This is a genomic window from Bacillus sp. PPSBB_2 (assembly GCF_045291115.1).
GTDB lineage: Bacteria > Bacillota > Bacilli > Bacillales > Bacillaceae_G > Bacillus_A > Bacillus_A cereus.
Window position 1 is genome coordinate 2820295 of the sequence record NZ_CP147983.1, and the last position, 105704, is coordinate 2925998.

A 105704-nucleotide genomic window follows, 5' to 3' on the forward strand; every position below is an offset into this window, starting at 1 on the left:
GTTGCAAAACTAAAATAAATATGCAATGTTATGAATCAGAAAAACTAGCTGAACATGCAATAGATAGCGATTTTGACCATACCAACGTGGCTGTTCCAGCCCTTTATCTTTGAGATGACTAAACTGTTGTTCAATTTTTCCACGCTCTTTCATCAACTGTTTGCCAAAGGTAGTTTGTAGAAAATGAGACACTACACGACGATGTGTACTTTTGATTGGTCCGCTATTACGCGGGTTAATTGGATTGATCGCAAAGATATCACATGCTCCGGCAATTTCATGAATGTGCTGACTATCATAAGCGGCATCTGCAACGGAAAATAACACATTTTGGTTTTGTATATCCCGAAGCAATGCAGGAGCTATTTTACTATCATGTACATTTGCGGTTGTAAATGCATACGACAATATAACACCTTCTGGTGTAGAACAGACATGAGTTTTATATCCCTTATACCAACCATAGCGAGTAGATTTTCCCCATTTCGCTTGAGAATCATATAAACTACTCCGTAAGGCTGTACTATCAATTAAAACGCACGGAATTAACCCTAAATTCTTTTCTTGAAGAATTTGTTTATGAAGCAACGGAATTTCTTCGTTGCGAAACCAAGTGCCTACACGTGAAAAAGTAGATATATGAGGAACAAGCGAAAGGCCACAAGATACACGAAATGAAGGATATTGATGTAAAAAACGAGTTAACTTACGTAATGAATTGATCTGGAATACCGTTTTTATAAAAAAACATTTGAGTAAAGCTTTTCTACAGATGGGTGGGCGGCCTGTCATAGGCGGAACGCCTCCAATGGTTAAACTGTCTACGTAGGCAAATAAAATTTGTAAAATGGATTGATTTTGATCAAAATTGGTTATCATACTAGTAAATCCGTCCTTTCTGGAGATAGTTTTAGGATACTATCATTCTTCCAGGAAAACGGGTTTCTTTATGCATTCATTTTTGGATATTTATGAGTTTTGCAACACCCTCTTTTTAGTTTTTTATCTAGTTCTTCTTGATTCATAGATTCTCTCTCCTTTTTATTTTCTAATGCCCTTAACCCATCGAATAGCTTTTCTCGCCACCATACGCTATCATGTCCGCCTTGAAACTCTTCGTAAGTGGTTTTGGTGTTTCATTTCTTCTAAAGCTTTATATAGCCGTCTATTAGCCGTTAAAAGAGGTTCGTTTTCAAGTTCACCTACTGCTATGTAAGTATTGAGGTGAGTTGCATTAGAATCTATTAATGAAATTTGATTTTCAATCCAAGGAATTGCATTTTCATAATCGTCCTTTTTCCAATGTACGGATCCAGACATTGACAACACATTTCCGAAAATATGTGGATTTTGAAGTGCTGCATAAAAAGCTGCTAAGCCACCAAGACTGAAGCCAGCAATTGTTGTATGATTCCTTTCTTGATAAACGTGATACTTAGATTGAATCCACGGAAGTAATTCCTTTGTTAAAAATGTATTCATTTTATCGTTATAAGTTAGCTCTTCTAATCGATCAACAGGATCTATAGTAACAGCAATACACGATGGGATTTCTTTTTCGTAAATTAAATAATTAAGTGTTTTTGTGATTGAAAGGTCATTAATGAATGAATTCCCATCAAATACAATGAGAAGTTCTTGAATATGTGAAGTGTGAGAATAATCATGAGGCGTATAAATATGAATTTTGCGTGTGTTATTTAAAATCGAACTATAAAAAGAATATGTTTCAATCTTTCCGGATGGATAATCATTTGAAGGAAAACGACTGCTATATTGCACCTCCATTCCTATGTTTAACACAGACGCTTTATTGGTACCTTCTCCAAATGTATTTCGATTAAATTGGTCTATTTCGTACTGTTCACTACGCTTTATCCAATCATTTTCGAAAACATCGTTTACTGAAAAATAGTACGTTGAAATAAAACTCTTATCCGTCCTAAACGTTACATACCAAATATCTGTCTGTAACAATCGTTGTAATTGATTTACAGACAGATCCCAACCAGGAAAACTACCGAATACATAAACATTTTCAGTATTTTGATCGCCTAACCATATATACGTTATAAGTTTATACTGATTATCTGCAGGGCATTGTTCTATTAGTGGCGTGTGATTTGACTTGATTTCATGCAAAAAAGTATAAAGAGCTTTTTTGTTTCCATTCTTTAATTGATTTTTAAGCTTCTCTAACTTAGGACTGATTATTGTAGTCACCTCTCTTTCTCCTTTGTAGTATTTATTCTATATGTAGTTTTTTTCATTAGAATCCCTATATAAAAGTAGTCGTAAGTTATTTGTTTAGCGAAGTTATTTATTAGAAAAATAATCAATTGCCTGAATAGAAAGTTCTAATGATTTTATTCTTCTTTCTAAAAGCGTTCTTTGAGGACTCCCAAGCTTTGACTTAACGTAAATCTTTTCAATTGATGGAAGCAAACCAATTAGAACATTACGAGCTTCTGCTAAATCTTCCTGAGTATAATGATGAGTTTCTTGCTTCCAAACACTTTCTAACATAGCTAAGCCGATACTAGCTGCTTTGAGTCTTTTTTTCACTAAAGTAGTATTTGATCCTTTTTGAGTCATCTGTGATAAGGCATTTTCAAGTTTACTAATTGTTGACTGTAAAGATTTTATTGATTCTACTTTATCTATATTTGATACGTTTTTCATGTTAATGTTATCCCTTCTATGTTGCTAACTTGTTTTGTTTAATATTTAATGAAATCCTTAAAAGCTTGATTTCACTCGAAATATTTTAACATAAATAACTAACTGTATTCGAGTTGGACAATAACTTAAAGTAAAACAGCTATTCCTCTCTCCTCCCCTGTATCATTCTATTATATGTACTTCTTTCTTCTCATTAGAATTCCTATATAAACTAGTTGTTAATATTGAATGTTTTATGAACAAAAAAACGTACAAGTAATGTAACCTGTACGTTTTCGCTTTTATTCAGTAAGGTAATAAAGTAATAGCTTTCTGGTCTTCTCATAACTTATGAAATCTCTATACAAAATGGGATAATTCACAATTTCTGTTTCTAGAAAACGATATTGCGGAAACCACTCGAAAAACGATTTTCTTAACCACTTTATTTGTTGAAACGTAATGTTCTGTTCGTTTCCATTTAGTACAGAATTTAAAGTAGCTGCTGTATGCATCCAATAATGATTAAAATCAGCGTTTATACAGTCATCTTCGGTAAATTTACTTTTTAAATCTCGCTGCAATTTTGCTGTAGCACGATAAGGAAACGGTTTATGAAGTGGACTATGCATTTTCTGCAATTCCTTAAAAATAATTCGTTTTCCTAACTTCAACTTTCCACCCCTTTATTTCTCTATCCAATTTAATAAGTTTTCATAATGATATTGAGCATCGATATACCCAAGATTATATAGATTAACGAGCTTTTCCTTATTTCTTTCTATTCCGCTTATAGGAAGCTGTACACTTGGTTGAATTACATAAAAATTATCTTTTTGTTCTTCTCGATTCATATAAGATATCGTCTCATTATAAAAACGATAATGGTCTACTAAATTCTCTGCGATTTTCGGATATTTTCTATATAAAATTTTAGCCAGGCCTGAAAATTTATTTCGCTGCTTCTCATATCCTTCTGGCTTTGTCATAATTACAACGTTCTTTTCATAACCATCCTTTTGGGCTTTCAAAACAGGTATAGGGTCTATAATCCCTCCATCTAATAATTTTCGATTATTATATTCTACAGCAGGTGCTATAAACGGCACAGAGCTAGATGCACGAATGATTTTTAAAATATCATTTCCGTGTTCTGCTTTATTATAATAAATGGCTTGTCCTGATTCGCAATCAGTTGTCCCTATAACAAACTGTTCATTACAGTTTAAGAAAGTTTGAAAATCAAATGGTACAATTTTATTAGGTACTTCATCAAATAAAAAATCCATTCCGAATAATTCACGTTTTCGAATTAAGTTTCGATAAGATATATACCTGTAATCTGATACTAGCTCTGTATTTACTTTCATATTTCTACCTTTTTGACGTGACAAATAGGTTGCTCCCATACAGGCTCCAGCTGATACGCCGACTACATATGGAAAGAATAAGTTCTTTTCCATGAAATATTCGAGTACACCTGCAGTATATAAACCTTTCATTCCTCCGCCCTCTAATACTAAACCAATATTCTTCATGCTATATCCCTCTGCTTCTTTTTTCTTAATTTCATATTAGCATAAGATTTTAAGATGAGGTTATATAAACTAATTACAACAATAACCAGAAACTACTAAAGTAATGTCATAATATCTTTGTGAGTAACATGTTACAATATAAGTAATTCATTCCACATATATTAAAGGAGGAATTTAATATGGGTTTATTTAGCGGTATTTTAGGAAATGCATCAAATACAAGTTCTGAAAGTGTAGAACGTGATTTAGAGAAGATTATGCTGGACGATGAAAAAGTAGAGCATGCTTATAAATTAATTCGTGATCTAATCGTATTTACAAATCGTCGTCTTATTTTAGTAGATAAACAAGGAGTAACTGGCAAAAAAACAGAATACCATTCTATTCCTTATAAAAGTATTACACAATATAGCATCGAAACGGCTGGGCATTTTGATTTAGATGCAGAACTTAAAATTTGGGTGTCTAGTATGGAGAATCCAATTACGAAAGAATTTAAAGGTGACGATAGTATTTTAAGCATTCAAAAAGCGCTAGTAACCTTTACGACAAAGTAGTGGTTTTTTGTATTTTTATTCATTTTTAAAATTACTAACCCGATTATTCTGGAAGAACATACATTATTTTTGTATATTTAATCCGAAATGACATAAAAAGGTAAAGCGTATTTTATATGCTTTACCTTTCTTTTTTGTAATAAATAAGTGTAGTTTCATCATTTAATTTCTTTATAACTTCTGTTCTTTTATACTCCATCTTTTCATACAAAAAACAATTTTTCTCTTCTTCTAAAATAGTAGCAAGTTCCCAGCTCGTTGCTTCAGGAAACATTTCCTCAATTAATGTAAGTACCTTTTGGGCAATTCCTTTTCCTTGATAACTCGGGTGAATAAACATTGGACTGATCCAAAATTTAGAGGGTGTTTCTTTTTGTGAAATGCATATCGCTCCAACAAGATTCATTGCCACTATTATTTTATAGAAGCCACCGTCTACATGATTTATTCTACAAATAGTTTTTTCAATAGTTTCATTTGCTGGGTTTGTTTCGTAGTCTTTATATTTATGTAATAAAGGGCTAAATGAGTCTATTTGCATTTGAAATAAATCTGTTGCATCACTTTCTGTCGCCTTCTCTAATGTAATCTCCATGTTACCAATTAAGTCGCTTTCTTAACGAGGTAATATGAGCGGTATGATGACGACCATGCCATGCGTATAGTCCTATTGCAACAGCAAGTTCTGTTTCACCAGTTTCAGGATGGTTAAATGTCTTTTCTAAATCTTCAATTTCTAGAGAATATAAAAGGTTAACCCATCTTTTATGTAATGAATCTAGCATTACTAGTGAAACATCTACCGGTAATTTTGAATCGGGTAACTCTGCCCACTTCTCTTCTTTATACGGTTTAATAGTTGGATTCTTTTCTGTAAGTGCTAATTTGAAGCGTATGTAGCTATTCATATGGCTATCAACAACGTGATGAACAACTTGACGGACAGTCCACCCTCCAACGCGATATGGTGTATCTAACTGCTTCTGATCTAAATCTTTAATTGCCTTTGTTAGTTCATTAGGTAAATCTTCAATTTCTTGAATCCATGTATCAATCATTTCTTCAGTTATAGGACGTTTGTATGTAAATTGGCCAATTGGATAACGTAAATCATTCATGAATAAGTCCTCCTTATTATAAGCGCGAAGTATTTCTCCAAATATAGTGTACAAACTTCACATGTTCTCCATGTAATTCTACAGATGTTATATCTGATTCATTTTGATAAGAAGAAAATCCGCTTTTTTCTAGTACAATTTGTGATGCGAGATTATTAGTCGTTGTTTTAGCATGAACTTCAGTAATTTCATTATTTTTCGCTACATCTAAAATTAATTTTACGGCTGCTGTTGCAACTCCTTTTTTAGTAAATTTTTCTCCGACCCGATACCCGAGCGAACTAATTCGAGTTTCCGTATCTATATCTACTAAATTAATTCGCCCTACAATTTCTTTTTCTTTATTACGAATTAAATAAAAATAAGAATCTCCATCCGCTTGTTCTATTAATAAATCGTCTAGTAATTTTTGGAAATATTCAAATTCAAAATATTTTGAGCCACGATTTGGTACCATTGTTTCAAAAAAAGATTTATTCGTAAGTTCAAACGTAAATAAATCCTTAGCATCTTGTTCCTTTAGTTGCTCTATGTATATTTCCATCCCGTATTCTCCTTCTTGATTTACTAACTGTTATACATTCTTTTTTAATCAATTATATTCTTGCTATTTCTTTCGATTAAGTAATACAGATAGTAACACTTTCGGATGAAAAAGATGAAATGGACTACGAATTAAATTCATCACTCGTACTAACCGAATATAAACATCAGAATTACTTGCAGATAGTCGATATATTTGTTTCGTATACCATAGCTGAAATTTTTGTTTTGTAGTTAATTCTCTCTTTAGTTGCGGGTGACGTGATATTTCTGTTGTTGTCATATCCCAAGGGGTTTCTATTATAGTAGCTGCCTTTTTATAAAATTGTTGTGTAAATGTTTTATCAAGTTGTTTTCTATCTTGCAAAAGTAATTGCAATTGGTGAGCCTCCATAGCAGCAACTGATACGCCTTGGCCGAAAACGGGATCAAAACGACATTGCGCATCTCCAACAACTAATAATCCTTCTGGTACATTATTCACTAAATCAAATCGCCGGCGTACTTGATAAGGAATTTTGTATGTCTTTATATCAGTAATTCCCTCGGCCTTGTTTAGGAAATCTGTAACATTAGAAATTGATAGGTTTTCAGCAAAATCATAAAACTCATCATCTGTTTGTGGTGCTTTCTCGTTTGCGTATCCACTGAAAGTAACAAAATAACGATTATCTTCTATCGTTTGAATAAGAACGCCATAAGGGTTATCAGGGAAACTCGGAGACATTAGCACATTGCAACAGTCTAATTTCTCATTTTCTTTAAGTTTGAACATTTTCGTTGCGTAAAATAAATCAATACGAACTTTCTCTTCTTGTACTTCAATTTCGTATTCTCGTAGCCACTCTATACTTTTTGAGCCAAATCCACTCGCATCAACTACAAGATCCGCATGAACTTCTTCTTGTGTGTTTGTCTCTAGATATTTAACTTTTACTCCACACACTTTGTTAAGCTTTGCATCTACCAATAACCCTTTAACCAATGTTTCATATTTAATAGTAATATTTGAAATTTGATGTATTCGTTTTTGAATATGCCATTCTAGCAAAGGACGACTTTGTTGAATCATATGTACTTCCCCTATGAATGGCTGTTTCCATAAACCAAATTGATGCCATTTTAAATCACGAGTAAAGTTATTTACGATACTACCTGCTTCTATTAATTCATTCGTAATATTAGGAAACAATTCTTCAATTGCGTTTTCTCCACCTTTTAATAACACGTGAGGATGATTACTTTGTGGAACTCTTTTTCTCGAAGACTTTCCATCCCATCTTTCACCAGCTTCTATAATGATTACTTCTTTAAAAGAAGTTGATAATGCTTTTGCTGCAAACTTTCCTGCCATACTTCCACCAATAACGATAGCCTTATTAAACATATTTTCCCCCTTAATAAAAAGAGATCCTGCCTTGTATGAATGAAACAGGATCTTAAACTAATTAACTTCTTTATCATTATACTTAAAATACATCAGTAAATTGCAACATTAAAATTAAAATACCTAATCCCCATACGTAATACGCGAATACTTTTAAGGAGTGACGTTTTAAATATTGAATCATCCATGAAACAGCTATGTATCCAAAAAACGCTGCTGATAATGTTCCGATAATTAAAGATGTACTAGAAATAGATTCTGCTTTCCCTTGAAAAACGTCTATAAATTGCAAAATGATAGCTCCAACAATGGCTGGTGTCGATAGTAAAAAAGAAAAGTAAGCAGCAGTTTCACGGTCTAATTTTCTCCATAATGCAGCGACAATTGTCATTCCAGAACGGGAAATGGCTGGAAAAATAGCAGCAGCTTGAAATGAACCGATAATTAATGCGTCTTTATATGTTATGTCATTCATTTTTTTACGACCATTCTTTTGTTTATCTGCCGTGTAGAGAAAGAATCCGGTCACTAAAAACTCCCAACCGATCGTGATTCCTGTTTTTGAAATATCTTCAAAGAAATCTTTAAACAATAAACCAATTACAACTGCGGGTATTGTCCCAACGATAAGTAATAACATGAGCTTTGAAAATGGGTTTTTAATTAAATATATAAATTCTTTTTTGTAATAAATAAAAACCGCAAGTAAAGTCCCAATATGCAGCATCGTATCTAAAAATAAGCCAGCCTCATCTAATCGGAACAAATGCCTTCCTAAATAAAGATGTCCGGTACTACTGATTGGTAAAAATTCTGTTAAACCTTGAATTATACCTAGTATGAAAGCTTCTAACCAATTCATGATGGTCTCCTTTCTCTTTTGCTTGTACCAATATATGAGGGTTAAATTTTCGATATGAAAAAAACTATATTTCTCTATGAATTTACTTTTCATTTATGGATATATATGTAAAGAGGGTTAAGGAGGGTTATTATGTGGAAGCACACAAAATTCGGTAATGTATTACTTTGGGTGGGCCCTATCCTTGTATTTTTAGGACTATGTATGACAAATGTTATTTCAGATATTCCTTTCTTTGAGGGAAAACATAAAACGGTTGGTATTGTACTTATATTTATAGGTGTAATCTGTTTTGTTGCTGCTAATCATTTGAAAAAAGGAGAAAGATATGAAGAATAAATCTAAATAAAAAACAATCCTGGCATATTAGCTAGGATTGCTTTTTATTAATGTTGATTATTTGTAGAATACTTTATCAACGTTATATTTCGCTTTGTATTCATTAATGATATATGTTTCGTAAATTTCTCTTTCTGTTGGATCTTCTACGATACATGCATCAATGCGGTATACTTCATCACGGTGATTTTTAATTGGTGAAACATTATCTTCAAAATGCTTCTTAATACGTTGTCTAATTTTACGAGCTTTACCTACGAAAAGAAGTTCGTCATTAATATTGTAAAACATAAAAATGCCGCCTTTATCTCTAGGGAACAAGTGGAAATCGATAAATCCATTAATTGGCGTAATGATTGGCTCGTCTCCTTTAATAACTTGTTTACGTTCAGTAATTGAAACATCAGCTTCAGGAATATTAATTTTAATCAAGTTCATTCACGTCCTCTTTTATTATAAAGATAAATAATAGCATACATAAGTAAGAAAAGCTATGTTCAGAGGCATATTTCATTTTATAATTCAAATATTATAGGTGTATCATGTAAACTTTTCTTCCAAATCATATGATCACTGGATTCTCCCCAGTAATCTTTCAATACATAGCTAGGTTTTCCAAACTTTTTCATCCATATACTTTGCGCATTTTTATATCCACTATCTAAACAATATTCTGTTATCCCTCTGCTAAGTAATGTAAGAAACATTGTATGTAGTAATAAACTCCCTATTCCCTTTCTCTGATACTCCGGAAGTATGAATACAGTTCCTATTTCATACAAATTTTTAAGTACACCACCTGTACAACTATTAATCAATGTACTTGCTGGACCGATTTCGATTGTTCCAATGATTTTATCGTTACTTGTATCAATTGCTAATAAAAAGTAACGACTTTCTCCGTTACTATCAAAATCACTTTTCAAATACTGCTTTTTTGAGTTAATTTCATTTTCTATGTCATCTAATAATTGTGACAATCCTTCATTTTTGTATGTATTCGTAATAACTATACGGAAAAATAAATATAGTTCATCTATATCATTCAAATTTGGTCTTCTAACTGCAACGTTAGTCATGAATTCAATCTCCAATCCTCATTATGCCATTGTCAATACAACACTTTATATAATCTATTCATCATTATTCTGCAAAAACCTGCATAAATCCAACAGTATAGAAAGCTCATTATAAATATTGATAAAATAATTTTTATATCCATAGTTGTATGAACAGCAGGACCAAGTACCGGAAAACGGAAAACATCGAGAACGATCATAATACCAATAAGTAGACAAGTTGCTGAAAAGGAAACAATCCAAATTCTCCTCTTTAATTTTAAAAAAGATACTCCTAAGGCTAGACCTAATAAGCCTGTAGTAAAAGGAAAGACAATTAGTTCACTGGGCTCAATAATAAATAATAGAAAAATAGTAAGAATATAAGAAAGTATTCCCTCACGAATAGAATAGAAAATAGCAAAAAAAATCGGTAATGTCGAAAATGGACTAATGAGCAAACCTATACCAGGAACTAAGTTTCCTGCTGCTTGAAACATGGTGGCCAATGTACTCATCAAAGCTGTAAGTACTAACTTATTCGCAAGGGACAATTTTCTTTTATGAACAAAACTCGTATCATGTTCTATCATCAGTTGATACCAATAACGTACAAACCGATTCATCAATATCTCCCCCTAAAGATGCCTCATTCATTACTTTCTATATTATTCATACACTAGTGGTTTATGAGCTGCTTTCTACTTGTTATGAATTACTATATAATAAAAGACTTTTAGGGGGATAAATTGTGCGTTTTGAAACAAAATAAATTCCTTGGATTATAAACTACAAGTGTATATCGTATCAGGGAATAATTTCAAAAATGGTACCTTTGTTAAAATCAGTTACTTTCATAGAACTGTAAACTCCTAAATATAATTTAGTTTGATCCGAATTTGTTCCTAAACTCATATAATAAGCTGGTTGCGTACCAAAATCATAATTGGTTTCAATAGCATGAAAGTCAGCGTGTTTACCGTCTGTACCTGCTCTAGTATAGGCTAAAACACCCTTAATTGGAGACTGAGATTCTCCTTTCTTGGCAAGGTCAGTAAAAACAACGCTACCTGTTAAATTTGGAATTGCATTTCCCATATATGGCTGAACTCCTGTAAGTGAAGTTCCTCCAAACTTATCTGTTCTAGAATCTTTATGAAAATAACTAAGTAGAGGCAGAATACGCTTGACTGAAGTTTGTATTGTTTCATCATAATAAACCATTGTTCTCTCATCCAAAGTCTGATTCTCAGAACAATGTCGTATAAAAGAAGTAGGTAAATCCCCTTCCCATCCTCGCCACCCAAAATTGATAACCCCATCTTGATTGGGAGTTAACCTCATAAAATGCATTTGAACAAGTTCTGTAATCGGTATAGGTTTATATTGAATAAATGAAAAAATAGACTCTACAATATCTTGTCCGACATTTCCGGCGTATTTGATATATTGATTATAAAACCTTTGAAATGAAATACCGGTTATATTACGAACACCTTTCGCAATTACTGTAAGTGTTTCTTGTATAGATAGAGGAAGTTCATTAAAGCGTGTAACGAATGGAGGATTATTTATGAATGTATTTTTACTTACATCGATTTCAATAATTTTACCTGCTATTTCTAAATCATCTTGGCTTAAATTGAACGGATCATAACCCGAGCCACCATCTCCATTTGTAAAAACAAGTTTCCCCGTCTCTGGAGAAAAGTTTAAAGTATTTACTCCATTATGATTAAAAAATGGGCGTTTTATATTAAGTAATGTTCTACGTTTTTGAGGGTGCCCGTTTGATTGTAAAATCCATTCTTCAATTGTATCGATATGATCATATTGCGTATCTCTATTTAGCCATTTTAAATTTAAAGTTTTCGAGTCACAAGGATTCGGTTTAAATTGTTCAGAAAGTGCACCTGGCCCTTGAGTTCCAGCGACGGAATAATGAAGATAAAATAAACCGTTTTGATAAAATTGTGGATGGAACGCAAGTCCAAGCAATCCTCGTTCATCATAACCGCTACTAGAAACACCTTCTTCAAATGTACCTAATTTAATAATTAGGTGACGAATATCTAAAAATGTCTTTATAACTCCGTCCCCTATGTAAAAAATCTCCCCTAATTGAGTTGCGATAAATAGTCTTTCGGTCGATTCACCTGGAAGTATTGTTGTTTTCAATACGGTTGGTAAATTTATATTATGAACAATGGGTCGTAAACTAACTTTAACTTTTGTCAATTAACTGTACACCCCTTTTTCTTCTTTTTATAGAAGAATATGATTAGAGTAGTTCTGTTAGTATCAAATAAGTCGTATTCCTTTTTATTACAATTTTGTATATAATATAATTATAAATAATCTGGGGGACGAACTATGATAATCGTACTACAAATCATCTTACCACTAATTTTCGCAGTCTATTTATTTACCCTCTATCGTAAAGGGATGTATGGATCAGCTTCATTCATTTTAGCAGTCATGATAGGAATTTTCGGTTTAGAGAATATCTTTCAATATGCTAGTCTAACAGATCATGCTATTTATCCATATTGGGGCAGTTTGAAGGCTGTTGTTATCGTTTTATCAGTCGTATTTCTATTTAAAAAAGGTGGTTTAACAGGAAAATATTGATTTTTAATGCGTTACATATTTTCTTGTTAAATTGCTTTTATTTTATAAAAGAAGAAATATTTATGTAAAAACACGAAGAGATGTGTTACATATGTCTATAAATATTATTTCAATAGTATCTATCATAATATGGATTGTGTTAATTACAGAACTTATAAAACCTTCAAAAGAACAGAATGGACGAAAAATAGTAACTTTAGTAACTGCTGGTTCCGCATCAACACTTATTTTGACGGTTTCATTTATTCAAAATATCCCGTTTTGGAATTGATAGTGATATAACTAACAAAAATATGTATAAATAAAAAGATTAGGATTCACTCCTAATCTTTTTATTTTTTGAGGTAACACCACATGCCCAGCAAGCTAAGGTCTTGGAGTAGCCCCTAAACAAAATTTGAAATTTTTCTAAAGTTATTTATGTGAATTTAACTCGTTTTCAGGAACATATGTGATCCTTTTACAATTTGAATTTCTTTTTAAGCTTCTTATATTTTCTATACGAACGTCTAACAATGTTTAACATAAAATACGGTACTTTAATAGGGAAAGGCAATTTATATATGAAAGGAAAATAAAAGGTGAAATATGCCTTTTCTAGGTCTCTCCACTTACTATCTTCTTTTGTTTTTAAGAAATCAGATACATCGACTACATATCCCCTTCCTTTTTCCATCATCACATTTTTCCCGTGAACATCACAAGGAGTTAATCCCTGTTCCCTCGCATACTCTAAAGCCTTATTGATATCAAGTATTACCTGCTTAGGAATTTTAATCCCCTTATGAATAGCATCGTATAAGGTAATTTCTTTTAAACGTTTCAATACTATGAAATTTTCTCCTTTATATATAAGCTTTGAATAAGAAGGATGATTTCCGATTCTTCGGTATACTTCTGACTCTTTTTCAATTCCTTCTCCTTCTCGCACGTAAACTTTCACTACCCAATCTTTGTATTCTTTGTGCATGAATACTGCGGCATAATTACCTGTTCCTAAACACTTCCAAAGTCTAGGAATATCTTTAACTACTACAGGCTCGAATTCATCCTCACTTCTGATACTTACCTCTTTTAATAATTCGTTATTTATCAATCCCACAAAACTATTTATACTCATCATTCCCACTCCGGTTTTGCTAAAAGGGGGCCCACCCACATTTTAACGAAAATATACACTAAGCGAATTTTAGCATAAAACGAGTCATCTTTCTTCCTAAAATAAAAAGCTAACTCGTTTTATTTGAACTGTTGAATACTTAATATTTATTCCGTTATTCATAGCCAAAAACCGTACGATATAAAAATATTTCTAACTATTTTCATTTTTTCAGAGGCAAGTGTATAGGGCTTTTCTTAGTACAAGTTCTGTTCGTTCATTACCCATGCCAAATCTATAAAACATTGTTTAGAAGTGTAGCAAGGGTTTGTTAATGGTTCAATTCTTCTTCCACAACTATTTTTGTTAGCAAAAACTTTTATTGTTTTAATAGTCTTTTGTTTAATTCCCACAATGCTGTTTTGTTGCTATCCCATTTCAAAAGCGTTACTGCTTCCTCAAAGCATAACCATTTATAATTAAAGTGTTCTTTAGATAATGATATGTTTTTTGTAGGGACTTTAACTCCAAAAGAAAATTCTTTTATTACATAAACCTCTTCTCCCCAAAGGAATCCTCCAACTACATCCTCTACTGGTAGTGAAGACACAGAATCTAATTGTATATATGGACATTCTCTTGTAATACGAGCCTCTTCAAACGCTTCCCGTTTTGCTGATTCAATAGGAATCTCACCGTCTTCTCCGCCACCAGCTATTCCTTGCCAATAACCATAATCACTTCGGTTAAAAATGGCATATTGAATAGAATCGGCAGTTTTTATATAAGGAAATATCAATACTTGATATGACGCCCTCATTACTTAACCTCCTCTCGAAAATAAGTTTTAAATCAATATGAATAAAGAGCCGCCATCACAATTCTACATTATTAATGCAGGTTTATAATGTCGGCCCTCTATTTTTAAATAATTTTATTTTTCATAAACAGGCTTACTCTTAACAGAGGAAAAACTGATTATTTCTTGTCGAATTTGTTTAGCATGATTTTTCCTAAATGTTAGCAGTACCCTATATTATTCAATTGCGCCAGCAACATCATAATCATTTAAATCTAATTCAATCGTTTTTCCGAGCGCTAGTTTAGCAAGTTCCGCTCCTAGATATGGACCAGCTGTTAAACCCGAAGCCCCTAATCCATTCGCAACGAGAATTCCTTCAAAGTTAGGTAGCGGTCCGATAACAGGTAAGAATCCTGGTGTAAATGGTCTGAATCCAACTCTCGTTTCAAGCATTGTAGCATTTTCTAAGCCAGGCGCAACTGTTAATGCCTTATGGAATACTTCATGTAAACCACCTGCTGTTACACGATGATCAAAACCAGTATCATTCTCATGTGTTGCACCAATTACGACATGCCCATTGTCAAACGTTAAAATATATTGATCGTTCGGTGGCATAACAACTGGCATATTTTCTGTTGCTGTATTCTCGATTTGCAGATGAACAATTTGTCCTTTTTGGAATGTAACTAAGAAATTAATTCCTAATGGTTTCAAGATTTCATTCGCCCATGCGCCTGCAGTTACAATAACCTTTTCTGCTAAAATTGTTTCATCGTTTACTGTAACTCCCGTAATATGATTTCCTTCACGGACTAATATAGCATCGCCTTTTATGAAAGTTGCACCATGTTTTTTCGCAGCACTTATTAATGCATTGCGTAATAATCTCCCATTTACTCGTGCAGCACCACTAATATGAACAGAACTATATTCGTCTGATAATGCTGGGAATAATTTTTTTGTTTCTTCAGCTGATAAGCGAGTGATTTCACCAATCTCCGGGGCATCTTCACGTCGTTTATAAGCTCGCTCTTCCATTTGATCTAACTTTTTCTCGTCAGTATGTAAACTAATTGCACCTACACGATTATATCCTGTGTCAGTTTCACCGTCTTCTTCTAATTGCTGAATTAACGAAGAATAGTAACGTGCACCGCCTTTAACAATTTTATACCATGCTTTATTACGACGCTGTGATAACCATGGACATACAATTCCTGCTCCTGCATCAGTTGCTTGCCCTAATTGTTGGCGATCCACGATAGTAACATTCGCACCTGTCTTAGCAAGATGATAAGCAGTAGACGCTCCTAAAATTCCAGATCCAACTACAATATACGATTTCATTTCAAACACCTTTTCTCTTTTGCTAATTATATAAATATAAGAACATCCCTTAGTATAATGGAAGGAATGCTTTTTTCAATGTACTCATCACAATTAATTGTTGCAGCATTGTGACTTCCTTAATCATTATTTTTTCTTCTTACGGAATAATTCAATTGTTTTATAGCCTTGTGAAAGGATTTCTATCATTTTCTCTAGACGTTTTTCACGAGTTTTTTCTTGTTTCACAGAAAAAAGATTACGTGCCCAATCTTTTTGGTATCCAGGCGTTAAACTTTGATAAAACTTAAGTTCATTCGGATGATTAGCTAATAATGCTTCAACATCTTTAATTCGATCTGCATAATCGGCAACACATTGACTCATAGCAGATGTTTTTGTTGTTTTTTTCTTTTCACGTTTTAAACCAACAACAGTAAAGACTACATCCATACTTACCATTCGTGCAAATTTAATATCGCTTTCTCCCACATAACCATCTTCTCCAACGTTTAATGCCGGAAACATCTCATCACGGTGAATAAACGTACTATAACGCGCATTACCTTTTTTCGGATATGCGAAGAATACGTAACCTTTTTCAATTAGTAATTCTTCATTACTAATAATAAAATTCGTTTGTTTCACCATTTCATCAAGCGTTTCTACAAATATAAAGATAGCATCGTGTCCTTTTGAGAATGCAGTCTCTTTACCTGTAAAAATGTCATAATCACTTGGTTCGTTAATAACGACCATATTTGTATACTTATTAAGTTTCAATTTATCAATAACTGACATAATAATCTTCCTTTACATTCAAAATTCATTGTACATACTTTTTCGTACTGTTCTAGTGTATTATATGTATTAAGAAAATCAAACTCTAAATCGTATTATTCTGCTGCAAAAGAACATAATTCTTTACTAGATGGGGTGGTTTTATGCCATATGTAATCCGAGATGAAGAGCTAGTTTTACAAGGGGATGATGGAAAAGAACCAATTTTTCATACATATGAAGAAGCTGAGGAAACATTAAAAATATTAACTATACCGCAGTTTCCGAAACGTATTAGAAGAAAACCATTTACATCAAAAATAATAAAAATAGCCGCTTCTGAATAAGAACCGGCTATTTGTTTATTCATAACTTAATAGAAAATAAAGTATATAAAAACTCTCTATATTGATCTTCTGTAATTTCAAGCTTAGTTTTTTCCCCATGAATAATTTCAGTTAAACTTGTATTCGTTAATGAAATATGACCGGAGTTCGTCAACTTTACTGCAATTGGTCCTTTATTAAAAATAGACTTCTCATCTTCTATCACTCTTCTTTGAACATCGTTTACTACTATCTCATCAATATTATGTTTATAAAAAGCATGACAAACTTTCCATTCTCCATCAGTATCTATTCTTTCTAAAACATAATTTCCTTTACTCGTATCTTTTCGTCTCACCCGGTACGAACCATTTTTTGAAGAGACAGACTTACCAGTAAAAGGTACAGGAACAAGAGGTACTAACGAAGCTATACCTACATCAATTAAATACTGTACATTATCATAAGTTAAAATAATTGTTATATGGCCATCCTCAAGTGCCCATGCATTTATATCGTTTTTATAAACCGTACCTAATGCCAGTTGTACATCATAGCCACAGTCTCTTAAGAAATAGTAAAAAAGAGTATTTAATTCGTAGCAAAGTCCACCACGGGAACTAGTTAAAGTTTTCTCTCGTAAGTTTTCCAGAGAGATTTGATTCGTATTTCGTGCTATAACATCTAAATTCTCAAATGGTATAGTATGCGCAAACGAAAAGAGTATGGTAGGTAATTCTTCAAACGTTACTTCATTACGTTTTTTAAGATTTAATCTTGTGAAAAGCTGATCTTGTAAACTTGTCATATTTAGCACCCCTTAAAAATTTATAAGTTTAAATAATATATGCTGATTGTAAATTTTAAGGGGCACTGTAACAACGTACATTTCATTAAACTGTACCGGTATAAAAATTACGATTCACATAGGAGGTGTCATTACACATGTTTTTTGTAATCACTTCTTTTTGTGGCAAACCAAAAGCTACGAATATAAATTTAATAGTTTATCTATAGGCAAACTATTACTATCACTTAAATCAACAAAATATTGAAGTTGCCATGCTTGGCTCTTTTTAGCTTGATTACTAACAGTGGTATCCCAAACAGGATAAATTCTCATTGCCATTTTCCCTGTTTGACTTTGTGTTCTCAATATTTTTTCTTTAAGAAGAATCTCTTTAGGAAAAATAAATTGCCCTAGTTTATTATCAGCAATACAAGTGATTACTAATAAATCAGGAGCAGCTTCATAAGAGAAAGCTCTATTTCGCATATTTTCATCTTTCTCCCAAAAAGAAACGAATTGACCAATTTTATTAGGTGTAACTTTTGATTTTCTAAAACGAATGGTTTTGTTATTTAAGTGGAATAAACATCCGGCATATTCTGCGTTTTGCTTTTCTTCTTTTAGATTCGTAATCATTAAGTTGTTAGGTTTGTAAACTATATTATTTAAATCTTGGATTATATTATTAAAATTGTTCAAAAAAACTCCCCCTTTATTCATCTCTTAGTTTACCACAAACATCAGTTCTTCTATATCGTATATAATTATGAACTAAGTGAAATGGGGGAATTTAGCAGGATATAATTATTACTTTAATGTACTTAGTTTTTTAATTGCTTGTTGTTCAGTTGCTAAGTAAAAAATGTCATTCCCTTTATTACATTCATAAATAAAATCCTTTAAGCTTTTACTAGTATACATAGAGAAATCTCCAACAATAGCAATCTTTACCTTGTAGTTTATAAACTTTTGAAGGATATCGCCCGCAAGCCGTGTTTTTAGATCAAAGAAATCTTCACTTATTAAAGATTTATGGATAATAATATGTTTCGCATCTACCTCATATTGAACTGTTGCCATAGTATCTAATGCAGACTGAACATCCGATATTAATACCTTATCGTTTCTAATGAGCGCAATATTGATTCCATCGATTACTACTTTCTTTATTTCCATAGTCCCACCTGTACAGAGATAATAAAGTTGTTTAATTTACAATAAAGTCATTTAAAAAATAATATAGTAGTTTAAAAATCCTTCTTCTACTAACGAGGCAGGTTAGTGGAAGAAATAGCAAGTGGTTTTAACTAGGAGAAGTGTCGATGACATTAAAGAAGACACCGAGGTGTCTTCTGTTTTTTAAATTAAGGATATCGATAAATTAAGATTTATTTACTTAACATTATACTTATTTTCGGACCGAAGCACCTAATCGATGAGTATATACAAACCAAGTAATGCTTGCTGTTAATAATGTTGACGAAATTAAAGCTGTAAGAACACTATATGTTTGCCAAATAAGTATCGTTGACCAATCGAAGGCAAAAAACATTATACACTGGGCAATCGTAGCGATTAGGAAAATAATTGTTACGATTGTTCTCTTTTTTGTCATTGGCTGCTGCTCATTCATTTTCCTTTTTCTTAATCCTAAGAAAAATAACAGAACGGCTAATAGGCAAAGAATAATTGTGGTAGACGACAAAATGATGTCCAAAAGCTGTGTGCCGCTTATCTCATATGACTGAGTTAGATTGCCGTTTAATATATCATTAACTTGTAGTACCAGGTTTATATTGGTATTTGCGCCGTTGCTCAGTAAGCAGATGGCTGTTCTTTCATTTGGCAGTATGGCTACTTTGGTACTAAAATTTGGATTACGCCCAGTGTGTTCTATAAACGTTTGTTCGGCGTTTACCGACCAACCTGCCGCATAATACATATCATTGACAGCCGAAACAGACATATCACCTCTATGTGATTTTTCGATGGCCCTGTGAAATATTTCGGGTATGTCCTGCACGATACCCATCTGTATGCCCATCCAACGCACCATATCTTTTGTATTAGAAATGATATAGCCGGCAGGTTTATTCCCAGCATAATCCGGAGCGTTAAATGGAGTTGTTATAAAAAAGGAAGAACGGTAGCCCTGTGCTAACTGTCCAGTGGCTTGAGCATCTTCTTTATAAACATACGTCTGGTGAAGACCTAAGGGTAGAAATACCTGTTCCTTCATAAAGTCTTCATAGCTTTGTCGTGATACAATCTCAATAACCAAACCCAATACGTCATAATTAACGGTTCCATAGTTATATTGTTCACCGGGAGAGAACGCCAATTCTGCATCTACCAGCGTTTCCACAGTCTTTTGCAACATATCAGGCGTATTACCTTGTGGAATATTTTGAGTATGTCTAATATTTGTTAGGCCGCTGGTATGGTGAAGAAAATTATTTAGTGTAAGGTTTTGCATATCAACAGGTTTACCTTGATACTTTAACGTAAACCAAGGTAAATATTTTTGGATAGGATCAGTCATTGATAGCAGCCCTTGCTCTTCCAATAGCAAAATCCCCATACCAGTAAAAGCTTTACTCACCGAGGCCAACTCATAGAGTGTATTTTCACTTGCAGACAGTCCCTTTTCAAGATCTGCATACCCAGAAGAAAAGTAGAACACTTCACCATCAGCAAGTATTGAGAGTGACATTCCAGGCACACCTGACGTACGACAGGCATCATCTAGCAATGCTTGTATTGCCACAGATTTCGAATCTGACAACGCATAACTTTGTGTTGCGAATCCTGAGAATAATATAAATATCGTTAATACAAAAACAATAGTCTTTTTCATACACTCTCCTTTCTGAAGAATTATAAGGGTATAAATAACTTATTTTTATAACTATAAACTAAATTCTGATTTATATTTCTATTTATCTATATAATATCAAATAATTGTGAAGAGTTACACTTAAAAACGGGGGCGTTAGTTTAATAAGAAGTAAACAACTTTATTATTCATTTTTTAAGCATTACATAAGCAGATGGATATAATTTGAAACAACTTTAAAGAGCCTTGCTGCATATAGAATGTAGTAAGGCTCTTATCTTTTTTAATCAAAATTCAATAACTTTATTATCACTATACACCACCCCTTTATAATTTACACAGTATGAGTAAAATTGTTTTACAAGACTTCGTATTAATCATAGATTAAATTAGCCACAGCTATTAAAATCGCCTCTATTTTTTATTGTAAGTATATATTTTTTATTACTAATACGGTCAATGAAATTAATGATAGTTTCTCTTTTTTATATTATTTAATATATATATGCGGAATTACTTTTACTTGTTATAAAAATATTGTGGAGTAACATAACTTAACAAATTATCCAAAGTGTTAATCTCGGTATATGGTTGTATTTTGGTAGTATTATTGATTTTCTGAGGGTTAAACCACACCCCTTTTATATTTACATTTTGAGGACCAGCAATATCCTTTTCTAAGTCATCCCCAACAAATAAAGTATGTTCCGGTTGTAAATTTAGCTTATTTAATGCTAGTTCGAATATACGTTTATCAGGTTTACTAAATCCTACTTCTTCAGAAATAATGATTGTTTCAAAATACCTATTTAAATTCGTGTTAAATATTTTAGCTTTTTGCCTCTGAGTTGAGCCATTTGTTATAATTCCAACTTTACAGTGCTTCTTTATTTGATTTAAGAAATGAATAGTATTTTTGTCTATTGAAAAACATCTAGGGAAATTATTATTCCAAAAATCTTGGATGTAATTGCGTGGCAATCTATACCTTGGCGTGAATTCATCAAACAATGATTCTAAAACTGTCGTTTTATTACTTATGCCATATTCTCTTTTATCGTATTCTTTGAATTTCTGTAACATGTTGCTTTTAGCCGCACCATCTACATTTTCATAACACTTTTCTAAAACAATTAAAAATAATGCCTCTACTGCTTTATCCCTATCAAGTAATGTATCATCTAAATCAAACAGCATCGCTTTATAACCCATCAAATCATTTCACAACCTTTCTAGCATTATATAAATCTCTCCAAGTTTGTACCTTTAAACTTTTGGTTTAGCAAGAACATTATTATGTAGTGATTAACGATTAAATAGAAACTAGATGAAAGAAATCCAAAGTTCTTGGCACACACTCTAGTATTACGGTAGTTTCTTCTATATTGAAATTCCTTTTCCTCTTTTGGTAAAGAAGCAAAAGTATATTTTCACAAATTTTAAGAAACTACATACAATTCACATTATTATACATTAGTTTTTCGTAAATATTAATCGTACACCAATTCATACAATAAGTTTTTTAAGCAATTATTTCTCCATAAAAAAGTAATAAAGCTAATAATACTTTTTGGTAGTAAGCGTTCTATGAAGTTTACTACTGTATCTCCACATAAACTCCAGATTGTACGGCTATAATGACTACCAGAGGTGATATTATGAAAAACTATCATATCCTCGTGGTAGAGGACGATCAAGAAATTCAGGAATTAATTAAACAATTTTTAATGACACAGCATTATACAGTGGTAGTCGCTTCAGATGGACTAGAGGGTATGACACAATTTAATAAGCAATCCTTTGATTTAATTCTTCTAGATGTCATGATGCCCAATCTTAATGGATTTGAAGTTTCTAAAATGATTCGAAGTCAGTCAAACGTACCAATTATTATGCTAACTGCGTTGGAAGAAGAAGAAGATCAAATGAAAGGATTCGATCTTGGGATCGATGATTATATAACAAAACCCTTTTCATTTCATGTTTTGATTAGACGAGTCGAAGCTGTACTTAGAAGAAGTTATGATAAAAATGTAAATAATCATTTGATATTTAAAGAAGTTCGTATCGATGTGGATGCATATAGAGTCTATGTAAATGATGTTGAAATTATATTAACGACAAAAGAGTTTGAAATTCTACAACTACTATTTCAAAATGAGAGAAAAGTACTTACAAGAGAAAATATCGTAGAGAAAGTTTGGGGTTACGATTATTTTGGAGAAACACGAATAATTGATACACATATTAAAAACCTACGCAAAAAATTAGCTATCCCTTATATTAAAACAATAAAGGGTATTGGTTATAAAATTGATGAATAGTATTGTGAAACTCATGAAAATGAAGCAAATCACTTATAAACTCTTTATGACTACATCTCTCATTTTGTTATCCTTTGCAGTATTGATTTATTTAACTTTATACTTCTTTCTCCCTACATTTTATGAGCAATATAAAACAGATCAACTTCAAACAGGGATAAACGAAATCATTGATAAGTCTAAAAATCTTACGTTTCAAGATGCGATACCATTTTTTGATGAATACGCAAAAAAAAATAATGCGATGCTTTATCTTCAAAATAAAGAAGGAGTAATTATTTACTCTCCTTCGTTTTCTTTTATTCAAAGTGGTACGCAAAAAACAGTAGTTACTAAAGCAACACGATTCGAGAATGCAAGTACCCTTAGCAATTCATATAACGTTACGAAACCAATTCAATTCCAAGATGGTAGTTTAACGCTTATAGTCTTTGCTACATTTCAACCGATTGATGAAGCTTCACAGGTTTTAGTCCGCTTTCTCCCCTATATTAGTATCATTGTACTCGTAATTGGTATAGGGAGTGCTTATTTTTATTCCAGGTTTATTACAAAGCCACTTATTTATATTAATGAAGGTGCACAAAAGATGGCAAATTTAGATTTCTCCGAAAAAATTGAGGTTCGCTCTACAGATGAGTTAGGAGAATTGTCTAATAGTTTGAATGACATGTCTATTAACTTACAACAAGCTATGTTTGATTTAAAAAAAGCAAATGAACAATTAAAAAATGATATTGAAAAAGAAAGAGAAATAGAAACAAAACGCAGAGAGTTTTTTGCGATTGTAGCACATGAATTAAAGTCCCCTCTTACTGTAATGAAAGGCTACTTAGAAGGGATGATTTACAATATTGGCCCTTATCAAAATCGCGATCAATATTTAAAGAAAAATCATCAAATTATTGAAAGTATGGAACAATTAGTTCGTGAAATTTTAAGCGTATCGAAATTAGAACAACACACCTTCAAACTAAAAGTAGAGAAAGTTAATCTTTCAAAATTAATAGGGACAATTACAAAAGATCTCGAATTTTTTGCTTCTCAAAAAAACATCGAAATAATAAAAGAAATTGATTTTGGCCTTGCTATTTATACAGATTGTGCCCTTTTAGAAAAAGCATGTAAAAATATTGTCCATAATGCGGTTATGTATTCACCACATAATGAAAAAGTCTATATAAAGTTAAGTGAGGATTCTAAACAAAGTCAAATCGAAATGCAAATTATAAATACAGGTGTCAATATTAAAGATGAAGAGATACAACAAATTTTCAAACCATTTTATCGAATTGAAAAATCAAGGAATCGAAATACTGGAGGAAATGGTTTGGGGCTATATATTGTTAAACAAATTCTTGAAACGCTAGATATAAAGTATTCAATAAAAAATATGGAACATAGTGTACAATTTTGCATGAGTATTCCATTATCTAAACACAAAAACAAACAAACTCTCCTTTAAATAGGACGAGTTTGTTTGTTTTTGTGGTAAGTATAAACTTATTAACAGGTTTTTCGTTTAATGATATATATTGCTTCTTAAATGGTAATTATCATAAGTGGTGACAAACTGTATTCAATTTACATATTTATCTTTTACTATAACAGCAAAAACGAAATTCCGCTTAGCAGCAAATTAGATTCTCTTATTTGAGATGCATTTCATCTATGAAACTGAAAAGGAAGATGAAAAATGCATATTTCCCTCCATTTTTCAGATTAATTTAAAATTCTTTTATGGTAAGCTATATGTAAAGATTAAACATAAAACATAAAGGATGATTCGTATGCAAATAAGGCCACAAGTAAGTGAATATAACTCCTATTATGCAACGTATACCAACTTGGTATCAGACGGAAATATCATACATATTCTAGAACAACAAATGAAGGAAACGAATCTCTTATTAAAGGAAATTTCTGATAGTGAGGGACTTTTCCGGTATGCTCCTACTAAATGGAGTATAAAAGAAGTAATGGGTCATATAGCAGATACAGAACGGATTATGGCGTATCGATTGCTATCTATCGCTCGAGGCGAGACAGCAGAACTTCCAGGCTATAATGATGATATGTATGTTCTTAGAGCTGCTTTTGATAAGCAATCTATGCAAGATCTTCTTGAGAATTTAATAGTTGTTCGCCAATCTACCCTGTATTTACTTAGAAGCTTAGATAAAGAAGCTTGGTCACAAAGAGGAAATGCGAATAATTCTGAAGTTACAGTTCGTGCATTAGCATACATCATTGCTGGTCATGAGCTTCATCATCTTCAAATTATAAAAGAACGTTACCTTGGTTCTGATGTATATCCAGCAACTTAATATTTGAAGAAAAAGAGTCCTATTTATGTAGGGCTCTTTTTCAGAATTTATAACGGATTAGCGCTTAGAACCATGGCAATTAAATGTCTTTATTTATAAAATTCACCACATAATATATATGTTATCCCCTCTTATTCTGTACATAATTTTATTTAGGCTGATATACTATAAACACAATAGTTCTGGAAAGGTGATGATATTATGTATGAACAACAAAATAATAGAGATAGAGATCAAAAAATGATGTTTTCTATGCAAGGAGTTCCCACAAATAAAATTAACATGAATCAATTACCTAAATGGATTAGTATTTTTGGCTATTGTGCCTTTGGTTGGATGATAGTATTTAGTTTAATTATGATTGTAGGTTTGATTCTACAATAACTATACAGATACACAGGTAAATGGGACAGCATTTAGATTATATATCTAGGTATTGTCCCGTTTTTTATGTGTAATTATCCCATGATAGGTAACCAATTATAATAAAAAGAACTTGTAGAATATCCTACAAGTTCTTTTAAAAATATTATTAAAACGGGAACGACAAACTATTTTAACATTCAGTACAGGGAGACCATTTTGATTATGGCTTGATTTTATTATAAATCAAATATAAGCTTTTGAAAGGTCTAGTTTTTGAAAAATATGTGAATTAAACAGCTACGATGTTTATATTAGATTTCATTTATGACTAACTTCTTCTTACTTAAATACACTGCACGATCTGATTTTTTAGCAACCTCCTGTGAGTGAGTCACAACAATAATGCATTTATTCTCTTTATGTGCAAGTTCTTGAAACAGTTCTATTATATCCATTGCGGTTTCCTCGTCGAGGTTTCCTGTCGGCTCATCTGCAATCAGTAAATCAACATTACAAGATAGTGCTCGAGCAATTGCTACACGCTGTTGTTGCCCGCCACTTAGTTGCAGGACGTTTCGTTTCGCTTCAGCTTCTGAGAGTCCTACCCTCTCTAATAATTCTAATGCTCTTGCTGTTTTATTTTGCACTTTAACACCTGTAATTTCCATTGCTGTTAAGACATTTTGAAGAGCGGTCATATAGGTAATTAAGTTATAAGATTGGAAAATTACAGATACATTTTGATTACGGTATCGATCCAAACCAATTTTTCTAATATCTTTGCCATTATACAGTACATAACCATTTTTAGGGACATCCAGTCCACAACCTAAGCTCAGAGTTGTGGTTTTACCAGATCCAGATGGCCCTAAAATCGTGTAGAAATGTCCTTTTTGAAAAGAAAAGTTAACATTATCTAGTATCGCTACATTTTTCCCATTACTTTCATAATAATAATCCAAATTTTTAAACTGTAAAATCGTCTCCATATCGAGCCTCCTCATTCATCTTTTAAAAGAATTTGTTTTGGGTTTAAACGTAGAATAGATAATGCTGGAAGAAGCGTTGCTATTATAGCAATAGCTAGTCCAATTCCACCCATTTTTCCTACATCTTCTCCTGTTACACTTACATCAATTTTATCAATTGGATCTTCTTTTTGATTTTGTAGAGTACCACCGGGTCCAGCCATCATTACAGTACCATGTTGCGAAGTATCTGTTTCTTCGCTTGCAGTAGCAATTTCATTCGAAAGTAAATTATCCCCGATATATTGAGAAACTTTAGCTCCTGTTGTTATGGATAATCCAAATGCTAAAATAGCGACACACACTACTTCTACTACGAATTGCGCCATCAGTTTCCACTTTTTCTCTCCAATAGACAATAGAATTCCCATTTCTTTACGACGCCCTTTAATTGATAGCATAATGATTAATCCTAAAATGATCGCACCTGCAATCGATACAATATAAATAATCATTTGAGAAGTCGAAGAGATATTTTCGATAGGACCAATCATTTGCTTGTACAATGAATCATGCGCATCTAATTTATAATAATTAAAATCAATGTTAGATTTTTTTGCTTCTTTTTTAAATGCATCAATATATTGTGGATCATTCAAGAAATACACGACTTGACCACTACTTATACCTTGGTCTACTTCTAATTTTTTCATAGTTGAATGCGGCATATATAGTTTATTAGCTGGATCCATAATAGGAGGAGCCTGTTGACCCATTGCTTGCTCATTTGTTTCGTAAATGCCGATAATTTCAACCTCAAGAGTTTCCTTCTTATCCCCTGATTGTACTTTAACTTTGTCTCCTACTTTCAAATTGTTTAATTCCGCTAATCGTTTTTCCATTAAAGCTACATTCTGATCTTTCATTTGCTCTGTTATTGGTTTTCCATCAATGATTTTACTTTTTCCGTTTTTAAAGCTTTCTTGTAATGCAGTCTTGCGAACTCCCTCAATCATAAAAGAAGCATTCATATCTATTTCTGTACCAGAGCTTGAACCGCCTCGCGCAGCCGTCATTCCCACTTTACCTTTTCCTTCTTCTTCTCCTTCTGAAGCTCCTACTAGTTTAAGCCCATCAGAAATACCGAAAGTGTTAGCTATGTAATTATAATCTTTTACATACTTGGACTTCGCTAATTGATCTGTTTCTTTTGCATCGAGCTGCGGCGGATTTGGCATTTCTCCAGTTTCCTTAGCTTTTTGACCTATTTTGTCGAAATCAAGACCTAAAGTAACATCTGCACCAAGTTTTTTTCTTGCAGCATCCGCTGCTTTTTTTGATGCATTTTGGATTGTGAAACCTGAAAGAACCAAATTTGTAACAATCAGAAAAACTGCCATCAAAATTAATGATGTTCCTATCCTTTTTTTCATACTGAGAATTGCTCGTTTCATAAAATTCATTTTTCTTACCTCCTTGATAACTTGTATTCTATATAGGTTATCTAGAGTTTATATGGAGCTAATCGGTAGTTTAACTAGAGATATAAGGAGTTTATGTGTAGTTATTTACCTGTTCCAGAAAAGCTAGAACACAAATTCAAAAACACAGTCGTTTTTGAATTTCGGTAAGGAGTTAGTCAATTTAAGAGACTTATAGAAAAGAGAGGTTAAGCTTGATTTAATGTATGTAACATAAAAAATATATTTATTGTATAATTTCTATACAATAAATATAGAGAACCAATTTGTGAATATCTATATGGGAATTGTAAGTTGTTCTTCATAGAAATTACAGCTTTTAATAAGAAAAGAAGCAAGTTAACATTCTTTTATAAGGATAATAATATTAACTTACTTCTTAAATTTTAGTATAAATTATTTATTGTAAGCTTTATAATATAATATGAAAATTTATCACCTATTTTTATAATTCAAGCACCTACTATTAGGAAAAGAGAATATTTCCTAATTAATTTAAAACATAAATTTTGTCTATGTTTTAAACAATATGTATTTTGGAGGAGGTTAATTTGATTTTTTCAAAACTCATTGATCGGTACGCCTTATATGATTTACACAAAAAAAGAAGTGTAGCGTTTCAGTTTACTTCCCTTTCTAACACTTCATTAAATATAAAGAACATAGAATCTTTTTATAAAGTAAAACCATCACATTTTCATTTTGACATTAAGCATTCAAAGCAGGAAAATGAATACATGGTTGGGCAATTCAACTATAAAAGTTCGATTCAATCCGGTGATTCACACAACGACTCTGTAACTGGGGAATTATTCTTACATAAAAATGAAAATGCACCTCATGTTATCTTTGTTCACGGTTGGAGAATGGATTCTAACGAACGTGTGAAAAAAATATTCCACGATCATATGACCAGCCTGAAGTGGAATATGTATTATTTCACTCTACCCTATCATTTTGAAAGAAAACCCGATCAATCCTTATTCAGTGGAGAGTATATGGTAAGTGCAAATATTGAACGAACATTACAAGCAACTAGACAAGCGGTAGCTGATTTACGAGCTTTGATTAAATGGATTAAAGCAAATAAAAAGGGGCCCCTGATTCTAATAGGAATTAGTTTAGGCGGATTTATTACTAACTTAACCTCTCTTGTTGAAGAAGAAATTGATGTGTTAGCATCCATTTTCTATGCAAATCGACTTTCTTATTCGATTTGGAATACAACTCCAGGTAAATTTATTAGAGAAGACTTGGAACATCATGGTGTTACGTATGATGATTTAATAGATTATTGGAAAATCACTGAACCGAGTCAAGCATTGCCAAAAGTAAAAAAAGAAAATATTTTATTAATTTCAGGTAAGCATGATCTATATGTGCATTCTGAGGATACAGACTACTTGTGGGAATCTTGGGAAAGACCTCCACGATATATTTATACATGCGGGCATGCCGGGATCGTTCTTAAACGTAAAAAAATTGCAACTGATACTATTGATTTTATTCAAAATCGATTGAACTCCCCACACTTATCCAATGTCATGCCTTAAATCGCGAGATTACTAAGTACAAAATCTTATACTTGTATTGTTATATTTTTTACTAGTCACCTTTGTAAATCTTAGCCCCAAGCCTTACACGATTGAAAATGAAATAAAATAAATAACTAAGGAACTAATTTACCATATGGAAAAACATTGCTCAGCATTTTCACCAGTGGTCCCTGTATATGCAATATTACATACAAAAATCTTTATGTATTACGTTATTAATTTAAAAATAAATTATTCATCCATTAATCTATACCATCCGTATTTACAGTTATGGATACCCTAATTACATATGAAAAAGAGAGAAGAACATTGGTTAATTCTTCTCTCTTTGTTTATTTTTAAGATAACCATCTATAAAATTTTGCTTTTCATAATTCTTCATGAGTCTAGAAAAGAATCTAATCCTTTTCTAGACTCAAAAAGAAATTTTTCTAATGTACATAATTACAACGACATTAAACCTCTTTGCTCTTAAATCCACTACTTGTATTATTGATTGCATGAAACTCCTTCTTGAGAAAGGTTTTAATTTCCGAATATTCTGTTGACCGTTATAACATATCCAATTTACAATTTAATTGTGGTGTTCTTTCACAATTAAACTACTTAGAATACACTTCATTTATTTGAAAACAATTACAAATAGAGGTGCTAAAATGAAAACTAGAGTAAATCCAGAATTATTACAAGGGTTAGAGATGTTTCCGGATCTCGATTTACGCCCAGAAAATTTGCAATCAATCAGAGAAGGAATAGCTCAAATGAGACCACCTACCGTTGTTGATGACTCTCTTTCTTTAACAGATAAAGTCATTGTTGGGCCTGATGATAATCCATTACCATTACGAATTTATCGTCCAAAATCAAATCATGAATCTTTACCTGTCTTATTATGGATACATGGTGGAGGTTATATCTTAGGGTCTATAGATGATAACGATGATACTTGTATGAGGTTTGCAAAAGAAGCTAGCTGTGTGGTCGTGTCTGTAGACTACCGCTTAGCACCTGAACACCCTTACCCAGCACCAATTGAGGATTGTTATTCAGCTTTAAAATGGATTGCTGATAATGCAAAGTCATTAAACATTGATTCGAATCGAATTGGGGTTGCAGGAGTAAGCGCTGGCGGTGGACTAACAGCAGCATTATCATTATTAGCACGAGATCGAAAATATCCTTCAATTTGTTTACAAATGCCACTATATCCAATGATTGATGACAGAAATGATACACCTTCAGCGAATGAAATTAAAGAGGGATTTGTTTGGAACCAAAAGGCAAATGAAGCTGGCTGGAAAATGTATTTAGGAGAAATGTATGGAACGGATCAAATCCCTGCCTATGCAGCACCTTCTCGAGCTGAGGATTATAGTGACTTACCGTATACTTACACATTTGTTGGTCAATTAGATCCATTCCGTAGCGAAACATTAACCTATGTAAGCAAACTAGCACAAGCTGGTGTTGATGTGGAGTTTCATTTATATCCAAATGCCTATCACTGGTTTGAAGGGTTAAATCCAAATGCCGATGTATCTATTTATGCTGTGAACGAAATAGTACAAGCAATAAAGACTGGTTTCAAACGAGTATCCAAGGTTGAGGCTTAATCCCATTACAAGAGAAACACTTATAAATAGTATATATGTATTTATCATTTAAATATAATAGCCGATTCTAAATAAGAATCGGCTATTAATATGTAAAATCCGCCTAATATATCAAGGTTGAGAAACAGATATAAGATGTTTAGGCGATGTGTTTATTTCCTCTGCTAATGCTTTTATGTTCATCATGATTTGAAGTATTTCTTCTTTTGTTGTTCTTGGGTTGATAGAGCAAAGTCGAATTACTACTTTTTCTTTTAATTTAGTCGTACTTAGCATAGCAAATCCTCTTTGATTAATTTCTTCCACCAATTTTTTGTTTATTTCATGAATTGTATCTGTAGATGTTAGCTCACATGGAATATAACGAAAAGTAACAATTCCTAATTGGGCAGGTGTTACTACTTCCCAATCTTTTTCTTTCCTTAAAAACTCTTCAACTTGTTCAGCTAGCATAATGCCATGATCAATTGCCTCACGAAAAGCTGTAACTCCGAATGCTTTAAAAGAAAGCCATACCTTTAATGCTCTAAATCTACGAGAAAGTTCAATTCCACGCTCCCCAAAATTCACTTTTTCTTCTATATTAGTTTCTGTATCCTTAATATACTCTGGGATCATACGGAATGTTTCACTTAAATATTGGCTATTTCGAATAAGTACACAACCAACATCATAAGGCTGAAAAAGCCATTTATGCGGGTCTAACGTTAAAGAATCGGCACGATGAATTCCACTTAATAACTCCCTTCCTTTTTCACTGAGAATTGCTGCAGCCCCATAAGCCCCATCCACGTGTAGCCATATATCTTCATCACCACATACATCAGCCAATTCATCGAGGGAGTCCACCGCTCCGCAATTCGTTGTCCCTGCATTAGCAATAACACAGAATGGTTTTTTCCCTTTTAATCGATCTTCTTTTATTTGTTTTCTTAAAGTACTAACTGAAATTTTTAAGTCTTCATCTGTCTCAATTCGGCAAATTTGATGCTGTTTAAAACCTAATACTTTAAGTGCTCGATCTACAGAAAAATGAGTTTGGTTAGAAAAATAAACAATCGCATTTTCTATGTCATTATTCAGCTTGACCTGTCTCGCTACAGTAAGTGCAGTCAAATTAGCCATGGAACCACCACTGACAAATAATCCTTCAGCTGAATCAGGGAATCCTAGCATTGATTTTAACCAGTTAATTGTCGTTAATTCAATTTGTTCGGCACCTGCACCTACTATCCAAGCTGTAGGAAATACATTAAACCCACTTGCTAAAAAATCTGCTAATACACCAACATAATTATTAGGACCTGGCACAAAAGCCATAAAATGAGGATGATCCACATGAGTAATTTGATTAAACACATTGTTATTAAGAAAATGAAGTAATTCTTTTGGATTAGATCCGTTTTCCGGAATCGTTTCAATTAGCTTGTCTCTAAAAATATTACTATCAATCGTTTCTGAAACTGGTTTACTTTTTAAATGATTCATATGATCAACAATTAAGTCAACCGCTTGATATCCTAACTGACGCATTTCTTCGGCTGATAACTGTAATTTTTTTGTCATTTGATTTACTCCTATTCTATTTAAAAAGGCGAGTTTTTGCTCGCCTTTTCATTTTTTATAATTTGAGGGTGTTGCAAAACTCATAAATATCCAAAAATGAATGCATAAAAAAATCCGTTTTCCTGGAAAAATGATAGTAACCGAAACTATCTCCAGAAAGGACGGATTTACTAGTATGATAACCAAATTTGATGAAAATCAATCCATTTTACAGATTTTATTTGCATACGTAGACAGTTTAACTATTGAAGGCGTTCCGCCTGTGACAGGTCGCCCACCAATCTGTAGAAAAGCCTTACTGAAATGCTTTTTCTTGAAAACTGTATTTCAAATTGACTCTTTACGCAAATTAACACGTTTTTTGCATCAATATCCTTCATTTCGTGTATCTTGTGGTTTATATTTCGTTCCTCACGTTTCTACTTTTTCACGTGTAGGTANATAGTCAACGTATTTATGAAATTGCACGAACATGTAACATCTTTGCCATGAATCCAATCAATCCTAGGAATGGTGAACAAAATAAGAGTACACATCGTCGTGTATTATCTCATTTTATACAAACTATCTTTGGTAAACAATTGATGAAAGAACGTAGGAAAATTGAACAACAGTTTAGTAAACTCAAAGATAAAGGGTTGGAACAGCCACGTTGGTATGGTCAAAATCGCTATCTATTGCATGTTCAGCTAGTTTTTCTGATTCATAACATTGCATGTTTATTTTAGTTTTGCAACACCCTCAATTTGTAATCACAAATTGTTTGTATTGGATTTTGAAGAATCGTGTTGATTAACCCCTGGATGTGATTTAATATTTCCTGTATTTTCTCTGTTTCATATACCGTTTGATCATATCCAAACTTTATTGTAAGTCTTTCTTCAGGGAAGCACATAATTCCATACTTTACATGTGGCTCATCAACAACTTCGTAATCCGTGATAGCAAAATGTCTGTTTTCATTTGAAGAAAAGATTGCTGGATTAGTTGGATAGTTTTCAAAAACCCAAAGATGGTCAGTCAACTCAGTTTTTAATTCACTTTGCTTTTGTATATCAACAAATGAATAGTATGCATACTCATTACATTTCAATGTCTCTAGTTGTACCTTTTGCAGGAAGTCCACAAAAGATTGCGTTTCTGTCCATGCTAATCGGATAGGCAAAACATTTGTGAACAGACCGAACATATTTTCAATTCCTTCTACTTCGGGGGGTCTGACTGATACTAGGTTAGGCAATACTACTTCTCTCGTTCCGTTGAATTTGCCAAGCAATATTCCCCATACAGCTAGTAATGCCGTATTCATAGTTATATTATTTTTAGTTACAAATGTCTGTAACTGATCAGTCAAATCCTTGTCTAATGTTAAATCCATAAAAGTGAAGTTTAACCCTTCACTTTTAGATGGGACTTTCTTTTTAGGAATACTAATTTTCTGATTGTATCCTGATAAATAATCTCGCCAAAAATGACGTGCTTTCTCATGATCTTGTGCCAAAGTCCAATCTATAAATGTTTCAAAAGGTTTTACCATGGGTAACCCCGCCGTAGTTCCGGCATTTGTAGTTTCGTAGAGCTGGAATAATTCGTCTATCAAAATGCTGACGCTCCAACCATCACATAATAGATGATGGGAACTCCAAATTACTTTATGCTCGTTATTACCTAGTTGGAATATACAGAGACGTGTCATAAGTTCATCATTTTTAAATCCTCGACTTAAATTTTCATTCATCCACTGTTTTAGGAATTCTTGCTGTTCTTGTTTCGTCATCTCAATCAAGTTTTTTATTTCTGAATTTATTTGAACATCATATAGAACAGCTTGCCAAGGTTTTGCTTGTTCATCTTGCACAATTATTGTTCTTAAAGCATCATGACGATCAACTAATTGTTGGAAACACTGAATAAAGAGTTTAATATCCAGCTCCCCCTCAAGTGCCCAAATTGTTTGTTCAAAATATGCATTTGTATCAGGTTCATTCGTAGCATGCTCATAAATAACTTCCTGGAAAGGTGCTAACGGGTAAATACGTTCTATTTTTATATCCGGCATTTTTTCTTGTATTTTGTTAAGTGTATGTTGATTAAGTTGTTTATCTTTAACATTTAGTAATGTAGCTTTATTATCGTTCATTATGTTTACATCATTTGTTTGTGAACTTGAGAACTGGTCTAGCTTTTTAACAAATTGAACCATGTCCCTTAATATAGGAAATGAAAATATATTTTTTGGTTCAAGCTCGAATCCTTGTCGATACAGTCTGACGGACACTTGAATCGCTTTTATCGAATCTCCACCTAAGGCGAAGAAATGATCATTTACTCCAACTTGATCTATTTTGAGTACTTCTTGCCAAATACTAGTTAATATTTTTTCCATTTCAGTTTTTGGGGCAATAAATACTTCATTTTTTTGTTTCTCCGGAGTAGGGAGCGCTTTTCTATCTAATTTACCGTTTGGAGTCAGGGGTAATTGGTCCAAATAAACAAAATAAGAAGGAATCATATAATCTGGCAAGTGATCTTGCAAATGCTTTCGTAGTTCTGTTGTACTAATATTTTGCTCAGTTACCACATATGCAACTAAAAATTTTATTCCGTTCTCATCTGTTTGATCAATTACGACAGCATGTTCGACTTGTTTATAAGTTAGAAGACAATGAGAGATTTCTTCTAACTCTACTCGATATCCCTGAATTTTCACTTGGTAATCTTGGCGGCCTAAAAATTCAATATATCCCTCAGAATGCATTTTTCCACAATCCCCTGTTTTATATATAAGACCAAAATCAGGATGTGACACAAACGCTTCATTTGTTTTCTTTTCATCATTTAAATATCCTTTAGCAAGGCCCACTCCCCCGATATATAAATCTCCAATTACACCAACAGGGCACATTTTCTTTTCATAGTTCAACACATAATACGTTTGGTTTGCCAAGGGCATCCCGTATGGAATACTATTCCAATGTGATTCCACCTGTTTGACCGGATAATAAATTGACCAAATCGATGCTTCTGTTGCCCCTCCTAGTGAGACTACTTCTGCAATCGGAAAATGTCGTTTTATTTTTTCTGGTAAAGAAAGCGGAATCCAATCTCCACTATGTAAAACTAAACGTAAAGAAGGATATTCAAAATGAGAACCTACTTGCTCCAATGCCAAATCCATGATTGCAGGCACTGTATTCCAAATTGTAATCCCTCTACGTTCGACAGTGTGGATTAATTCTTGCATGTCTCTCGGATCACGAATCATTACTAACATTGCACCTGTGCTTAAAGCTCCGAAAATATCGTATACAGATAGGTCAAAACACATGGAAGAGATACCAATAATACGATCATCTTCATTCACCTCATATTTTTGATTTATGTCTTGAATAGTATTTGTAACCGCTTGGTGAGTAATAATTACTCCTTTTGGTTTTCCTGTACTTCCTGAAGTGTATATAATATAGGCAATATCTTCTGGACCAGCAATAGTGGGCATATCTTCTGTTGTATAAAATGACAAATGATTTTCTTCATAAAGACTAGGTTCTAATAAAAGCTTGCATGAGCTATTTTTTAAAATATATGTTTGGCGATCTAAAGGATGATCGGGATCAATCGGAACATAAGCGGCACCTGATTTTAAAATACCTAACATATTAACAATTGTGTCAACTCGCCTTTTTGCTAAAAGACCCACTTTGTCACCTAGACCAATACCTTGCTCTTTTAAGAAGTGGGCAATTTGATTAGAACGTTTATGAAGTTCCGAGTATGTTAACCATTCTTGTTCAAATACCACTGCTACTTCATCCGGTGTACGTTTTACTTGGTCTGTAAATAATTGATACAGAGTAGTTGAAGGTATTTTTTCTGTTGTTTCATTGTATTGCTTAATTAAAGTTTGATCCGATTCTTTCATCTGCAAAGATGTTATATCGCTTTGTTTCACCAATTGTTCCAATAAGTCAACAAATTGGGAAAACATTGCTTCTATTACATCAACATCAAACAACTCTTCAACATAGTTCCAGCTAATTAATAACTCTCCATTTTTTTCAATTACTACATTATCCAAATACACTTGTGGAGTCCGAGCATGAATATAGCGAAGAGAACCAAGTTGTTCCCAAGAGAAAGCACCTGCACCCGCTAACATCGAGGTGAAAACGATTGGCATAACTGCTTTTGGCGTCATTTGATGATATCGAGTAAAATCTCGAATAAAGTTAACTCCATCGTAATGACGATGTTCAAGGCCATCTAATAAAGTAGCTTGCGTTTCTTTTACTCTAGTAAAGAAAGTTTGCTCTGGTTTTACATCAACATCCAATAAAATAAGTGATGTGAAATCTCCAACAATCTGTTCTACTTCATCATGAACAGGATAACGGTTAAATACAGTCAAGTTAATTGCTAATCGACGTTGATTACTCCAATATGCCAACACATCACCATATATTGTACAAAGTAGAGCGGAAGGCGTTACCTCTTTCTCTTGTGCTAACTTTCGTAGCTTTGTCCATTTTTTATTATCCAGGATTTTTGTAAGTGATTGGAATTTAGGAGTAGCAATCTCTGCTGGATCCTTTTTTAACAGCAAAGAAGGTGCAAACGGAAAGTCAGGAAGCTTACTTGTCCAATAATCTTTTGCTGTTTTATATTCTTCGCTTTGTTCCATTTCATCATAGATAAACATATAATCTTGAAAATCAAAAGATAAAGATTCTAATTTTTGATTTGGTTTATAATAATAATGCAACAAATCCTGTCCAACAATGTTCATGCTTGCTCCGTCCATTAATAAAGCATCGTATCGAAAACATAATAAATACGTGTCTTCTTTTAAAAGAAAAGCTTTCAATTCAAACAAAGGCCATTGCCCCAAAGGGAATACATGGTTAGTCATTCGAGAACGCTCTTCTTGTAAGCGAGCATGTTGATTCCTATCATCTAAATCTATGAGACTCACTATTTCAATCTCGTAATCAGGAACGCTTTGTAATATTTGCTGTTTTCCCTCTGGTAAAATTACAGCTCGCAACATTGGATGACGATGAATTACCTTTTGAAAACTTTTTGAAAGACGATTGATATCCAAAGCTGTTTCATATTCAAAATATGTTTGAGGGGAAATACCACTTAATTCAAACTGTGAATTCCGTCCTATCATATACGCTGTCTGAACTTCTGTTAAGGAAAATGGCTTAGACAAATCTTTAACATGAGTTGGTCTACTTTCAAGGTTTTCCTCTTTATGCTCTAGCTTTACACAAGAACTCAGTTGAGCGATTGTGGGGTGCTTAAAAAAATCTGTTGTACTTATTTTTAAGCCGTCTTTTCTTAATAAATTAATTACCTGAAGTGCTTTAATAGATTCTCCTTTTAATGCAAAAAAATTATCATGAATACCGATTCCCTCGATCTCCATAACTTTTTCCCATGCACGCACTAATTTTTGTTCAATTTCATTGCGCGGAGCAACGTATGGAATTGATACATAATCCGTTTGTGTTATATCCAACAATCTTTTTCTATCCACTTTTCCATTTGGATTCAATGGAATCTCTTCTACCTGAATCATTTTTTCAGGAATCATAAACTCAGGTAATTTATCACTTAAATATTTTCTGATTTCATCAAAAGACACCTTGTTATCCGATACATAGTAGGCAGCTAATAATTTCCTATTTCCATACACTTGATCAACAACGATAGCCTGGTTTATTTCTGGATATTCCCTTAATTGAGTTTCGATTTCTCTTAATTCAATCCGATACCCCCGAATTTTCACTTGATGATCCATTCTACCTAAATATTCAAGTTCTCCATTAGGCAACCAACGAACGAGATCACCTGTATGATACATCATTTCCCCTGCCGCAAAAGGACTCGGTACAAACTTTTCATCTGTCAGTTTATTTTTACCAAGATACCCTCGTGCTACCGCTACGCCAGCAATGCAGAGTTCACCGGGAATTCCAAATGGTTTTAATTGGCCATACTTATTCAATATATAGGAATGATAATTCGGGTTAGGTTTGCCAATCGTAACTTCTTTGGAAGTGCTCAAGTCTTTTACTGTTGCGCAAATGGTTGTTTCTGTGGGACCATAAATATTTAAAATTGTTGCTTCACTGATACAACGAATTTTTTCAACCAAATCAATGGAAAATGATTCTCCTGCTAATAAAATAGATTTTAAATCTTTTAGAAAAATCGCCCCTTCTGGATCACTCAAAATCACTTCCATTCGCGATGGCGTTGATTCCCATAAATCCACCTTATGTTTTTTGACCAAATGAGCCAATTCTTTTGTTGCAAACTGGTCCTCTGTAGCAATTACTACTTTTGAACCTTGCGTTAAAGGAAGACATATTTCTAACAAGGAAATATCAAAAGATACACTAGCAAGAAACAAGAATGATTGATTAGCTTTTACTTTTTCTCTCATTACATTTAAAAAATGAACTAGCGATTTTTGTTCTATCATTACCCCTTTTGGATTTCCTGTCGATCCTGATGTGTAAATAACATAAGCTAAATCATTAGGATTATGTTCTCGTACTAAATTACTTTCTTCACCTTGAAAAAGATATTCTTTATCAAGATACAGTACTTCACCTGCAAATTGTGGCAATACTTCCTCTGTTCGCTTACTAAGTAAATATTTTGCTTGACTATCTTGTAACATATATTCAATTCGTTCAGTTGGGTAGTTAGGGTCGATTGGTAAATACGCTGCTCCTGCTTTTAAAATCCCCATCATACCAATAATCATTTCTAATGACCGATCTACCATAACGCCAATAATACTTTCTTTTGAAACACCTTTACTTTGAAGAATAGAAGCCAATTGATTCGCTTTCTTATTCAATTCTCTATATGTCAAAGATTGATCATTACAAACAACAGCAATTTGATCTGGAGTTTTTAATACTTGCGCTTCAAACAAATCTTGAAATGATTGAAACAAGTCTATGCCCGTTTGAAAAGTATTCAATCCTTCTAACAACTCTTTTTCTTCTTCTGCAATAATACAAATATCTTTCAATGCCAAATTCGGATTTTGTGAAACTTGCTTTAAAACATAACAATACGAATTGGCAAACTGTTGCAAAGAAGAGAATGAACGGGACTTGCAAGAAATTTGAAATTCAAATTCATTATGTATTTCATTCCATTTTCTTCGTATCCATAGGGCTAAATTATTCTCTGCGTATTCTTCTAGCGAATTTTCATTATGTAATCCTTCCATCCCGATTACAATTTGAAAAGGAGTTAAATTGTGTTTAACTAATAATTCAGAGAGCGGATACTCCTGATTTTCATACCCGAATAAAGTCGTTTGTTCAATCTCATTTACTAATTGTTTAAAGGTGTGATGCGGCTGGATTTCACTTCCTAAAGGAATCAATTTATTAAGATTCTCACTTTGTTCAAGATTCTTTTCAATTATAGGAATACCAATAGTAATTCTTTCTTGATCTGTATAATGTGCCAAACAAACCCTTAAAGCGGCTTGAAACCAGCTAAATAATAATAAATCTTGAGACTTACTTATTTTTTGTATACTTTTACTAAATTCTACATTCACTATGACTTGAACGTATTCACAAGGTGTTTCTTTATTTAGTTGGTAATCGTTATTAAATTTAAATACAGAAAAATCGAGAATCTCGGAAGATAATTGCTCCTTCCAAAACGCTTCTACTTCTTTATTTTCATGAATCGAACTTCGATCTTTAATGTGCATTTTTATCTTTATCCCCCTAATATTCATTTCTTCTACTCGTTAATTTTCAAGCCAACTTCAAGCCCATGAAGAAACACTTGATGATTATCCAAACATAAAAATTGCTGAATCTCTTCAAATTTCATATGACCGACTGAACAAACCCCTAAATTTAATGTCTCAGCAACCATATTTAAGGTAGCAGTGATAATGCCTGACTCAATACAAGCAAATAAATATCCATCTGAACCGTATTTCGGGATGGAAGCGTTCGCATTATAAACCAAATAAACTGAGAAGGCAGATTGAGTAAATAAATCCTGATTAATTAACTCATGATCACTTTTGATTACTTGATCAATGTTGTTTACAATCACAAGACTATTTTTTGATGGGTTATAATAATAAAATCCAGCTTTCATATCCTCTATACGTTTTGGTTTTACATAAACAAAGATATCAATGGGATAGAGCCCGCCTGCACTTGCGTAATGATAGTATATTTTTTCTTCCCTAACCTGTTTTAGAGTTGATAAGAATCGGGAAAATTCCGAAAAACTAATATGTTTTTCCATATCAAATTGACGACAAGACCTACGTTCCTTGATTATAGTAGGTAGCTCATTTGTTGTTTCAAGTTGAATTTCGGTCGACCGTGCAGCAACGTGCGTGCGATTTAATTGTTTACTCATATACTTATCTAACTTTTCTTTAGAAAAGCGAATCTGGTTGCTATATGGATTTGAAAAAATCTTTTCTTGTGAAGAAAATACTTCTCTTGGGTGTAATATATTACTTACTAACACACGATTTTTTATCATGAGCTCTATGTTTTTTTTTGTCTCTTCTACATTTCCTAACGAAAAGCGCTCTACTAGTTCACTAATTTTCACACCTTTTTGAGCCATAAAATAAAAATCTGGAAACCACTCAGACAGAATACCTGTAAATCTCATTTCCCCTATCAAAACTTCATTATGCAACTTCTCCCAATGCTTAATCGGAGACCAGTAATAAATTTTCTCGCTCATATAACCCTCCATAAACATTTAACTTATTTTTGAAATGCAATTTTCTAATTTACAAAAATTTTTTCGGATTCTGCTCCTTGTCTCATAGTGATTATAAATACATGCACTTTAACGAAACTTGAAAATAATGAAATAACTTTTTCTTCATTAAAATTTTTTATTTCATCATAAAAAATGATTTCTTTTTGGATATTTTACATCCTTTCCCATAGTAATCCTATAAGGTATAAACCATTTGTAACATTGAGAATATTCATGTATTTCCAATGTGAAATTATTGTAATGGATTGGAGAGCGGTTGAATATAGTTATTAAATCAAATAATGTTGAGAAAGTTTTATTTATTATATCGATAAAATTTTATGATGTAATTTATTACAAATAGATTAAGAAAAGAGTTTTAAATTTTTCTTAATCAGTTAGTGTGAAAATATCACATACTATTACATACAATCGAGTTACTTACATTTCATATTCAAAATAGAGAAAAGACACCTTGAATGGTGTCTTTTCTCTATTTTAATTCCATATACTTTTTACGCCTTTGTTATTTTTAAACGATTTGTAGGAGTTAATACAACTCGAACATCTAGTTCGTTATATGTTCGAATATATAATAAACATTATATGAATTACGAATGTATTTCAGGTAATTTTATAAATAAACTCAAAGATATCTTCTCCTCCTACTGTCATAAAAGAAATACTCTATTGCTTATTTCTTTTATTAAATTGTAATATAATTACAGTATGTGAAATTATATTACATTAACTTTAAAAGCGAAGTGAGAATAATCTTCACTTCGCTTTTTTCATTTGCAATCCTTGTTAAATTTGCTCAATGCAGTATTTATTTCCACATTCTTCGCTTTTATTTAATCGGTTTCTCTGTTTTTAAGACAAATGAACTTAATGCAGGAACTTTAATTTTATTGTCATGGACAACATAAAGTAGTTTACTTCCCGCCTGCTTGCCATCTACTAGTACTTTCCAAGGCCCTTTCGATGGAAGTGTTATTTCAACAGCTTCTCTATTTGCATTGTGAGCCACTGTAAAGTATTCATGTTTATTCCCCTCTATTATATAAGCTACAGTATTTTTTGGAGCATCAATAAATGATACGTGTGTTTTTATTTGCTCTGCAGATGTCATTCGAAAAGCTGAGTACTTTTTGCGTAATTCTATTAAACCCTTCATATAATCTACTTCATTATTAAACGTTGCACGGCGCAGCCAATCCATCTGGTTAATTGAGTCTGGAGATTTGTAACTATTATGATCACCGTATTTCGTCCGCATAAACTCTTGCCCTGCATGTAAAAATGGAATTCCTTGTGATGTTAATAAAATCGAAGAAGACAATTTGTGCATTTGTGTTCGCACTTCATCGCTGTCACCTGGATTAGTTAACTCAAGTTTATCCCATAATGTATGATTGTCATGTGCTTCCACATAAGTTAGCACCTGCTCTGGATCTTGATAGGTAGACGAATTTGTATCGTAGTCAATACCTGCCGTAATACCTTTTTTAATACGATCTTCCATGTTTTCCTTTCCATTTATAAAACCATTTTCTTTTTCCTCAAATACACTACCTTTTAACCCATCACGTATATTATCGTTAAAATGAGCAATCCCTTTCATTTTCTCTGCATTTTTTTGATTTGCTTTCAGCTCAGCTGCAAGAGGTGTATTTAAATCCCATCCTTCTCCGTGTAGTATAATAGAAGGGTCAATTTGATTAACAGCTTTACGTATTTCATTCATCGTTTCATAATCATGAATACCCATTAAATCAAAACGGAATCCATCTAAATTGTATTCTTTTGCCCAATATGTGACGGAATCTATCATAAATTTCCTCATCATTTTTCTTTCTGAAGCAGTATCATTTCCTACTCCAGTTCCATTTGCAAATGTTCCATCTTCATTGTAACGATAATAATAACCTGGAACTAACTTATGGAAATTAGATTCAGCAGCGTTATACATATGGTTATATACTACATCCATCACCACTCGAAGATTATTATCATGTAGTGTTTGAACCATTTGCTTTAATTCAGTTATTCGCACAGTCGGCTCATAAGGATTTGTAGAATAGGAGCCTTCTGGAACATTGAAATTTTTAGGATCATATCCCCAGTTATATTGCGGTTCATTTAAAGTCTCTTCATTTACAGAAGCATAATCAAATATCGGTAAAAACTGAACGTGAGTAACACCAAGATCCTTTATATGATCAAGTCCTGTTTTTACACCTTCTGGCCCTTTTGTTCCTTTTTCTGTTACACCTAAATACTTCCCTTTCTGTTTAATACCACTTTCAGATTGAATGGAAAGATCGCGTACATGTAACTCATAAATAATAACATCTTCCGGATTTTTAAATTTTGGCTTTTTGTTTGCTTTCCATTTTTTCGGATTTGTTTCTTCTAAATTAACGACTGCACCTTTATCCCCATTTACAGAAGCAGCACGCACATATGGATCAACCGCTTCAGTCCACTTATCACCAATTTTGACTTTATACGTATAAAAGAGCCCTTTTTGGTTCCCCTTTAGTTCTGCTGTCCAAGTTCCCTTTTCACCTTGTTGCATGTTTATTTCAGCACCTATTTTATCGCTCCAGTTTTTATATGTAACTAACTTCGCTTCGCTTGCAGTAGGAGCCCATAAACGGAACTTTGTATGTTGCGGAGTATATGTATTTCCTAAATCGTTACCACCATAATAAAATAAATTATCAAATTCTTCGCTACGAATGACTTTACCAATTTCAGTATTCGTATCAGCTAAGTTTTCTATTTTAACTTTGTATGTTTGTTTTAAATCAATTTTCTGTTCCGTAATTATTTTGACCTTATTAGTAATATCTCCACTGTTTATATCATAAGGAGTAATATTCTTAATTTTAATGCCTTCAATTTCAATTTTCTTTTCCTTAATATGAAACGGGACATTAGTCGTTACAGTAATTTCATGGAAACTATCAATAGTTGCTTTTTGAATTGAGAGATCCGATGATGGCTTAGAGTTATATACTTTTTCATCACCCGAAAGAATCCATACTTCAGCACGACCGTCCTTTATATTTTCAATCCAACGATCCCCACCATCTTTTTCCCATTCATTTGTTCGAACTATAAATCCTACACGATTATAGTCACCGTCTATTTTTATCTTAGCGTATTTTCCAAATTCATCTTCACCAGTAAATTCATAAGATGTACCATTTGCATTTTCTCCCCATAACCAAAGATTCCAGTCTTTTGTATTTCCAAGCTTTTCTTTGTAATGAATGATAATTTCAGTTGTTTTCGAATTTGAAACTGCCTTCACACTCTGAAAGGAGAAAACAGATGATAACATAACGATTAAAGTAAGTAATAAAACTGTTTTGTTACTTAATCTTTTTATAATTTGCACCACATACACCCTTTCTTCAAATATTACTAACGATTTATTATGCTTTCACTACATAACACTGCTTAAATTAATCTAGAAATCTCTTTTACTTCACCTCCATATTGGCTATTTTCACGTATGTATTTCAATGACCTTTTAATACGAAAACGTTTGCATTAGTGCATAAAAAAATAGATTTTTTTATGCCTTCATATATTTGTAAATACTAAAAGATCAGGGAAAACATTTTAAAGCAATCGTTTGTTATCGCTTTCATTTTATAGACTTTCTATCAAGAGGTCAATATATTATTAATTTTCTGTTTTTATATATTTTAAACCTTATTTATTTGTCACAACTTCTTACAGATAAAGTGCCTCATTATTGCTTAGTCAGTTTATTTTCAATAATACATTGCTACGTAAAAAACAGCTAATATCCTTAAAATGACATTAGCTGTTTTTCATAATGTATTAATATATGAATGATAACTATATTTCTAAATTACTTAATTTTTGCTGCATCAAATGCTTTTTGAACTGCTTGAACTTCAGCTGTATTCGCACCATATTTATTAGTTGCCACTCGAATACATGCTGATCTCAATTCTTTGAAATTAGAAGTCATGTTTAACTCATCTGTATTTGCATAATAGAAAATATCAAACATTTTATCTTCACCAATTCCTTTAACAGTTACTCCGTTATGAGTTCCGCCTTTTGCAATCAGATACGCAACTTTATTAATAATACTTGAATTAAAATGAACACCGCCTTGATCCCATCCATTAAAATCGTTAAATTCACTGTAATCATCTGGATAAGGCACTCCAAGTGAAGATGGAACAGAAGCTGGGTTTTCCATATCACGGAAAACAGATCCCGTTTGTTCTCCCATTGTCCAGTTAAAGTTTCCATTATTTACGTATTTCTCAATAGATGTTCCCATAATATCAGATAGCGCCTCATTAATCGCACCGGATTCCCCGTAATATTCAAGATTAGATTCGCTAGAAGTAACAGCATGTGTAAATTCATGTCCAGCTACGTCATATGCTTTAACAATAGGATCGCCATATACAAGCATACTTCCATTATTAGCACTTAATGCATTCTGCCAATTTTTCGGATCATTCGTCTCTTCAGAATCCCAAGCGTGTACAACTGAAACTACCTTTTGTCCCTTATTATCAAAGCTATTACGCTTGTATTTATCTTTATAAAAATCAAATACTTTTGTTGCTAAGTAATGAGCACTTACTGCTTTTGGATCGTTAAATGTTGCCGAAGTACTTGTCGCTAATGTACCAGGATAATAGCTTTCTTCTTTAGTAATATCTCTGTAATTCACATCATATGTTTCAATGCCTTGCCCTCTTGTATAATCAGCAAGAGCATATTTGCCATTACTTTGTTTAGAGATACCAAATGAACGATTAATACCTAAATCATCTTTTCCTGTTCCCGTTAATGATGTAAGGCTGCTTTGTTTACTTTTCTTTAAGGCTCCAACTAGTTTTTCACTTGCTTTTAAGTTAGATTCTTTTACCATATTTTTTAACATATCACCATTTTGTGCATTTACTAAATAAGTACCAGAAACATAGTTTGGTGTTGCAGCTTCGAAGGTAACTTGGTATGCATTGCTAGCTTGTCCATTATTTTCATCAACAAAAATAACCTCTTTAACTTCTGGCTCAGAAATAAACTTGATATCGTTCCCGTATTTCGTATAAATATATTGTTTTGCTTCATCTTTTGATAGATTAATAGTTTTTTTCAATTCTTCTTGTTTTAAATTTTGCGCGCTATCGCCTGAAACACTTTTAATAACACCCTTATTATCTACGTGTGCAGTTAATTGATGTCCATATACTTCTTTTCCTTCGTATGTTTGCTGCATACGCACAAGTGTAGTTCCATCATACGAACCACGTTTTTGAAGGACTTTATAATCTACTCCTGCTTCTCCATTGACTTGTTTTTGGGACAGAGCTTGTTCTGTTTTCTCCTTAAGTGCATCCTTTACTACATTTTCTGGTGCCTTTTGTGACGGCTGTGTAAGTTCACCCGAACGGAACGATTCCTCCTGAATTTGAACTTGTAGTTGATCTGTTTCCTCTGCATGACCTACCCCATATGGTGCCACAGCTGTTAAAGCTAATCCTGTTGTTAAAGCTAATCCTGTTGTTAATGCTACCTTAGTTAATGTCTTTTTGTTTTTCATTATTTCACCTCGTATAATTTTTGAAATAGAAAGCTTGTACAAAGTATACTGTCTATTAATGTCTAAAAAAAGAGAAAATACACAATTTATGTAACATTATGCAAAATTACATAAATTAAGGATGATGCTACAATTAAAGAACAACTCATATAAATGCATTAATTTCAATAAAAAAGAGCTCCCTAAGACGCTCATCCAATTGGTTAGTTATTAATTATCTATATTCATTCTAATAAAAGTATACTTATATCTAAATAACAACATAAAAACCCACTCTTAACTATTTTAAGAGTGGGTTTCATGCTATTAAAATAACAATTACTATAAGAAATTTTATAATTTATATTTTTTTAGTAATCCTACTAAGTTTTTTGTAAAATTCACCTTTTGTCTTTACATGATTAAACTGATTTGGATTAATATTTGCTTTTTGTGAGAGTAATATAATCTCTTCTTTTGAAATTGAGTCTTTCGTATTTATAGATGCTATATTTGTGTATTTTCCGTCTTCTGTTTTTGGAATTTCTAAAATCCCTTTATTCACAAGATCAACTACCGCCTTATGCTCTGAAGAATGTAAATCTACACCAGTAATTTTCCAATTACGCATAACTTTTGGCGTGTATACACCGTTCTTTACCTCTTTTAAATATGTAATAGCAAGGTTACGAATGGTCCCACCTGTTTCTCCAAATGCATTCTCTTGTTTAGATGACCAAATTTGTTCAAACTTACGCCCCTCTAAAGCTCCTCCTTTTGCCTGAAGAGCCTCCATTCTATATGCATTCATTCCCAGCGTCATAGCATCGCTCATTTTGATTGGTTTGTTTGTACGAATAGAGCGTAAATTTGTAATTCTACTTCCATATGGTTTTGTTAAGTCAATTTCGTATTTTACGCCTCCAAAGAAATCGTTCGTACTGTATTTAGAGGCACGGCGGGTTTTATCAAAGCTAACGGTTACATCTCCGGCACGAGATGAGTTAAAATATCCTGCTGCCCATTCCATATAGTCTTTTAAATCTTTTCCAGAAATCTTATATACTGTAATTTCTCCCAAGGCATATTGGTAATTGTACGCAATATCTTTTTTCTTAATAGGACCTATATCTAAACGGGCATAATCATTATCAATTTGATGGGCTACTACATCTGCTTTACTGTAGTAGAGCATGACTTCATGAAAGAAATCTGATAAAGGTGTTTCTTGAATCTGAACACTTGGAATACCCTTTATTTCATTTTCAGGAACAAGATTTCTACCCTTTAATTGAGCGACTACAACATTTGCATCTCCTCTCGCATATTCGTGAAAAGGTGTTAATGTTTCTTCAAGTGTAGGATCAGATAATATCGTTGTTCCATCAGCATTTTTTACAGGTATAGCGGTAGCAGTTTTATTTTTTAAAGCCAACTTCCCATCTTGCTTTGTAAAAGTAAGGTCAATACGTGAAATATGTGTTCCATATTTATCTGGTTCTGTAATAATTACGCCATTTACAACTTCTTTTTTTACAAGTTTATGCATGTGAGCCGCAAAAATAGCGCTTAGTTCCGGACAAGCATTTGCAATATCTTGAACACCAGTACCAGGGATACCATTCTCATTTTCTAATCCCATATGCATAACTCCTACCATTACATCTACTTTACCTTCTAATTCCTTAATTGCCTTTTTCGTCTCTTCTACCGGATTTTTCACCACTAAACCATTTAAGTGATCTGTCCCTTTTTCAAAATCACTAATCATTGGTGTATTCATACCAATAATCCCAACTTTAATTCCACCTTTTTCTACAATTGTATATGCAGGAAGAAAGCGCTCTCCATTTTCCTTATAAATATTTCCTGCTAACGTTTTTCCCTTATATTGCTCACTAACTTTTTTCAATGTATCTAATCCAAAGTTGAATTCATGATTTCCAAATGCCCAGGCGTCATATCCCATTGTATTCATCGCTACCATCATTGGCGATTGTGGCTTATCGTTGAATAATTCTACTGAGTTTCCTTGAATTGTATCCCCGGCATCTACTAATATGGTATTTGGATTTTCTTGACGGACCTTCTTTATAACCGTATAAAGCTGTGTCAAACTTCCACTCATATTTGCTCCATCAAGCGCATAATCCCAAGGCATAAATCTACCATGAATATCTGCAGTACCTAACAATGTGATATTAACTTCAGATTCCTCAGCCTTAGAGATAGGTGGTTTGACTATTACTGCTGTTCCAAGCAGTAATAGAATTACAAAGTAACATACAAAGTTCTTCCATTTCATTTTTTGCATAATAATAATATTTCTCCCCTTTTTGTACTTTCATAAAGTTGCTTGAACTTTAAAAATGTAACTTATTATTCAGGAAACTTCAACTACAAAAGATAATTTTGAAGGTGGTTCTGTTGCAAAAATAAAGAGAATAAATTGCATACATCCTCTAACAGAATTGTATTTTATCATTTCCTGACAGAATACCCCTTTCTTAAGAGTGTGAAGTGTACTTTCAAAATAAGGACATATCATTTATCATCATAAAAATCATCATTTCAATTTATTAAAACGGGCATATACAATATGTTATGATGATTAATTTTTTGAATTTCGTTACTGATTTATCTCCTTCTAAATAAAAACACTTTCAAAAAAATAACCCCGCTCTTCATTTAAGACGGGGGTTACACTTATACAGAAAATCGGATAGTTTCATATTTTCTTAAGCTTATTGGTTACTTTCAACTAATTTCATTCTATTTTTGGTTTCTTCTGAATCAATAAGAATCAACCGTTTTCCCTGTTTATAATACGTATCGATAATAAATAGGGAATAATTTTTACTTTTCAATTTCACAAAGCAATTTTATCTCTTTGATTTGTAACATATGACGCTGTTCATTCAAATAGATCAGTTCTATCCACTGATCAAGGGGCAATTCTCCAAGAGCTGGATGCATCACTGATTTTTTCGCTAATACAGACTCATCTTCTATTGTACTCAGGAAACGCATCAATTCTTTTCTTGATTTGCTTAGCATATTGAGCATTTGCTGCACTTCAAATGGTTCTATACTTGGTTCAATCATTTCTGGAGCTATAAACTTTTTCGTTCTATCTAATAAAATAGTGTGAATTTCTTTACGCTCATTTTGGGTACTATCTAACTTTTTTAATCCTGACGAAATAACTGTTATCACTCTCTCATCTAATAAAACTAAATGATGACAAACTTGTGCAATACTCCATTTATCCTTATCTGGTTTCCTATTAAATTGAGCATTACTCAACAAGTAATTTCCTCAACTAATTGATTTCTCGTTTCATAAAACTTGTCATTTACAATTGTATCCATGTGGATTCTCCTTTCATTGCAGCCTACATACTTAAATTTCTACGCTAGAAATATTATCTTCGAAAAAAGATTTTCTTTCACTACTATTCCAATTTCATTTTAAAACCACAAATGAAGTTATTTGTTTTTTATATATTTTTAATTGGCACAAATAAATCAACCTTTAACTTTCCTTCTAGATCTTCAGCAACATTATTTAAGCAAAACTCTAAATTATCTCTATCATAATCTGCATCATACTCACTATTTGGTAGCCACTCTGCATACATGTATTGATACGCTTCACTTAATTTATGAGGTTCATCATAGAACTGGCATAGACCATATGTACCTCCATCTAATCTTTTAAATTGCACAGTATGATACTTTTCTTTATCGAAGTTTTCAGGAATCGTAATACATGCATCATGCCGGCACTTATGACTTGCAACAAGTTCAGGATTATCCAATGATATTCCGATAAATGATTGCTCTGGTGGATACAGTTTATTTTCAATTGACCAATTCAGTAACTTTCCCCAGTGATCTTGCGGTTCAAAGTAGCTACCAGTTCGTCTTATATACGCTACTTCTAATGGTGGTAATTTTTTTATAACAACTTTCATTTATATCTTCTCCCCTATAAATATGTACAATGTTTAATTAGCTTTCTTTAACATTTATTCCTTCTTAAATAAAAAGAATTCTCTAATCATATAAAGTGAAACTTTAATCAGCGGGAGATGAATTTGAATTGAAATATAATTGATTACTATTACTACTAAAGTAGTATGTACTTTCATACTTTTATTTGATTTTACATTCTTTTTAAAAGGTGGAGGATTTTAATTGATTAAAGGAATATACGAAGCGCATTTACCAGTATAATGTCCTATCAATTTATCATTAAATAAATGTAAAAAATGACCCTATTTATTCATTTTTAATGCGTATGTATGTACATTTGTTAATTTATTCGATATATTATGGGTATTGAATGATTACGTGAAGTGTATAGGTCGCTTATATAACACCTTATATTTTTATATCCGTGAAAACTACAAAGTGTATGAAAATCCATTTGTCAAATGAATTTAGTGCGGAAGGAGGTTTGTGGTTACTTCATAGGGTATAATAATCAGTTTTTTACTGATAAAAATATAGGAGGCGACATAATGTTTCGTACGATTTCAAATTTCATGAGAGTAGCTGAGATAAGAAGGAAAATCCTTTTTACACTAGCGATGTTAATCGTTTTTCGAATTGGCACGTTTATTCCAGTTCCTCATACTAACGCAGAGGTATTAAAAGTACAAGATCAAGCTAACGTTCTAGGTATGTTAAACGTATTTGGCGGAGGAGCATTGCAACACTTCTCAATCTTTGCTGTAGGTATTACACCATATATTACAGCTTCCATCATAGTACAGTTACTACAAATGGATGTTATACCTAAATTTTCGGAATGGGCAAAGCAAGGAGAAATGGGCCGTAAGAAATCAGCTCAATTCACTCGATACTTTACAATCATTCTCGCATTCATACAGGCCATCGGAATGTCTTATGGCTTTAATAATATAGCAGGTGGACAATTAATAACAGATCAAAGCTGGACTACATACTTATTTATTGCGACAGTTTTAACTGCAGGTACTGCATTTTTACTTTGGTTAGGCGAACAAATTACCGCTAACGGAGTTGGTAATGGTATTTCGATGATTATCTTCGCAGGTCTTGTTGCTGCGATTCCAAATGTTGCAAATCAAATTTATTTACAACAATTCCAAAATGCTGGCGATCAGCTATTTATGCACATAATAAAAATTGTTTTAATTGGACTCGTAATTTTAGCGATAGTTGTTGGTGTTATTTACATTCAACAAGCTGTACGTAAAATACCGATCCAATATGCAAAAGCTGTTTCAGGAAACAATCAATATCAAGGAGCAAAAAACACTCATTTACCGCTTAAAGTAAATAGTGCTGGTGTTATACCAGTTATCTTTGCTTCTGCATTTTTAATGACGCCGCGTACAATTGCGCAGCTCTTCCCTGATTCAAGCGTATCAAAATGGTTAGTTGCAAATCTTGATTTCGCACATCCAATTGGAATGACACTTTATGTCGGTCTTATCGTTGCTTTCACATACTTCTACGCATTTATTCAAGTAAATCCTGAACAAATGGCTGAGAATTTGAAAAAGCAAAATGGATATGTTCCTGGTATTCGTCCTGGTAAAGCAACTGAACAATATGTAACTAAAATTCTATACCGTCTAACATTTATCGGTGCAATTTTCTTAGGTGCTATTTCTATATTACCGCTCGTATTCACGAAAATTGCTACGTTACCACCTTCTGCTCAAATTGGTGGTACAAGCTTACTTATCATTGTCGGTGTAGCACTAGAAACTATGAAGACGTTAGAAAGCCAGCTTGTAAAACGTCATTATAAAGGCTTTATTAAAAAAGTGAATTAATTATCAAAAACACAGTTGGTTATTTTTCCAACTGTGTTTTTGATTTTATCAGTCCTGTAATATACAGGGCTATTGCTTTATTAAACTACATCTCCTTCTCTAATAACCGCCCTTTTTTGAAATAAGTCCGTAGTGTTGAACGATTGGCCAAAAATACACCAATCAATATAAGACAAGCCCCCATTCCCATTGTAGGATTTAAAGGTTCTCCTAAAATGATATATCCCACAATTATTGCAATTAATGGTGATACATATAACCACGTCGATGGAAATACTGGATTTGTTTTTGATAAGAGCCAGTAATATAATCCGTGTCCACCAATCGATCCGATAAATATGAGATATAAAATAGGCCATTGCACACTCCATGAAGTTAATACGGTTACATTTGGTTGTTCTACAATAATAGATGCGATTAGTAGTAAAATCCCTCCATAAAACATTTGAATACCGTTAATAAGAAATGGTGATACATTTAATAAATCTGACAGTATTTCTTTCGAACGAATAGAGCCTATTCCGTAAAATAACTCCCCTATAACTAAAACAATACAAGCAATACTCCATATGAAACTTACTTGTTGATGCATTCCTGGTAAAGAAACAAATATAACACCTATTAGTGCAATAACTAAAGCAACGAGTTGTTCCTTTTGTAATTTCTCCCTATTCCTCTTTGCTTGTATTAATAAAATCATCATTGGTCCCGTAGCAGAAAGAACAGCAGCTAATCCCGAAGAAATATATTGTTCTGACCAATATAAACTTGCGAATGTCATAAATGTTAAACAAAATCCAGCATACATAATGCGTTTTGAAAATATATGTGGCATAATTTCTTTTCGCTTTAATTTAAAAATAATCATAAGGATTATGCCCGCTAAAAAGAAGCGAATTCCTGCTGAAAACAACGGTGGCGCCCCTGCTTCAATTCCAATTTTTATCGTTAAAAATGTTGTCCCGAAAATAATACATACTAAAATGTAATTAAAAATGACCATTTTGCTTCCTCCTTTTTACTCTTAGAATGAGTATAGAGGCTATGGTGTATAACAGTGTATCGGTACATATAACAGTTACTTCAAGTTGTAGTTGATTCCCTATATATTTTTCGCTTTAATTAAGTTAAAAAGAAAAATAGGTGAACCTATGAAAATTGTATTGCGTAAAGAAACAAACATACCGTATTACAAGCAAATATATATGCAAATTGTTGACAGAATACAAAGTGGTATGCTTTCACATGGTGAATCTCTTCCTTCTTTACGTTGTATGGCCACAGATTTACAAATCAATGTATTAACAGTTCGTAAAGCGTATAAACAGTTAGAAACGAAAGGGTATATACGCATCGAACAAGGAAAAGGTGCTTACATATATAAACGGGTAAAGAAAGATTTCAAACCAATTCCGTATAAATGGCAACAAACGAAAACGATTAATGTTATGCGTTCTCAATATGCAATGAATAAGCACCGTAAATATTATAATTTTTCACAAGCAATTCTGTATCCTCGTCTGTTACCAAATCCATTTTTGGCAGATGAAATGCATAAATTGCTGGATAAAAATCCGATGTTGTTAGCAACTTATGGGCCAGTTCAAGGCGATTATGAATTGCGAGTTGAAATAGCAAATTACTTACATGAACACCAGAAATTAGTGACAGACCCATCTCAATTATTAATTACAAGCGGCGCACAACAAGGAATTGATTTAATTGCTCAAACATTATTAAAACCTGGCGATATTGTATTGGTAGAAAGTCCATGTTACAGTGCTGCGCTTGATATTTTCATCAATAAAGGTGTTCAAATCATTCCCGTTTCTCTTGATAATCATGGAGTTCGCTCCGACTTAATTGATGATATTTGTCAAAGTAAAAATCCCGTTTTATTGTATACGAATCCCACCTTCCAGAATCCGACAGGTACAGTAATGAGTAAAGAACGAAGAATGGAACTTATAGAACTATCGGAGCTATATCAATTTTTTATTATTGAAGATGATTCTTTCGGAGAAATATATTTTGAGGATGCTATAATCCCGCCCCCAATCAAAAGTTTTGATAAGGATGGCCACGTAATATATATAAAAGGATTTAGTAAAACGTTAGCACCAGGACTGCGTATTGCAGCACTTATTGCCGATGGTCCTATTTTTGAATGGCTATATGCAGTAAAAGGTTCAATGGATATCGGTAGTCCTTTATTAACACAAAAGGCACTTCTACCGTTTTTACGTGCAGAACGTATGAAAAACCATTTAGAAAAATTACGTACAGCTTTACAAATGAGACGTGATTTAACAATTGATATATTATCGCCATTAAAAGAACTACACTTTGAAATACCAAATGGAGGTTTTAATTTATGGGTGACACTACCTGATTCGATAGATCCCTTTACCTTATTACAAAAAGCAAATGAAGTAGATGTCTCTTTTTTACCAGGAACAGCTTGTCTATTAAACTACGAAACAAATGATAACCAATTAAGAATTAGCTATTCAATGTTAAACGAGAAAGATATGGAAATTGGATTAGAGAAATTACATGATACAATACGAAAAAGTATTTGTTAGAAGCAATATCACATTAGCCAACAATAAATAATACCCGCAAATGAAAATGTATAGTATGGGATATTATCTATTGTTGAGCTTTTTCGTTATTCTTAACAACCGGTTTTAAAACTTTTCTTTCTTTTAATTCTTCAACACTGCCATATCGATCAATAACGATTGCTTTCATTTCCTCTCCTCCTTGCTGTTTATTTTAATAACATACAATTATTTCTCAAAATTTTTTGCCTTGAATTACCATATACTTATTTTTGGGGGTAATTATGCAAAAAGCATTATAAAGTGAAACTTTAATCATTCCTCACCAATCGGGCTCTTACTGCCCGGCAAATAGCGGGATGAATTTCAAAAAGAACCTTACACACATCTTAGAATTATTCAAAACTGTATTATTAATTAAATTCAAAAGAAATGGGGCTAACTTTATGAGTGAAAAGATATTTAAAATAAACGGTATTGATATATGTACAGAAAGCTTCGGTAACTCTAATGATCCCGCTATTTTATTAATTATGGGAGCTACTTGTTCAATGATATATTGGGATGAAGAATTTTGTGAACAGTTGGCGAACACAGGAAAATTTGTTATTCGCTTTGATAATCGCGATGTTGGACGCTCTGTTACATATGAACCTAGAACTTCCAATTATACAGTAACAGATATGGCTGAAGATGCAATTGGAGTACTAGATGCTTATCATATTAATAAAGCTCACCTATTTGGTATGTCATTAGGTGGTATGATTGCTCAAATTGCTGCTGTAAAACATCCCGAAAGAATTTTGACGCTGACTTTACTAGCGACTAGTGTAATAGGATCTGATGACAATACTCGCGATTTACCTCCAATGGATGAAAGGATTTTAACACATCATGTAAATGGCACAAGTATAGATTGGGCAAATAAAAATGATGTGGCAGAGTATTTAGTTTCAGGATCTCGTCTATTATGTGGATCAGAACGAATATTTGATGAAAATAGAGTTTATAAACAAGTAAAACAAGAAATAAAACGCGCAAACAATTTATTAAGTATGTTTAATCACGCTTTACTTCAAGGTGATGATGCATATGAAGGTGTACTTCAATCCATACAAGCACCTACATTAGTTATTCACGGAACAGACGATACAGCACTACCATTTGAACATGGCCTCGCACTAATTGATGAAATTCCAAACTCAGTACTATTAACCCTTAAAGGGGCAGGCCATGAAAACCATCCAGATGACTGGGAAAGCATAATTAACGCTGTTTCTAAACATACATCTAAAATTTAGATAAATAACTAATGGAAGGGGGCACAAATTGTGCCCCCTTCTAGTTACAAACAAAAACCCATCACTGTATTCGTATGTATAGTGATGGGGACTTTGTATATTTTTCTATGTTTAAAAAAATGGACAATCTAATTGATCAACAGATTCCCATAATTTTTTTTTTGCATTTTCGGTGGATGTATTTGTGTCTAGTGTCATGTTTTTAAAAGGGTTTACTTCGACTTTTAATAAGGATGAAGGCTCCACATATAATGAGAAAACATGGCTGCTTGGTAAAGCTTTTGAAACGTCAATATCTCCAACTTGTTTAAATAGTTGCTGCGCAGCAAAAAAGAAGAAATTAGTTGGATTTGATTGTTTATTCAGCCACGCAAGCATTTCAGGTGATACCGATTTATGAATATTGATTTTTACTCGATCACCACGTTTATATCGCCTAGATCGCATACTTCCACCAACTAACTTATCGTTAAGTTTGTAAATCCTAACTCTTTTTGCTTATGCTCTCTATATTTTGGCGAACAAGTATAGACTAATAATCCTCGTGCATTTGTAAATAACGGATTATCTACAAAGATTACATTTTTGAGTCGTCCTTTTTGCTTTAAAATCATTTTTAAACTGTTTTTAATAATTACTGCACCCCCGCCATAAATAAACACGTATGGATCGTCTTTCATATCATCAATTTTATTTATAATATCTGTTGCAACACGTGCTGCTAAACCTAATAGCGCTGGCTGTGATTCCTCAACTAATAAGGTATTTCTCGGATGCTTATCATTTAAATAAATTTGATTGAATTCTGTAATGCTATCAATCGTTTTAGTTGGATACTTCCGGTTCCATCTCGTAATGATTTGTAGTAACGTCTCTTTTACACCATAAGATAAACCTTTACTTAGTTGCGGACGGAAATTCACCCCTAATGAAACGACTTCTTCTGTCGTCCCTGCGCCAATATCAAAAGAGAGTAGAGTTTTATCTACAAAATCAATTTCAGAAACTTGATTTTGCTCACATTCTATTTTATGTTTCACAACATTTCCTTCTTCATCGTATACAATGCCCCACGTCCCAGAAGCACCCTCAGGTAGGCATTTACAATACTCAATTGAAACATTAATTGTCACATCGCGTCCGTTCGGATAATGGAAAATAACCTTATGATTTCCCATATAACGTTTTGCATTTTCAGCAGCTATTTCTTGTGTAATAAGCTGCATAGGAAGAGCGACAGATAAATCATAACGAATATTAATATGGCTAGAAGTTGGACTTTGACGCATAGCGCTTACCGCCAAACCTGATAGTATTGTAATAACCATTAACTCATCCGTTGACTTATTCGATTTCTTCTCTACCTCAGTACCTTTTAATTGATCTTGAATAACTTTTTCTCCAACGATGTATCGTACATTATTTAGCATTAACGATGGCGAACTTATAGTCACATCAATGTGGTTTTCTAATTCAGATAATGAAACATCTACCTCATCTAAGAGTCCTGTAGGCTCACCTATATATAAAGAATAAATACTCGGAATAAAAATAGGGTCTTGCCCTTTCACCATTAACTTCAAACCGTTGTTTCCTGCATCTGCACCAGCTTTTAAAAGTATAGACATAACTACCCCCTAAATTAATCTGACATCCCTTCCAAATATATGCGAGCCCATTCTTTTACATTCAAATGTATTGTAATTTTTTATTTATCATAAAACCAAAATATTGCATACTTACATATTTCGTGTAAAAAGTATTTGACATGATACTTTTCCAATTTTATACTTATATTTGTAAAAAGTTTTTTACAATCGAGGGGGCAATTATTTATTGAATACTAAAAAAACTATTTTTATAATCATTGTTTTAGCATAAATTGCAATACTAGTACATGGCACATATAAATACATAACTGAAGGTTCTATTTTAGGTGGTACGATTTTTGCTATTTCATTAATACTTAGTAATTTAATTAATCACATTACTTGGGGAGATCCCCACGGTGTGTCAGAAGAAAGTCAAGATGAGATGGGACAACAAATTACATATAAAAGCTTTAAAATTGCGTATTTTGTGCTTGTAGTTGTAATGTTCCTTTTATTAATCTTCTCCGAAGGATTTTCTATGGGGGCTAATTTAGATGGAGTAAAAAACCTCCCCCTGTTCATCGCAATTTGCTCTTCATTCTTTATTTATCCTATTGTCGAACTCATAGTTGCAAAACAATATAAGTAAAAAGATGAGGTTTTCTACATGTAGAAAACCTCATCTTTTTATATTTACATACTCTCTACAATTGCTTTTAATTTATTCACAGTCCGCCAATTCCTAACTGTAGCTGGTGTATGTAACTTCTGAAACTGGTTCATTAATTTAGAATTTCGAATGCTATTTTTGAAAAATAAATAAACGACCTTCTCATCTATATAGCAATCTTCAAGTTCACTTTTAAATGTAAGCAATTGACTACTCTCTTCTTCAGAAAGTACATTAGCTAAAAAAGCAATATGAACACTTTCTCCTTCTAACAATGAATGAACTTCATATGGACATTGTTTAATAATATTTATAAATTCATCATGTGTTCTTAGCATGACTGGAACATCGAAATCAAATTCTTTTTTTATTTCAGATTGTATTCGGTCCTTTAGAAAGTTTATACCTTCCTCAGATTCGAACACAATATTACCACTTTGTATATATGTTTTCACTTGTTTTAACCCTATTGATTCAAACACTCGTTTTAAATCAGCCATTTTGATTACTTTATGGCCACCGACATTGATTCCTCTTAGTAATGCAATATAAAGTGTCATATTATCCCCCCCCACAGTAAAATGAACTTATCAATTGAATCGGTTTTCCCACTCATATTTCTCGGATATTTGTTTTAATTCTTCTAACATATCATGAATAGATAATACCTCAAATAAAATAATAGATTCACTTGAAAAATGGTGATGATAATGATTTGGTTTATAATCTTTTAAATCATTTTTATAACTCCAAGTTGGGATGTTATAAAAATCACAAACTAACACTGTAAGAAAAACTGCAATCCCAGTTTTAATCACTCTTCCTCCAACGATATTCCATTTTCTATCTTGATTCATTTTTTATATCCTTCATTCCTGTTTCATTTTATATACATATATTATATATTGTTAAAATAAAAAAACCTACTACTTGAATATTCAAGAGTAAGTTTTCTATTTCATTATAGGTAAATGCATTATTATTTGTTGGCCAATTGGCCCCATTCTTCTAAAACCTTTATCTTGGAAACCAACTTTTGCATATAAATTTTGTGCAGGAATATTTCTTTCATTCACAGCAAGTACAACTTCATTTTTTATTGGAAAATAACGTTTTACAAACTTTTGTAATAGTGACAGTGATTTTTTAGCATATCCCTTCCCTTGTCTATTGTGATTTATAGAAAATGAAGTTAAAAGTAAAGCATCCTCATTATCTGTGAACTCCTTTACTCTATCTCCCGTTTCCAATGCGAAAAGACCCACCGGTACCCCATTGCGATCTAAAATAACAATCACATTTTTTGTATGATCACTTTTTGCTTTCTCCAGTAATGCGCTTGGATCTGATGTAAACTGAACTTGTTCACTTGGTAAAGTAAATGTTTGTATAACTTCTTTATATTTCTCCTTATACGGAGCTAATTGAATTTCCCCTGTGTGTATGTTCATGCTAAACTCTCCCATTTTTTAGCTTATTAACTTATACCTTGCTGTGCTTTTGAATGCACTCTTCCATCTAAAAAGGTAATTTCAACAAATGAATTTGGATCGTTCCCTTTCCAAGCAAAAATTTGTTTAATTTGTGTAGAATGCTCTACCCCTTCTTCTATAAGTAAATCTCCTTCAAAACCAATTAAATCTTTCACTTCTGTATAAGTCATTCCTTCATTTATACTCGAGAAATGATTTATATTGATAGACTCTTTCTGTTGCCTTTCCATCACAGTAGAAGAAGTTGCTGTTTGGTTTTTCACTTCTTTTCTCTGTTCACACGCTGTCATACTGAAACCTAAGCATAAACTAAACAATATACATGCGCTTTTTTTCATCATAACAGTTGTCCCTCCCATCATAATTAAACCATATATTCCCTTAAAAATAAACTGAATATTTAATATTATATTTAAAAACCTCGTACAATTAAGTACGAGGCTAATTTCATTTATTCAAATGATTATTTGATTGATCATCCTGTTCTTTTCTTAACTCTTGTTCTTCATCTTTTGGTAATTGTTTATCATTATCTTTAATTGGATTCGTTTCTCTATTTTCTATCATATCATTTGGAACTTGTGGCATTACTCGGCCCACAATAGCGGCTAATTCATCTAGTATACCTTCACCTGTTTTTCCTTTTTTAATTTGCTTTCCGATTTGTTTGAGGCGTTCATACGTATCAACATCTGCTACAACGACTGCATTAGCACCGTCAGGGTCATTTTTTAAACTTTCTGCAACAGAGTACTTAATTGATTCAACTCGAGTTCGATCAAGTTTTGCTTTTACATCAATACCTACAATAGCATATTTTCCAACAACGACCGCTGTTGCATCATTCACACCTGGCACACTTGCTGCTAAAGATGCTAAATGATCTGCTGCTTTTTCATTTGGCTTATTTGATTTATTCGTATAATTAACATTTTTCATTGAAACATTTTTTTGTTCCGGCTTTTCGTTTGGATTGTCTTTTTTTCCAATACTGCATCCAGTTATAACGAAGCAAAGCATCAATATATATATTAGAGTTTTCATTATTTTCACCACTTCACTATTAAGGTTTAATCATAAATTTTTTCAACAGCTTGCATTTTCTTTACCTTTTCCTCAGCCCCGCTATTAGCATTAATGAATATTTGGTACGTATCTTTTCCTAAAGTGCCTACAAATTCATAGCAAAGTACTTCATTATGCAAATCATTGACTACTAAAGCTTTACGTTCTTCCATAACTTTTACATCCGGATTGATTTTCTTTCTTGCTTCTGCTGCAGTTAGCTTTGCCGATGGAACTGTTCGCTTTTGATGTGACGCTAAGTATTCTTTTGCGGAGAACCCAACGATAGAACCATCATCTAAAGCAATTTTCATTTGGATTGCTTCTGGATAAATTCGTACTCCATTTTCATTTACTACATACGTAAATACACCAACATTATCATATTGAGAGCTATCATAAAGCTCCATATTATTAAACTTATGGTCCTTTAAAAATTTCAAACCTTTACTACCTGCATCGTTTAAACTAACTTTCTGTTCTTTAATTTCGCGGTTATTCATAACCCAAATTGGATATCCGCCTTTTCCGGTAATATCCATATAGAACTCATTGTTCGTTGCTTCATCTTTAATTTTCACACTATAGAAGGATTCTTTCGCACCTTTTCCGCTTTTCTCAACATCTACTTTTTCATTTCCTTTTAAATTCAAAAATGATTTGGCAATTTTCGCCGCTTCATCTTTAGAAATTGCCTTTCCTTCCGCTTCAAATCCACCTTTTTTATTTTTTTGCGCACTTGTAAAGGTCGGTCCGAAGTTTGTAGAAGAATATGATGTTACGTTTTTCTCTACAGTTTTCAATCCATCAATAATTGTGTTATCTGCTGGATCGCGATTTGATGCAAGTGCCATTTCTACATCCATCCAGCGTAAATTATTTTTCAAAACAAGATGTTGTACTTTTCTTAGTTCATCTTGTATATTTCCTGCATTTGAATATAAAGTTTGTAGCGTTTTATATTCTTGCTCATTTAACGGCTCTTTTTCTAAATCACGAATGGCTGCACGGTAACTGAAATCACCGATATTCGCTAAAAATTCTTCCGTTTTATTAAATGGCATTAATGTTAAAGGAAGTTGCCCTACATCCGAGCGAGCTTCAGATGTTAAACGCCATACATCCGCTAATGCAGGTGATAAAGATGATCGTGAATTCATCGCAAGTGTTGTGCCAATTTTATCGTGTAATAAATCGACTTCGTATGCTAAATCATGGAATGCACGTTGATAGCTATTTTCCGCTCGAATTAAAACTGCATTTTTCTCTTGGTGCTCTTTATAGCCCCAATAGCCTGTTCCTACTACACCGACTGTTAATAATACAATGATAATACCTCGTAACATTGTCCCACCTCCGCTCTATTTACAGAAAATATGTTTACCGATTTTTTTAATTTGTGGACGAGTCCAAATCCATTTACTAGTCGCAGTATCTGGATTGAAATAATATAAAGCATTTCCTGTTGGATCCCATCCGTTAATCGCATCTAAAACTGCTTTTTTTGCTGTTTCATTTGGCGTTAAATATATTTGTCCATCGGCTACCGCTGTAAATGCTCTAGGTTCAAAGATTACACCTGAAACAGTATTTGGGAATGACGCACTTGTAACACGATTCAAAATAACGGCAGCTACTGCAACTTGTCCTAAATATGGTTCACCGCGTGATTCTCCGTATACTGCGTTTGCCATCAGCTGAATATCATTTTGAGAATAACCGTTCGGAACATTTGTCCCTTTATTTTGAGGTGGTTTATTCTCTTGTGCAGTTCCGCCGCTATTTCCTTTATTTGTTGTCGTCCCTTTATTAGCAGTTGACTTGTCATACTTCGTTGCCTTCACGAGCATTTGCTTCGTTTTAGCTCCAGCTAAACCATCAACGGGTAATCCGAATTTCTCTTGAAAATTCCGAAGTGCCCAATATGTACCCCATCCGAAAACACCATCCACTTTTCCCGTATAAAACCCGTTATATTTCAAACGAGATTGCAGTTCAATGACATCTTCGCCAGATGCTCCTCTTTGAATAACTTGATTAGAAAAAGCTTCTACATTCTTTAGTTGTATACTACTGACCATTAAAGACAGTCCTATGAACGCAAGTAAAACTGCTATTTTAAAAATAGCTTTTTGGCGCATAATTTTCCCTCCTTAATTACGGAAATGATTTCTTGGTTATGTTTTGTAAAAGCTTCGCTTTTATGTAAAGAAGACAAAAAAATCCAAACTAATATCGTTGAAAAAATATGTAAACAATATAAAAAAAGGATAAAAGGAGTTCATCATGAAGAAATCTTTAAAACACATCGCACTCGTCATTCTGTTCCTAACAACATGTTCAAATATATATACAGGCTCATCAATTGTTCATGCGCAGCCACCGTATGCCAAATGGGGTAAACTTGCCGTAGAAAAGACGAAAGAACAATACCCAAAAGCAGAAATTATTGACTATCTTCATATAGGTAGAAAACCAAAAACAGTTCAAATAACTGTTGAAAAATTTAAATTGTGGTTACGTGAGAACGGAAAAGAATACGGTGTTTTTGTTGATGTAGAATTTGAAACGAAGACGGAGAAATTTATAAAGCTGTCGTTTCAGAAGACGAGTAGATAAAGTGAAACTTTAATCAGTGGGGGTTTTGTTCATCTCCCACTGATCATCAGCCCTCACCAATCGGACTTTTACGGGCAGCCCGACAAATAGCTGGATAAAGTGAAACCCCCACTGTTAAAAACAGACACAGTGGGGGTTCTTGCATTTCTAAAATTCTTTTCTAAAGTTTCGATTCCCTAAAAATCTTACCAATATACAAATAGCACCAATTACAACTGCTATCCCTATACTGTATAAAAGTACTTTACCATATCCACCTATTCTCGGATCTAAAAACGGATATGGATACCAATTCACGATTGGACCACGTATTAAGCTATATACAACGTAAAAAAATGGGAATAAAAGCCAACTTGCAGCTTGTTTCCAAGTGATTTTCTTAATAGGTGGATTTAAAATCCAATCTAAAAGCATTGTAATCGGCATGATATAATGTAGCACAGTATTTACCCATGGTATTGCCGTTTGAAGTGATTCTTCTAACCCTCTTAATAATAAAAAATAAATGAGTCCAGTCGTAAGTATGTATACCGTTGCTGCACCACGAAGTATACCAAACTGTTCTGAGCGACCAAATGTAGCTGTTCCGATACTACTTAAAAGGAGAATACATGCAACTAAAATGTTACTTTCGATAGTGAAGAAACTAAAAAAGTTAACTGGGTTGAACGGTTTCACTTGTGCCCGTATTATAAATTGCGTAATGATTGTACTAAATGCTAGAAGGCTTAAACATAGTCTAAATAAAGATAAAATTTTTTCATCTTTCATACATTCCCTCCTTTTCTTATATATAATTAGAATTTCCCTGTACATGCTCAATAAATAATTTTAACGGAACGAGCCCACGTTTTGGCATATGACTACTTATAATAGCTACTACTTCTAATTGAGGAATGATAACGATGTATTGTCCGCCGTATCCCATAGCGAAATATATACAATACGGTATGTGAAATCTTTCGTTATGTAATACCCACCAGTGATATCCATATGCGCCCACATGTTCATATGTTTCAAATTGCGCCCTACTTGACTCTTCTAACCATTTCGCTGATACAATTTCTTTTTCATTCCAATATCCATTTTGCAAACATAATTTTCCTAATTTTAATAAATCGGTAGATTTCATTTTCATACCGAAGCCACCTACATATATACCCTGCGGATCTTGTTGCCACTCGTATTCGTTAATTTTTAATGGATCAAATAAATATTTCTTTGCAAACCGCTCTGTCGACATTCCAGTAGCTTCTTGAATAATATAGCTCAGTAAATGAGAAGAACCTGAATTATAATTCATTTTTGTAGCAGGTTCTTCAATTATTGGCTTCTCTAATATGTACTGTACCCAGTTCTCTGATTCTACAAAGTCATTTGGGAATACTACTCCATTCCCAAACTCTTTCCAGCCCTCACCAGTAGTCATTGTTAATAAGTGATATAGCGTTAAATCATGTTTTTCCCCAGGTACATTTTCAATCCACTCTGTAATTGATGTATGTATATCATTTATATAGCCCTTATCAATTGCAATACCAATTAATAAAGATACGATACTTTTTGTAATCGAATTTATTTTATATAAATTATTTGCACATTCGGGTGTTTTATAATACTCAGTTGTTAATTCCCCTTTTTGATAAACAAGAAATGTATTCACTTTTTTCTTTTCGAATTTATTTTCTAGTTGCTTGAAATCCAAAAACTTTACCTCCATTTAAATAGTTACTCCATTTATTATATCTTGTTCCTTCATTTTAAACATAATTGTGCTCAAATAAAAATAAACCTGTCAGCCATAATGAACTGACAGGTTTATTTTTATAATTTTGTACGAACATTCCAAAGCTCCGGGAAGAATTGTTGATCAAGTACTCGCTTTAAATAAGAAACACCGGAGGATCCACCTGTACCCATTTTATGTCCAATAATTCTTTCTACTGTTTTCATATGACGGAAACGCCATTGTTGTAGCCAGTCTTCAATATCAATCAATTTTTCAGCAAGCTGATATAAATTCCAATATTTTTTCACATCCGCATACACTTCCAACCATGCTGCTTCTACTGTTGCATCTTCTTCATAAGGCTGCGTAATATCACGGTTTAACACATCTTTATGAATAGGGAATCCTTCTTTTACTAATGCTTGAATCGCGACATCATATAGACTTGGTGCATGTAGCGCTTTATGAAGTCGTGCATGTAATTCTGGATCCTTTTCATAAATTTTTAATGCGTGTGGCGTTTTATAGCCAAGTGCATACTCAATCATACGATATTGATACGATTGAAAACCTGAAGCTTGACCGAGTGAGTCACGAAACTCAATATATTCTGATGGTGTTAATGTCGCAAGAATATCCCAAGATTGAATAATTTGAGACTGAATTTTTGATACACGTGCTAACATTTTAAAAGCTGGTTGTAATTTATCTTGTTTAATAGATTCAATCGCCGCATTTAGCTCATGTAAAATGAGCTTCATCCAAAGCTCACTTGCTTGGTGAATAACGATAAATAACATTTCATCATGATGGTCCGATAATCTTTTTTGAGAAGATAGTAAACTATCTAATTGTAAATACTCCCCATACGTCATATTCTCTTTAAAATCCGTATGAATCCCTTTTTCCATAATTACTTTTTCATTTTCTTTCATATTAGCCAAACGCCCCTTTTATATGATTCTACTTATATTGGTCTAATAACGGCTCGAACTGGACTTCCATCTGCATCAGTTAATGCAAGTGGTAATGCAATAAGTTCATAATCACCGTCTGCTACATGATCTAGTACGACATTTTCTAAAATATGAATTCCATGTTTAAATAATTGATGATGCGCTGCTAATTCTTTATCATCTAGCGGATCAACTGATGGTACATCTACTCCGATTAAACGAATACCTTTCTCTGAAAGAAACGACGCTATGTCCGCACGTAAATGAGGGATCACCTCTGGAAATTCTTCAGCTTTTCCATGTGAAGATGTACGTAATAATAATCGTTCTACACCTTCTAAATGAAAGCTTTCTAATTCCTTTTTCCCGATGCTTTCAAGATTAGAAACGTCAATAATCCGTGCTGGGCCAACATAAACTTGAACATCTAAATCCAATACTTTCTTTCCATCATTATCAAAATGAAATGGTGCATCAATATGAGTGCCTGTATGAATACTCATCGTTAACTTTCCGACATTTACTGAGCCACTTTCTTCTTTTGACCATGAAACTTCATACGAGAACGGTGTGTCTCCTGGCCACGTTGCAATATTATTATTTAGCGGTTGTGAAATATCAATCCACTCTGATGTTTTCATATTTATGCCACAACCTCTCGCTTATTTGCAAACTGCTTATACTCTTCATTTTTCATAATTTTCTTTAATATTTGTACAGATTTCCACACTTCTTCGTATGTGTTATATAAAGCGACCGGCGCAAGTCTCACCCCATTTGGCGCTCTAAAATCTGGGATTACTCCATTTGCTTTTAGTGCTTTACATATACGTGCTGCTTCTGCATGCTCTAAATAAATGTGCCCGCCTCGTTTTTCATCCTCTAATGGATTTCCAATTGTAAATTCGAAATCTTTTAATTCATGTCCAATTAAATTCAGCATGTATCTCGTAATATGTAAAGATTTCTCACGTAAACGTTCAATACCAGCATCTTTGAAAATTTCAAGTGAACCAATTAATGGTGCTGTACTTAATACGTGCGGTGTACCAATTTGATAAGCACCTGCATGATCAGCAGCTGTTAATGTATGCTCCATATCAAACTGTTTATCTTTTCTAGAACTAAACCATCCAGACAATCCTGGCAGTCTATTAAAATGTTTACTATTTACATAAAGGCCTGCAACACTACCCGGTCCTGCATTTAAATATTTATAATTGCACCAAACAGCAAAATCGACATCCCAATCTTTGAAATGATGCGGAATAGATCCTATTGAATGGCATAAATCAAATCCAATGTGAATGCCGCGTTTATGAGCTTCCGTTGTTAAACGTTTCATATCAAGAATTTGACCACTTCTATATAAAACAGAAGGTAATAAAATTAAAGCGATATCATCTTCCATCGCATGGATAATATCTTCTTCAGAAAGTGTTCTACCATCTCGGCTTTTCACTCTTACTAAATGCTCCTCTGGATCTAATCCTTTTAAACGAATTTGACTTTGAAGTGCATAAATATCTGATGGGAAAGTTAATTCATCCGCAAGTATTTTTGTACGTATTCCTTTTGGTTCGTAAAACGTCGCAATAACTTGGTGTATATTTGTAGTTGTAGAACCGGTTACAATAGTTTCTTCCGGTAAAGCACCAATAAGAGGGGCTGTAAGTTTACCTAATTTCTCTGAAAGGAAAAACCACGGGTGCTCACCTTCTGTCCAGCCGTCAATGCCATACTCTTTCCACGAATCTAGCAACGTAAATAATGATTTCTCTGCTCTTTTTGAAAGTAGCCCTAATGAGTTTCCATCTAAATATATAGTACCTTCTTTTTTATAGAATTCAGTTTGAAAATCTTTCAGTTCATCATGTTTATCACATTCAAGCGCATACTCATAAGTTGGTTGAAATGGTTCTTTATACATGGTGTCACCTTCTCTTAATTTTCTTTTTATTCTAACTAATTGAAATATATCACCTTAATTGATACAACGTCAATGATATTATGTCAGTTGACTTTATATATGAACTTCTTTTACAATACAGTTATATTTTCAGATATTTCAGTATAAAGAGGTGATTCTTTGAAAAACTCTACTCTTTCATCAAGAAAACACCGCTCCTTAGAAACGAAGAAGAAACTATTACACTCTGGTTACACTATTTTTATAAATAATGGATTTCAAAAAACGACAATTACACAAATTATTAAACATGCAGAAACTGGTTACGGAACAGCATATGTATACTTCAAAAACAAAGATGATCTCCTAATTAGTTTAATGGAAGATGTTATGAATCGTTTTTATAATATCGCTGAACGCTCTTTTTCTCCACAAACAAAAGAGGAAGCACGTATAATGATCCAAAATCAAGTTAGAGCATTCCTGCAATTAGCAAATGAAGAACGCGCTATTTTGCAAGTTGTAGAGGAAGCGATAGGATTATCAAGAGAAATACGGCAAAAATGGGATGAGATTCGGGAACGTTTTATAACAAGCATTAAACAGGATATTACTTACTCTCAAGAAAGTGGATTAGCACAACCTAATTTAAATAAAGAGATTGTAGCACGCGGTTGGTTCTCGATGAATGAATCGTTTCTTTGGACTATTACGCAAAATGACAAAAAGATTAACTTAGAGGAAATTGTGTATACGTTAACGGAGATGTATACGACCGGGTTATATAAATAGCACACCTTCAATAAGGAAGGTGTGTTATTTTACATCTATAAAAATATATTAACTGGGTATGGTAGCGCTAAAGTAGGCTTTTCAGAAAATGAGAAATATTGTAGTTTTAAAGATTCACCATCTATCGATTTCAGTTTTCCACTAGTAATTTCACATTCAAACACAACAACAATATATTCTACTTGATCGCCATTCGGATATATATGACGGAACCTTTCCCCTCCAAATACCCCTTTTTGTTTTTTTACTTGCACTTTCAAACCCGTTTCTTCCCACACTTCACGAACTACCGCTTCTTCTGGAGTTTCTCCAGGCTCAATTGCTCCAGCTGGCAAACTCCAGTATTCTCCGCCAGGATATTGAAATAAGATTTCTCCCTGCTCGTTTTTAATAACTGCAGCTACACTTGGCATGAATATTAGTTCATGTCCTAATTGCTCCCGGATTTTTTTATAATATAGCGACATCGACATATAATTCTCTCCCACTCCATTAATGAATAACTGTATTTTCTGACATATATTCTATAATAATACCAATAACAATTTCTATATAGAAAGGATAAGAAAATGACCCAAGTACAACTAGTAAATAGCTTTCTATCATTTTTAGGTACGACAAAACAGCCTACTAACTTAAAGTTTTTAAATGAGCTTATTAAAGCTCATCAAGAAAAAATAAAATGGGACACCCTTACTAAAATAATTGACTGGGAAAAGGGGAATGAAACAGGTAATTATTTTCCTTCCATTGAGACATACATAAACCGTATTACAACAAAAGGTCTGGGCGGTACTTGTTGGACTCACTCGATTGGATTCCATTGGTTATTATCAAATCTTGGTTTTGATGTTCAATATATGTATATGGACCCCGGACATTTATGCTTACGGGTTAACTTAGACCAACCTTATTATGTTGATGTTGGTTACTGTGCACCTTTATTCCAAGCTTACCCACTTTATGAATCATTTCAAGTAAGTAATGTAAGAGAAACTTTCACTTATGAAGTCTCAAATAATAAGATTGAAATTACTAGAAATCTAGGTCCCACAAAAACCTTACACATAGAACCAATACACTTATCAAATATGAAAGAACTTATTTCAAGGTCTAACGATTGGCGTACATCTCCTGTATTAAAGAAAATTCAGATTTTCGGTTATATCGATGGCATTCCGACTTCTATAAATGATAATGTTTTAAAACAATATTTCCAAGGTAAGAAAAGAGAACAAATCATTACATCTTCTGAACTTAATTATTCGATAACAGAAAGATTTTGTGTTGACAAAGAAATATATGAAAGAGCTATTGAGATTTTCAATGAAAAATCTTCAAACAGTAAAAGCATTACTCATGAGATTGAGTAACGCTTTTACCTTAATATATTTTTAATATTAATCTTCTTTATGATAAGCAGCTTCTACACATTCTGCTAGACGCTCCATTTGTTCCATAGTTAAACCTCGTGATATCCAGCCTGTTAACTTATACATCATTTTATAATAAAAATTACTAGGTTCATATTCTGAAATTAATGTTAGTGCTGTACCTTCCTCATCTTCTTCTAACATATAAGTCATTGCTGAATATCCTTGCTTCATTTCACTACCAAGTGAAATAATATGCGGTGCATCGTATTCAAGGATTTCTACTTCAGCCTCGAATATTTTCTTACCGACTTTTTGAACAGTAATATATTTATCTCCTACACGTGGATTCTCTTTATCCATATTTGAAGGATAGCGATTTTCTATTATAAACGTATTCCATTCTTTTATTTTTTCATCTTCTATTATATAGTCACATACAATATCCATTGGTGCTTTTATTACTATTTCAATTGCAAAACTCATTATACTGCCCCTCTCAAATACCCTATCCATTTCTATTTAACTAAATCATTATGCCATATTTTATATAGTGAAATACAAGTGGAATTTTAACTTTTATTGCGAGAATGTTTTTCGTAATAAGAAAATCATGAATAAATAATTTAAATACTTATTCATGAAAAATGTTTTACTAACAATACAACAATTAAATATAACGCAACGAGTAGTCAAGCGATGCCCATACTTTTATTTTCTTTATTTTTAAAATTTTGCACTCCTAAACTAACTAACATAATCCCTATAAGCGTTTGTAAAATTAGCATACTCTGTTCCGAAACATCATTCCAACTATAAATGGAATACCCCATTACAATAATTGCAAGTACAATCGTTAAGATCCTATTCATATGAAAATCCTTCCTATAAAAAAAGAAGCCACTAAGTTTCCTTAGTGGTTTTATTAACAATTTATATCTAGTAAAATTACTTTTTATGAGTTTGATATAAGTCAATAGAATTTCCTGGCCAATATAACTATGTATGTTAGCATACTTTTTCTTTATTCAGTCTACTTACAATTCCAACTATAAATTTATATTCAATCCTCTTCTTCTTAATCTTTTTAAATCCTTCTTTCGTATCAAAAATTAAACACGTTTTCCGAAACCACATTCGTACATATAGTGACTCAAAATAAATAGGTTTTATAATTCCTCGTTCTTCAAATTCAGTTCCATCTTTATTTTCGGTTTCTGTTCGAACGAACCACCTATTTCCGAAGCCAATTTCAATATACTTCACATAAGTCCCCCTTCCGGGAATTATTTTCTAACAATTCTATTATTTCCCCGGTAAGCGCACATTCCGACAGAACATGAGCCCACAAAGAAAAAGTAGATTACAAAAATCTACTTTATAGCTTATATTTCTGCATTCGTTTATAAAATGTACTTCGAGGAACATTTAACAGTTTTGCGGCTAACGAAACATTTCCGTTCGTCTTTTCTAACGCTTCAATCATGCTATCACGCTGTATTTTTTCGCGAAAATTCAATGTATGTTCTGTTTTATTTTCAACTTGTAACTCAAGTTGTTGTTGATTTCCCGTCATTGTTTGTATCAAAAAAGCGACTTGCTTTTCGCATATTTCCCGTCCTTGCGACAAAATGTAAATACGTTCTAATACATTTACTAGTTCCCGAATATTTCCGGGCCATGTATGTTGTAAAAATTGATTGTATATACTCTTTGGAAATACAACATTCCAATTCTTCCGTTCACAAAAGTGTTGTATAAAATATGGGATATCCTCTTTTCTTTCTATTAACGATGGAACATATAACGGATAAACGTGCAAACGATAATATAAATCTTGACGGAATTTCCCTTCTTCTACTAACCTTAGTAAATCTTTATGTGTGGCAGTAATAATACGAATATTTACTGGTACCTCTTTTGAACTTCCTATTGGAGTTATTGTGCGTTCTTGTAAAACACGCAATAAGGCTACTTGCATCTCTGGTGGTACTTCGCCAATTTCATCTAAAAACAGTGTTCCTCCATTCGCTTGTTCAAATTTCCCTTTATATCCTTGACGTCGCGCACCTGTAAACGCACCTTCAGCATAACCAAACAATTCACTTTCCATTAATTCTTTAGGCAAAGAACCGCAGTTAACAGCTATAAAGGGTCCGTCTTTTCTTGGACTATTTTCATGAATCGCTCTCGCGACATATTCCTTTCCTACTCCTGTCTCACCACATACATACACACTAGCATCAGTCGGTGAAACAAGCTTAATTTCTTCTAGTGTGTGTTGAAATGCTTTACTTGTCCCGGTAACTCCTGGAAAAGTAATTCCTTTTATAAATGTGAAAGCAGAATATGTATTCATTTGTTTGTTTTCCTTTAAATACATACATTTCCCGATCATTCTTTCATTACTATATACCGGTATCTCTAATTTAGTTTCCAATCCATGGTGCACTAAATCTTCAAGTTTCATTCTTGACCAATTAGTTACTCGTTCCCGAACGCTCTTACTCGCAGAAACGATAACATCACGATGATTACAAATAACTACTTGTTCATCACTATCAATGACATCTAAAAAACGATGGATTAAGTGTAATTCATTTTGATGAACTCTTATGCTACATTCACGTTCAATCGCATGTGCAATTGAAGTTACCATACCGAGCATATATGGATGCGAAAATTCAATTGGACAGGAGAAATCTAGAATACCAATTAATTTCCCGTCATCGTTATGAATAGGAGCAGCCGCACAACTCCAGCTATGAGATACCACGGAGTAATGTTCAGTACCACTTATCATAATAGCTTCTTCAATTTCTAACGCTGTTCCTATTGCGTTTGTCCCCACAGCTGCTTCCGTCCATTTTACACCTTCAATAAAATTAATATGTTTCGCTCGCTTTAACGTTTGTTTATTTCCACTTAAGGATAGGACATAACCATCTGGATCGATTAATAATGCCATCATTTGTAGTTCATCAATGGTTTTTCTCATATTTTGTATTTGGGGTAATGCTATATCAAGGAAAATTTCACTCTTTTTCTTTTGTTCTCGAAAAATATTAGAAGACAAAACTTTCTGACCTTTATTCATATGAGGATTAACATTAGCCTGTTTACATCGATGCCACGATTCTGAAATTCTTTGATTTATGCGATTTGAATCAAGAACACCTTCATTAACAAACTTTTTCCATGTATGTAAGTAAAACGGTGAAGCTAACATTGTATCATCTCCCTTTTAATTGTTTTGGAGATTTATAAAACATACTTTTATTATAAAACTGAATAAAAGCGTTTTCAATACAACTAGCAATACGACACAAATATGTTAATAATTTGAATATCCTAATGCACTTCTTTATTCTTTTTTAGTAGCACTATATTTTGTATAATGGATGCAAAGAAAATACATAACCAAAACCACTTTTGTGGATTACCATTTATAAAGAAAACAATCACGGCTATTGCAAATAAAATAGCGGATGCTAAACTAAAATATAATTTTGTTTTAATTTCTATTATCCCTCACCCCTCTGTTACTTTACAGTACATACTAACTCTTCATTTTTTATCTCTACTATGTACTCCTGTAAAACATATTCTTTCCCGCCATGGTTTTCATACCATTCATGTATTCCTTTAATATGCCTCTCGTCACTTCTAATTTTCGATTCTATTTCATTATACTGTTCATAACTATCATATTCCCATATGGCAAATACTTCAGACGTACCATTCTTATTATCTTTCATCCAGCGTCCTATTAGCCTAGAACCATGCTTTAATTGATTAGGTAAGTTCGTATTATTGAAATGATCATTAAATACTTCTATAAATTCATTTTTCACTACATAGTACTTCCTTCTGTAAAACATACTTCTTCACCTCTTTCATGAAAAGTATTGGTAAATCTTCCCATCACTACCGTATTATAATACTTTCCATCCGATAGTCTTTTGTCATTTTTCAAAATGCCTTCTACTTCAAAACCTAATTTTTTATAAAGATGAATAGCTTTCTCGTTTGTCTCTAATACTTGTAAAGATATTTTATTCACTGCATTTTCGTCAGCCCATTTAATAGATTGTTGTAATAGGCTCTTCCCCATTCTATATCCCCAAAACTCTTTTAAAATGCAAACGCCAAACTCCACTTTATGAGATAATCTCTTAAAATTTGATCCTTCACATCTTGAAAATCCAACGATTCGATTGTGCACTTCTGCAACTAAAAAGAGATTCTTAGTCTCTTCACTATCTGTTTTTATTATTTTTTGAAACCCTAGGTCATCTATAAATCCCTCTCCAGCATCTCTATCCATATTTTCAGTTTCTCCATCAATCTGAACTCTAATTTTCGATAACTGCTCAGCATCTTTCTCAGCTGCAGAACGAATTGTATAAGTTAATCCATTTATATAAAACTCTTGCTCTTTTACAATCATGTCAAACTCCTTTCAAATGAATATAATGGCGCTATTACAACTTGTTTACCTTGTTTCTCAAAGTCCTGAACAGTTTCTTTACTAGCCTCTTCGTCAGTTATAATAATGTCAATTTCTTTTAGAGACTCTCCTCTTATAAAACAATCTATTCCAAGTTTATTATGCGGAACTAAACAAATATTTCTTCTAGCAATTTCACTTACTCTTTTACTAAAATAAGCAACTTCAGGTGTTGCAGTACTAATACCTTGTAATGAAATGCCTCCACCTGTAGAGAAATAAAGATCAATAGAAAATCTACTTATCAATTCAGAGGCAAGTGTATCAGTAATATTCCCTGAAGGTTTTACTTTTCCGCCAATTAAATACGTATCAATATTCTTATATTCTCGTAGATAACCAGCTATTTCTATAGAATTCGTAATAACCGTAAATGATACTTCTGGTAAATATTTCAGCATCGCATTATGAACGGAAGCCCCACCAATAAAAATTGAATCACCTTCTTGTATATAAGATACCGCAACTCTTGCAATTGTGTCCTCATATATTGAGCTATCACTATAACGTTTAGCTGGTTCCGCAGCTAAGTTTCTCACTCGCGTAAGTTCAATTGCACCTCCGTGCGTTCTTTTTAATAAACCATCCTTTTCCATAATAGACAAATCTCTTCTTATAGAATCAATAGACATATCAAATCTTTCCGCAAGATCCTTTGCGATTACTCTTCCATCTGTATTAAGTAGCTCTAAAATTTTCTCTCGACGCTCTTCAGTAAACATGTCATCACCACCGTTATTGAAGATTCAGAAACTTAAACTTTATTTTAATTATATGCATGCCTCTTCCATTTTACAATATTTTCAATTCTTATTTATTCCGTTTTATACAGTCTTCTCCCTCTTTCTATCCTGTTAACTTGACAACCGAACAAATATATATCTGTATATTACGAAAAAATACTTCCATTCATCTTCCTATTGATGTAAAATTATTCCTATGTTTTACTTTTTAATACAGAAAGGGATTACTATGAAACCATTAATCAAAACGACATGTACAGCATTATTATTTACTGGAATATTAACAGGATGTAATAGCAATACTACATCAAAACAAGAAAAGAGCGCTCTCGAAAAGAATGCAATGCACTATGGGGAAATATTTAAAAACGAATACTATAGAGCAACTGTTGAAAATGCTAAATTCGAAAAAATAGACAAAGAGTGGCGTCTCACAGCTCGCGTTACTATAAATAACGCTCGTGTTGACGGACAAACGATAGATCTTTCAGAAATAAAATATTTCATAAAAGATGACAAAACGGGTGAAAAATACGAAGGTAAAGTTATACAAAATGAAAATGCTAAAAAAATTCCATCTGAATTTTCTTTAACTACTGACATTGAATTTAATATGAAAACTTCACCAAAAGATTTAAATAATATGTATTTATACATAGATAGCAAAGCAGCGCCGTTAACAGATACATATTGGAAGCTTGATAATTTAGTATCTAAATAGAAAGACCAGTCTTACATGACTGGTCTTTTACATTCATACATTTAACTTTCATTAACACTTATATTCATTTTCTAATAACAACTTGAATAACATCAGCTAAACCAGTGTGCCCTTTCCCTTCAATTCGCTCTTGTTCGCCATTAAAGAAATGAATTACCTTATGTTCTTCACACCAAATAAGGATATCAATTGGATCATACAGCATATCAACATCTTTTGGTCCACCAGTACCATAGTTTATTTGTTTTTTTGAGTAAACTTCAAACATAATTAAACCACCAGGCTTTATCGTTTGTATCATTTTACCTAATATCATTTTTTTATAATCATCATGAAAATGTCCAAATACCATAATTGCTGCATCATATTCATTTTCTGGCAAACTATCAGCTAATAAATCTACTTTTTTTGTATGCACGTTTACGTTATGCTTCTCTGCCAATTTTTTTGTCTTCTCTAATCCATCTTCCGAATAATCAATAGCTGTTACTTCGTTCCCTTGTCTTGCTAGAAATACAGCATTTCTACCTTCTCCCTCCGCGAAAGCTATTACTTTATTGTGATTTGCTAAACGAAATGCTTGTTCTTTAATAAATGTATTAGGTTCTTCCCCGTAAAAATATTCATCTGATTTATATCGATCATTCCAAAATTTAGTCATCATCTTCTCTCCTTCTTCATATCATTTTCTAACTACAATTAAAGATATCAAAGAGTCTTTTTATCCTTAATTAATTTAAAAATAAAAGCAGATTAAAAATCCACTTTTATTTTTTTCGCAAGATCTACGATTTTTTGATTTCGTAACTCTTCTTCCATTTTCTCTTCTGCTGCAAGCATTACTTCATTAATTAAACATCCAGGTTTGTCATGTAAACAACATTCAAACAATGATGTTTTACCTTCAATTGCATGTATAATATCTAAAAATGAAATATCTTCCCAATTCTTACTAAGCGAGTAACCGCCCTTTGGACCAGATGATGAATGTATCATCCCTTCCTTCGTCAACTTAGTTAGTATTTTAGACAAGTACGTTGGTGAAACATTTTGCATTTCTGCTAATTGGTGAACACTAACTAACTTATTTGGTGTAGCCTTTGCCAGAAAAAGCATTGTATGAAGAGCATAATTTGTAGCTTTAGAATATTTCATAGTACAGCCCCTATTGTAGACTTCATGTATCTACAATAACTTTATTTTTTTATTATGTCAAACGTTTGTAATGCTCCATAAAAAATTATTTCTTCACAAGTAATACATCTGTCGCACAAATCGTCACTTCTCTAAATGGACAGTCGAATAAAACACCTAGTTCAAAACCATCTTCAGTAAGAGCTATTTCATGATATAACCACCAAGAATTTTCAAAGTTTTCCGGCATAGAACACTTTGTTACTCCTATAAAGGTTACTTCAAATTTATCAAATTCACTAAAAGTACCACTGCAATCTAATACGATAGACAAAGTATCTTCTGACTTTCTCTTTACTACTTTAATTACACTGTCGTGTAATGATGTCTTGTGTAACTGAACGACATTTGACGGAAGTTTTTTCTCAATGGAATTAAAATATTCTACGTATGATTGATCTAATTGTGCCACTCTTTTCTCATAATCTGTTGACCACTTTCGCATACGTTTTTTCAGTTCACCTGATGGGTATTCTGAATTAGTTGTGATGTTTTGTATAATTGAGTATATCGATTCAGGAAGGAACTTTAATAAATCTATTTTCCTTTTCTCAATTTCCTCCTTTAAACTTTCTATATCCATTTCCGACCATTCTTTTATAGAATCTATAAAACTTACAAATTCTAAAACTTGCATTTCTTTATACCAATCTCTTGTAAAATATTTCAATGACACCTCTCCTAAAACATCTTTACATCCAGTAAAAACAATATATCCACTTATTATATCATTCCAATAACCATTCTTTCTAAAGAAAAAATGTAAAACTGTAAATATTCCGCCTATTATTTCTAAAACTTCAGAATATTTACAAAAGTATAAAATTAGAATACATTTTAGCTGTACAAGATTCACCTGTACAAAAATTCAAACAAAAAGGGATGGTTATATGTTGAAGAAATTAGTAGCAGGGACATTAGTAGCGGGTTTTGCACTAACTGGAGGACTAGGTGCGGTAAGTGCTGAAGAAAAAAGTAACACAATTAAGTCATTTGATTATTTAAAAGTGGATGAACAAAATGTTAATTCATTTGCAAAATTAAGTGAGCAGGATAAGAAAGATATCCAAATTACTATGGTATTACCAGAGCAAAATGAAAATGGAGATTGGCTAGCTTATGGTTTTACTAGCCGTGAAACATTAGATGCGTATATTGAAAAGGATAAAAAAGAAATTAAAAATAAAATTAATCCTTTAGGTAGCGGTGCTGGTAGTACTGATTTTTATGAACATAAAGATAAAGGTGGACAATATATTTACTGGAGTAGCGGCTTTAAAAACTTACCATCTAGCTGGAATGACAGAATTTCTTCTGTAAGTACAGCGTCACCTTCTGCAAGTTATTCAACTACACTTTGGGAGCACACTTCAACACAAGGATATGGCAAAGGCGTTTTATTTAAACATGCTGATTGGTACGGTAAAACTGCTAATTTAGCTGCTGATTGGAACGATATTACTTCAGCGATTGAAATTAAATAGTAATAAGATATTTAATTTCTTCTGAGGGTGTTGCAAAACTCATAAATATCCAAAAATGAATGCATAAAGAAACCCGTTTTCCTGGAAGAATGATAGTATCCTAAAACTATCTCCAGAAAGGACGGATTTACTAGTATGATAACCAATTTTGATCAAAATCAATCCATTTTACAAATTTTATTTGCCTACGTAGACAGTTTAACCATTGGAGGCGTTCCGCCTATGACAGGCCGCCCACCCATCTGTAGAAAAGCTTTACTCAAATGTTTTTTTATAAAAACGGTATTCCAGATCAATTCATTACGTAAGTTAACTCGTTTTTTACATCAATATCCTTCATTTCGTGTATCTTGTGGCCTTTCGCTTGTTCCTCATATATCTACTTTTTCACGTGTAGGCACTTGGTTTCGCAACGAAGAAATTCCGTTGCTTCATAAACAAATTCTTCAAGAAAAGAATTTAGGGTTAATTCCGTGCGTTTTAATTGATAGTACAGCCTTACGGAGTAGTTTATATGATTCTCAAGCGAAATGGGGAAAATCTACTCGCTATGGTTGGTATAAGGGATATAAAACTCATGTCTGTTCTACACCAGAAGGTGTTATATTGTCGTATGCATTTACAACCGCAAATGTACATGATAGTAAAATAGCTCCTGCATTGCTTCGGGATATACAAAACCAAAATGTGTTATTTTCCGTTGCAGATGCCGCTTATGATAGTCAGCACATTCATGAAATTGCCGGAGCATGTGATATCTTTGCGATCAATCCAATTAACCCGCGTAATAGCGGACCAATCAAAAGTACACATCGTCGTGTAGTGTCTCATTTTCTACAAACTACCTTTGGCAAACAGTTGATGAAAGAGCGTGGAAAAATTGAACAACAGTTTAGTCATCTCAAAGATAAAGGGCTGGAACAGCCACGTTGGTATGGTCAAAATCGCTATCTATTGCATGTTCAGCTAGTTTTTCTGATTCATAACATTGCATATTTATTTTAGTTTTGCAACACCCTCTTCTTCTATAAAAATTCAAACCACTATTCTCTCTTTCATTTAGAGAATAGTGGTTTATCATATTTCTATTTAAGCATGTACAGCATGTCCTACTGCTTGCATTAACGCTTCATGAATCGCCTCAGATAAAGTTGGATGTGCTGCAATATAATCTCTCATTATATCAGCGGTAACTTCTGTATGAATCATTACGGTTCCTTGACCAATAAGTTCAGTTGCATAAGGACCGATAATAGAAATCCCTACAATTTCTTGGTATTTAGGTTCTACAATGACTTTTACTTTACCTACTTGTTCTCCTAAAATAAGAGCTTTTCCGTTCGCTGTAAAAGGAAATTCTCCGATGAGAATATCACCATATTGTTCTCTTGCACCTTTTTCACTTAACCCTACACTAGCTATTTCTGGAGCTGTGTATATACAACGGGGCACAGCGTGATAATTTACTTTCACGTCTTCTCCGCTTGCGTGTAATGCTGCTGTCGTTCCTTCATGGAAGGCAACGTGAGCAAGCTGAATTCCACCGATTACATCACCAGCTGCGTAAATATGCGATACGTTCGTTTGCATATGTTCATTCACAGAAATCCCTTTATTTGAAAACTGAACCCCTGCCTTTTCTAATCCTAATTGTTGCACTCGTGGTTTTCTTCCTACAGAAACAAGAACAAATTCCGGAGTTACTTCGTGAGTAATTCCCTCGTACTCAAATGAAGCTTGCTTCTTATAGTTATTTAATCCTTTTAAAACTGCTCCCGTAAAAATTTTCACACCATCTTTTTCTAATTTCTCTCTTAAAATATTCGCGATATCTTCATCTTCACCAGGTAGTAATTGCGGTGCCATTTCAACTATCGATACTTTTGTGCCAAGTCTACTATAAATACTTGCAAACTCACATCCTATTACACCACCGCCAACGATTAACAATGAAGATGGTACACTCTCAAGAGACATGGCATGGCTACTATTTAAAATCCATTTTCCATCGAACGGAGCGAATGGTAATTCTGTAGGTTCGGAACCAGATGCGATAATAAAGCTCTCTCCATCAACTACTTCTTCTTTATTTCCTTGTACAACTCGCACACGATGATCCGTTTCGAATTTCGCTTTTCCTTTTACAACTTTAATTTTATTTTTCTTCATTAAATATTGTATTCCTTGGACGAGTTGCATTACGATTTGTGATTTTCTCGCCTGTATTTGATCCCAATCAATTGATATACTTCCTGTATTAAGCGTAACTCCATAATCATTCGCTTTTCTCACAATGTCATGTATTTCAGCACTTTCTAACAGTGATTTCGTAGGCATACAACCAACATTTAAACACGTTCCGCCAAGTTCAGCTTCATCAATAAGAGTGACACCTTTGCCATTTTGAGCCGCGGTAATTGCCGCTACATATCCAGCTGGTCCGCCTCCAATTACAACTAGTTTACTCATTCTCTCACCTTTTCTTTATAAAAGAATTGTTATAGGTTCTTCTAAATAATGTTTAATTGTGCGTAAAAATGCAGCTGCTGGTGCACCGTCTAATACACGATGATCGAATGTTAAACTTAAAGGTAACATACTACCTTTTTTTAATTTTTTCCCTTTATATACAGGAACATGTTCAATTGCGCCAATACCTAAAATGCCAGTCTCAGGTGTATTTAATACAGGTGTGAAATATTCAATACCAAAGCTACCTAAATTACTAATTGTAAATGTCGTTCCGTGCATATCATCACTACTTAAGCTACCTGCTCGCGCCTTTTGTGCCACATTCTTAATCTCTTTAGACAATTCTACTAAAGATAAATTATTTGCAAAGCGAATAGCTGGAACGATTAACCCTTTTTCTAATGCGACTGCCATGCCTAAATGCACATGTTCAAATTGATGAATTGCATCATCTATATAAGCGCTGTTCATTTCTTTATGCTCTCCAAGTGCTAATACAGCAGCACGCGAGACGAAATCCGTAATGGTTAATTTATTATCATATCTTTTTTGTACAACTTTCGCTATTTCTTTATGTAAAGCAACTAAATCTGTTACATCTACTTTCATCGTTAACGTTAATTGTGCGCTATTTTGTAAGCTTGCGTACATACGATTTGCGATCGCTTTACGCATACCAGTAACAGGAATCACGTTACTTTCTTCTTGTTCAGATATTTCCGGAACGATTCCTCTTACCTCAAGTGCTTTTAATACATCTGCCTTTGTAATCCTTCCGCCAGGACCTGTACCAACTAATACCTTGATATCCAAATTTTCAGACTTTGCAATTTTCTTCGCTACAGGTGAAATTTTAATTCTTTGCTTGGCTACTTCTTTCCCATTTGGTTCTTGATTTTGTACATTTTGTACTTCTATATTAAATGTTTTTTCTTCTACCACATGTGTGCTTTCCTGCATTTCTACTTTTTCATTCGGTTTACCGATGTAGCAAATTACAGTACCAGGCGGCACCCCTTCATCTTCACTTACAGCTATATCAAGCACCGTACCATCAGCTGGCGCTTCAATTTCCGTTTCAATTTTTTCTGAATTAATACTAGCAATTAGTTCTCCTTTTGCTACATTATCGCCTGCTTTAATATTCCAGTTCGTAATAATACCTTCTTTCATCGCCATACCTAACTTTGGCATTACAACTTCTACAGCCATACCGCTCTCTCCCTTCTCATCGTTTCATTACACATGTAATAAAGATTGGTCTCCGATCATTTCTGATATAGTTTCAATTACTTTTTCTGGCGTTGGCAAATACAACTTTTCAAGTGGTGGCGAAAACGGAACAGGTGTATGTGGTGCTGTAATTCGTTTAATAGGTGCATCTAGCAAATCAAATCCTTTATCCGCTACAATTGCCGCGATATCTGTTGCGATACTACATCTTGGGTTTGCTTCGTCAATGACGATAAGACGATTTGTTTTTTCAACAGATGCTAAAATCGTATCTTCATCAAGCGGTGATAAAGATCGTGGATCGATTACTTCTACTTCAAGCCCCTTTTTCGATAATTGCTCAGCAGCTGCAAGCGCCGTATGAACTTGTTTTCCAATTGCGACGATTGTTACATCAGAACCTTCACGTTTCATATCGGCTTTCCCTAATGGAATTGTATAGTATCCTTCTGGCACTTCACCTTTCATGTTGTAAAGTGTTTTATCTTCAAAGAAGATTACTGGGTCATCATCTTCAATTGCTGCTAATAATAAGCCTTTTGCATCATACGGCGTGGAAGGAACAACAACTTTAATACCTGGTATGCTCGTAAATAATGCGTACAAACTTTGTGAATGCTGAGCTGCTGCACTAAAACCAGCGCCATGCATCGTACGTACTGTAACAGGTACTTTTGCTTTACCTCCAAACATATAACGGAATTTCGCACCTTGGTTTAATACTTGGTCAAGACAACTACCGATAAAATCATTAAACATTAACTCAGCTATCGGACGTAACCCAGTTGCAGCAGCTGCCATCGCGGCTCCCATATAACCCGCTTCAGAAATTGGTGTATCCAATATACGATTTCGGCCAAACTCTTGTACAAGTCCTTTCGTAACACCAAGAACACCGCCCCATGCTTCATCATCTTGCAAATGATCAACTTGTGCACCACCTGCAACGTCTTCTCCTATTAAAATTACATTTTCATCACGGCGCATCGATATTTTCATCGCTTCATTGATTGCAGTTGACATACTTACTGTTCTAGTCATAATTTTTCACCCTCCTCTTATTTATAAGAAACATAAACATCTTTTAATAATTCTTCATCATCTGGATACGGACTATTTTCACTAAACTCAATTGATCTTTGTACTGCCTCATCTACTGCCTTTTCCATATCCACAAGTTCAGACTCAGTTAATAAAGCTTCATGAATTAAATGCTTACGAAAATTCACAATTGCATCTTTTTCATTTAAATGTTCTTCTTTTTCTTCTGATGTTTTATATGTTTGCGCTTCACCTTCGAAATGACCGTAATTACGATATGTCATACATTCAATAATTGTTGGACCATCCCCATTACGCGCACGTTCCACTGCTTCTGCAGCAGCTTTATATACAGCTAGAAGATCTTTTCCATCTACTTGAACACCTGGAATATTATAAGCTTTTGCACGATCAGCAATAGAATCACAACTTGAAGCATATTCAAATGTAGTTGCTTCACCGTAACCGTTATTTTCTGCGATAAAAATAACTGGTAACTTCCAAATCGCCGCTAAATTAACCCCTTCATGAAATGTCCCTTCATTATTTGCTCCGTCACCGAAGAAGCAAACACTTACATCTTTTGTTCCTTTATATTTAGCTGTTAATGCTGAACCGCAAGCAAGTGGGAAACCGCCGCCTACAATGCCATTCGCACCTAGCATTCCTTTATCTAAATCGGCAATATGCATGGAACCACCTTTTCCTTTACATAATCCTGTCGCTTTCCCGAAAAGTTCAGCCATCATACCATTTAAATCACAACCTTTTGCAATACAATGTCCATGACCTCTATGTGTACTTGTAATACTGTCACTATCCGTTAAGTGGGCACATACACCAACTGCTACTGCTTCTTCACCTGCGTATAAATGAACGAAACCTGGCAAAACGCCTTGCGCGAACAATTCATGCACCTTATCTTCAAACTTACGAATCTCTAACATTTTTTCGTACATCCAACGAGCTTGTTCTTTCGTAATTTCATTCCCTTTACTTTCAGTTGTTTTTAACATGTCCAGCCCTCCTATTTTCTTGTTCGTCTTTTATATTGCAAGTACCGTGCCAAATTCTAATCCTTGCTTTAATAGGTTTTCGCTTTTCTTTCATAATAAAAAGTGGACAAAATGAGACATTTGTCTCGTTTTGTCCACTTTTGTTCACCTAATTTGAGAACTATTATCTTATTCATTATCAAAGCTCTGCTGTAATTTTCGGATGTAAATAATTTGCCCAATATGATATGCATTATGAGTTGTTACATTCGCTAACACTTCCCACCATTTTGCAGAAACAGGAAATCCCACTACATCACTTTCAACCTTTTCTTCATTTATGAGAGTTTGCCATTGTAGCAGTTTTTCTAGTAGTTTTTCCCGTAATTCATCGAAAGTTTGATTATCTGAAAGCATAAAACTTTTATTATTATCTCCTATAGCGGGTACTGCATTAACATGTGATTCTTTATACCTAGTTTGCCACGTAGAGTTCCAATACAGTAAATGTTGTACGATTTCGGCTATACTATTACACTCTTCATTCGGTTTCCAGAAAGCTTCCCTCTCAGATAAATCCTTAACTGCATCTGAAAATGGCATATACCAACTGGGATCATTCGCATTTGCTAATAACTGATCTGCTAATACATCTTTCACATGGACCATTTTTCTTCCCTCATTTCATTATCATATTAATATACACTACTCTATATACGCTCATTCCCTATAATCCCCTTCTTTGCATACAAATTGATTTCATACTGAATGTAAGAATAATAGATTTTCTTATCATAACTCGTTATGATAAAAGAAAAAGAAAGCTGGCGAAAAATGAATAAAAAAATCGCAATAATTACAGGAGCCTCAAGTGGATTTGGACTATTAACTACACTCGAACTCGCAAAAAAAAATTATTTAGTTATCGCTACAATGCGAAACCTTGAAAAACAAGTGCGCTTAATATCTCAAGTTACTCAACTTAACTTACAGCAAAATATAAAAGTTCAACAATTAGATGTAACCGATCAAAATTCTATACATAACTTCCAATTATTTTTAAAAGAAATACAAAAAGTAGACCTTCTTGTTAATAATGCAGGATATGCAAATGGCGGCTTTGTAGAAGAAATTCCAGTAGAGGAATACCGTAAACAATTTGAAACGAACCTATTTGGAGCTATATCAATTACCCAGCTTGTCTTACCGTATATGAGAAAACAAAGAAGTGGAAAAATCATTAATATAAGCAGCATTAGCGGTCAAGTTGGATTCCCTGGTTTATCTCCTTATGTATCTTCAAAATATGCATTAGAAGGCTGGAGTGAATCGCTTCGCTTAGAAGTAAAACCTTTCGGAATAGATGTTGCTTTAATTGAACCAGGTTCTTATAACACAAACATATGGGAGGTTGGGAAACAACTAGCTGAAAACCAATCTGATACAACATCTCCTTACAAAGAGTATATGGATAAAATACAAAAACATATTAATAGCGGTAGTAATACATTTGGTAATCCGATAGATGTTGCTAATAAAATTGTTGAAATTGCTGAATCTAAGCGTACAAATTTACGATATCCAATCGGTAAAGGTGTGAAATTTATGATTTTTGCGAAGAAGATTCTTCCTTGGAAATTGTGGGAATACCTTGTTTTGAGAAGCTTTAAGAAGATGTAAATATAAAGAGTAACTATCAAGATAAATAATGGTAGCTACTCTTTTTAAATATTCATCATGAAAAACCAAAACGACATTAGTATGTAGAAAGAGGATCAAAATAAAGTAACATTGAAACCATAAAAACAAATGCAAAGAATCCAATTATAGAAAGAATATATTCCTTTGTCTCTCTGTTATACTTCCATTCCATCCATACGCGTAATAAGGAAATTGCTCCGAAATAAGTAAGTACAGCAATTCCTATATTAGCATTTTCTACTTTGAACAGATAAATAAAACTTACTATAAGATATACGATAAAAAGACCTATTTCTAATTTTACATGTAAACTATTTACATGCTTATATATCCAAGCATTGCCCTTTGGCATATTTAGTTTTTTTCTTAAAAACTTTTCTAAAAAATATCCTCCAATTATCATAATAATAACTATAATCCAAATAGTAGAGTTGCCCATTGCATTCCCTCCTATTAAATTAATTATGTTTTCGTAACAAAGTGGATTATATATTTTTTAATATGTAGATAATGTATTCATTTTCTTTATCTTCTTTAGTAGTAGTTTTATCAAAACATGTTTTATGTATTGTATAACAACAATCTATTTCCCATCCCTTTTGTTTCGGGATGTTTATCCTTTTTCTTTCTATTTTTTCAAAAACGAATATAGATAGTACCGATAAAATTAATAGAGTTATTTTTATAATTGACAGAAAACCCTATCCTTTTATTTTCTTACTTGCATTTTCTCCGGCTGATCACTCGGATACGTAGCATTCCTTTTATTTTCTACGTCCCAACTAATAATTGTCGCACTATCACGTCCCAACTGATGATGCACGTGTTCTAAAACATTGTGAATATTTTCTTTAAGTGTTTTATCATTTCTATTCATAGCATTATACAAATTTACAGGTGTTTCATATCGGCGTTCCCCGCATTCTAATACTCCATCTGTCACTATTACAATTCGGTTTTTTCCAGTACGTAATTCACGAATACCTGATGAATAACAAGGAACAGGTAAATCGAATGTGTTTACATTCCCAATCCATTCGTAAAAATGACGTTGATTTAATGCATATTGCCCTAACTTATGTAACTCTTCATGAAATACATACAATAAACAATCACCGATAGAAAGCCACCATATATAATTTTCTTTCCTTACACATAGTAAGCAAGCTGTTTCACCTTTAATTTTTTTGCACTTTTCCTTAAATGAAGATGACTGAAAAATTGTCAGTATATGATTTTCAATAGATTGAAACACTGTATTAATTGATTCATTCAAAATTACTTTTATATTTTCATATTCTTTTTCGATTGTATTTACTACTAAATCAACACTTTCTGCACTATTATGTCCATCTAATATAGCTGCAAATTCCCAATCACCATTTGACCAAACTAACGCACCATCTTCGTTCTTTTTTGCTCCGGCACTAATATTCCCACCATATGCACCGAGCACGATATCACCATATTGCTTTACCGAAATTTCGTCTAAACACATTTCTCTACTTCCAACCCATGAATGTTGTCTATTATTTGTTGTATGCATATTCACTCACCATATACTCTCGTATTCTTTCGCATAGTTTTTTGATTTTCGCTGCGTCACCATATGGTGCGCCAGTCCATTTCGCTATCTCGGTTGGTGACCAAAACTCTTTTGGTGTATTTGCATAACGCGGTATGATATGCATATGTGGTACACCATTCCCTGAAACAAAAGTGTAAATATGCTCTGCACCTTCGCTTTCTTTTAGCGCTTTACTTACTCTACTTGTTATAAGTCCGAACGCTTTCGCTTCTTCATCTGTTAGTTCAGCGAGGCCAGGTACATGCCTTTTTATATCTATCATTACATAACCCAAGTATGTTTCTTCACTATCCCAGTGGACATGTCCAACGTAAAGCAGTTCATCTTCGTAAATAGCTCCACCTGGAACTATAATATTTCCTTTATGCTTTTCACAAATAAAACAGTTTAGTTTTACTTGATCGTTCGTTGACATATCCATCACCTTCCTTTTCATATATAATATCACAAAAAAAGGAAAAACAGGTTTAGTATTCCGAAGATTCACTCTTTTTATACAACAATTTTTGAAATGAATTTAAACCTCATTATTTCTTCAAAAACGCAATCACAATTATAATCCCAATTACAATTCCGATTACTAAATTATTTGTAAAGTGCCCTTGAAATACACCAATTACAACCCCTATACCGACACCTATTGCCAAAGCATCATTTCTTTTTTTATTTTTAGCCAAAATTGCATCTCCTCCCATCATTTCTCGCTAAACAACATACACTTACTTGAATGTATTAATATATTCACTATCTCACTTGAACATTTCAAAAAAAATGTACTTTAACTTCACATATAATATTTTCCATTTTCTGTACATACTCCTTTTATATTGAAAAATTTTCAAGTAACTATTAATTATACATAGGCATTTACTATAAGAAAGCTTCGTAATTTATTGAAGGAGGAACAATTCAAATGTATCCTCATTGGAATCCAAATATAAATCAACAGTATGTTTATTCCCCCCATCCCGCAAGGAATACATTGCATCATGATTCACAATATATGATGCATCATATCGCAAGTCTTGAAAGTCAATTAACTAAATTAATCTCATTAATCGAGGAAAATAATCAATTCATCAAATCAATGGAACAACAACAAAACCAAGTTTGTGCACCAGCTGGAGGTTCTGTTATCGTTCATATGTAATCTAGATGCAATAAAAAACACACTTTGTATTATAAAAGTGTGTTTTTTGGTCATTATTTTCTTTTCGTATGGAACCCTTGTGTAATTCGATCTAATATAATTGCGATTACTACGATAGCTAATCCAGCTTCAAATCCCATTCCGATATTAACTTGTGTTACAGAGCGATATACATCAACTCCAAGCCCTGGCGCTCCTACAAGTGATGCTGTTACAACCATCGATAACGAAAGCATAATGCTTTGGTTCACACCAGCCATAATCGTTCCGGTTGCAAGTGGTAATTGTACTTTAAATAGTTTTTGTGATGCTGTGGATCCAAACGCATTCGCTGCTTCAATTAAATCTTCTGGAACTTGTCTAATTCCTAAGTCAGTAAAACGAATTGTCGGTGGCATTGCAAAGATTACCGATGCAATAATTCCAGGTACTACACCAACTCCGAAAAATGTAATCGCTGGAATGAGGTATACGAATGCCGGCATTGTTTGCATAAAATCTAATGTTGGCTTTAAAAATTTTGAGAAACGCTCATTTTGAGATGCTAATATACCAATTGGAATTCCGACAATAATTGAAATAATAACAGACGTAAGTACGAGTGCTAATGTTTGCATCGTTTGTGCCCAGTAGTTAATATTCAAAATGAATAATAATCCAATAAGCGTAAAAATGACTAAAGATAATTTCCTCGTTGTGTACCAAATGAAGAAACACAAGATAATAATCATCAATATGGCAGGTATTATTGTTAAAAAATTAGTGAGTAAATCAACGAATCCACCAATAATATAAGAGAATCCTCGGAATAAGCCTTCAAAGTGCTCATATAAACTTGCAACAAATGAGTCGACCCATTCCCCTAATGGAATACGTGGTATACTATTCATCGTCTTTCACCTCTTCCTCAATGTTTCCTGCAAGAGCTTGAATGACACTTTCACGTTTAATAATTCCTCTTAGCCTTTTCTTCTCATCGATTACCGGTAACGGATATTTCATCTCTGCCATTTTTGCATATGTCTCTTCCAGTAAAGTATCCAAATACACATGCGGAATATCATTAAGTAATAAATCAGCAATCGGCCACTGTTTTTGTACTGCTTTACTCGCATCATCCGCAGTTAATATACCTAAAAACTCATACTTTTTGTTTACAACATATACAGTTGAGACGCCTGCATTCCTCATAATTTGAAGGGCCACACGAGGTCCACGATCAATCAATAAAGTTTCTGGTCGTTTTAAAATAGACTCAGCCGTAATTACTTTTCCTAAATTCACGTCCGCAACAAACTTTTCTACAAATTCATTTGCGGGGCTCATCATAATTTCTTCTGGCGTTCCAATTTGGACGATTTCTCCATCTTTCATTAATGCGATACGATCTCCAATTCGAAGCGCTTCATCTAAATCATGCGTAATAAATATAATCGTTTTTTCCATTTTATCTTGTAACTCTAACAATTCATCTTGCATTTCTTTTCGAATAAGTGGATCTAATGCACTAAATGACTCGTCCATTAGTAATACATCTGGATTATTCGTTAGTGCCCTTGCTATTCCAACGCGCTGCTGCATACCACCACTAAGTTGACTTGGATAATTATCTTTATGATGATCGAGTCCTACTAACTGTAGCGATTCTAACGCTTTTTTCTCTCGCTCTTCAACCGGAACTCCTTGTATTTCTAAACCATATGCAACATTTTGTATAACTGTACGATGCGGAAATAGAGCGAATTTCTGAAATACCATACTCATTTTCGTTCTTCTTACTCTCCGTAACTCTTCTTTTCCCATCGTTGCGATGTCTTCACCATCTATGTATATATGACCTGCAGTTGGTTTAATCAATTGATTTAACATACGAACTAGCGTAGATTTCCCGCTACCAGACAAACCCATAATAACGAAAATCTCTCCAGAGTAAACTTCAAACGTTGCTTTTTTCACCCCAACGTTCATTCCTGTCTCTTTTAAAATTTCCGATTTACTTTTTCCTTCTTTTAATAAGGAAAGGGCTCTTTGCGGATGTTTCCCGAATACTTTTGTTACGTTTTCAACACGCACCTTTGTATTATCCATGTCACTACTCCTTTTCTACCCATCTATTCACATAGTGTTGCGATTTTACAAAGAAATATTACATAAAAATGACATTCATAAGATTTCTTTAAAATTCTCGTTTCCGTTCATAATAAGAATGCTTACTTATACATTTATTTTATAAGGCAAACGTTACTTAGGAGGTTTTCGATGCGAAAGAAAATTTGGTTTATATGCCTTGCATTATTTATTACTATGATTTTCACTTCATGTAATGCAACAAATGCAAATTCGAAAGGAAAAATTAAACTTGGTGTAACAAGTTGGAAAGAAAATATTGCAACTGCAAACATGTGGAAAGTTTTATTAGAAGAAAAAGGCTACAAAGTTGAGCTCATGTATTTAGAAAAAGCCGCAATTTGGACTGGTGTCGCTCGTGGCGATGTTGATGCGAATTTAGAAGTATGGCTACCAGTTACAGATAAACCGCTAAACGATCGTTATAAAGATGATATTGTCTTAAAATCAAAATGGTACGAAGGTACTGGACTAGGTTTAGTCGTCCCTTCTTATATGAAAAACATAAACAGTATCGAAGATTTAAATGCTCATAAAGATGAACTAGATAATAAAATTATCGGTATCGAACCCGGTAGTAGTCTTATGAATTTAACGAATAAAGCAATGAAAGAATATGATATAAAACTAAAACTTGTCCAATCTTCTGAAGCTGCGATGATGAGTGAACTAAAGAAAGCATATACAAAAAAGAAACCAATCGCTGTTACGCTTTGGAATCCGCATTGGGGTTTTTCAGAATTTGACTTAAAATATTTAAAAGACCCTAAGAAAGTATATGGTGAAAAAGATGACATTTATTACTCCGTTCGTAAAGGTTTCGAAAAAGATCACCCAGATGTTATAAAATACTTTGATAAATGGAAAATGAACGATGAACAGCTCGGTACGTTAATGGTCATGTTAAATAAAACAAAAGATCCTGAAGAGGCTGCGCGAAAATGGATTAAAAAAAATCAAGCATTAGTTGATGAATGGGTAAAGGATTAATAAAAAGGCTAGAGAATTAACATATCCTCTAGCCTTTTTCATCTTATTTTTTCGTAACAACGTCATCTACAATCCCATATGCCTTCGCTTCTTCTGCAGTCATAAAATAATCTCTTTCTGTATCATGTGCTACTCTTTCAATCGGTTGGCCTGTTTTTTCTGCAATCATTTTATTAATATCATGCTTTAACTTTAATATTCTTTTCGCAGTTATTTCAATTTCTGTTGCTTGCCCTTGTGCACCACCAAGCGGCTGATGAATCATAATTTCACTGTTAGGGAGCGCAAACCGTTTTCCTTTTGCTCCTGATAATAATAACAATGCACCGAATGATGCCGCAAAGCCCATGCATAGCGTTTGCACATCTGGTTTAATTAAATTCATCGTATCTAATATTGCAAAACCTGCTGTCGTTGAACCTCCTGGGCTATTGATGTATAAATATATATCTTTTTCTGCATCTTCTGCTTCTAAAAATAATAATTGCGCTACGACACTACTCGCTACTTGATCGTTAATTTCTGAGCCGATAATAATAATACGGTCTTTTAATAACCTTGAATATATATCATAGGAACGTTCTCCTAATTTTGTTTGTTCTACTACATATGGAATTGCATTCATTTTAAATCCCTCCAATACTTGTTATGCTGCGCAAAGCATACAACTGTAGGAAGAAGGTTTTTTCACATTAAATAATAACACTGGCTGTTTAGATGGTAACTTAGTAAAATCTATTGTCGGAAGAAGTTTCGTTAACAATTCTGGTCTTTCCTCACGAATAGATGTTACAACAACTTCAATATCCTCTGTGAATTCGACTATCTCAATCCCTTCTTCACTTACAGTTTTCAGCCTATTTCTACTCCGAAATAAAGAAGCCTTTACTGCACCTTCTGATACAGAACACACTTTAGCAATATCAGCGATACTATATTGAAAAACATCTTTTAATAATAAAATTGCGGATTGCTGTACATTTAATGAAGACAATACTTTCCCTACCATTTCATGCAAATCTGCAATGTTCTCATGTGGTTCTTCAAAAGTGATTTGTTCTCTTATTTTTTCATGAACAGACTTAGACTTTATCTGATCTAACCAACGATTTCTTGCTATTTTATAGACGAGTGTCATACAAATATCTTTATTTCTATATTTTTGAAGCACTTTACACACTGTTTCTTGGGCGAGATCTTCCCCATCCCATTTGTTTTTCGTTAAAAAAGTACAGTATCTTTTTAACTCTCCATATTGTTCAATTAAAAAGTTTATATTTGAATGATTCATATCGATATGGTTCTTTAAAACATGAGTTACTTTTGTGCACAAAATAACCACTCCTTTTCAGCGCTTACTTAATAAACGATTCAACATTAAAAAAAGTTACGGGGATATAAAAAAATAATGTTTATGTTCAATAATTCGCGGTCATAAATATGTTATGTACAATTTTACGTGAGGAGGAACAAATTTGCCAAAATTAACAATTGAAGGTGCGGGAACTTTTGATGTGAAAGAAGGAACAAAGTTAGTATTAGCAATTGAAGATAGCGGTGTCAACATTCTTCATCGTTGCGGCGGGAATGCACGTTGCACAACTTGTAGAGTAGAAATACTAGCAGGTGATTTCTGTGAAGCGAGTGCGAATGAGAAACATGCAATGACGGAAAAAGGAATTGAAGATCATTTACGATTATCTTGTCAAATGCGTGTACATAAAGATATAGTCGTTCGTCCGGTACTTACAGTTGAAAATTCAGGTCTTGATGCTGGGCCACGTCCGGCGGAGTAAAGCGATGAATTTAAAACAGCTCGCTGGCGAATATGCTGCTAACTTTGTAAACGATGGCATGAAAATTGGGCTTGGTACAGGTTCTACTGTATATTGGACAATACAAAAATTAGGTGAGCGTGTAAAAGAAGGATTATCATTTCAAGCTGTACCAACATCAAAGGAAACTGAAGCATTAGCACAGCAACTAAATATCCCCCTAATTTCGTTAAACGACGTACAAAGTCTTGATCTTACAATTGATGGAGCGGATGAAATTGATTCAAATTTACAACTTATAAAAGGCGGTGGCGGTGCATTACTTCGTGAAAAAATCGTTGCCTCTTCCTCTAAAAAACTAATTATCATTGCTGATGAATCGAAACTTGTAACACATTTAGGTACTTTTCCATTACCTATTGAAATCATCCCTTTTTCATGGAAACAAACCGAAAATAAAATTCAGTCTTTAGGATGTCAAACAACATTACGTTTGAAAAACAATGAAACCTATATAACCGATAACAATAACCTGATTATCGATTGTATATTCCCTAATCATATTTCTAATCCTGTCCATTTACACACCCAATTAAAAATGATTACTGGTGTAGTTGAAACAGGGTTGTTTATAAGTATGACGAGTACAGCAATTATTGGTACTAAAAATGGGATAAAGAAATTGTAATAAAAGCTAACTTTTTAAAGTTGGCTTTTTAGTATGTTCTTCTTCTCTTAATAGTGCTTTATTATGATATACTAGGAAAACGTAAACTGATTACACTAGAAAGGACTGAACATTTTGCAATCCAAACTTATAACAGAACTTGCTGATTTAGAAACTGCCTTTCATATTCGAAAAGAAGTATTTGTAAAAGAACAAGGTGTCCCTCTTGCAGATGAATTTGATACATTCGATGAAATCGGAGAGCAATGTAAACATATTTTAGTTTATTATCATGAGCTTCCTGTAGGCACAGGGCGTATACGATTTGTTGATGGTGTCGGAAAATTAGAACGTATTTGTATTTTAAAAGATTATCGTACATACGGATTAGGTAAAGTCATCATTCAAACGTTAGAAGAACTTGCTCGTAACAAACAAGTTACAAAAGTGAAACTACACGGTCAAACACAAGCTGAAGGATTTTATACAAAACTAGGTTATCAAACTTCTTCTGATATATTTATGGAAGATGGCATTCCACATATACTTATGACGAAAGTATTATCATAATAAAAAGGTAGTGTATGAATCTTATGTATTCATACACTACCTTTTTTTATTAATAGAAAAGTGAATTCTCAAGATTCCCTTTTGCATCAAAGCCCATCATCTCTTAGTTCATACCTAAGTAAAGCTTACACTGTTTTCCATAATGATAATGCATAAATCCAGTTTGGATCACCATTTCCTTGATAACTCTGGACTGCTTCATATACTTTTCCTTCGTGCAGAACTCTATCTCCCTTTTTATATGCTTTTTTTGCATCCCACGCTTCATATGAAGCGTTTTCAGTTTTTGTAGTAATTGTGAATATATCACTCTGTACGGATTCATTTCCAGCTACATCAACAGCTTTCACTACATATTTATAAGTAGTATTAGCGAGCAGATTTTTATCCAAATAAGAAGTTGTATTGGATGTTGCAATCTTTTTCATTGCCCCTTCTGTTTCTCTATAAATATCATAATGGTCTACACCAATATTATCGTCAGATGGACTCCACATTAAATCCACACTTGACGCTGTCGTTCCCATACTATGTAATCCTTTTGGTTGTGTTGGTGCTTCTGTATCAGGAGTCTCAACTGTCGTTTTTACTGTAAGCGCTGCACTTTCTTTCGATACATTTCCAGCTGCGTCAATTGCTTTTACAGTATAAGAGTATTCTGTACTTGGTTGTAATTTCTTATCAATAAAATGAGTGCCTAGTACTGTATCAATCATCTCTCCGTTACGGAAGATTTGATATCCTTTTACCCCTACATTATCCGTAGAAGCGTTCCATGTTAGTTCTACACTATTCGCTGTTACTTTTTGCGTCTGAAGTCCATTTGGAATACTTGGCGCTTCTATGTCTGGTTTCACATCATTAATAAGATTAACATCAATTACATTATAGAATGCATTTGCTGTATCAGCTACATCCCATACTGCTAAAATCACATGATATCCACTACGATCAGTAGGTACATTGATTTTATGAGTTAAATTATTTGAAGCTGCAGAACCATCATGTTGTACTGTTCCAATTGGTTCAAAATCTGCTCTTGTTAGCGCTTTATTTGGATTCCATCCTTTTTTAGTAATATAGTAATGCCACTTACTCGTTAAGTGAGGCGCAGTATACTTCCAAGTAAATGTATTTTCCCCACCAGTGATTGTATTTTTAAACCAACGATTTGCTGTTTGTTGATCTAAAATACCACCAAATTTTCCGCCTGCTGAAGCAATTTGTCCATCTACTGGACCACCTTGTGGGAACCCTTTTGGAGCTTCTAAACTTTGTGGTTCATACATAACACTTCCACAGTTTACATTTAGCGCACCATAAGTTGGACTACATAAAGCAGATCGGCTACCAGGCTTTTCAACAAAACCGTGCGCATAAGCATTTTGAGGAATAAGTGTCGTACTAATAATTCCAGCTGTTAATGCTACAGCTCCTAAACTTTTTTTGTTCATTTTCATATTTTGTAGTTGTTTTAAAAATCGATTATTCATGTTCATGTCTCCTTCTTGTTATACTTTGTAGTGGAATGTGGGCTTTGATGTAAAAGAATAACAAGAGACAAACTTGTACCGATGTATGTGTTAATTATGCATACACCGCAGTGAAATTATATTTTCCTTGTGAAATATTTCACTTTATGAATATATCATGACATAGAAATTACCTGAGTATGTGCAGAAGTTGTGCAGAAACAGTGAAATTATTACTAACATGTAAAACTAAGTCCTAACATTTTAAAATAAAATTTGAATATATTTATCTATCATCTTTACTTCATAATTGATAATACATTTAACTAGTTAACTTTTATTCTTATACTTATATCTCTCAGTGCCTTAGTTTTAACCATACTAAATATTAAAAATAAGAATTATAAAGTTAAATAAAAAGCATCCTATTTAGATGCTTTTCTAATGTATAATTTCATTTTTTCACTGACCTACAAATATAAAAATTTCATCAACAGCTTCCTTATATCCACCTGATTTTTGGAAAGATTTCTTCAAATTCAAAGCGACTTCTTTAAATGACGGATTATTTAATACCATTTCTACACTTTCACTTAGTTGATCCGCAGTTAATCCTTGCATTTGTAATTTTATTCCTGCTCCAAGACTCTCCACTTGCTTTGCGACTACTGGCTGATCTGCACTTTGCGGTATTACAACGAGCGGAATCCCGTTATACAGTCCTTCATGCGCACTGTTCATCCCGCCGTGTGTAATAAATAGTTTCGTATATGTAAGCAGCTCAGTTTGGGGTACATAGTTTTTCACAATGAGGTTTTTAGGAATTTCGCCTAGATCACTTATTTTTGTTTTACTACCAATAGACATAACAATTGTATGCTCACTATTCTCAAAGGCCTTCATACACAGTTTATAAAAGTCAATCGCTTCATTAAAAACAGTACCTAATGAAATATAAATCGGACTTTTTTCTTCAATTGAAGTAAAATCAACGTCTCTGTTTTTCATTTGTGCAGAGATAGATGGTCCTACAAATTTATATGTTTCATCAAACGTATCACCAAAAGGCTGGAACTCCTTAATTGTATACACAATAGTAAGGGGTGCAGGATTACAGAAAACTTCATACGATGATTTTATTTCAACACCATATTTTTCAGCAATTCCCTCCGTTAAGTTTTGAAAATCATTCTGTATTTTATCATGAATTTCTACTGGGATATTTTTTGACAGATGACCTAACATTTGCTCAAAGGATTTTTCATCCTGCGCAAAAGATGTGCATGAATTTATGGCTGGCAGTTTAAGGATTTGAGCAATTAAATGGCCACAGCCAAACATAGAATCATGAATTATGTAATCAAAATGTTCACCTTCAATTTGTTCTAGAACGCTAGGTATGACAATATCCGCTGTATGCAGAAGGCCATTTATTCTCTCCTGTAAATAATTTCTGCCTCCAGATAGAAACGCTTTTATAAATTTTTGATCATCAATCGTTCGTACAGTAGCACCTGTCTTCTCAATCCGCTCCCTGAAAGCTTCTATTGAAAAATAAACGACCTCTTCACCACGAGAAATCAATTCTTCTACAACTTGTAAAGTTGGATTTATATGTCCTTCTGATCCAGCGTTAATAAATAAAACACGCGCCATAATAAACACTCCTTACGTTAAATCGTTTCTATGTTGGCAAGAGTACGGATTTTCTCCATACTCTTTTCTTAGTTGTTCGTAGCATGTTCCTACTAAATTGACCTAGCGAGTCTAAAACCGAGATCATCTATATGAAATGTAGGATGGCTTCGACGACGACAAGTAGCGCCGCAACCTCTCGCTGCTTCAGCCCAACTACCACCACGAAAAATGCGGTATGATCCGTATACTTTTTCATCATACAAATCATAGCACCATTCCCAAACGTTCCCTAGCATATCATAAAGTCCCCATGCATTCGGTTCTTTTTGGCCAACGTCATGAATTTCTCCATTTGAATTTTCATTATACCATGCTATATCATGAAGTTTCCCGTATGTATATCCGGTTGTACTTGCTTTACATGCATATTGCCACTCTGCCTCAGATGGTAATCGGTAGCCATTCGAATCTAAATTACATTTCACAATTTGACCACCATCACTAATAGAATAATATTCTTTTAATCCCGCTTTTTTTGAAAGTACATTACAAAACGCAATGGCATCGTTCCATGAAATATTGACAACTGGTTTATGATTTTTATCAAAATTATTTAATGTACTATTTGTAATAGCATCATATAGTTCCATTGTTACAGCATACTTTGCAAGAAAAAATGGTTGAATTTGCACTATCCATTCTTTTTTTATTCGATCATCTCTTAATACTACCTCTCCAACTGGAATATTTACCATTAATGAATCGATTGTTTGAATTAAATCATTAGTCATTTTCTATTCCTCCAAACGTTCATTTTATATGAACTTATAGTCATATACTCATTACAAAATACAATTTTCAAAAAGCGTTAAATTTTTCATAATAAAAAACGATTAGTTTAATTAAACTAATCGGTAAGATCCAAAAAGAATTGTTGTGTCACATTCTATTATTATATGTGCTCTAAAAATTTCCGAACCTCATTTGGAGATTTTAAAACAATAACCTTTTCCTCTTCGGACAATTGCTCTAACCCTTTTAAAATTGTAGGTCGTTTAGTATTAGGATATTCCCATATCCATTTAAAGAATTGTAAATCAAATCTTTCTTCACATCCCGCGCCCATATCTGGTCTTGTTTTATTCCGGTATTTTACAATTCTTTTAAAAGCACGATAAATACAAATTGTTCTATGCATATCAAGGAAGATAATTGTATCAGCTGCATTCAGTCTGATACCCATCGTCCCGCCATAATTCCCATCAATAATCCACTTCTCATCTTTAATTAAGTTATTTTGAACTGCTATTTGTTCTTCTCTCGGAACACCTTCCCAATTCGGTTTCCAAAATAATGCATCAAGATGATGCACCTTAATATTTAATTTATTTCCTAACTGCCTTGCTAATGTGGATTTTCCTGAACCCCCAGAACCAATTAATATTATTTTTTTCATACCTTTACGATACCTTCTATAATTTCTTCAATATCTTCCTTCTTAGCAAAAATCCAGAAGAACCTTTCTTCATTTAACTTTAATAAATTTGGTAACTGGACAAAATAAGCAATAAAGATAATTTGAATTGAAAGCATAACATACCAAATAGCTTTTAGTTCTTCTTTCGTTAAATCATTTTGTTTATAATAACCTTCAAAGACTTTGCTAACGATATGTAACCATTTTTCTCTTAATCTTTCATCACTAAATAGCTCGCTTAATACACTTGTACAGCAATAACATAAATCAAATATTTTTACATTATTTTCTAAAATCTCGAAATCTATAAACCCTTCCAGTTTATCATCTTTAAAGATTACATTTGATAGATGCATATCACGATGAATAATTTGTCTCGGTAATGGATGGACCATTTCCTTGAAAGCTGTGTGCATTCGCTCCATCTTTTGAATTACCTCTCGATGAGCATGCTCGTTCTTTTCTAAAATCGGTATAGCCCATTCAAATACTATCTTATATAAATCTCTTTTTATTAACTCATGGTCACTATTCACCGAATGTAATGCTTTGTGCAGATTAGCTATTTCTTCTCCAATTGTACTTGCTAGCCTTTCCAGCTTATTCGTATCTTTTATTTCTAAAACACTTCCGGCAACATACTCATATAAGCAATAATATTTTTCTTTATATAATACATATTGTTCATCATTTTCTGTCTTTACTACTTTCTGTACTTTAATTTCCTTTTCATACAGTTGCTTCAAAACATCGAATTCAACTAGAAGTTGCTTTATCGATCCCGTTCTCTTTAAAATGTACTCTTTATTCTTGCATAAAACCTTCGCTACTTTTGGTTGCATTACAGTAGCTGTGACATGTTCATTTCGAAACCAAAGCTTTGCAATTTCCATTGCTTGTTCCATTTACAAATACCCCTTTTACAATTCTTATTTCTTCCGAAAAATAACCTCACACAGTATTCCCACTCCAACACCAATTGTATAAGCCACTACATCACTCCACAAAAAACCGTATCCCAACACGAGTCCGCCCAAAGTCGTTGCACGAATGCTATCTATCCATTCCGCATGATACAATTGGCTCGCTTCAATCCCGTAGCAAAACATTAAACTAGTAAAAGCCAACTTCTTCGTCTCTGTTTTAGGAAACAAAAATCCAAAGCCAGTGAAAATCATTAATGCCCATAATGCATCACCTAAATAATCATTTAATAGATGTGGTAGTGCAAAAGCAAACTTTCTTGAGCTAAGACCTAAAATAATAACAACTATAGTAAATAGTGCATATACTACTCTATTTCGTTTCGTATTCATTTTAAAGTCTCCTAATATGTAATGTAAAACTGTAAATAGCTAGTAAAACAAAGTTATTTTACTAGCTATTTATTGATTGCTTTTATGATAAGAAAATGTGGATTCATATTTAAATAATGATATGATTTTTCGCTTACTTCTTTCATTTTTTCAATTGCCTTCGGTTCCACTATCTCTTCTAATACAAAATAATTTGTAGTTTCATTTAGTATGTCTTGTAATGATCTTCTAAAAAACTTGACTTCAATAGTAATATTCGGTTTAACCCAAGTATCTATTAATAACTGTTTTTCAAAATAATTTTCACATGGAAACTTTGTGAAATCCATAAAAGGATGATGAATAGAATAAATAAGTTCTCCACCTGGCTTCAATACACGACGAAATTCTTGAAATACTTGATTCCAATTTTCTATATAATGAAGAGTTAATGAACTTACAATCACATCATACGTATTATCTTCAAATGGCAATGTTTCTTGCAGATCATGACAAAGGAACGTCGCTTCTTCTCCTATATTTTCTTTTGCTGCTTTTACCATTTCAGGACTTACATCAATTGCTGTAACATTTGCTCCTCTTCCTATGAATTGAGAAGTATACCATCCAGCTGCACATCCAGCATCTAATATCTTTTTTCCTTCTAGTTCCTTTGGAATAAGCTCCATCATCGCCGGTCTTTCATAATAACTGTTATATGGATTTGCGAAATCTAGATTTTCTTTATATGTACTCGCTAATTTATCATACGTATCTTTAATCGAATCTTTCATTACACACACTCCTAATACATATTAATCCATTAACTCCTGCTGCTTTTTCTTTGAAAATGATTGTAGTACTAAATCATACGACCAATCAATCATTTTATTAATTTGCTCCTGCTCTATACCCTTATGAATATAAACGGTATTCCAATGTTTTTTATTCATATGATACCCTGGAATAATTGTTTCTGGATAATCTTCTCTTATTCTTAATGCGACTTCTGGATCACACTTCAATGTAATCGCAGCCTTTTCACCTTCTTCATGATTTACTATCGCAAATATTTTATTATTAAGCCTCATACATGTTGCACTCCAGCCATCTGGAGAATCTTCTGTCGCTTTTCTTTTCGATAAACAGTACGCTCTTGTTGCATTCATTTTAATTGGCACCTCTTATTCTTTCCCTGTTTGATTACGATGCATCACAATTTGCTTCGTTGCTTGAAATTGCTGCTCACCGTAAAACTTTATTAGCTTCTCACCGCAAAATAGACTAACAATATCAATATGAGATATTTCTCGAAGTAATATTGTAAGCATTTTCTCTCCAATACCTTTATTTCTTACACTCTCATGTACGACAACATCTTCAATGTATGCTCGAAAAACACCATCAGAAACGACTCTAGCAAATCCAACTAATTCATTTTCTTCCCATACTCCAATGCCTATACTATTCTTTAACATTTTTTCAATATCGACTTCTTTTCTTTCTGGCCACCAACCGACAGAATCATAAAGCTTCTTTATTTTTTCTGCACAGATTGGTTGTTCTTGTTGCAATTTATACGTGTACATATGCTTTCTCCCATCAACCAGTATACATAATACTATTATAATCTCTTTTCAAAAAAGTGCTGACTATGACCTTTCGGATGATCTTCAACGACACCATACTCCCTGTAACCGTGCTTTTTATAAAATTCTGGCGCTTGAAAACTAAATGAATCTAGCAATATTAATCTGCACTCTTTTTCCTTCGCAATTTCTTCAATTTTATGTAAAAGTTGGCTACCATAACCGTCATGACGAACTGATTTATCAACCCATAAAAAGTCGATATGAAGATGATAAAAATACATCGTACCTGTTACACCACCAAATATTTTTCCTTCTTCATTTTTTACTACGAGGCTTACTTCTTCCATCGGCTGTTTTACTTCATCTGTTAAGATGGACATATTATATTGAATAACTTTATTTTTAATGTATTCTCCTTCAATACGTGTACCGTTCTCTATATGTTTCATATACATTGCTTCCTTTCAACTTAGTAAGCTACATTTTGTTTTTCCCCTTTAAAATACTAATCAAAACGAATCCACCATATGTAACAAAGCATGAAAAGCCAATTATCCCTGGTACAGAGACATAGCCTACCCTTATGTAACTTATAACTGCAAAACAAGCGATAGACAATAAAATAGATGGCCAAAATATAACAGCTATTTTTCTTCGTCCTCGTTTCGATGTACTTTCTTTCTCTTCAGAAACACGTGTGCCAAAAAGCAATACAATACAAATAAGGATCGCTGCAAAGTAAATTGTATCTAATGACAAATTGTGATCATATAGTGCGATTCCAACTTCAAGAGCAATAATCGTTAAAATTAAAATAATGATTGTTGAAGTCTTTAAGTTTCTTTTCAATCGCTCACTCCTAGCATGCTTTCACTATATTCTTTGTATATGTACTTTAAAACTGCTGCAAAAGCTTCATCTACCTCTTTATTTTCACGTCGATTCGGTAAATCTTTTCCCCCCATCACATAAAGAAGCGGAAATTCGTTAAACATTCCTATTATACCAATAAATTCAATATCGAATATAAAAAAACTTTTCGGCAGCTCATATCAGCTATTTAAATAAGAAAAAGGTAGCATGAATTTTTTCTTGCTACCGAAAAATATTTATTCTTCTATAGGATTTTCAGGACCGTTAAGTTCCAGGAGGGTGTTGCAAAACTCATAAATATCCAAAAATGAATGCATAAAGAAACCCGTTTTCCTGGAAGAATGATAGTATCCTAAAACTATCTCCAGAAAGGACGGATTTACTAGTATGATAACCAATTTTGATCAAAATCAATCCATTTTACAAATTTTATTTGCCTACGTAGACAGTTTAACCATTGGAGGCGTTCCGCCTATGACAGGCCGCCCACCCATCTGTAGAAAAGCTTTACTCAAATGTTTTTTTATAAAAACGGTATTCCAGATCAATTCATTACGTAAGTTAACTCGTTTTTTACATCAATATCCTTCATTTCGTGTATCTTGTGGCCTTTCGCTTGTTCCTCATATATCTACTTTTTCACGTGTAGGCACTTGGTTTCGCAACGAAGAAATTCCGTTGCTTCATAAACAAATTCTTCAAGAAAAGAATTTAGGGTTAATTCCGTGCGTTTTAATTGATAGTACAGCCTTACGGAGTAGTTTATATGATTCTCAAGCGAAATGGGGAAAATCTACTCGCTATGGTTGGTATAAGGGATATAAAACTCATGTCTGTTCTACACCAGAAGGTGTTATATTGTCGTATGCATTTACAACCGCAAATGTACATGATAGTAAAATAGCTCCTGCATTGCTTCGGGATATACAAAACCAAAATGTGTTATTTTCCGTTGCAGATGCCGCTTATGATAGTCAGCACATTCATGAAATTGCCGGAGCATGTGATATCTTTGCGATCAATCCAATTAACCCGCGTAATAGCGGACCAATCAAAAGTACACATCGTCGTGTAGTGTCTCATTTTCTACAAACTACCTTTGGCAAACAGTTGATGAAAGAGCGTGGAAAAATTGAACAACAGTTTAGTCATCTCAAAGATAAAGGGCTGGAACAGCCACGTTGGTATGGTCAAAATCGCTATCTATTGCATGTTCAGCTAGTTTTTCTGATTCATAACATTGCATATTTATTTTAGTTTTGCAAC

At 33.2% G+C, this 105704-nt stretch carries 111 protein-coding genes and 2 pseudogenes; 29 read left to right on the forward strand and 84 right to left on the reverse strand.

From position 1 onward, the window contains the following. Window positions 1-9: 9 nt before the first annotated feature. The 5 genes from V6946_RS14120 to V6946_RS14140 all read right to left on the reverse strand — a co-directional run bounded on the left by V6946_RS14120 (window position 10) and on the right by V6946_RS14140 (window position 4199). Window positions 10-879, reverse strand: a complete 870-nt coding sequence (locus tag V6946_RS14120) for an ISNCY family transposase (protein ID WP_023520903.1) — start codon at window positions 877-879, stop codon at window positions 10-12. A gap of 216 nt (window positions 880-1095) precedes the next feature. Beyond that, the gene (locus tag V6946_RS14125; protein ID WP_006929712.1) at window positions 1096-2223 is read right to left on the reverse strand and encodes an alpha/beta hydrolase-fold protein; all 1128 of its coding nucleotides are present in this window, start codon (window positions 2221-2223) and stop codon (window positions 1096-1098) included. A 93-nt stretch (window positions 2224-2316) separates the two neighbouring features. Then, on the reverse strand, window positions 2317-2682 hold the full coding sequence (locus V6946_RS14130; RefSeq protein WP_000800305.1) for a hypothetical protein: 366 nt from the start codon (window positions 2680-2682) through the stop codon (window positions 2317-2319). Between the two features lie 281 nt (window positions 2683-2963). Further along, window positions 2964-3335, reverse strand: coding sequence for a YxiJ-like family protein (locus tag V6946_RS14135; protein WP_000765936.1), 372 nt, complete (start codon window positions 3333-3335; stop codon window positions 2964-2966). A gap of 12 nt (window positions 3336-3347) precedes the next feature. Beyond that, a complete protein-coding gene (locus V6946_RS14140) occupies window positions 3348-4199 on the reverse strand; it encodes a patatin family protein (RefSeq protein ID WP_006929714.1) in 852 nt (283 codons plus the stop codon). A 179-nt stretch (window positions 4200-4378) separates the two neighbouring features. Between V6946_RS14140 and V6946_RS14145 the strand changes: the two genes are divergently transcribed. Continuing rightward, window positions 4379-4756 (forward strand): PH domain-containing protein, encoded by a 378-nt coding sequence (locus V6946_RS14145; protein ID WP_006929716.1) that lies wholly within the window; start codon window positions 4379-4381, stop codon window positions 4754-4756. Window positions 4757-4877: 121 nt separating this feature from the next. Here V6946_RS14145 and V6946_RS14150 read toward each other — a convergent pair whose 3' ends face one another. The 5 genes from V6946_RS14150 to V6946_RS14170 all read right to left on the reverse strand — a co-directional run bounded on the left by V6946_RS14150 (window position 4878) and on the right by V6946_RS14170 (window position 8666). Further along, entirely contained in the window at window positions 4878-5351 is a 474-nt protein-coding gene (locus V6946_RS14150; RefSeq protein ID WP_149215273.1) for a GNAT family N-acetyltransferase, read from the reverse strand. 1 nt (window position 5352) lies between these two features. After that, window positions 5353-5874 carry a YfiT family bacillithiol transferase gene (locus V6946_RS14155; RefSeq protein ID WP_006929720.1) on the reverse strand — a complete coding sequence of 174 codons (522 nt, stop codon included), beginning with the start codon at window positions 5872-5874 and terminating at the stop codon, window positions 5353-5355. A gap of 16 nt (window positions 5875-5890) precedes the next feature. Next, window positions 5891-6418 (reverse strand): GNAT family N-acetyltransferase, encoded by a 528-nt coding sequence (locus V6946_RS14160; RefSeq protein WP_006929721.1) that lies wholly within the window; start codon window positions 6416-6418, stop codon window positions 5891-5893. A 63-nt stretch (window positions 6419-6481) separates the two neighbouring features. After that, window positions 6482-7804, reverse strand: a complete 1323-nt coding sequence (locus V6946_RS14165) for an NAD(P)/FAD-dependent oxidoreductase (protein WP_006929723.1) — start codon at window positions 7802-7804, stop codon at window positions 6482-6484. A gap of 82 nt (window positions 7805-7886) precedes the next feature. Continuing rightward, the gene (locus V6946_RS14170; protein WP_006929725.1) at window positions 7887-8666 is read right to left on the reverse strand and encodes an undecaprenyl-diphosphate phosphatase; all 780 of its coding nucleotides are present in this window, start codon (window positions 8664-8666) and stop codon (window positions 7887-7889) included. 132 nt (window positions 8667-8798) lie between these two features. Between V6946_RS14170 and V6946_RS14175 the strand changes: the two genes are divergently transcribed. Next, window positions 8799-9005: a hypothetical protein gene (locus V6946_RS14175; protein WP_000265477.1), complete on the forward strand. Its 207-nt coding sequence runs from the start codon at window positions 8799-8801 to the stop codon at window positions 9003-9005. A gap of 57 nt (window positions 9006-9062) precedes the next feature. Here V6946_RS14175 and V6946_RS14180 read toward each other — a convergent pair whose 3' ends face one another. The 4 genes from V6946_RS14180 to V6946_RS14195 form a co-directional block, all read right to left on the reverse strand. Beyond that, window positions 9063-9443, reverse strand: a complete 381-nt coding sequence (locus V6946_RS14180; protein WP_001048941.1) for a nucleotide excision repair endonuclease — start codon at window positions 9441-9443, stop codon at window positions 9063-9065. 77 nt (window positions 9444-9520) lie between these two features. Continuing rightward, window positions 9521-10084, reverse strand: a complete 564-nt coding sequence (locus V6946_RS14185) for a GNAT family N-acetyltransferase (protein WP_006929726.1) — start codon at window positions 10082-10084, stop codon at window positions 9521-9523. Between the two features lie 32 nt (window positions 10085-10116). Further along, on the reverse strand, window positions 10117-10689 hold the full coding sequence (locus V6946_RS14190) for a hypothetical protein (protein ID WP_006929727.1): 573 nt from the start codon (window positions 10687-10689) through the stop codon (window positions 10117-10119). 181 nt (window positions 10690-10870) lie between these two features. Further along, window positions 10871-12301 carry a sorbosone dehydrogenase family protein gene (locus tag V6946_RS14195; protein ID WP_006929728.1) on the reverse strand — a complete coding sequence of 477 codons (1431 nt, stop codon included), beginning with the start codon at window positions 12299-12301 and terminating at the stop codon, window positions 10871-10873. A gap of 135 nt (window positions 12302-12436) precedes the next feature. Here V6946_RS14195 and V6946_RS14200 point away from each other — a divergent pair, with 135 nt between their 5' ends. Together V6946_RS14200 and V6946_RS14205 are read left to right on the forward strand one after the other, a co-directional pair. Further along, the gene (locus V6946_RS14200) at window positions 12437-12694 is read left to right on the forward strand and encodes a hypothetical protein (RefSeq protein ID WP_000587700.1); all 258 of its coding nucleotides are present in this window, start codon (window positions 12437-12439) and stop codon (window positions 12692-12694) included. A 91-nt stretch (window positions 12695-12785) separates the two neighbouring features. Beyond that, window positions 12786-12965, forward strand: coding sequence for a hypothetical protein (locus V6946_RS14205; protein ID WP_000026325.1), 180 nt, complete (start codon window positions 12786-12788; stop codon window positions 12963-12965). Window positions 12966-13154: 189 nt separating this feature from the next. Here V6946_RS14205 and V6946_RS14210 read toward each other — a convergent pair whose 3' ends face one another. The 4 genes from V6946_RS14210 to V6946_RS14225 all read right to left on the reverse strand — a co-directional run bounded on the left by V6946_RS14210 (window position 13155) and on the right by V6946_RS14225 (window position 16725). Further along, on the reverse strand, window positions 13155-13817 hold the full coding sequence (locus V6946_RS14210; protein ID WP_006929730.1) for a serine/threonine protein kinase: 663 nt from the start codon (window positions 13815-13817) through the stop codon (window positions 13155-13157). Between the two features lie 355 nt (window positions 13818-14172). After that, a complete protein-coding gene (locus V6946_RS14215; RefSeq protein WP_006929732.1) occupies window positions 14173-14613 on the reverse strand; it encodes an NUDIX pyrophosphatase in 441 nt (146 codons plus the stop codon). A gap of 216 nt (window positions 14614-14829) precedes the next feature. After that, on the reverse strand, window positions 14830-15945 hold the full coding sequence (locus V6946_RS14220) for an FAD-binding oxidoreductase (protein ID WP_000844396.1): 1116 nt from the start codon (window positions 15943-15945) through the stop codon (window positions 14830-14832). 126 nt (window positions 15946-16071) lie between these two features. Continuing rightward, window positions 16072-16725: a YdeI/OmpD-associated family protein gene (locus V6946_RS14225; RefSeq protein ID WP_006929734.1), complete on the reverse strand. Its 654-nt coding sequence runs from the start codon at window positions 16723-16725 to the stop codon at window positions 16072-16074. 143 nt (window positions 16726-16868) lie between these two features. Between V6946_RS14225 and V6946_RS14230 the strand changes: the two genes are divergently transcribed. Continuing rightward, on the forward strand, window positions 16869-17051 hold the full coding sequence (locus V6946_RS14230; protein WP_006929736.1) for a hypothetical protein: 183 nt from the start codon (window positions 16869-16871) through the stop codon (window positions 17049-17051). 19 nt (window positions 17052-17070) lie between these two features. Here the strand turns inward: V6946_RS14230 and V6946_RS14235 are convergent, their stop codons facing one another. From V6946_RS14235 to V6946_RS14255, 5 genes are all read right to left on the reverse strand, one after another. Further along, a complete protein-coding gene (locus tag V6946_RS14235) occupies window positions 17071-17838 on the reverse strand; it encodes an arylamine N-acetyltransferase (RefSeq protein WP_006929738.1) in 768 nt (255 codons plus the stop codon). Window positions 17839-18015: 177 nt separating this feature from the next. Then, on the reverse strand, window positions 18016-18540 hold the full coding sequence (locus tag V6946_RS14240; RefSeq protein WP_074619061.1) for a MepB family protein: 525 nt from the start codon (window positions 18538-18540) through the stop codon (window positions 18016-18018). Between the two features lie 87 nt (window positions 18541-18627). Beyond that, entirely contained in the window at window positions 18628-18996 is a 369-nt protein-coding gene (locus V6946_RS14245; RefSeq protein ID WP_006929740.1) for a DUF4180 domain-containing protein, read from the reverse strand. A gap of 232 nt (window positions 18997-19228) precedes the next feature. Beyond that, the gene (locus tag V6946_RS14250; protein ID WP_006929743.1) at window positions 19229-20677 is read right to left on the reverse strand and encodes a serine hydrolase; all 1449 of its coding nucleotides are present in this window, start codon (window positions 20675-20677) and stop codon (window positions 19229-19231) included. Between the two features lie 498 nt (window positions 20678-21175). Then, window positions 21176-21868, reverse strand: coding sequence for an HAD-IA family hydrolase (locus V6946_RS14255; RefSeq protein ID WP_366982029.1), 693 nt, complete (start codon window positions 21866-21868; stop codon window positions 21176-21178). Window positions 21869-22314: 446 nt separating this feature from the next. On the opposite strand from V6946_RS14255, the gene V6946_RS14260 reads away from it, so the two are divergent. The 4 genes from V6946_RS14260 to V6946_RS14275 all read left to right on the forward strand — a co-directional run bounded on the left by V6946_RS14260 (window position 22315) and on the right by V6946_RS14275 (window position 25691). Beyond that, entirely contained in the window at window positions 22315-22980 is a 666-nt protein-coding gene (locus V6946_RS14260) for a response regulator transcription factor (protein ID WP_000800727.1), read from the forward strand. Between the two features lie 13 nt (window positions 22981-22993). Then, the gene (locus tag V6946_RS14265; protein ID WP_006922698.1) at window positions 22994-24445 is read left to right on the forward strand and encodes a HAMP domain-containing sensor histidine kinase; all 1452 of its coding nucleotides are present in this window, start codon (window positions 22994-22996) and stop codon (window positions 24443-24445) included. 325 nt (window positions 24446-24770) lie between these two features. Further along, a complete protein-coding gene (locus V6946_RS14270) occupies window positions 24771-25307 on the forward strand; it encodes a DinB family protein (protein ID WP_001167132.1) in 537 nt (178 codons plus the stop codon). Between the two features lie 201 nt (window positions 25308-25508). Beyond that, window positions 25509-25691: a hypothetical protein gene (locus V6946_RS14275; protein WP_000273239.1), complete on the forward strand. Its 183-nt coding sequence runs from the start codon at window positions 25509-25511 to the stop codon at window positions 25689-25691. 293 nt (window positions 25692-25984) lie between these two features. Here V6946_RS14275 and V6946_RS14280 read toward each other — a convergent pair whose 3' ends face one another. Further along, complete coding sequence (locus tag V6946_RS14280; RefSeq protein ID WP_000447851.1) at window positions 25985-26662, reverse strand: ABC transporter ATP-binding protein; 678 nt, start codon at window positions 26660-26662, stop codon at window positions 25985-25987. 11 nt (window positions 26663-26673) lie between these two features. Next, a complete protein-coding gene (locus V6946_RS14285; RefSeq protein WP_049108024.1) occupies window positions 26674-28104 on the reverse strand; it encodes an ABC transporter permease in 1431 nt (476 codons plus the stop codon). A gap of 569 nt (window positions 28105-28673) precedes the next feature. Between V6946_RS14285 and V6946_RS14290 the strand changes: the two genes are divergently transcribed. Together V6946_RS14290 and V6946_RS14295 are read left to right on the forward strand one after the other, a co-directional pair. Continuing rightward, on the forward strand, window positions 28674-29675 hold the full coding sequence (locus tag V6946_RS14290) for an alpha/beta hydrolase (RefSeq protein WP_006922694.1): 1002 nt from the start codon (window positions 28674-28676) through the stop codon (window positions 29673-29675). Between the two features lie 659 nt (window positions 29676-30334). Next, window positions 30335-31291, forward strand: coding sequence for an alpha/beta hydrolase (locus tag V6946_RS14295; protein ID WP_000857943.1), 957 nt, complete (start codon window positions 30335-30337; stop codon window positions 31289-31291). Window positions 31292-31402: 111 nt separating this feature from the next. Here the strand turns inward: V6946_RS14295 and V6946_RS14300 are convergent, their stop codons facing one another. After that, entirely contained in the window at window positions 31403-32857 is a 1455-nt protein-coding gene (locus tag V6946_RS14300) for an aminotransferase class I/II-fold pyridoxal phosphate-dependent enzyme (protein ID WP_000162820.1), read from the reverse strand. A 175-nt stretch (window positions 32858-33032) separates the two neighbouring features. Here V6946_RS14300 and V6946_RS14305 point away from each other — a divergent pair. Then, a pseudogene (locus V6946_RS14305) lies at window positions 33033-33585 on the forward strand (transposase). Here V6946_RS14305 and V6946_RS14310 read toward each other — a convergent pair. The 7 genes and pseudogenes from V6946_RS14310 to V6946_RS14340 all read right to left on the reverse strand — a co-directional run bounded on the left by V6946_RS14310 (window position 33582) and on the right by V6946_RS14340 (window position 51213). Beyond that, window positions 33582-40613 (reverse strand): amino acid adenylation domain-containing protein, encoded by a 7032-nt coding sequence (locus V6946_RS14310; protein ID WP_366981839.1) that lies wholly within the window; start codon window positions 40611-40613, stop codon window positions 33582-33584. The pseudogene V6946_RS14305 and the gene V6946_RS14310 sit on opposite strands and share 4 nt — an antisense overlap. 32 nt (window positions 40614-40645) lie before the next feature. Further along, window positions 40646-41623: a SagB/ThcOx family dehydrogenase gene (locus V6946_RS14315; protein WP_006922689.1), complete on the reverse strand. Its 978-nt coding sequence runs from the start codon at window positions 41621-41623 to the stop codon at window positions 40646-40648. A gap of 871 nt (window positions 41624-42494) precedes the next feature. Then, window positions 42495-45053, reverse strand: coding sequence for a type I pullulanase (gene pulA, locus V6946_RS14320; RefSeq protein ID WP_006922688.1), 2559 nt, complete (start codon window positions 45051-45053; stop codon window positions 42495-42497). A 483-nt stretch (window positions 45054-45536) separates the two neighbouring features. Further along, window positions 45537-47258: a M4 family metallopeptidase gene (locus V6946_RS14325; RefSeq protein WP_006922687.1), complete on the reverse strand. Its 1722-nt coding sequence runs from the start codon at window positions 47256-47258 to the stop codon at window positions 45537-45539. A gap of 340 nt (window positions 47259-47598) precedes the next feature. After that, window positions 47599-49551 (reverse strand): bifunctional UDP-sugar hydrolase/5'-nucleotidase, encoded by a 1953-nt coding sequence (locus V6946_RS14330; protein WP_001171052.1) that lies wholly within the window; start codon window positions 49549-49551, stop codon window positions 47599-47601. Between the two features lie 542 nt (window positions 49552-50093). Beyond that, a pseudogene (locus tag V6946_RS14335) lies at window positions 50094-50608 on the reverse strand (DinB family protein). A gap of 128 nt (window positions 50609-50736) precedes the next feature. Then, window positions 50737-51213, reverse strand: a complete 477-nt coding sequence (locus tag V6946_RS14340) for a GyrI-like domain-containing protein (RefSeq protein WP_000869607.1) — start codon at window positions 51211-51213, stop codon at window positions 50737-50739. Between the two features lie 549 nt (window positions 51214-51762). On the opposite strand from V6946_RS14340, the gene secY reads away from it, so the two are divergent. Continuing rightward, window positions 51763-53067 carry a preprotein translocase subunit SecY gene (gene secY / locus V6946_RS14345; protein ID WP_000490135.1) on the forward strand — a complete coding sequence of 435 codons (1305 nt, stop codon included), beginning with the start codon at window positions 51763-51765 and terminating at the stop codon, window positions 53065-53067. Between the two features lie 85 nt (window positions 53068-53152). Here the strand turns inward: secY and V6946_RS14350 are convergent, their stop codons facing one another. Continuing rightward, window positions 53153-54070 (reverse strand): EamA family transporter, encoded by a 918-nt coding sequence (locus V6946_RS14350; protein ID WP_366981837.1) that lies wholly within the window; start codon window positions 54068-54070, stop codon window positions 53153-53155. 148 nt (window positions 54071-54218) lie between these two features. Here V6946_RS14350 and V6946_RS14355 point away from each other — a divergent pair, with 148 nt between their 5' ends. Further along, window positions 54219-55652, forward strand: a complete 1434-nt coding sequence (locus V6946_RS14355) for a PLP-dependent aminotransferase family protein (RefSeq protein WP_006922681.1) — start codon at window positions 54219-54221, stop codon at window positions 55650-55652. Window positions 55653-56077: 425 nt separating this feature from the next. Continuing rightward, window positions 56078-56932, forward strand: a complete 855-nt coding sequence (locus V6946_RS14360) for an alpha/beta fold hydrolase (protein WP_006922680.1) — start codon at window positions 56078-56080, stop codon at window positions 56930-56932. 111 nt (window positions 56933-57043) lie between these two features. Here V6946_RS14360 and V6946_RS14365 read toward each other — a convergent pair whose 3' ends face one another. Both V6946_RS14365 and V6946_RS14370 read right to left on the reverse strand, forming a co-directional pair. Beyond that, a complete protein-coding gene (locus V6946_RS14365) occupies window positions 57044-57379 on the reverse strand; it encodes a hypothetical protein (protein WP_001257760.1) in 336 nt (111 codons plus the stop codon). Window positions 57380-57390: 11 nt separating this feature from the next. Continuing rightward, a complete protein-coding gene (locus tag V6946_RS14370) occupies window positions 57391-58560 on the reverse strand; it encodes a ParM/StbA family protein (RefSeq protein WP_000025622.1) in 1170 nt (389 codons plus the stop codon). Between the two features lie 253 nt (window positions 58561-58813). Between V6946_RS14370 and V6946_RS14375 the strand changes: the two genes are divergently transcribed. Then, window positions 58814-59173, forward strand: coding sequence for a hypothetical protein (locus V6946_RS14375; RefSeq protein WP_050566515.1), 360 nt, complete (start codon window positions 58814-58816; stop codon window positions 59171-59173). A gap of 44 nt (window positions 59174-59217) precedes the next feature. Here the strand turns inward: V6946_RS14375 and V6946_RS14380 are convergent, their stop codons facing one another. From V6946_RS14380 to sleB, 7 genes are all read right to left on the reverse strand, one after another. Continuing rightward, complete coding sequence (locus tag V6946_RS14380) at window positions 59218-59754, reverse strand: DUF1697 domain-containing protein (RefSeq protein ID WP_000177389.1); 537 nt, start codon at window positions 59752-59754, stop codon at window positions 59218-59220. A 30-nt stretch (window positions 59755-59784) separates the two neighbouring features. Next, window positions 59785-60051: a hypothetical protein gene (locus tag V6946_RS14385; protein ID WP_366981840.1), complete on the reverse strand. Its 267-nt coding sequence runs from the start codon at window positions 60049-60051 to the stop codon at window positions 59785-59787. A gap of 96 nt (window positions 60052-60147) precedes the next feature. Beyond that, window positions 60148-60660 carry a GNAT family N-acetyltransferase gene (locus V6946_RS14390; protein ID WP_155893663.1) on the reverse strand — a complete coding sequence of 171 codons (513 nt, stop codon included), beginning with the start codon at window positions 60658-60660 and terminating at the stop codon, window positions 60148-60150. A gap of 11 nt (window positions 60661-60671) precedes the next feature. Further along, a complete protein-coding gene (locus tag V6946_RS14395; RefSeq protein WP_000976446.1) occupies window positions 60672-61028 on the reverse strand; it encodes a hypothetical protein in 357 nt (118 codons plus the stop codon). Window positions 61029-61134: 106 nt separating this feature from the next. Next, complete coding sequence (locus V6946_RS14400) at window positions 61135-61731, reverse strand: YhcN/YlaJ family sporulation lipoprotein (protein WP_000854053.1); 597 nt, start codon at window positions 61729-61731, stop codon at window positions 61135-61137. A gap of 26 nt (window positions 61732-61757) precedes the next feature. Next, entirely contained in the window at window positions 61758-63098 is a 1341-nt protein-coding gene (gene ypeB, locus V6946_RS14405; protein WP_000943727.1) for a germination protein YpeB, read from the reverse strand. A gap of 15 nt (window positions 63099-63113) precedes the next feature. Then, window positions 63114-63893 (reverse strand): spore cortex-lytic enzyme, encoded by a 780-nt coding sequence (gene sleB, locus V6946_RS14410; RefSeq protein WP_001249053.1) that lies wholly within the window; start codon window positions 63891-63893, stop codon window positions 63114-63116. A gap of 145 nt (window positions 63894-64038) precedes the next feature. Here sleB and V6946_RS14415 point away from each other — a divergent pair, with 145 nt between their 5' ends. After that, window positions 64039-64371 carry a DUF3889 domain-containing protein gene (locus tag V6946_RS14415; protein ID WP_000749105.1) on the forward strand — a complete coding sequence of 111 codons (333 nt, stop codon included), beginning with the start codon at window positions 64039-64041 and terminating at the stop codon, window positions 64369-64371. Window positions 64372-64518: 147 nt separating this feature from the next. Here V6946_RS14415 and V6946_RS14420 read toward each other — a convergent pair whose 3' ends face one another. The 5 genes from V6946_RS14420 to kynU all read right to left on the reverse strand — a co-directional run bounded on the left by V6946_RS14420 (window position 64519) and on the right by kynU (window position 68986). Then, window positions 64519-65142: a Pr6Pr family membrane protein gene (locus V6946_RS14420; protein ID WP_000650958.1), complete on the reverse strand. Its 624-nt coding sequence runs from the start codon at window positions 65140-65142 to the stop codon at window positions 64519-64521. A gap of 16 nt (window positions 65143-65158) precedes the next feature. Continuing rightward, complete coding sequence (locus V6946_RS14425; protein WP_006919175.1) at window positions 65159-66076, reverse strand: serine hydrolase; 918 nt, start codon at window positions 66074-66076, stop codon at window positions 65159-65161. A gap of 119 nt (window positions 66077-66195) precedes the next feature. Continuing rightward, the gene (gene kynA / locus V6946_RS14430; protein ID WP_000661957.1) at window positions 66196-67035 is read right to left on the reverse strand and encodes a tryptophan 2,3-dioxygenase; all 840 of its coding nucleotides are present in this window, start codon (window positions 67033-67035) and stop codon (window positions 66196-66198) included. 32 nt (window positions 67036-67067) lie between these two features. After that, on the reverse strand, window positions 67068-67697 hold the full coding sequence (gene kynB, locus V6946_RS14435; protein WP_000858074.1) for an arylformamidase: 630 nt from the start codon (window positions 67695-67697) through the stop codon (window positions 67068-67070). A 2-nt stretch (window positions 67698-67699) separates the two neighbouring features. Next, window positions 67700-68986 (reverse strand): kynureninase, encoded by a 1287-nt coding sequence (gene kynU / locus V6946_RS14440; RefSeq protein ID WP_006919154.1) that lies wholly within the window; start codon window positions 68984-68986, stop codon window positions 67700-67702. Window positions 68987-69145: 159 nt separating this feature from the next. Between kynU and V6946_RS14445 the strand changes: the two genes are divergently transcribed. Then, window positions 69146-69757, forward strand: coding sequence for a TetR/AcrR family transcriptional regulator (locus V6946_RS14445; protein WP_000798542.1), 612 nt, complete (start codon window positions 69146-69148; stop codon window positions 69755-69757). A 35-nt stretch (window positions 69758-69792) separates the two neighbouring features. On the opposite strand, the gene V6946_RS14450 is transcribed toward V6946_RS14445, so the two are convergent. Beyond that, a complete protein-coding gene (locus V6946_RS14450) occupies window positions 69793-70230 on the reverse strand; it encodes an NUDIX domain-containing protein (protein ID WP_000062926.1) in 438 nt (145 codons plus the stop codon). Between the two features lie 96 nt (window positions 70231-70326). Between V6946_RS14450 and V6946_RS14455 the strand changes: the two genes are divergently transcribed. Further along, entirely contained in the window at window positions 70327-71130 is an 804-nt protein-coding gene (locus V6946_RS14455) for an arylamine N-acetyltransferase (protein WP_006919151.1), read from the forward strand. A gap of 27 nt (window positions 71131-71157) precedes the next feature. On the opposite strand, the gene V6946_RS14460 is transcribed toward V6946_RS14455, so the two are convergent. The 7 genes from V6946_RS14460 to V6946_RS14490 form a co-directional block, all read right to left on the reverse strand. Continuing rightward, window positions 71158-71616: an SRPBCC domain-containing protein gene (locus V6946_RS14460; protein ID WP_000006415.1), complete on the reverse strand. Its 459-nt coding sequence runs from the start codon at window positions 71614-71616 to the stop codon at window positions 71158-71160. Between the two features lie 206 nt (window positions 71617-71822). Next, window positions 71823-72002 (reverse strand): DUF3953 domain-containing protein, encoded by a 180-nt coding sequence (locus tag V6946_RS14465; RefSeq protein ID WP_001079915.1) that lies wholly within the window; start codon window positions 72000-72002, stop codon window positions 71823-71825. 136 nt (window positions 72003-72138) lie between these two features. Next, window positions 72139-72396 (reverse strand): DUF3977 family protein, encoded by a 258-nt coding sequence (locus V6946_RS14470; RefSeq protein ID WP_000873828.1) that lies wholly within the window; start codon window positions 72394-72396, stop codon window positions 72139-72141. A gap of 112 nt (window positions 72397-72508) precedes the next feature. Next, window positions 72509-74359, reverse strand: a complete 1851-nt coding sequence (locus tag V6946_RS14475; RefSeq protein ID WP_000881435.1) for a sigma-54-dependent Fis family transcriptional regulator — start codon at window positions 74357-74359, stop codon at window positions 72509-72511. A 313-nt stretch (window positions 74360-74672) separates the two neighbouring features. Beyond that, window positions 74673-75011 (reverse strand): NIPSNAP family protein, encoded by a 339-nt coding sequence (locus tag V6946_RS14480; RefSeq protein ID WP_000499991.1) that lies wholly within the window; start codon window positions 75009-75011, stop codon window positions 74673-74675. Continuing rightward, the gene (locus tag V6946_RS14485) at window positions 74984-75580 is read right to left on the reverse strand and encodes a GNAT family N-acetyltransferase (protein ID WP_000635682.1); all 597 of its coding nucleotides are present in this window, start codon (window positions 75578-75580) and stop codon (window positions 74984-74986) included. Before V6946_RS14485 ends, V6946_RS14480 begins: the two co-directional genes overlap by 28 nt. After that, window positions 75577-76362, reverse strand: a complete 786-nt coding sequence (locus V6946_RS14490) for a DeoR/GlpR family DNA-binding transcription regulator (RefSeq protein ID WP_006924315.1) — start codon at window positions 76360-76362, stop codon at window positions 75577-75579. The genes V6946_RS14485 and V6946_RS14490 overlap by 4 nt, the downstream gene beginning before the upstream one ends. A 250-nt stretch (window positions 76363-76612) precedes the next feature. Between V6946_RS14490 and V6946_RS14495 the strand changes: the two genes are divergently transcribed. Beyond that, entirely contained in the window at window positions 76613-77104 is a 492-nt protein-coding gene (locus tag V6946_RS14495; protein WP_000803253.1) for a hypothetical protein, read from the forward strand. Between the two features lie 64 nt (window positions 77105-77168). Here the strand turns inward: V6946_RS14495 and V6946_RS14500 are convergent, their stop codons facing one another. From V6946_RS14500 to V6946_RS14510, 3 genes are all read right to left on the reverse strand, one after another. After that, on the reverse strand, window positions 77169-77768 hold the full coding sequence (locus tag V6946_RS14500; protein WP_366981836.1) for a class I SAM-dependent methyltransferase: 600 nt from the start codon (window positions 77766-77768) through the stop codon (window positions 77169-77171). An 89-nt stretch (window positions 77769-77857) separates the two neighbouring features. Beyond that, the gene (locus tag V6946_RS14505) at window positions 77858-78259 is read right to left on the reverse strand and encodes an Rrf2 family transcriptional regulator (RefSeq protein ID WP_000877650.1); all 402 of its coding nucleotides are present in this window, start codon (window positions 78257-78259) and stop codon (window positions 77858-77860) included. A gap of 85 nt (window positions 78260-78344) precedes the next feature. After that, the gene (locus tag V6946_RS14510) at window positions 78345-78968 is read right to left on the reverse strand and encodes a DUF4085 domain-containing protein (RefSeq protein ID WP_006924313.1); all 624 of its coding nucleotides are present in this window, start codon (window positions 78966-78968) and stop codon (window positions 78345-78347) included. Window positions 78969-79188: 220 nt separating this feature from the next. Here V6946_RS14510 and V6946_RS14515 point away from each other — a divergent pair, with 220 nt between their 5' ends. Continuing rightward, window positions 79189-79782, forward strand: a complete 594-nt coding sequence (locus V6946_RS14515; protein WP_006924312.1) for a hypothetical protein — start codon at window positions 79189-79191, stop codon at window positions 79780-79782. A 135-nt stretch (window positions 79783-79917) separates the two neighbouring features. After that, window positions 79918-80787: an ISNCY family transposase gene (locus V6946_RS14520; RefSeq protein WP_023520903.1), complete on the forward strand. Its 870-nt coding sequence runs from the start codon at window positions 79918-79920 to the stop codon at window positions 80785-80787. Window positions 80788-80871: 84 nt separating this feature from the next. On the opposite strand, the gene lpdA is transcribed toward V6946_RS14520, so the two are convergent. The 5 genes from lpdA to V6946_RS14545 all read right to left on the reverse strand — a co-directional run bounded on the left by lpdA (window position 80872) and on the right by V6946_RS14545 (window position 86192). Continuing rightward, complete coding sequence (lpdA, locus tag V6946_RS14525) at window positions 80872-82251, reverse strand: dihydrolipoyl dehydrogenase (protein WP_000041216.1); 1380 nt, start codon at window positions 82249-82251, stop codon at window positions 80872-80874. Between the two features lie 15 nt (window positions 82252-82266). Then, entirely contained in the window at window positions 82267-83466 is a 1200-nt protein-coding gene (locus V6946_RS14530) for a dihydrolipoamide acetyltransferase family protein (protein ID WP_006924311.1), read from the reverse strand. Window positions 83467-83493: 27 nt separating this feature from the next. Then, window positions 83494-84528 carry an acetoin:2,6-dichlorophenolindophenol oxidoreductase subunit beta gene (gene acoB / locus V6946_RS14535; RefSeq protein WP_006924310.1) on the reverse strand — a complete coding sequence of 345 codons (1035 nt, stop codon included), beginning with the start codon at window positions 84526-84528 and terminating at the stop codon, window positions 83494-83496. 17 nt (window positions 84529-84545) lie between these two features. Further along, window positions 84546-85544, reverse strand: coding sequence for an acetoin:2,6-dichlorophenolindophenol oxidoreductase subunit alpha (acoA, locus tag V6946_RS14540; protein ID WP_000921272.1), 999 nt, complete (start codon window positions 85542-85544; stop codon window positions 84546-84548). Window positions 85545-85712: 168 nt separating this feature from the next. Then, entirely contained in the window at window positions 85713-86192 is a 480-nt protein-coding gene (locus V6946_RS14545; RefSeq protein WP_006924308.1) for a DinB family protein, read from the reverse strand. A 165-nt stretch (window positions 86193-86357) separates the two neighbouring features. Between V6946_RS14545 and V6946_RS14550 the strand changes: the two genes are divergently transcribed. Continuing rightward, complete coding sequence (locus V6946_RS14550; RefSeq protein WP_025709460.1) at window positions 86358-87203, forward strand: oxidoreductase; 846 nt, start codon at window positions 86358-86360, stop codon at window positions 87201-87203. A gap of 76 nt (window positions 87204-87279) precedes the next feature. Here the strand turns inward: V6946_RS14550 and V6946_RS14555 are convergent, their stop codons facing one another. The 4 genes from V6946_RS14555 to V6946_RS14570 all read right to left on the reverse strand — a co-directional run bounded on the left by V6946_RS14555 (window position 87280) and on the right by V6946_RS14570 (window position 89507). Further along, window positions 87280-87663, reverse strand: a complete 384-nt coding sequence (locus V6946_RS14555) for a DUF4181 domain-containing protein (RefSeq protein WP_000528447.1) — start codon at window positions 87661-87663, stop codon at window positions 87280-87282. A gap of 270 nt (window positions 87664-87933) precedes the next feature. Continuing rightward, window positions 87934-88770, reverse strand: coding sequence for a PP2C family serine/threonine-protein phosphatase (locus tag V6946_RS14560; RefSeq protein ID WP_366982180.1), 837 nt, complete (start codon window positions 88768-88770; stop codon window positions 87934-87936). After that, window positions 88754-89248, reverse strand: a complete 495-nt coding sequence (locus tag V6946_RS14565) for an HIT domain-containing protein (RefSeq protein WP_033692655.1) — start codon at window positions 89246-89248, stop codon at window positions 88754-88756. The genes V6946_RS14560 and V6946_RS14565 overlap by 17 nt, the downstream gene beginning before the upstream one ends. 91 nt (window positions 89249-89339) lie before the next feature. Further along, entirely contained in the window at window positions 89340-89507 is a 168-nt protein-coding gene (locus V6946_RS14570; protein WP_006924304.1) for a hypothetical protein, read from the reverse strand. A gap of 218 nt (window positions 89508-89725) precedes the next feature. Between V6946_RS14570 and V6946_RS14575 the strand changes: the two genes are divergently transcribed. Beyond that, a complete protein-coding gene (locus V6946_RS14575; protein WP_000283219.1) occupies window positions 89726-89962 on the forward strand; it encodes a hypothetical protein in 237 nt (78 codons plus the stop codon). Between the two features lie 53 nt (window positions 89963-90015). Here V6946_RS14575 and V6946_RS14580 read toward each other — a convergent pair whose 3' ends face one another. Both V6946_RS14580 and V6946_RS14585 read right to left on the reverse strand, forming a co-directional pair. After that, window positions 90016-90852 carry a proline/glycine betaine ABC transporter permease gene (locus V6946_RS14580; protein ID WP_001084759.1) on the reverse strand — a complete coding sequence of 279 codons (837 nt, stop codon included), beginning with the start codon at window positions 90850-90852 and terminating at the stop codon, window positions 90016-90018. Further along, on the reverse strand, window positions 90845-92050 hold the full coding sequence (locus tag V6946_RS14585; protein ID WP_000370606.1) for a glycine betaine/L-proline ABC transporter ATP-binding protein: 1206 nt from the start codon (window positions 92048-92050) through the stop codon (window positions 90845-90847). Before V6946_RS14585 ends, V6946_RS14580 begins: the two co-directional genes overlap by 8 nt. Before the next feature lie 171 nt (window positions 92051-92221). Here V6946_RS14585 and V6946_RS14590 point away from each other — a divergent pair, with 171 nt between their 5' ends. After that, window positions 92222-93079: a glycine betaine ABC transporter substrate-binding protein gene (locus V6946_RS14590; protein ID WP_098629026.1), complete on the forward strand. Its 858-nt coding sequence runs from the start codon at window positions 92222-92224 to the stop codon at window positions 93077-93079. A gap of 43 nt (window positions 93080-93122) precedes the next feature. Here the strand turns inward: V6946_RS14590 and clpP are convergent, their stop codons facing one another. Together clpP and V6946_RS14600 are read right to left on the reverse strand one after the other, a co-directional pair. Next, on the reverse strand, window positions 93123-93704 hold the full coding sequence (gene clpP, locus V6946_RS14595) for an ATP-dependent Clp endopeptidase proteolytic subunit ClpP (RefSeq protein ID WP_006924303.1): 582 nt from the start codon (window positions 93702-93704) through the stop codon (window positions 93123-93125). A gap of 21 nt (window positions 93705-93725) precedes the next feature. Continuing rightward, window positions 93726-94412: an RNA polymerase subunit sigma-70 gene (locus tag V6946_RS14600; RefSeq protein ID WP_006924302.1), complete on the reverse strand. Its 687-nt coding sequence runs from the start codon at window positions 94410-94412 to the stop codon at window positions 93726-93728. A 142-nt stretch (window positions 94413-94554) separates the two neighbouring features. Between V6946_RS14600 and V6946_RS14605 the strand changes: the two genes are divergently transcribed. From V6946_RS14605 to V6946_RS14615, 3 genes are all read left to right on the forward strand, one after another. Next, window positions 94555-94875, forward strand: coding sequence for a 2Fe-2S iron-sulfur cluster-binding protein (locus V6946_RS14605; RefSeq protein ID WP_001125388.1), 321 nt, complete (start codon window positions 94555-94557; stop codon window positions 94873-94875). Between the two features lie 4 nt (window positions 94876-94879). Next, window positions 94880-95542, forward strand: a complete 663-nt coding sequence (gene rpiA / locus V6946_RS14610; RefSeq protein ID WP_006924301.1) for a ribose 5-phosphate isomerase A — start codon at window positions 94880-94882, stop codon at window positions 95540-95542. A gap of 114 nt (window positions 95543-95656) precedes the next feature. After that, entirely contained in the window at window positions 95657-96091 is a 435-nt protein-coding gene (locus V6946_RS14615) for a GNAT family N-acetyltransferase (protein WP_001190865.1), read from the forward strand. 125 nt (window positions 96092-96216) lie between these two features. On the opposite strand, the gene V6946_RS14620 is transcribed toward V6946_RS14615, so the two are convergent. The 12 genes from V6946_RS14620 to V6946_RS14675 form a co-directional block, all read right to left on the reverse strand. After that, window positions 96217-97584, reverse strand: coding sequence for a lytic polysaccharide monooxygenase (locus tag V6946_RS14620; RefSeq protein ID WP_001065145.1), 1368 nt, complete (start codon window positions 97582-97584; stop codon window positions 96217-96219). Window positions 97585-98025: 441 nt separating this feature from the next. Further along, window positions 98026-99219 (reverse strand): macrolide family glycosyltransferase, encoded by a 1194-nt coding sequence (locus tag V6946_RS14625; protein WP_006918656.1) that lies wholly within the window; start codon window positions 99217-99219, stop codon window positions 98026-98028. A gap of 92 nt (window positions 99220-99311) precedes the next feature. After that, window positions 99312-99992 carry an SUMF1/EgtB/PvdO family nonheme iron enzyme gene (locus V6946_RS14630; RefSeq protein ID WP_006918658.1) on the reverse strand — a complete coding sequence of 227 codons (681 nt, stop codon included), beginning with the start codon at window positions 99990-99992 and terminating at the stop codon, window positions 99312-99314. A 161-nt stretch (window positions 99993-100153) separates the two neighbouring features. After that, on the reverse strand, window positions 100154-100657 hold the full coding sequence (locus tag V6946_RS14635; protein ID WP_006918659.1) for a DNA topology modulation protein: 504 nt from the start codon (window positions 100655-100657) through the stop codon (window positions 100154-100156). Then, the gene (locus V6946_RS14640) at window positions 100654-101583 is read right to left on the reverse strand and encodes a phosphotransferase (RefSeq protein ID WP_366982182.1); all 930 of its coding nucleotides are present in this window, start codon (window positions 101581-101583) and stop codon (window positions 100654-100656) included. Before V6946_RS14640 ends, V6946_RS14635 begins: the two co-directional genes overlap by 4 nt. Before the next feature lie 24 nt (window positions 101584-101607). Next, a complete protein-coding gene (locus V6946_RS14645; protein ID WP_006918662.1) occupies window positions 101608-101994 on the reverse strand; it encodes a DUF2809 domain-containing protein in 387 nt (128 codons plus the stop codon). Window positions 101995-102059: 65 nt separating this feature from the next. Continuing rightward, window positions 102060-102767, reverse strand: coding sequence for a class I SAM-dependent methyltransferase (locus V6946_RS14650; RefSeq protein ID WP_000655256.1), 708 nt, complete (start codon window positions 102765-102767; stop codon window positions 102060-102062). 21 nt (window positions 102768-102788) lie between these two features. Further along, window positions 102789-103142: an MmcQ/YjbR family DNA-binding protein gene (locus V6946_RS14655; RefSeq protein WP_000994622.1), complete on the reverse strand. Its 354-nt coding sequence runs from the start codon at window positions 103140-103142 to the stop codon at window positions 102789-102791. A gap of 15 nt (window positions 103143-103157) precedes the next feature. Beyond that, a complete protein-coding gene (locus V6946_RS14660) occupies window positions 103158-103562 on the reverse strand; it encodes a GNAT family N-acetyltransferase (RefSeq protein ID WP_000288974.1) in 405 nt (134 codons plus the stop codon). A 35-nt stretch (window positions 103563-103597) separates the two neighbouring features. Then, window positions 103598-104014 carry a GNAT family N-acetyltransferase gene (locus V6946_RS14665; protein WP_000680416.1) on the reverse strand — a complete coding sequence of 139 codons (417 nt, stop codon included), beginning with the start codon at window positions 104012-104014 and terminating at the stop codon, window positions 103598-103600. A gap of 28 nt (window positions 104015-104042) precedes the next feature. Next, window positions 104043-104414: a hypothetical protein gene (locus V6946_RS14670; protein WP_000827993.1), complete on the reverse strand. Its 372-nt coding sequence runs from the start codon at window positions 104412-104414 to the stop codon at window positions 104043-104045. Next, window positions 104411-104560, reverse strand: coding sequence for a hypothetical protein (locus tag V6946_RS14675; protein WP_000481402.1), 150 nt, complete (start codon window positions 104558-104560; stop codon window positions 104411-104413). Before V6946_RS14675 ends, V6946_RS14670 begins: the two co-directional genes overlap by 4 nt. 265 nt (window positions 104561-104825) lie before the next feature. Between V6946_RS14675 and V6946_RS14680 the strand changes: the two genes are divergently transcribed. Next, window positions 104826-105695 (forward strand): ISNCY family transposase, encoded by an 870-nt coding sequence (locus V6946_RS14680; protein ID WP_023520903.1) that lies wholly within the window; start codon window positions 104826-104828, stop codon window positions 105693-105695. The last annotated feature ends 9 nt before the right edge of the window (window positions 105696-105704 follow it).

What these genes read in the sequence shown, in the direction of transcription:
- V6946_RS14120 (WP_023520903.1), bottom strand. Translation starts at nt 879, where the DNA reads ATGATAACCAATTTTGATCAAAATCAATCCATTTTACAAATTTTATTT.
- V6946_RS14130 (WP_000800305.1), bottom strand. Translation starts at nt 2,682, where the DNA reads ATGAAAAACGTATCAAATATAGATAAAGTAGAATCAATAAAATCTTTA.
- V6946_RS14140 (WP_006929714.1), bottom strand. Translation starts at nt 4,199, where the DNA reads ATGAAGAATATTGGTTTAGTATTAGAGGGCGGAGGAATGAAAGGTTTA.
- V6946_RS14145 (WP_006929716.1), top strand. Translation starts at nt 4,379, where the DNA reads ATGGGTTTATTTAGCGGTATTTTAGGAAATGCATCAAATACAAGTTCT.
- V6946_RS14150 (WP_149215273.1), bottom strand. Translation starts at nt 5,351, where the DNA reads ATGGAGATTACATTAGAGAAGGCGACAGAAAGTGATGCAACAGATTTA.
- V6946_RS14155 (WP_006929720.1), bottom strand. Translation starts at nt 5,874, where the DNA reads ATGAATGATTTACGTTATCCAATTGGCCAATTTACATACAAACGTCCT.
- V6946_RS14160 (WP_006929721.1), bottom strand. Translation starts at nt 6,418, where the DNA reads ATGGAAATATACATAGAGCAACTAAAGGAACAAGATGCTAAGGATTTA.
- V6946_RS14165 (WP_006929723.1), bottom strand. Translation starts at nt 7,804, where the DNA reads ATGTTTAATAAGGCTATCGTTATTGGTGGAAGTATGGCAGGAAAGTTT.
- V6946_RS14170 (WP_006929725.1), bottom strand. Translation starts at nt 8,666, where the DNA reads ATGAATTGGTTAGAAGCTTTCATACTAGGTATAATTCAAGGTTTAACA.
- V6946_RS14175 (WP_000265477.1), top strand. Translation starts at nt 8,799, where the DNA reads ATGTGGAAGCACACAAAATTCGGTAATGTATTACTTTGGGTGGGCCCT.
- V6946_RS14180 (WP_001048941.1), bottom strand. Translation starts at nt 9,443, where the DNA reads ATGAACTTGATTAAAATTAATATTCCTGAAGCTGATGTTTCAATTACT.
- V6946_RS14185 (WP_006929726.1), bottom strand. Translation starts at nt 10,084, where the DNA reads ATGACTAACGTTGCAGTTAGAAGACCAAATTTGAATGATATAGATGAA.
- V6946_RS14190 (WP_006929727.1), bottom strand. Translation starts at nt 10,689, where the DNA reads ATGAATCGGTTTGTACGTTATTGGTATCAACTGATGATAGAACATGAT.
- V6946_RS14200 (WP_000587700.1), top strand. Translation starts at nt 12,437, where the DNA reads ATGATAATCGTACTACAAATCATCTTACCACTAATTTTCGCAGTCTAT.
- V6946_RS14205 (WP_000026325.1), top strand. Translation starts at nt 12,786, where the DNA reads ATGTCTATAAATATTATTTCAATAGTATCTATCATAATATGGATTGTG.
- V6946_RS14210 (WP_006929730.1), bottom strand. Translation starts at nt 13,817, where the DNA reads ATGATGAGTATAAATAGTTTTGTGGGATTGATAAATAACGAATTATTA.
- V6946_RS14215 (WP_006929732.1), bottom strand. Translation starts at nt 14,613, where the DNA reads ATGAGGGCGTCATATCAAGTATTGATATTTCCTTATATAAAAACTGCC.
- V6946_RS14220 (WP_000844396.1), bottom strand. Translation starts at nt 15,945, where the DNA reads ATGAAATCGTATATTGTAGTTGGATCTGGAATTTTAGGAGCGTCTACT.
- V6946_RS14225 (WP_006929734.1), bottom strand. Translation starts at nt 16,725, where the DNA reads ATGTCAGTTATTGATAAATTGAAACTTAATAAGTATACAAATATGGTC.
- V6946_RS14230 (WP_006929736.1), top strand. Translation starts at nt 16,869, where the DNA reads ATGCCATATGTAATCCGAGATGAAGAGCTAGTTTTACAAGGGGATGAT.
- V6946_RS14235 (WP_006929738.1), bottom strand. Translation starts at nt 17,838, where the DNA reads ATGACAAGTTTACAAGATCAGCTTTTCACAAGATTAAATCTTAAAAAA.
- V6946_RS14240 (WP_074619061.1), bottom strand. Translation starts at nt 18,540, where the DNA reads ATGAATAAAGGGGGAGTTTTTTTGAACAATTTTAATAATATAATCCAA.
- V6946_RS14245 (WP_006929740.1), bottom strand. Translation starts at nt 18,996, where the DNA reads ATGGAAATAAAGAAAGTAGTAATCGATGGAATCAATATTGCGCTCATT.
- V6946_RS14250 (WP_006929743.1), bottom strand. Translation starts at nt 20,677, where the DNA reads ATGAAAAAGACTATTGTTTTTGTATTAACGATATTTATATTATTCTCA.
- V6946_RS14255 (WP_366982029.1), bottom strand. Translation starts at nt 21,868, where the DNA reads ATGGGTTATAAAGCGATGCTGTTTGATTTAGATGATACATTACTTGAT.
- V6946_RS14260 (WP_000800727.1), top strand. Translation starts at nt 22,315, where the DNA reads ATGAAAAACTATCATATCCTCGTGGTAGAGGACGATCAAGAAATTCAG.
- V6946_RS14265 (WP_006922698.1), top strand. Translation starts at nt 22,994, where the DNA reads ATGAAAATGAAGCAAATCACTTATAAACTCTTTATGACTACATCTCTC.
- V6946_RS14270 (WP_001167132.1), top strand. Translation starts at nt 24,771, where the DNA reads ATGCAAATAAGGCCACAAGTAAGTGAATATAACTCCTATTATGCAACG.
- V6946_RS14275 (WP_000273239.1), top strand. Translation starts at nt 25,509, where the DNA reads ATGTATGAACAACAAAATAATAGAGATAGAGATCAAAAAATGATGTTT.
- V6946_RS14280 (WP_000447851.1), bottom strand. Translation starts at nt 26,662, where the DNA reads ATGGAGACGATTTTACAGTTTAAAAATTTGGATTATTATTATGAAAGT.
- V6946_RS14285 (WP_049108024.1), bottom strand. Translation starts at nt 28,104, where the DNA reads ATGAATTTTATGAAACGAGCAATTCTCAGTATGAAAAAAAGGATAGGA.
- V6946_RS14295 (WP_000857943.1), top strand. Translation starts at nt 30,335, where the DNA reads ATGAAAACTAGAGTAAATCCAGAATTATTACAAGGGTTAGAGATGTTT.
- V6946_RS14300 (WP_000162820.1), bottom strand. Translation starts at nt 32,857, where the DNA reads ATGACAAAAAAATTACAGTTATCAGCCGAAGAAATGCGTCAGTTAGGA.
- V6946_RS14310 (WP_366981839.1), bottom strand. Translation starts at nt 40,613, where the DNA reads ATGCACATTAAAGATCGAAGTTCGATTCATGAAAATAAAGAAGTAGAA.
- V6946_RS14315 (WP_006922689.1), bottom strand. Translation starts at nt 41,623, where the DNA reads ATGAGCGAGAAAATTTATTACTGGTCTCCGATTAAGCATTGGGAGAAG.
- V6946_RS14325 (WP_006922687.1), bottom strand. Translation starts at nt 47,258, where the DNA reads ATGAAAAACAAAAAGACATTAACTAAGGTAGCATTAACAACAGGATTA.
- V6946_RS14330 (WP_001171052.1), bottom strand. Translation starts at nt 49,551, where the DNA reads ATGCAAAAAATGAAATGGAAGAACTTTGTATGTTACTTTGTAATTCTA.
- V6946_RS14340 (WP_000869607.1), bottom strand. Translation starts at nt 51,213, where the DNA reads ATGAAAGTTGTTATAAAAAAATTACCACCATTAGAAGTAGCGTATATA.
- secY (WP_000490135.1), top strand. Translation starts at nt 51,763, where the DNA reads ATGTTTCGTACGATTTCAAATTTCATGAGAGTAGCTGAGATAAGAAGG.
- V6946_RS14350 (WP_366981837.1), bottom strand. Translation starts at nt 54,070, where the DNA reads ATGGTCATTTTTAATTACATTTTAGTATGTATTATTTTCGGGACAACA.
- V6946_RS14355 (WP_006922681.1), top strand. Translation starts at nt 54,219, where the DNA reads ATGAAAATTGTATTGCGTAAAGAAACAAACATACCGTATTACAAGCAA.
- V6946_RS14360 (WP_006922680.1), top strand. Translation starts at nt 56,078, where the DNA reads ATGAGTGAAAAGATATTTAAAATAAACGGTATTGATATATGTACAGAA.
- V6946_RS14365 (WP_001257760.1), bottom strand. Translation starts at nt 57,379, where the DNA reads ATGCGATCTAGGCGATATAAACGTGGTGATCGAGTAAAAATCAATATT.
- V6946_RS14370 (WP_000025622.1), bottom strand. Translation starts at nt 58,560, where the DNA reads ATGTCTATACTTTTAAAAGCTGGTGCAGATGCAGGAAACAACGGTTTG.
- V6946_RS14380 (WP_000177389.1), bottom strand. Translation starts at nt 59,754, where the DNA reads ATGACACTTTATATTGCATTACTAAGAGGAATCAATGTCGGTGGCCAT.
- V6946_RS14385 (WP_366981840.1), bottom strand. Translation starts at nt 60,051, where the DNA reads ATGAATCAAGATAGAAAATGGAATATCGTTGGAGGAAGAGTGATTAAA.
- V6946_RS14390 (WP_155893663.1), bottom strand. Translation starts at nt 60,660, where the DNA reads ATGGGAGAGTTTAGCATGAACATACACACAGGGGAAATTCAATTAGCT.
- V6946_RS14395 (WP_000976446.1), bottom strand. Translation starts at nt 61,028, where the DNA reads ATGATGAAAAAAAGCGCATGTATATTGTTTAGTTTATGCTTAGGTTTC.
- V6946_RS14400 (WP_000854053.1), bottom strand. Translation starts at nt 61,731, where the DNA reads ATGAAAACTCTAATATATATATTGATGCTTTGCTTCGTTATAACTGGA.
- ypeB (WP_000943727.1), bottom strand. Translation starts at nt 63,098, where the DNA reads ATGTTACGAGGTATTATCATTGTATTATTAACAGTCGGTGTAGTAGGA.
- sleB (WP_001249053.1), bottom strand. Translation starts at nt 63,893, where the DNA reads ATGCGCCAAAAAGCTATTTTTAAAATAGCAGTTTTACTTGCGTTCATA.
- V6946_RS14415 (WP_000749105.1), top strand. Translation starts at nt 64,039, where the DNA reads ATGAAGAAATCTTTAAAACACATCGCACTCGTCATTCTGTTCCTAACA.
- V6946_RS14420 (WP_000650958.1), bottom strand. Translation starts at nt 65,142, where the DNA reads ATGAAAGATGAAAAAATTTTATCTTTATTTAGACTATGTTTAAGCCTT.
- kynA (WP_000661957.1), bottom strand. Translation starts at nt 67,035, where the DNA reads ATGAAAGAAAATGAAAAAGTAATTATGGAAAAAGGGATTCATACGGAT.
- kynB (WP_000858074.1), bottom strand. Translation starts at nt 67,697, where the DNA reads ATGAAAACATCAGAGTGGATTGATATTTCACAACCGCTAAATAATAAT.
- kynU (WP_006919154.1), bottom strand. Translation starts at nt 68,986, where the DNA reads ATGTATAAAGAACCATTTCAACCAACTTATGAGTATGCGCTTGAATGT.
- V6946_RS14450 (WP_000062926.1), bottom strand. Translation starts at nt 70,230, where the DNA reads ATGTCGATGTCGCTATATTATAAAAAAATCCGGGAGCAATTAGGACAT.
- V6946_RS14455 (WP_006919151.1), top strand. Translation starts at nt 70,327, where the DNA reads ATGACCCAAGTACAACTAGTAAATAGCTTTCTATCATTTTTAGGTACG.
- V6946_RS14460 (WP_000006415.1), bottom strand. Translation starts at nt 71,616, where the DNA reads ATGAGTTTTGCAATTGAAATAGTAATAAAAGCACCAATGGATATTGTA.
- V6946_RS14465 (WP_001079915.1), bottom strand. Translation starts at nt 72,002, where the DNA reads ATGAATAGGATCTTAACGATTGTACTTGCAATTATTGTAATGGGGTAT.
- V6946_RS14475 (WP_000881435.1), bottom strand. Translation starts at nt 74,359, where the DNA reads ATGTTAGCTTCACCGTTTTACTTACATACATGGAAAAAGTTTGTTAAT.
- V6946_RS14480 (WP_000499991.1), bottom strand. Translation starts at nt 75,011, where the DNA reads ATGTTTTACAGAAGGAAGTACTATGTAGTGAAAAATGAATTTATAGAA.
- V6946_RS14485 (WP_000635682.1), bottom strand. Translation starts at nt 75,580, where the DNA reads ATGATTGTAAAAGAGCAAGAGTTTTATATAAATGGATTAACTTATACA.
- V6946_RS14490 (WP_006924315.1), bottom strand. Translation starts at nt 76,362, where the DNA reads ATGTTTACTGAAGAGCGTCGAGAGAAAATTTTAGAGCTACTTAATACA.
- V6946_RS14495 (WP_000803253.1), top strand. Translation starts at nt 76,613, where the DNA reads ATGAAACCATTAATCAAAACGACATGTACAGCATTATTATTTACTGGA.
- V6946_RS14500 (WP_366981836.1), bottom strand. Translation starts at nt 77,768, where the DNA reads ATGATGACTAAATTTTGGAATGATCGATATAAATCAGATGAATATTTT.
- V6946_RS14505 (WP_000877650.1), bottom strand. Translation starts at nt 78,259, where the DNA reads ATGAAATATTCTAAAGCTACAAATTATGCTCTTCATACAATGCTTTTT.
- V6946_RS14515 (WP_006924312.1), top strand. Translation starts at nt 79,189, where the DNA reads ATGTTGAAGAAATTAGTAGCAGGGACATTAGTAGCGGGTTTTGCACTA.
- V6946_RS14520 (WP_023520903.1), top strand. Translation starts at nt 79,918, where the DNA reads ATGATAACCAATTTTGATCAAAATCAATCCATTTTACAAATTTTATTT.
- lpdA (WP_000041216.1), bottom strand. Translation starts at nt 82,251, where the DNA reads ATGAGTAAACTAGTTGTAATTGGAGGCGGACCAGCTGGATATGTAGCG.
- V6946_RS14530 (WP_006924311.1), bottom strand. Translation starts at nt 83,466, where the DNA reads ATGGCTGTAGAAGTTGTAATGCCAAAGTTAGGTATGGCGATGAAAGAA.
- acoB (WP_006924310.1), bottom strand. Translation starts at nt 84,528, where the DNA reads ATGACTAGAACAGTAAGTATGTCAACTGCAATCAATGAAGCGATGAAA.
- acoA (WP_000921272.1), bottom strand. Translation starts at nt 85,544, where the DNA reads ATGTTAAAAACAACTGAAAGTAAAGGGAATGAAATTACGAAAGAACAA.
- V6946_RS14545 (WP_006924308.1), bottom strand. Translation starts at nt 86,192, where the DNA reads ATGGTCCATGTGAAAGATGTATTAGCAGATCAGTTATTAGCAAATGCG.
- V6946_RS14550 (WP_025709460.1), top strand. Translation starts at nt 86,358, where the DNA reads ATGAATAAAAAAATCGCAATAATTACAGGAGCCTCAAGTGGATTTGGA.
- V6946_RS14555 (WP_000528447.1), bottom strand. Translation starts at nt 87,663, where the DNA reads ATGGGCAACTCTACTATTTGGATTATAGTTATTATTATGATAATTGGA.
- V6946_RS14560 (WP_366982180.1), bottom strand. Translation starts at nt 88,770, where the DNA reads ATGCATACAACAAATAATAGACAACATTCATGGGTTGGAAGTAGAGAA.
- V6946_RS14565 (WP_033692655.1), bottom strand. Translation starts at nt 89,248, where the DNA reads ATGAAAAGGAAGGTGATGGATATGTCAACGAACGATCAAGTAAAACTA.
- V6946_RS14570 (WP_006924304.1), bottom strand. Translation starts at nt 89,507, where the DNA reads ATGGGAGGAGATGCAATTTTGGCTAAAAATAAAAAAAGAAATGATGCT.
- V6946_RS14575 (WP_000283219.1), top strand. Translation starts at nt 89,726, where the DNA reads ATGTATCCTCATTGGAATCCAAATATAAATCAACAGTATGTTTATTCC.
- V6946_RS14580 (WP_001084759.1), bottom strand. Translation starts at nt 90,852, where the DNA reads ATGAATAGTATACCACGTATTCCATTAGGGGAATGGGTCGACTCATTT.
- V6946_RS14585 (WP_000370606.1), bottom strand. Translation starts at nt 92,050, where the DNA reads ATGGATAATACAAAGGTGCGTGTTGAAAACGTAACAAAAGTATTCGGG.
- V6946_RS14590 (WP_098629026.1), top strand. Translation starts at nt 92,222, where the DNA reads ATGCGAAAGAAAATTTGGTTTATATGCCTTGCATTATTTATTACTATG.
- clpP (WP_006924303.1), bottom strand. Translation starts at nt 93,704, where the DNA reads ATGAATGCAATTCCATATGTAGTAGAACAAACAAAATTAGGAGAACGT.
- rpiA (WP_006924301.1), top strand. Translation starts at nt 94,880, where the DNA reads ATGAATTTAAAACAGCTCGCTGGCGAATATGCTGCTAACTTTGTAAAC.
- V6946_RS14620 (WP_001065145.1), bottom strand. Translation starts at nt 97,584, where the DNA reads ATGAATAATCGATTTTTAAAACAACTACAAAATATGAAAATGAACAAA.
- V6946_RS14625 (WP_006918656.1), bottom strand. Translation starts at nt 99,219, where the DNA reads ATGGCGCGTGTTTTATTTATTAACGCTGGATCAGAAGGACATATAAAT.
- V6946_RS14630 (WP_006918658.1), bottom strand. Translation starts at nt 99,992, where the DNA reads ATGACTAATGATTTAATTCAAACAATCGATTCATTAATGGTAAATATT.
- V6946_RS14635 (WP_006918659.1), bottom strand. Translation starts at nt 100,657, where the DNA reads ATGAAAAAAATAATATTAATTGGTTCTGGGGGTTCAGGAAAATCCACA.
- V6946_RS14640 (WP_366982182.1), bottom strand. Translation starts at nt 101,583, where the DNA reads ATGGAACAAGCAATGGAAATTGCAAAGCTTTGGTTTCGAAATGAACAT.
- V6946_RS14645 (WP_006918662.1), bottom strand. Translation starts at nt 101,994, where the DNA reads ATGAATACGAAACGAAATAGAGTAGTATATGCACTATTTACTATAGTT.
- V6946_RS14650 (WP_000655256.1), bottom strand. Translation starts at nt 102,767, where the DNA reads ATGAAAGATTCGATTAAAGATACGTATGATAAATTAGCGAGTACATAT.
- V6946_RS14655 (WP_000994622.1), bottom strand. Translation starts at nt 103,142, where the DNA reads ATGAATGCAACAAGAGCGTACTGTTTATCGAAAAGAAAAGCGACAGAA.
- V6946_RS14660 (WP_000288974.1), bottom strand. Translation starts at nt 103,562, where the DNA reads ATGTACACGTATAAATTGCAACAAGAACAACCAATCTGTGCAGAAAAA.
- V6946_RS14665 (WP_000680416.1), bottom strand. Translation starts at nt 104,014, where the DNA reads ATGAAACATATAGAGAACGGTACACGTATTGAAGGAGAATACATTAAA.
- V6946_RS14675 (WP_000481402.1), bottom strand. Translation starts at nt 104,560, where the DNA reads ATGTTTAACGAATTTCCGCTTCTTTATGTGATGGGGGGAAAAGATTTA.
- V6946_RS14680 (WP_023520903.1), top strand. Translation starts at nt 104,826, where the DNA reads ATGATAACCAATTTTGATCAAAATCAATCCATTTTACAAATTTTATTT.